Origin of the sequence: Guyparkeria sp. TX1 (genome assembly GCF_046523965.1) — a bacterium.
Taxonomy (GTDB): domain Bacteria; phylum Pseudomonadota; class Gammaproteobacteria; order Halothiobacillales; family Halothiobacillaceae; genus Guyparkeria.
Window position 1 is genome coordinate 370001 of sequence record NZ_CP144142.1, and the last position, 114538, is coordinate 484538.

Genomic DNA, 114538 nt, shown 5'->3' on the forward strand with positions numbered 1-114538 from the left:
CGTAAGGAGGAGCGCATCTTACGCGCTTTGCCGGGGGCGTCAACCCCCTCCGACGATGATTTTTGCCAGGCGCCTCTTGCCCACCTGAATGATCGACTCGCCCGCGGGCAGAATCAGCGCCCGATCCGTCACCGGCTTGCCGCCAAGCTTCACCGCCCCGGCCTTGATATGACGAAAGCCCTCGGAGTTGGACTGGATCAACCCGGCACGGTTGAGCGCCTCGACGATCGCCACCCCTTCATCGAGGTGCACCTCGGGCATGTCGTCCGGCAGCTGCTTTTTCTGGAAACGGGCAATGAACGCCTCGCGCGCCTTTTCGCCGGCGCCCTTGCCGTGGAAGCGATCAACGAGCTCGACGGCAAGTTCGAACTTGATGTCGCGCGGATTGCGCCCGCCATCGATCTCCTCGCGCAGGCGCGCGATCTCTTTAAGGGGGCGGAACGAGAGGAGCTCGAAGTAGCGCCACATCAGGTCGTCGGAAATCGACATCAGCTTGCCGAACTGCTCGTCGGCGGGCTCCTCGATACCGATATAGTTGTTGAGCGACTTCGACATCTTGTTAACGCCGTCGAGCCCCTCGAGGATCGGCACGGTCATGACCACCTGGGGCTTCTGACCGTACTGCTTCTGCAACTCGCGCCCAACCAGCAGGTTGAACTTCTGATCGGTGCCACCCAACTCGACATCCGCTTCCAGTTCCACCGAGTCATAGCCCTGAACCAGCGGATACAGGAATTCATGGACGGCAATCGAGCGATTCTCCCGGTAGCGCTTGGAGAAATCGTCACGCTCCAGCATGCGCGCCACCGTGTAGCGACTGGCCAGCTGGATCAGGTCGGCGGCGCTCTTCTTCCCCATCCACTCCGAATTGAAGACGATACGAGTCTTTTCCGGATCGAGGATGCGGAAGATCTGGCGCTCGTAAGTGCGGGCGTTCTCGCGCACCGCCTCCGGCGTCAGGGTCGGGCGGGTGGCGTTTTTGCCGGTCGGGTCACCGATCATGCCGGTGAAATCCCCGATCAGGAAGATGACCTCGTGCCCACGCTCCTGGAACTGGCGTAGCTTGTTGATCAAAACCGTGTGTCCGAGGTGAAGATCCGGCGCGGTCGGATCGAAGCCCGCCTTGATCCGCAGCGGCCGCCCTTCGGCGAGCCGCTCCACCAGTTCCTCGCGGACCAGCACCTCGTCGGTCCCCCGACACAACTCCGCCAGCATCTGCGCTTGCTCCTGAGACACGGTTCACCCTTCCAAGAATTACGTTGAATGGCTGCAGAAAGGCGGTTATGTTACCGGTTTTACACCATGTATTTCTGCCAGGTTTTTATATCGATGCAACAGCGCCCTCTATTCAAGCCCAAACGCAGGCCATCTCGACTGATACGGCGCACCCTCCTGGTTGGTCTGGGCGTGTTCGCGCTCGGCAGCGTCGTCTGGCAGTTTTTGCCCGGCGAAGGTGCACAAGACGGCCCGGCCACTGCTTCGAAGCCAAGTGACGGCAACGAAATCCCGCTGACGCTGGAAGCCATCGAGTCCCCGAATGAAACGGCACGCGAGGCAGGATCGGAATCCGTGTCGATCGACACGCCCACCTCGGGCAAGCAGTCAACGGCCTTCGCCCGATCCGTCAGCCTGGGTAGCCGCCCCAACTTCCATATCCCCGGCCAGGAAGAGGCCCTCAAGGCCATCGAGGCGCCTGAGGCCAATCGGGCTGCGGTCGGCAGCGCGGAGGATCTCGACCCGGTGGAAGGCGAGACGGAGAGCGCGTCACCCTCGCTCGAGGAAACCACCATTACGGTGGATTCGGGGGACACCCTGTCGACGATCTTCGAGAAGGCGGGCCTCGGCTACAGCGACGTGCTAAAGGTGCTCGATCTGGGCGATGAGGCCCGTCGCCTGGAGCGCATTCGACCGGGCGACAAGCTCGTGCTGATGATGGACGACGCCGAACAGTTCGCCGGCCTCAAATACGACTTCAGCAGCGAGAGCGAGCTTTCCATCTTCCGCAGTGACGGCGACCAGCTGGTGGCCGAAATTACCGACCTGCCCAGCGAGACCCGGCTGGTCTCGGCCGGCGGGACGATCAAGGGCTCGCTCTACCAGTCCGCGATCGCCACGGGCGTCCCCCCGATGCAGATCATGCAACTGGCCGAGGTCTTCGGGTGGAAGGTGGATTTCCTCCGCGACGTGCGGGATGGCGACCAGTTCCGGCTGATCTACGAGGTGCGCGAGCGCGACGGTGAGCGTCTCGGGACCGGTCATATCGTGGCCGCCGAGTTCGTCAATCGTGGCGAGCGGGTACAGGCCGTGCGTTACACCTCGCCCAACGGCACGAGCGGATACTACGAGCCCGATGGCAGCAGCCTCGAGCGCGGTTTCCTGCGCTACCCGGTGGAGTTTTCCCGCATCAGCTCGAACTTCAACCCCAAGCGGCTGCACCCAATTCACAACACCGTCCGCCCGCACAACGGCGTCGACCTCGCCGCCCCGACCGGCACGCCGGTCAAGTCGGCCGCCTCCGGCCGTGTGACTTTCGTCGGCTGGAAGCATGGCTACGGCAAGGTGGTCCAGGTGCGGCACGACGCCAAGCACGAGACCCTCTACGCGCACCTGTCCGGCTTCAAGGGCAACCTCAAGCGCGGCGCGAGCATCGACAAGGGCACCACCATCGGCTTTGTGGGCATGACCGGCGCCGCCACTGGCCCGCACCTGCACTACGAATTCAAGGTCCACGGCAAAGCGCTCGATCCGCTCAAGGTCGATCTGCCGGAAGCGAACCCGATCGCCTCAGAGGACCGCAAGGATTTCATCGCCCGGACACGCGGTTCGCTCGAGGAACTGGCCCGCATCGAGGTCGACGTTGAAGGCGAGCAGCCGGTTCACCTCGCCAGCAACGAGCGCGTCTCCCGCGAATCACGTGACGACTGACCCGAACCGCAAACGCCCCGAAGACAACACCGAGCTCTTCATCGGCGCGATGACGGGCACCAGCATCGATGCACTCGATCTGTGCCTCTGCGATTTCTCCGGCTCGCAACCCCGCCTGATTGCCCACCACCAGGAGCCGCTGGACGCGACTCTGACCGCCCAGTTGACGCGACTGGCCCGCGGCGTCGATGGCGAAGCAATCCATGCGCCACCTGTCCCGGCAATCGACGCCATCGACCTGTTCGGCATGGCCGATCGCCGGCTTGCCGAGACCACTGCCGCGGGCGTCGCCCAGCTCCTGAAGCAGGCAGGGCTGCCGGCCAGTGCCGTGCGGGCAATCGGCTCGCATGGCCAGACCGTGCGTCATCGCCCGGACTGGCGGGAAGCGGCATTCACCCTGCAACTGGGCGACCCGAGCCGCATCGCCGAGCTGACCGGGATTACCGTGGCTGCCGACTTCCGTCGACGTGATATGGCCGCCGGCGGTCAGGGCGCCCCGCTGGCACCGCCGGCCCATGCCGCCCTGTTCCCGCCCGGCCCCGAGGGGCGGATCGTGATCAACCTCGGCGGAATCGCCAATGCCTCGATCCTGCGCCCCGGCCGGGAACCCATCGGCCTGGACACCGGCCCGGCCAACACCCTGATGGATGCATGGCACAGCCGCCATCGGCAGGCTCCATTCGATCGGGACGGCGACTGGGCAGCCAGCGGGACGGCACACCCCGCGCTGCTCGAACACCTGCTGAGCGAATCGTTCTTCGCCGCCCCCGCCCCGAAATCCACCGGACCGGAACACTTCAATCTCGACTGGCTGGAGCGATTGGGCGGGAAGTGGATCGAGACGCTCCCGGCCGAGGACGTCCAGGCCACCCTGCTGGAACTGACGGTCGAGAGCATTGCCCGGGCCCTGTCGCCCTGGCAGGTCGAACAAGCGGGCATGCCGATAACGCTGTGCGGCGGCGGGGCCTACAACGGGCGGCTGGTCGAGCGCCTAGGCGAACGGCTGGCCGCGCCGGTGGAAAGTAGCGCAGCTCTTGGCCTGGCGCCGGAATGCGTCGAAGGGGCTGCGTTTGCGTGGTTGGCCCGCCAACTGCTCAGCGGACAACCCGGCAACGCCCCCAGCGTGACGGGCGCGGCTGGGCCGCGCCTGCTGGGAGGCATCTACCCGGCCTGAGTCGGCCGGACCCTCAAAAGAGATCGATCAGCGGGCGCCGATCGGGCGGTAATCGCGCGGGCTTTCGCCGACGTATACCTGGGTGGGGCGATAGATGCGGTTGTTCGCGATCTGCTCCTTCCAGTGCGCCAGCCAGCCGGCGGTGCGCGAGATGGCGAAGATCGGCGTGAACTGGTCGCGCGGGATGCCAAGCTCGGCGTACAGCAGCCCGGAATAGAAATCGACGTTCGGGTAGACGCCCTTGCCGGCCAGGTGCTCGGCCGCCTGGGCCTCGAGTTCGCGGGCGATCTCGTAGAGAGGCGAGAGCTGCCCGCCGCGATGCTCGCGCAACTGCTCGAGCAGCCCCTGGAGGATATCCGCGCGTGGATCCTTGACCTTGTACTCGCGGTGACCGAAGCCCCAAATCACCTCCTTGTTGGCCAGTTTCTGCTCCAGCCACGGGGTGACGTTCTCCACCGAGCCGATCTCATCGAGCATCGCCAGTACGCGCTGGTTGGCGCCGCCGTGCAGCGGGCCGGCCAGCGTGCCGATGGCCGAGGCGACCACCAGGTTCGGCGGCGCGAGCGTCGACCCGCAGACCAGCGAGGCGAAGGTCGAGGCGTTGAGCGTGTGCTCGGCATGCAGGATCAGGCAGGCGTCCATGATGCGCGCCTCGATCGGGTCGGGCTCGCGCTCGGTCATCATGTACAGGAAGTTCTCCGCGTAGGAGAGGTCGGCGCGTGGCGCGACCGGGTCGTCGCCCTTGCGGATGTGCTCCCACATGGCCACCAACGTCGACATGCTCGAGAGGATCTTGACGATCATCTGCTCGACGAACTCGGAGTCGGCGTTGACGCCGTTGGCCGTCATGCGCTCCTGTCCCGGGTAGAACATGCCGAGACTGGCCACGCAGGTCTGCAGCGCTTCCATCGGGTGCCCGTCGATGGGCAGGAACTTCATGATGTCGCGCACGTTGTACTTCACGCGGCGGTTGCGACGCAGGTCGGCATCGAACTCCGCGAGCTCGAGCGCCGTGGGCAGATCACCGTGGATCAACACCCACGCGGTTTCCTCGAACGTGCTCTGGCGGGCCAGATCCACGATGCGATAACCACGGTAGGTCAGCAGCCCGGCCTGACCATCCAGATACGAAATGGCAGACTGCGCCGCCGGCACACCCTGCAAACCCGGTACGAAATCCATCGACAACGCCTTGTAATAACCCTGACAAACGCGAGACGCGGGCAATACCCGCGTCATGACCCATTACCCAATCAGATCGAGAACGAGGAACCGCAGCCGCAGGTGGTCGCGGCATTGGGGTTGCGGATCACGAACTGCGCGCCGGAGACGTCTTCCTTGTAGTCGATCTCGGCACCCTCGAGGTACTGGATGCTCATCGGGTCGACCAGCAGGGTCACTCCCGAGCGCTCCACCGCCGTGTCGTCCGGCTGGACCTCTTCCTCGAACATGAAGCCGTACTGGAAGCCGGAGCAACCACCACCCGTGATGAACACGCGCAGCTTGAGCTCCGGGTTACCCTCTTCCTCGATCAGTGACTGGACCTTGTTCGCCGCATTCTCGGTAAAGACCAGCGGCGTGGCCTCGGTAGCCGGCTCGGCCACCATGGTGTCGGTTGCGTCAACCATCGCGTTCACCTCAATCGATTGCGCGTCCGCTCGGCGGAAAAGCTCTTTGCCGAGCGGCAAACTCACAGTCTATCAGACCATTGGCGAATGCACGCGAGCCGGCACTGGGGAATCTCTGCACGATTCGATAGTGCCTCTGCGGGGCCGCCAAGGGCCCAGTTGCAAGGCGCAGCCCGACGTGAATGGCAGGGTCCTTCACAAGGAGTGCAACGCCGCAAATGGGTCCCTGGCGGCTCGCCCGAAGGGGCTGGCCAGAGGCGCCATCGAATCGGGCAGAGGTTTCCTAGGGCGAAAGCGCGACCAGCTCGAGGCCCGCCGACTCGTCACATCCCAGCATCAGGTTCATGTTCTGCACGGCCTGCCCGGCCGCGCCCTTGACCAGGTTGTCGATCACGCTGGAAACCACCAGCATCGGCCCATCGAGCGGCCGGTGCACGGCCATGCGGCAGATGTTGTTGCCGCGCACACTGCGGGTTTCCGGGTGGCTGTTCGGCGGCATGACGTCGACGAACGGCTCCTGGGCGTAGTAGCGCTCGTACAATTCTTGGACATCGTCACCCGGCTCGCCGTTCAGCGGCAGGTAGACGGTCGACTCGATCCCCCGGACCATCGGCACCAGATGCGGCACGAAGGTCAGGCCGATCTCGCGCTCGGCGATGGTGGTCAAGGTCTGACGGATCTCCGGCTGGTGGCGGTGGCCGGCCGCCGCGTAGGTGCGCACACTCTCGCCGGCCTCGGCCATCAGGGTGTGCACGGCGGCCGAACGACCGGCACCGCTGGCGCCCGACTTGGTATCCGCCACGATCTGCCCGTGGTCGATCCAGTCCAGCCCCATCAGCGGCAGCACGGCGAGGGTGGTCGCGGTCACGTGACAACCGGGGTTGGCGACCAGCTGCGCGCCGCGGATCTCGTCCCGGTAGAGCTCGGGGAGGCCGTAGACGGCCTGATCGACCCATTGCGGCGACGCGTGCGTCATGCCATACCACTGCGACCAGACATCCAGATCCTTGATGCGGTAGTCCGCGGCCAGATCGACCACCCGCACGCCCTGCTCGAGCAACGCCGGCGCCTCCTGCATCGCGATGCCGTTGGGCGTTGCGAAGAATACGAGATCACAGCCCGCCAGATCGGCCTCGCCCGGCTCGCTGAACACCAGATCGGTATGCCCGCGCAGGCTGGGATACAGGTCGTCCACGCGGCGACCGGCCTCGCCACGGGACGTCATCGCCACCACCTCGACCTCCGGGTGGTGGGCCAGCAGGCGCATCAGCTCGACACCGGTATACCCGGTGCCACCGACGATTCCGATCTTCTTCATGTCTTCGCTCGACTCTTCGTGCTTGGGTACATCCGATCCGGCCCCGCCTATCGGGCAACGGGCGTTCGAATCGGGTCGGCAATCGTGGCATATTAGCAGCCACTACGCGGCGGACCATCCGCTCGTCCGACCGACCACCGACCTCATCTTCCCCCGGGAGGCCCGGCCCGTGACCGCTCTGCTCGCCCGCATCCAGGACTGGCTCGGCCGCCCCTTGAGCCGGTTCATCGAGCGACTGCGGCTGCGCCTGGCCCAACCGGACGCCCTGTTGCAGGTCACGCTGCTCGGCCTGATCGCCGGCCTGCTCGCCGCCCTGCTGGTGGTCGCCTTCCGGCTGGCGCTCGAGGGGCTGCAGGTCTACGGGCTGGGATTGCCGGGCGCGGAACGCTACGAATCCCTGCCCGCCGAATGGCGACTGCTGCTGCCGATCCTCGGCGCACTGGTGCTCGGCCTTGCCTTCCACCTGCTGCCGTTCGGCATGCGCAACGTCGGCGTCGGTCACGTCATCATCCGCTTTCACCGCTTCGGCGCCGACATGCCCTGGCAGAACGCCGTGGTGCAGTTCGTCGCCGGCGTGTGGGGCCTGCTGATTGGCCTGACCGGCGGGCGGGAAGGCCCCGGCATCCACCTGGGCGCCTTCTCGGGCAGCCTGTTGGGCCATAGCCTCGGCCTGCCGAACAACAGCGTGCGCACGCTCTCGGGTTGCGGGGTGGCCGCGGCGATCTCGGCGGCGTTCAACACGCCGCTGGCCGGCGTGATCTTCGCCCTCGAGGTGGTGATCAAGCAGTACACGCTCGCAAGTTTCCTGCCGGTGATCCTCGCCTCCTCGATGGGCGCGCTGCTCGCGACCACCGTCTTCGGGCCGGAAACCCTGTTCACCATCGAGATCCACCACCAGATGTCGTTCTGGGAGGTACCCACGCTCTTGGCGCTGGGGCTGATCATCGGCGCGATGGCCGCCGGCTACATCCAGATCGTCGAGGGCACCATCGCCCGCAGCTGGAACTGGCCGGTCTGGGGGCGCTTTACCGCCGCTGGGGTGGCAACCGGCATCATCGGTTTCTGGGTGCCGGAAATCCTCGGCATCGGCCACGACACCACGGACCTGGTCGCCGCCGCCGAGCTGACCCTGGGGACCCTGTTGATCATCGCCGTGGCCAAGTGGCTGCTGGCCAGCGTGACCGTGGGCCTCGGTCTGCCGATCGGCACCATCGCCCCGGTGCTGATGATCGGCGCGGTGGTCGGCGGCACGCTCGGCAGCCTGCTCTACCGGCTCGACCAGATCCCGCTCAACGACGTGGCCTTCTACACCGTGCTGGGCATGGGCGCGATGATGGGCGCCACGCTGCAGGCGCCACTGGCCGCCCTGGCCGCGGTACTGGAACTGACCAGTGACACCGGCGCGATCCTTCCCGCCATGATCACCATCGTCGTCTCCGGGCTGGTCAGCCGCATGGTATTCGGCAAGTCCGGTCTCTACGACGCGATCCTGCGCGCCAACGACCAGCAGATGCCGGGGCCGTCACTGTGGTTCAACGGCGACAACATCGGCGTCTCAAGCATCATCGAGCGACGTGTCGCCGAGGTAAACTGCCCGTGCAACCTCGCTCGTTTCGAACAGGCGCTCGAGGAGAAACCGGCCTGGCTGGTCATCCGCGACGAGAATCGCCAGGCAATGGGCGTGATCCGCTATGCCCCGGCCCGGGCGGCCTTCGACCAGGCCTTCAACCAGGCGCTGTTCGATGCTCAGGCTCGCGCGGAGCAGGCCGCACGAGAGGTCGACGCCGAGACGCAAGCCAGCCAGGCATCGGCGGAAAGCCAGCACGTCGGGGCAGACGAGACCACCCACACCCCCGCGAACACGGGCGAAGGCGGCGCTGGGGGCGAGAGCTCCGATACACCGGAGGCAGACGACGACGCGGGCACAGGCATCGACATGGACGCGTTGGCCAACCAGGTGCGCGAGGACGTCCTCCTCGACCCGGCGGAGATCAGCGGCTTTTACCAGGCCGCCGACGTCGAGGTCGGCTACACCCTGACCCAGGCTCAACGGGTGATGCGCGAGGAAGACGTCGGCGTGCTGGTCGCGCGACGCATGCTCGGCTCGCCGCAGGCCCGGACCCTGGGCGTGATGACCGCTGCCATGCTGGAACAGGCGATCGTCGAACGTTGACGCCGACGGATGTCACGCGGAAACTTTGCCACCTGGTGCCGGTCCCTTTTGCTTGCCACGCACCGGGCGTATTTACCCAAGGACGCGTTGATCGAACAGGAATGCCGTTCCGGTGTACCGGGCCGCATCCCTATTCGACCTGAGCTTCCCAATGAGGGTTCGACATGACGCGACGAAACGATATTGACCGCCGGGCGGACACCGCCACGGATCCGCACCACGACAGCTCACGCCGCCGCCTGCTGCTGGGCGGGACGGGGGTGCTGCTCACCTTGGGGCTGGGCGGTTGTCTGTCGGACAGCGGCCTGCCGATCGACGGCGTGATGGTGCAGGACCGCGACGGCAAGCCGGTGGAGCTGGCGTCGATCAAGGGCAAGCCCACCTTGATCACCTTCTGGGCCACCACCTGCCCCGGCTGCGTCAAGGAAATCCCGCACATCCAGGAACTGCACGACAAGTACGCCGACCGCGGCGTGAACGTGGTCGGACTGGCGATGAGCTACGACCCGCTCGATCAGATCAACACGATGGTCGAGGAGCGCGACATGACCTACACCATCTGGCAGGACAAGGACGGCCGCGGCGCCGAAGCGTTCGGGCCGGTGCGCGTCACGCCGACGACCTTCATCCTCGATGCCCAGGCTCGCATCGAGTTCCAAAAAATCGGCGTATTCGACGTCGACCGGGTCGAACGCACCCTCGACCGGCTGCTCGAGTCGGCCTGAGATTCCTCGACTCACGCACCCCCGACGCCCCGCGAGCCGGGGCGTTTTTCGTTACACTGACTGTCTTTGCGCGCGTCTCGCGACGAGGCCGACACATTTCAGGGGAGCCCGTTTCCAGGTCATGAACATCTCCATCAAGACCCCCGAGGAAATCGAGAACATCCGCATCGCCAGCCAGCTGGCAGCCGAGATACTGGTGCTGATGCGCGAGCACGTCCGGGCCGGCGTGACCACCGGCGAGCTCAACGAGATCGCCCACCGTCACATCACCGAGGTCCAGGGCGGCACCCCGGCGACGCTCGGCTACCACGGTTTCCCCGCCTCGATCTGCACCTCGCTCAACCACCAGGTCTGCCACGGCATCCCCGGCGACAAGACCCTGCGCGACGGCGACATCCTCAATATCGACGTCACTGTCATCAAGGACGGCTGGTACGGCGACACCTCGGCGATGTACACCGTCGGCAAGCCCTCGGTACGCGCCCAGCGCCTGATCGATGTGACCCATGAGGCGATGATGAAGGGCATCGAGACGGTCCGTCCCGACGCCACCCTCGGCGACATCGGCCACGCCATCCAGACCCACGCGGAATCCTCCGGCTTTTCCGTGGTGCGCGAGTACTGCGGCCACGGCATCGGGCGAAACTTCCACGAAGACCCGCAGGTGGTCCACTACGGCAATCCGGGCGAGGGCGTACGCCTCAAGGAAGGCATGGTCTTCACCATCGAGCCGATGATCAACGCCGGCAAGAAGGAGATCAAGCTGCTGGGCGACGGCTGGACGGTGGTCACGAAAGACCACTCGCTGTCGGCGCAGTGGGAGCACACGGTCGCCGTGACCAAGGACGGGTTTGACATCCTCAGCCTGCCGCCCGCGTAACTCCATGCAATCAACAGGGCAACCGGCCCCCGACGGTCGATTCGGCGACCAGAGCACCTACCCGGCCGACCGGCCGCTGGCGCGCCAGCTCGAGACACTGAACGACCACTGGGCCGAGGCGCTGACCGACGAGGCCAGCGCCCGTGGCTTCATCCAGGAGGTTACCGCGCGCGTCGACAGCGCCCTGCGGGCCCTGTGGCAGGACAAACTCGCCGACACGCCCTGCGCCCTGGTCGCGGTCGGCGGCTACGGCCGCGGCGAGATGTTCGTCCACTCGGACATCGACATCATGGTGCTCACCGCCGACCACGCCCATGACGAGGCGGTACAGGCGTTCCTCTATACCCTCTGGGACACCGGCCTGTCGATCGGCTACGCCGTGCGCAGCGTCGAGGAGTGCCTCGAGGCGGCCACCGACCCCACGGTCTACACCAGCCTGATCGAGATGCGGCTGATCGCCGGCGACGAGGGGCTACTCACGCGCCTGGATGCCGCCATTCGCGACGATGCGGCCTTCGACCCGGCCTGGTTCTTCGCCGCCAAGATCGACGAGCAACAGGCGCGCTACGAGTCGCACGACAATGTCGGCACCAAGATCGAGCCACACATCAAGGAAGGCCCGGGCGGCCTGCGTGACCTGCACACCATCCGCTGGCTGGCCAATCGCATCGACGGCGCCCCCAGTCTCGCGGCGATGCACCGCGGCGAGCTGCTGCGCGATGACGAATACCGGGCGCTGCTGCATGCCGAATCGCTGCTGTTTCGCATCCGCATCGGCCTGCACGGCCTGGCCGAACGGGCCGAAGAGCGCCTGTTGCTGATGCACCAGAAAACGCTGGCCGGCGCATTTGGCTACGAAGGCCTCCAGGACGGCAACCTCGCGGTCGAGCGCTTCATGCAGCACTTCTTTCGCGCGACCATCGAGGTCGAACGCCTCAACCAGCTCCTGATCCAGCGCTGGCGTGAACGTCTGCACCCGGAGATCCTCGAACCGATCCAGCGGCTCAACCCGCGCTTCGTCCGTCGCGGACGGTTGATCGAGACCCGCGACGCGCAGGTCTTCATGCGCTCGCCCACCGCCATCCTCGAGTTGTTCCTGCTGCTCGCCGAACACCCCGAGCTCGAGGGCATGACGGCCGCTACCGCCCGCCAGCTACGCGCCAACCTGTCGGTGATCGATGCCGGCTTTCGCGCCAACCGCCACGCGAAACAGCTGTTCATGCGCCTGTTGCGTGCCGAACGCGGCGTCTACCTCGCGCTGCGCAACATGAATCTCACCGGCGTGCTCGCCGCCTACATCCCCAACTTCGGCCCGATCGTCGGGCTGATGCAGTTTGACCTGTTCCACGCCTACACGGTCGATACCCACACCTTGCTGGTGATCCGCAACCTGCGCCGCCCCGCGTTGCCGGAGTACCGCGACGAGAACCCGATCGCCTCGGACGCCTTCCAGCGCATTCCCCGCCCGGAGGTGCTGTATCTCGCCGGGCTGTTCCATGACATCGCCAAGGGCCGCGGTGGCGATCACGCCGAACTGGGCGCATTCGACGCCCGGGATTTCGCCCGGGCCCATGGCCTGCCGCGCGAGGACATCGATCTGGTCGGCTGGCTGGTCGAACAGCACCTGCTGCTCTCGTTCACCGCCCAGCGCCAGGACATCGAGGACCCTGAGGTCATCCGTCGCTTCGCCGAACAGGTCGGCAGCGCCGAACAGCTCGACTATCTCTACCTGCTGACGGTGGCCGACATCCGCGCCACCAATCCGCAGTTGTGGAACTCCTGGCGGGACACCCTGCTGCGACGCCTGTTCGAGCTCACCCATCAGCACTTTGCCGAGGGGGTGCGCTCGTCCGCGCAGATCGTGCGCGAGACACGGCGCGACGCCAATCGCCAGGGCTCGAGCGAAGGCATGGATGCCGCCAAGCTGGCCGCCTGGCTGTCGGGCATGCCGGAGGAGTACTTCCTCAGAAACGAGATCGACAACATCCTGCGTCACTCGCGGGTGGCGGTCGATGCCGACCTGCCCGCCCTGACCATCAACGACGACCCGCAGCACCAGGCCACCCAGATCCTGATCCTGGCCCAGAACCACCCGGCGCTGTTCGCCCACGTGGTTGCCGGTATCGACCGGGAGGGCCTGAACGTGCAATCGGCCAACATCACCGTGATCCCGCGCCCGCTGGTGGTCGAAAGCGGGCTCAACGCCGTGGACGACGAAGGCAACCGCGAGCCCTTGCCCGAGTCGGAACTGATCCTGCTGGAATTCTTCGTGCTCGATCGCCAGGGGCATGCCGTCAGCGACCCCGGCGCGATCGAGGCGCTGCACGAGCGGCTGGAAGGCGTGATCCACCGCCCGGAACGCGCCCTGTCGGTCACCCGCCGGCGCACCCCGGCCCAGCTCTCCAGCCTCGACGTGGATACCGAGGTGGAATTCATTGCCGACGTCGCGCGGGCACGCACCATGATCCAAGTCCTGACCAAGGACCGGCCGGGCCTGCTCGCGGACCTCTCCGACACGCTCTGGCGCATGGGCGCCATCCTGCTGCACGCGCGCATCGCCACCCTGGGCGAACGCGCCGAGGACGCCTTCTTCGTGGTCGACCAGTACGGCCACCCGATCAATGACCGCGAGCACCAACAGGCAATTGCCGACGCCCTGATCCACGCCGCCAAGGGCAGCGCCGCCGAGAAAGGCACATGAGTCCCATCGACCATAACCTCCCTGCCAACCAGCCGCCAGGGGACTGGGCGCTGATCGACGAGCGCCGCGATTTTCTGGTGGTGGCCAAGCCCGAGCGGATGCTGTCGGTACCCGGCATCGGCCCGGAGAAGCAGGACTGCTTGATCACGCGGGTGCAGACCGAGTTTCCCGAGGCGCGCATCGTCCACCGCCTCGACTGGGATACCTCGGGTCTGCTGGTGCTGGCGCGCAATGCGCGCGCCCACTCCTTCCTTTCCAAGGCCTTCGCCGCCCGCGACGTGGACAAGACCTACGAGGCATTGATCGATGCCCCGCTGGAGCCGGTCGAGGGCCTGATCGACCTGCCAATCGGCAAGGACCACGAGCGCCGACCGCGCTACCGCATCGACCCACAGAGCGGGCGCCCGTCGCAGACCCGCTACCGCGTGGCCGAACCGGTGGAAGGCGGCATTCGGATCATCCTCGAGCCGATCACCGGACGCTCGCACCAGCTGCGCGTGCACCTGCTGGCCCAGGGGCGCCCCATCCAGGGCGACTCGCTCTATCACCCCGAGGCCAACCGCCACGCGCGCCTGATGCTGCACGCCGCCCGGCTGGTCTTCCCCGACCCGGAACATCCAGACGCACCCAAGGTCGGCTACCACTGCGAACCGCCGTTCTAGGGCATCTGGCAATCGAGCGCCTATAGTAGCCAGTAGGCCAACGCACACGGACAAGGAAAGGACAACCCGCGTCATGCCGCCGAGGGATCCGAACACCCACCGAAAACGCCCGGTCTTTCTCGACCTGCGCCGGATACGTTTCCCACCACAGGCGATCGCCTCGATCGCCCACCGGATAACCGGCGTGCTGATGATCCTCGCGATTCTCCCGGCCACCTGGCTGTTTGCCATCAGCCTGTCCGGGCCGGCGGGATTCGCCCGAGCCGGCGAGGTACTGACGGGGGTGCCGGCACGCCTGGCGGGCCTGCTGCTCGCCCTCGCACTCGCCCATCACCTGTTCGCCGGCATCCGCTACCTGCTGCTGGATATCGACATCGGCATCACCCGCGTGACCGCGCGCCGCAGCGCGCTGCTGGTCATGGTGGTGGGCGTGGTTGCCGGTCTGGGCCTCTGGTGGGGGCTGTGGGCATGAGCGGGCTGCCCGCCTGGCTGATCCAGCGCCTCTCCGCGCTCTATCTCGCCGGATTCACCGTCTATGCACTGGTCCGCCTGGCGATGGCCGACTCCTGGTCGCATACGGCGTGGAGCGACTGGCTGGCCGCGCCGCTCAATGCCGTGACGCTCTGGCTGGCCGCGCTGGCGCTGCTGCTGCACGCCTGGGTGGGTGGGCGCGACGTGCTGCTCGACTATGTCCATCCGCTCGGCCTGCGCGTCGTCATGCTGACCGTACTGGCCGGCTGGCTGCTCGGGTCGGGCATCTGGTTCGGCGCAACACTGCTGGAGGTGATGTGAGACGACAGGTCGATGCACTGGTGATCGGCGCCGGGGGCGGTGGCCTGCGTGCCGCGCTGCAACTGGCCCGTGGCGAGGCGAGCGTGGCGGTGGTCTCCAAGGTCTTTCCCACCCGGTCACACACCGTCGCCGCACAGGGCGGCGTCAACGCCTCGCTGGCCAACGCGCTACCGGACAACTGGCACTGGCACATGTTCGACACGGTCAAGGGCAGCGACTACCTCGGCGACCAGGACGCGATCGAGTACATGTGCCGCGCCGCGCCCAAGGCGGTTCGGGAGCTGGAACACTTCGGCGTGCCGTTCTCCCGCCTGCCCGACGGGCGCATCTACCAACGCGCCTTCGGCGGGCAAAGCCAGGACTTCGGCGGCGAACAGGCCGCACGCACCTGTGCCGCCGCCGACCGCACCGGGCACGCGATCCTGCATTCGCTCTACCAGCAGAATCTCGCTGCCGGCACACACTTCTTCGACGAGCATTTCGCCCTCGACCTGCTCGTCGACGACGCCGGCGCGGTCCTCGGGGCACAAGTCCTCGACATCGCCAGCGGCGAGACGACCACCATCGAGGCGCGCACCACCCTACTCGCCACCGGCGGAGCGGCCCAGATCTACCGCACCAACACCAACGCGCTGATCAACACCGGTGACGGCATGGCCATGGCACTGCGCGCCGACATCCCACTGCAGGACATGGAATTCGTCCAGTTCCACCCCACTGGCATCGCCGGCAAGGGCATGTTGATCACCGAGGGCGTGCGCGGCGAGGGTGGCTACCTGATCAATGCCGAGGGCGAGCGCTTCATGGAGCGCTACGCCCCCCACGCCAAGGATCTGGCCAGCCGCGACGTGGTCAGCCGCGCGATCGTCACCGAGATCCGCGAGGGGCGCGGCTGCGGCCCGAACGGCGACCACGTCCTGCTCAAGCTCGACCATCTCGGCGAGGCCGTCATCAGCGAACGCCTGCCGGCGATCCGCGAGACCGCGAAGACCTTCGTCAACGTCGATCCGGTCGACGACCCCATCCCGGTGTTCCCCACCGCGCACTACACCATGGGCGGCATCCCCACCAACCGTCACGGGCAGGTGGTCCGCCCGGGCGAGGATGGCAAAGACCAGCCCGTCGAGGGCCTGTATGCCGCGGGCGAATGCGCCTGCGTCTCCGTGCATGGCGCCAATCGGCTGGGCGGCAACTCCCTGCTCGACATCGTGGTCTTCGGCCGGGCGGCGGCCCGGCACATGCTCGAGCACCTCGCCGCGCATCGCTATCACCGCCCCCTGCCGGAACAGGCCCCCGCCCACGCACAAGCCCTGGCCGATGCCATCGAGACGCGGGAGACCGGCGAGGCGGTCGCCGCCCTGCGCCGCGAGCTCCAGCAGACCATGGAAGACTATGCCGGCGTATTCCGGCGCCAGGATCAGCTGGACGAGGGGCTCGAGCGCATCCGCCAACTGCACGCCCGCAGCCGACGGCTGGCGATCGGCGACCACGGGCGCGTGTTCAACACCGCGAGGATCGAAGCGCTGGAGTTGGTCAATCTCGCCGACGTGGCACTGGCGGCAATCACCGCGGCGGCCGCCCGAACCGAAAGCCGTGGCGCGCATTCCCGGGTCGATCATCCCGAGCGCGACGACGAGCACTGGCTGGTGCACAGCCTGTTCTCACTCGAGACCGGCATGCGTTACAAGCCGGTGCGGACCACCCCGCTGACGGTGGACTCGTTTCCCCCCAAACCGAGGGTCTACTGATGGGCTCACCCCGCGAATGGCTGCCGGTCCGCTTCATGCGACCTCCCGGCCCGCGCGACGGGCGGATGCGCTTTTCCATCTACCGCTACGATCCGGAAAGCGACGAGGCACCCCGCCAGCAGGAATACGTCCTCGACGACCTGTCCCCCGACAACATGCTGCTCGATGCCCTGTTGCGCCTGCGCGAGATCGACGAGACGCTGGGGTTCCGTCGCTCCTGTGGCGAGGGCGTCTGCGGGTCGGATGCGATGAACATCAATGGGCGCAACGGGCTGGCCTGCATCACCCGACTGGGCACGCTGACCGACCCGGTGGAGATCCGCCCGCTGCCAGGGATGCCGGTGATCCGCGACCTGATCGTCGACATGGACAACTTCCACCAGCAGTACCAGCGGGTCGAACCCTGGCTGCAACCGGACGCCCCGCCGCCGGACCGAGAGCAGGCCCAGACGCCCGAAGAGCGCGAGCGTCTCGATGGGCTGACCGAATGCATCCTCTGCGGCTGTTGCTCGGCCGCTTGTCCGTCCTACTGGTGGAATCCGGAGCGTTTTCTCGGCCCGGCCGCACTACTGCAGGCCGCCCGCTTCATCGAGGACAGCCGCGATACCGCCACCGATGCACGCCTCGAACAGCTCGACGATGCCTACAAGCTATTCCGCTGCCACACCATCATGAACTGCAGCGATGTCTGCCCGAAGGGGCTGAACCCCACCGAGGCGATCGGACGCATCCGTCGACGCATGCTGGGTCGACATGTCTGAGGACGAACGGCGCGCCCGCCTGCGCTGGCGCTGCCGGCGGGGCCTGCGAGAGCTCGACCTGCTACTCGGCCCGTTCGCCGAGCGGCAATTGCCCCGACTAGCGCCAGACGAGCTCGACACCCTCGACCGCCTGCTGACGGCGGCCGACCAGGACCTGCAATCCTGGTTTCTCGGCCGGGAGCGCCCGAGCGACGACTCGCTGGCCGATCTGGTGGAACGGATACGGCAACAGGCGCGTTACGCCGGATAAACCTGGGGTACCGAGGCGGAAAAGGCGCGTTACGCAGAGCCTTTCGTCCCGACCAACTCCACTGCATTGCCGTCCGGATCACGGAAGAACAACGCATCCCGTCCGGATCGCGAGCGCGTGAAGGCTAGGCCCTTGGCCGCCAGCCGACCGGCGAAAGGTGCAGTCGCCTCGACCCGCAACGCGACATGTCGGTCGCGCCCGCCATGTTCCGGTCGACCGTCGACCTCGTCGGGGTTGGGCAACTCGAGCAGGTGCAAGGCCTGTCCGCCGCCCAGCGACAGCCACGCACCCGGGAAACCGAGATCGGGACGCGGCAACTCCGCCAACCCCAGCACCTCGGCATAGAAATCGCGCGCCTGTCGGGCATCGCTCACCAACAGGCTCACGTGGTCGACTCCATGGACCTCGGGCAACGGATCGAGTCGATTGTCGGCATCAGGCATGACTGGCTCCCGGTTCGGTGCTCGCCGCAACTCGCAGCGACTGGATCGGGCACCTATAATGCCCGGTCGCATACCACCCCGTCACCACCCAACCGAACGGCCCCCGGCATGAATCCCAATCTCGACCGACTGCATCCCTACCCCTTCGAGAAGCTCGCCGAACTCAAGGCCGGCGCCGAGCCGCCAGCCGACCGCAAGCACATCCCGCTGTCGATCGGCGAACCGCGCCATGCCCCGCCGGAGATCGTGCTCGATACACTGCGTGAGGCACTCCCCGAAATCGCCCGCTACCCGGCGACCAAGGGCGAACCCGCCCTGCGCGAGGCGATGGCGGACTGGCTGACACGACGCTTTGCGCTCACGCCAGGGCGGCTGGATCCTGAGACCAACGTGCTGCCGGTCGCCGGCACCCGCGAGGCCCTGTTCGCCATCGCCCAGGCGGTGGTCGACCGGGACAGCGGCAACCAGCCGCCGGTGGTACTGATGCCCAACCCCTTCTACCAGATCTACGAGGGGGCGGCCCTGTTAGCCGGTGCCGAGCCCTACTACTACCCAACGCTGGAAGAAAACGGCTTTCTGCCGGACTTCGATGCCATCCCCGAGGCCATCTGGGAACGCGCGCAACTGCTCTACGTCTGCTCGCCGGGCAACCCCAGCGGCGCGGTGATCGATGCCGAGCGCTACCGCAACCTGCTCGCCCGCGCCCGTCGCCACGAGGTGGTCATCGCGGCCGACGAGTGCTATTCCGAGATCTATTTCGACGAGGCGCGGCCACCGGTCGGACTGCTGGAAGTCGCCAACAAGGTCGGTGGCGAGTCACCGTTCGAGAACGTGATCGTCTTTCACAGCCTCTCCAAGCGTTCCAACCTGCCGGGCCTGCGCTCGGGTCTGGTCGCCGGCGACGGCACCCTCTTGAAGCGCTTTCTGCGCTATCGCACCTACCAGGGCTGCGCCCTGCCGCTACCGACCCAACTGGCATCAATCACCGCCTGGAACGACGAGGAGCACGTGCGCGCCAATCGCGGCTTCTACCGCGAGAAGTTCGATGCGGTGCTGGAGATCCTCGAGCCGGTGGCCGGCATCGACGTGCGCCGGCCGGATGCCGGGTTCTACCTCTGGGCCGGGGTGGAAGGCGACGAACGCGACTTCGCCCGTCGGCTGTTTTCCGAGCAGAACATCACCGTGCTGCCGGGCCGGTTCCTCTCGCGTGAGGCGAACGGCGTGAATCCCGGAGTGGGGTTTGTGCGGATGGCGTTGGTCGCCGAGATCGACGACTGCGTCGAGGCGGCGGAGCGGATTCGGGCGATGCTTTCCTGATTCGTCTTGGCGGACCCTGACCAACCCTGACTGACCCTCGTCAGGGTTTCGCACGCCGGTCTGCCGAGGTGGCACTGATGCACTGCCGTGCTCGGCGTGCGAGTCGATTTTCTTGCTTGTCCAAGAAAACCGACGAAAAGAAGACACCCCGATGCCTTGGCCCTCCGGGCCTGATCGCCGCGGATTGCATCCGCGACGATCAGCCTCGCGAACGCGGGATTGCGGACGGGTCGGTTCGACGCGACGTCGTGTCGCGGCGAACCTCTGGCCGGCGTCCATGCCGGCCAGACCCTGCAATCCCTCGTTCGCGAGGCAAGGCATAAGGGGAACCGCCCCCTTCGATTAAGCCGAGGGCGCGACCTCGGGGCAGCGTCTCTCTTGGAAATTTCAGTGACACCACCTGATGGTCGGGGACAAGGTCCCCTTGCGTCCTGCCTCGCGGCCGGTGGATGGCTCGGGGTCGGAGCGACAGGGACGTCGCTCCGAGGCTCGCCGTGACAGGAAGTCACGTCGAGCCGGCCCCGAAGGCAGCCGCCGGTCGCGAGGCTTCGAGCGCGGACGAAGTCCGTGCTCGAAGGCCCGCAGGGCCAGGACGCCGGGGTGCCCTTCTTTTCGCCCCTTTTCTTGGGCAAGCAAGAAAAGGGGCTCGCGCGCCAGGCAGGGCGGTCGGTCGTGGCCACAGCGCGAGAGAGGCGTGCGAAACGATCCTCCAGGTTCTGGTCGAGAAAACTGTGAATTCCTCGACCGATGGCCGAAGTCGGACTGAAGTCCGACCTACAGGGGCTGGTGGTCAAGCGGTCTTTGACAAGCAAGAAGATCAACTCGCGCGCCCGGCGGGTTCATCAAGGCCCCCTCCCGCGAAACCGGCGTGCGAAAACCCTGGCGGTTGCTCTACGGACAACCCACACCCCGGGAGACAAACGCCAGCAACGATCTGTTGTTACAATAACCGCCAGCAACGCACCCCATTTCCCGGCCGACCCGAACAGGTCGGCCGCTCGTTTTTGCAAACATTTTCAGGAGCATCCGATGGACATCTCTTCCATTCGCGACACCATCGAATCGGCCTTCGAGCGCCGCGCCGAGATCAACCCGTCCAACGCCCCGGCCGACGTGGTCGAGGCGGTCGAGACCGCGCTGGCTGGTCTGGACGACGGCTCGCTGCGCGTCGCCGAGCGCCGTGGCGTCGGTGACTGGCAGGTCAACGAGTGGCTCAAGAAAGCCGTGCTGCTCTCGTTCCGCCTGCGCAACAACGAGGTGGTCTCCGGCGGCGACGTGAACTACTTCGACAAGGTGCCGACCAAGTTCGCCAACTGGGATCAGGCCCGCTTCGAGGCCGCCGGCATGCGCGTCGTGCCGAACGCCGTCGCCCGCCGCGGCAGCTTCATCGCCAAGAACACCGTGCTGATGCCGTCCTACACCAACATCGGCGCCTACGTCGACGAGGGCACCATGGTCGACACCTGGGCGACGGTCGGCTCCTGCGCCCAGATCGGCAAGAACGTCCACCTCTCCGGTGGCGTCGGTATCGGTGGCGTGCTCGAGCCGCTACAGGCCGCCCCGACCATCATCGAGGACAACTGCTTCATCGGCGCGCGCTCCGAGGTGGTCGAGGGCGTGATCGTCGAGGAAGGCTCGGTGATCTCGATGGGCGTCTACATCGGTCAGTCGACCAAGATTTACGACCGCGAGACCGGCGAGATCCACTTCGGCCGCGTGCCGGCCGGTTCGGTGGTCGTCTCCGGCAACCTGCCGTCCAAGGACGGCAAGTACAGCCTGTACTGCGCGGTGATCGTCAAGAAGGTCGACGAGAAGACCCGTTCCAAGGTCGGCATCAACGAGCTGCTGCGCGACGTCTAAGCATGCCGTGCCGTTGGACGCGTCCAACGGCACCACGACACACACGAAAAGGCCCGCAGGGAGAGAAAGAATCCCTGCGGGCCTTTTGACGTCTGGAGATCAGCCTTGGCGTCGCCCCACGCCGTGGGTGACGAACCCGGGCCCCTGGTGCCCCGGTCCCTCGTCGAGCAGGGCCTTGCCCTCGGCGAGAATAAGCCACTCCAGTCCGGGCAGATCCTGCGAGAGATCACTGGCCCGCACTAACATGTCGGCCCGCTTGGGCCCGCCGCTCTGATAGGCCAGCTGGCGCGGGTGGAACAGCTCGATGATCAGCAGGCCATCGGGGCGCAGGGCGGCCGCGGCGCGGCGGTAGACCTCGCGGCGCGCCGGCGGCTCGAAGTGCAGGTAGATCAGCACGACGGCATCGAAGCCATCTTCTTCCCAGTCCCACTCGGTCAGATCGGCACAGTGCACCGCCACGCTGACATCGCGCTCGTCGGCCAGCTGCCGGGCCTTCTCGCAGCCCACGGCGGAGTAGTCGATGCTGGTGACGTCGAAGCCCTGTTCGGCGAGCCAGACGCCGTTGCGTCCCTCGCCATCACCCAGGACCAGCACGCGCCCGCCCGGCGGCAGGCGCCAGGACTGGCTCAGCAGGAACTCGTTGGGGTGGGTCCCGTAGAGGAAATCGACCTGGCCGTACTTTTCGTTCCAGAATTCGGACATCGGCTGGCTCGCGGCCCCTTGTGGCAAGTCGGGTCAGTCTAACCCATGTTTGCGGGACTGGACGGTCAGGCGGCCGGGGCCGGAAAGATCACGCGAAAGCAGCTGCCCTCGCCCGGCGTGCTGTCGATCTCGAGCCGCGCCCCGTGGCGCAGGACCACGTGTTTGACGATCGCCAACCCCAGACCGGTGCCACCCCGCGACCGCGATCGTCCCACGTCGATACGATAGAACCGCTCGGTCAGACGGGGAATGTGGCGCGCCTCGATGCCGATGCCCGAGTCGCACACCGAGAACACGGCCCGGCCCTGATCGTCACGCGCCCAGCGCACCTCGACACGCCCGCCGGCGGGGGTGTACTTGACCGCGTTGAAGACCAGGTTGGAAAACGCCGATTGCAGCTCGCGTGGCACGCCCCACACCGTCAGTTTAGGGTCGAGGTCGGCGCGGATGTCGTGACCTTCCTCGCCGGAGAGCAGTCGCGCGTCGTTGAGGATCGGCTCGACCAGACGGGCCACGTGGATCGTCTCAAACCAATCGGCATCGGGCTGCGAGGTCTCCAGCCTGGACAGAAGCAACAGGTCCTCGACGATGCGCCGCATCCGGTCGGCCTGCTGGTGCATGTTCGACAGGATACGGTGCATCTGCGGATCCTGCCCCTCGTCGGTGTCGAGCAGGGTCTCGACATAGCCGGCCAGAACGGTCAGCGGGGTGCGCAGCTCGTGCGAGACATTGGCCACGAAGTCCTGGCGCACCCCCTGAAGCCGGTGCAACGCGGTCACGTCGCGGCCGATCAAGAGATAGCGATCCGAGCCGTAGGGTTCGATCCGCAGGCTCAAGGTGCGGGTCTCGTCTGCCGGCGCGACGATCTCCAGCGCCAGTCGATCATCCTCCTGTCTCAGCCAGGCGATGAACGCGGGGGTGCGCCAGAGGTCGTCCAGACGCAATCCGATATCCGAGCGGTTGAGCCCGAGCATGTCGATGGCGGCGCGATTGATCCACTCGATTTCGCGCTCGGCGGTGAGCACCACCATGGCGTCCGGCACCGTCATCGCCGAGTGGTGATATCGCTTGAGCAGGGCCACCAGGCGGCGCTGGCGTCGGGACCAGCGTCGGCTCAGTCGCCGCTGGCGCACCTGGATCAAGCCGGGCAATCCCCAGACCCGACGCGGCTGCGAGGTGACGGGCAAGGCACGCGCCAGGTAGATCACGCGCCACAGCAGCGCGACGGTATAGATCAGCAACCCGGTGACGGGCGCCAAGGCCCAGGCGGCCTCCCAGCCAATCGCCGCTCCGCCCCAGGCAACCAGCGACGCCAGTGCCAGGACGGCCAGGACAAGCACGCCTTCCTCGCGCCATGCACGCTGGCGCGCCTCGGCCAATCGCAATTGCCGCAGTTGGGCGCGGCGCTCGAGCCGAGTCGGCGAGGGAAGATCATCAGTAAAGGGAGGTCGCGAATCGGTCATCAACGAAATCAGCAGTTCATCAGCCAGCCCGAAGCGCGATCGGTGGCCGTTATTGGGCCGAAAGCCGGTAGCCCACACCGCGTACGGTCTGGATCAGGCCATCATAACCGCTCGGCGCAAGCACCTTGCGCAGACGCAGGATATGCACGTCGACCGTCCGCTCCTCGACGTAGGCGTTCTGCCCCCAGACGCGGTCGAGCAACTGCGCCCGGGTGAACACCCGGTCCGGGTGCTTCATGAAGAAGGCGAGCAGGCGGAATTCGGTCGGGCCGATGTCGATCGGCTCGTCGGCGGCGGTCACCCGGTAGCTCTCCTGGTCGAGCTTCAGCCCGGCGACGTCGAGAACGGGGTTATCGGTGTCCGGCGACACCCGGCGCAGCACGGCCTTGATCCGCGCCATCAGTTCGCGCGGCGAGAACGGCTTGGTCACGTAGTCGTCGGCGCCGGCTTCCAGCCCGCTGACCTTGTCCTCCTCCTCGCCGCGCGCGGTGAGCATGACGATCGGCACATCCTTGGTCAGCTCGTCGCGCTTGATGCGTCGAGCAAACTCGATGCCGCTGGCACCCGGCAGCATCCAGTCGAGCAGGATCAGGTCGGGCTGCTTTTCCGCCAGGCGCTCGAACGCCTCCTGCACATCGGCCGCCTCGATCAGGTCGTAGCCGGCGCGCCCCAGGGCGAAGGCGACCATCTCGCGGATCGGCTTCTCGTCCTCGACGATCAGTATGGTCTTTTGCATTCGATCATCCCGGCCAGCGCCGGTCCTCGCAAAATCGGTGTGAGCGGGATGCCGGGGCCGGGTGGAACCGGGTAACACCCCGAGCATCTGCCGGCATTAAACGCCGCCGCGATGACAGCAGCATGACAAGATGACAGCGTGACGGGAAGCACCACGAGGCCCAGGCCACCGCACGCCCCCACCGGGGCCGGCCGGCTGCGAGTCAATTCGCCCTCGAGAACTTGCTAGACTTCCGTCCCCGACTATCCGACACACGGTGCCTCAATGAGCAAAGCCGATCCTGACATCGTCGCCCTGGACGTGGCGCGCGCCCTGGCCGAGGACATCGGCAGTGGCGACGTCTCGGCGCAGCTGATCCCCGCCGACGAGACCGCACATGCCCGCATCATCAGCCGCGAGCCGGCAATCCTCTCCGGTGTCGACTGGGCGGATGCCGCCTTCCGGCGCGTCTCGCCGGCGGTGCGGATCGAGTGGGCCGCCGCCGACGGCGACAGCCTGTTCCCGGAACAGAGCCTGTGCCTGCTCAGCGGCCCGGCGCGCGCCCTGCTCACGGCCGAACGGGTGGCGCTGAACTTCCTGCAGACGCTCAGCGCAACGGCCACGGTCACCCGCCGATTCGTCGAGGCGGTCGAAGGCACCGGCACGCAGATCCTCGACACCCGCAAGACCCTGCCCGGCCTGCGTTACGCGCAGAAGAAGGCGGTCACCGACGGCGGCGGCACCAACCACCGCATGGGTCTCTACGACATGGTGATGATCAAGGAGAACCACATTCGGGCGGCGGGATCGATCACCGAGGCCGTTCGGGCCGCCGGGGTGGTGGCACGCGACCTGCCGCTGGAAGTCGAGGTGGAGAATCTCGAGCAACTCGAGGAGGCGCTGGGCGCCGGGGTCAAGCGGGTGCTGCTGGACAACTTTGCCCTGGATCAGCTGCGCGAGGCCGTCCGGCTCACCGCCGGCCGGGCCAAGCTGGAATCCTCGGGCAATGTATCGCTCGAGACGGTGCGCGACGTGGCCGAGACCGGCGTCGACTACATTTCCATCGGCGCACTGACAAAACACGTCGACGCGATCGACCTGTCGATGCGGTTCATCGACTGATCACGCCCCGAGCGCGTCGATCAGGTCACTCGAAGTCGTAGTATTCCTGGTTCAACCAGGCGGTAACCGCCTCGACCTCCTCGTCGAACCACGGCAGACCGAAGTTGTTGGCACAGCCCTGGACCTGGGTGCGCAGGCTGTCGTAGCTACCCATATTGCCGGCGTCCGCGCGTGCCTTGAACCAGTCGTCGTCGTGCGGAACCATGTGGCACTCGGAACAGTTCTCGGCAAAGAGCTCGCCGCCCCAGCTGATATCCGGCTCGGCGGCCGCGGGCACGGCGAGCATCAGGCCCGCCAGAAGGCCAAGCATTCGAGTCGGGTTTGCGTGCATCATCGTCTTCCTGGTTCGCATGGCATTGCCACTCCTTTTCTGCTGCAATTCGGACGCGCGGGCCATCTTCACGGCCGCATCGAGTTCGAGTGTAGGACGCCGACACTGATAGGAAAATCAATTTTTCCTATCCGGAACAACTATTTTCACTTGATAGGACTATCGATGATCACCGTCTACGGCATCCCCAACTGCGACACCGTGAGAAAGGCCCGCGCCTGGCTGGCCGAGCAGGGGCTGGAGTATCGCTTTCACGACTTCAAGAAGGCGGGTGTACCGGAGGCCCAGCTGGATGACTGGCTGGAGCGATTCGGCTGGGAGACGGTGATCAACCGCCGGGGCATGAGCTGGCGCCGCCTGCCGGCCGAGGAGCGCGACGCGATGGACGTCGCGCGCGCCCGCGAGGCAGCCCTGGCCAACCCCAGCCTGATCAAGCGCCCGGTGGTGGAACACAACGGCAACACCCTGATCGGCTTTTCCGCCGACGACTGGCAGGAGGCCCTGGCATGAGTGAGGCAACCATCGATCTCGCACGCGAACTGATCCGCCGGCCTTCGGTTACGCCCGACGACCAGGGCTGCCAGGCGCTGATCGCCGGGCGCATCGCCCCGCTGGGCTTTGCCATCGAATCGTTGCGCTTCGGGGAGGTCGACAATCTCTGGGCGGCACACGGCGGCCGAGGCGACGCCGCCCCCCTGTTCGTGTTCGCCGGGCACACCGACGTGGTACCGACCGGCGAGGCCTCGCGCTGGACCTACCCGCCATTTGGCGCCGAGATCCACGGCGGGCGCCTGTACGGACGAGGCGCGGCCGACATGAAGGGCTCGGTGGCCGCCTTCGTCACCGCCACCGAGCGCTTTCTCGCCCGGCAACCCGAGCCGGCCTTCCGGCTGGGCTACCTGATCACCAGCGACGAAGAGGGCCCCGCTCAGCATGGCACCAAGCGGGTGATGCAGTGGCTGCGCGAGAAAGGAGTGTCGATCGACTGGTGCCTGGTGGGCGAACCATCGAGCCGCAACCGGCTGGGCGACGAGTTCAAGATCGGCCGGCGAGGATCGATCACCGGTAATCTCGTGATCGAGGGCCGTCAGGGTCACGTCGCCTACCCGCATCTGGCAGACAACCCGGTGCACCGTGCCGCACCGTTCCTGGCCGAACTGGTCGAGATCGAGTGGGACCAGGGCAATGCGCACTTCCCGCCCTCGACGCTGCAGATCGCGAACATCCACGCGGGCACCGGGGCGAACAACGTCATCCCCGGCGAGATGAGCGTCCAGTTCAACCTGCGCTTCAACACCGAGACCTCGGTCGAGACGATACAGGCGCGGGTGGAGGAACTGCTCAAGCGCCACGGCCTGACCTATCGCCTCGACTGGCATCTGTCGGGCGTGCCGTTTCTAACCCGGGACGACGGGCCGATGGTGGGCGCGGTCGAGCGGGCCGTGGAAGGCGTGCTGGGAACGGCGCCGACGCCCTCGACCGCGGGCGGGACCTCGGACGGGCGCTTTATTGCACCGACCGGCGCCCAGGTGATCGAGCTCGGCCCGCTCAACGCCACCATCCATCAGATCGACGAGCATGTCGCCGTCGAGGACCTGAAAGTCCTGTCCGCTATCTACGAGCGCCTGCTCGACGAACTGGAGGCCGAGGCGCGACGCCTCAGGGGCTGACCGTCGGTCGCTGTCGCGACCTCAAAGGAGCACCAGGTTGTCCCGGTGCACCAGTTCGTTTTCCTCGCGATAACCGATCGCCTCGGCGATCGCCTGGCTCGAGCAACGGACCAGCCGTGCGGCGTCGCTGCTCGGATAGTTGACCAGCCCGCGCGCGAATTCATGGCCATCGGCGTCGACGATCGAGACCAGCTCACCGCGGGCGAACTGCCCCGAGACGCCCGTCACGCCGACCGGCAGCAGCGAACGCCCCTGCTCGGCCACCGCCCGGGCGGCACCGGCATCGACCCGCAGCTGGCCCCGCACCCGCAACTGCCCCGCCAGCCACTGCTTGCGCGCGGCGAGCCGGTTTGTCGCGGGGCGAAAATGCGTCCCCAGCGGCTCACCGGCGGCCAGTCGGCAGAGCACGTCCGCCTCGCTGCCCGCCGCGACGATCGTCGCAGCGCCGGAACGGGCGGCACGCTTGGCGGCCAGCACCTTGGTGTACATGCCGCCGCGACCGAGCCGTCCGCCTTCGGGGGAGGCCATGGTTTCGAGGGTCGGGTCGCCGGCGGTCACCTCGGCCAGTAGCTTCGCGTCCGGCTGCTTGCGCGGGTCGGCCTCGAACAGGCCCGGCTGGTCGGTAAGGATCACCAGCATGTCGGCCTCGACCAGGTTGGCGACCAGCGCGGCGAGCGTGTCGTTGTCGCCGAAGCGGATCTCGTCGGTGGCGACCGTATCATTCTCGTTGACCACCGGCACCACGCCCAGGTCGAGCAGCGTGCGCAACGTGCTGCGAGCGTTGAGGTAACGCTCGCGGTCGACCAGGTCGTCGTGGGTCAGGAGGATCTGCGCCGAATGGGTATCGAACCGGGCCAGTCCCTCGGCGTACGCCTCGACCAGGCCCATCTGGCCGACGGCCGCGGCCGCCTGCAGCTTGGGCAGCGACTCGGGGCGTTCATCCCAACCCAGGCGCGCCATGCCCTCGGCGACCGCCCCGGAGGTGACGATGAGGATCTCGCGCCCCTCGCGGCGCAGCTCGGCCAGCTGGCGCGCCCAGGCAGCGATCGCCTCACGGTCCAGGCCGCGCCCGTCCCCGGTGACCATCGCCGAGCCGATCTTGACCACCCAGCGCTGATAGCCCCTGACCTCGTCACGCATCCTCAGTCCTCCGTCGACGATCCCGGGCGCTCGGTCGGCGCCTCGCGCTCACGTGCCCACTCGGCCTCGAGGTATTCGAGAATCGCCCAGACCAGCGGCTGCGTGCCGGTCTTGTCCAGGGCGCTGATCGCGAAGACCGGTCCGGTCAGCCCGATCTCGGTCGCGAAGCGCTGTTTCAGGGCCTCGATGTTGGCCTCGCGCTCCTCGTCCGCCCAGACATCGATCTTGTTGAGCACCAGCCAGCGCGGGCGTTCGGCAAGCGACTCGTCGTATTTCTCCAGTTCCGCCTCGATTGCCGCGACACTCTCGACCGGGTCGACCTCGTCGTAGGGGGCGACGTCGACGACGTGCAGCAGCAGGTTGGTGCGCGCCAAATGCTTGAGGAACCGGATGCCCAGCCCCGCTCCCTCGGCCGCGCCTTCGATCAAGCCGGGAATGTCGGCGACCACGAAACTGCGGTGCGGCTGGGGCGCGACCACACCCAGGTTGGGATACAGGGTGGTGAACGGGTAGTTGGCGACCTTGGGCCGGGCGTGCGAGATGGCGCGGATCAGGGTCGACTTGCCGGCGTTGGGCTGGCCAAGCAGACCGACATCGGCCAGCACCTTGAGCTCCAGGCGCAGCCGGCGCTCGTCGCCCGGCGTCCCGTCGGTCTTCTGCCGCGGGGCACGATTGATCGAGCTCTTGAACCGGGTGTTGCCCAGCCCGTGCCAGCCACCCTTGGCCACCAACAGCTCGGCATCGGCCTCGACCACCTCGCCGATCACCTCGCCGGTGTCCTCGTCGTGGACTACCGTGCCCAGCGGCACGTGGACGTAGAGGTCGCCGCCCTTCCGGCCGGTCATGTTGCGGCCCGCGCCGTTCTTGCCCCGCTCGGCCTCGTAGTGGCGCTGGAAGCGGAAGTCGGCCAGGGTGTTGAGGTTGACGTCGCCGACCAGGTACACCGACCCACCGTCACCGCCATCGCCGCCGTTCGGTCCGCCGAATGGCACGTACTTCTCGCGGCGAAAGCTCACCACGCCGTTGCCGCCATCACCGGCCTTGACCTTGATGGTCGCTTCATCGACAAATTTCACGACACGATCCCCACAATTCCCTGTCCGATTGCGGACAGACCACAAACACGAAAGCCCCGCTCGCGGGCGGGGCTCAGACGACGGTCACCGGCCAGCCGGGCTGACCGCCAACTTACATCGTGCCGGTTCAGGCCGACTCGATGCTGACGAAACGGCGGCTCTTCGGACCCTTGGTCTCGAACTTCACCTGGCCGTCGGTCAGGGCGAACAGGGTGTAGTCGCGGCCGACGCCCACGTTGCTGCCGGCGTGGAACTTGGTGCCACGCTGACGAACGATGATGCTGCCAGCGGAGACAGCTTCGCCGCCGAAACGCTTCACACCGAGACGCTTGCTTTCACTGTCGCGCCCGTTCCGGGTAGAGCCTGCTGCTTTCTTATGTGCCATGGTTCAAGTCTCCTGGTCTGGTCACCGGGCGCTTAGGCGCTGATGCCGGTGATCTTGAGTTCAGTGTAGGCCTGGCGGTGGCCCTGGCGCTTCATGTGGTGCTTGCGGCGGCGGAACTTGATGATTTCCACCTTCTTGCCACGACCCTGGCCGACGATCTCGGCGGTGACGCTCGCGCCATCGACGTTGGGCGTGCCCACCTTGATGTCAGAGCCGTCGCCGACCATCAAAACCTGATCCAGCGTCACGGTGCTGCCGGCTTCGCCAGAGAGCTTCTCGACGCGCACCTTGCTGCCTTGCTCGACGCGGTACTGCTTACCGCCGGTAACGACCACTGCGTACATGCTGTAAAACCCGAATGTTTATGCGTAAAGAGGTCGGCGACCCATTGCTGCCACCGACCGGCGTTGTTTGAAGGCGCGCAATCTTAGCGACCCGCGCCCCGTCCGTCAAGGGAGATCTGCAGACTTCCCAAGGGCTTATGCCTCGACTTCCGCGGCATCGATCACCTTGAGGCCGCTTTCCTCCTGCATCGCCGCGTACTCGTCCTCGAAGAAGAACTTTTCTTCACCGAAGGCCGGCGTCAGTTCGTTGAGCCAGGTGGCTTGCTCGTCGTACTTGGCGAAGAACGGCCGCTGCACCCAGTCCGGGTTGCGACCCTGGACGAAGCGCAGGACGAACACCTCCTCGCCCTGGATCTCGGCCACGCCCTGCACCTCGACCTTGCCCGGCCCGGCGGACATGGACGGGCCACGGGCGGTGCGCGCCAGACCCGAAACCCGCTTCATCGCGTCGCGGTAGATGCGGTGCGCCTCGGCCAGCGGCACCTCGAAGCGGTACTTCGCGCCCGTGTCGCGCTCGACGAACATGTAATAGGGGATCATGCCCAGACGCACCTGCTCGCGCCACATGCGCGCCCAGACCTCGCCCGAATCGTTGATGTGCTTGATCAGCGGGCTCTGGGTGCGGATCTCGGCGCCGGTCGCCCGAATGCGCTTGACCGCCTCGCGGAAGACGGGGTTCTCCATCTCCTGGTAGTGGTTGATGTGCGCCATCACCGCGACATGCTTGCCGGACTCGACCAGCCGCTCGAACAGCCCCAGCAGCTCGTCGGCGTCCGCATCGGTGACAAAACGATACGGCCAGAACGACAGCGCCTTGGTGCCGATGCGCACGGTCTGCACGTGTTCGAGGCGCTCGTCGAGCAGGCCCTCGAGATACGGCGCCAGGTGCTTGGTCTTCATCACCATCGGGTCGCCGCCGGTCATCAGCAGATCGGTCAGGTTGGGACGCTCGGCCAGGTAGTCGAGCAGCTGACCGGCCTCTTTGGAGGCGATCTTGAGGTCCTTGTCACCGACGAACTGCGCCCAGCGGAAGCAGAAGGTGCAGTAGCTGTGACAGGTCTGCCCCTGGCTGGGGAAGAACAGCGCGGTCTCGCGGTACTTGTGCTGCACGCCCTCGACCGTCTCGCCGTTGACCTCGGGGAGGTTCATCTCCATCTGGCCGGCCGGGTGCGGGTTGAGCTGGTGGCGCAACTTCCAGGCCAGCGCGGTGATCTCCTCCTTGGGCGCCTCGCGGCGATGCAGCTCGGCCATCTGCTCGTACATCTCGGGGTCGAGCATGTCACGCTGCGGGAAGGTCAGGGCGAAGATCGGGTCGTCGGGGGCGCGGTCCCAGTCGATCAAGTTCTCGATGACGTAGTTGTTGACACGAAACGGCAGCACGCTCGCGACCACCTTCATCTCGAACAGCGCCTCCTCGCCGAGGCGCTTCAAGGGCTCGATCTTGTCGAGGTGGCGGTCGGTGAAGACCTGCAGCTTGGGCGCCTGCCCGCCCTGCATACCCGCCGCTGTCGCGTGGCGGGTTCCGGGAATGCTTCGCTTGGCAACAGTCGTCATAAAACCTCGTCTGGTGCGCATGGGATAGGCCGTGCCGACCACGAGGGAAAGGCGGAACGGCGCGGCTCGCGCGCCGTTCGGTATTTCCCCAAGGCCGGCGAATTCTAGTGCATTCCCCGATAAAAACAACCGCTTATACGCATGAATGCCCTCCGTGTCGGCCAAAATCGATGACCACGTCCTCGCCAGCCGTCCCCTCGGCGACAATGCCCTTTTCCGATGACTAGGGCCCCACGCCGGAACGAACAAAAGTGTCAGGACACCCCATGACCGACCTTCGCCACTGGGGCCTCGCCCTGGCTCTCTCCGTGATCACGGGCCTGGCCGCGCTGTTCGCCGGACACGCCGAGCCACCAGGCCTGGCCGTGCTACTGCCGTTGCTGGGATTGGGGCTGATCGCCGCCACCCGCGGGACGATCGGCCCGATGACCGCGACCATCGTCATCGGCCTGGGTGTGATCCTCAGCCTTCATCTCTGGCCCGGCTTTGACAATCCGCCGATCTGGCAGGACCGACACTTCTGCCGCGACTGCCTGCCCCACAGCCTCTACCTGTCGGCCGACCAGGCCCTGCTGGTGGCCGCCTGGCTGCCGCTGCTGCTCGGGCGTTGGCGGGCAACCCGTCCGTTATCCCTGCTGGCAGCCGGGCTCGCGACCATCGCCGCGGCGATCGCGCTGGGCATCGCCACCGGCCTGTTCCGCTGGCAGTCGGGCTGGCCCGGCGTATCGCTACTGACCCTGTTTGCCGCGGTGAACCTGGTCACGGTTGCCGCCGAGGAAGTGCTGTTCCGCGGCCTGATCCAGCGGCACCTGTTGGCCCGGCTGGGCGCGGTGCATGCTTGGTGGCTCACCGCGCTGATCTTCGGGCTGGCGCATCTGCCGTTTTGCGTCGAGTTCGCTGCCGTGGCCACCGTCGCCGGGCTGGGCTACGGCTGGGTCGCCTGGAAAAGCGGTTCGCTCTGGCCGGCCATCGTGCTGCACTGGCTGGTCAACCTGCTGCACTTCTCGCTTTTCAGCTACCCGATGCTGGCCTGAGAACCGCCACCGGCTCGTCTAATCTCAGTTTCCTATCCCCAGAACAATCGCCGCGAGGAACCACCATGTCTCGTGCACGACTTGCCCTGCTCATTCTCCTGCCGCTGGTACCACTATTCGCCGTCCAGCCAGCATTGGCCGAGCCGGCCGTCGAGACGATCACCGACGAGCTGCATCACCCCTGGGCACTGACCTTTCTTCCCGACGGCGACTTGCTGGTGACCGAGCGCCGCGGCCGACTCTGGCGCATCGACCCGGCGACCGGTGAACGCCGGGAAATCGACGGACTGCCCGAGGTCGACCACCGCAACCAGGGTGGGCTGCTCGACGTGCTCGCCCCTCCGGCGCATGCCGACGGCCAATGGATCTACCTGACCTGGGCCGGGCGCTGCGACGGCGGCAATGCTACCCACATGGGCCGCGGGCGGCTGGAGGGCGACCGGCTGGTCGATTTCAAGACGCTGCATGTCGCCACGCCCTGCGTCGATTCCGGCATTCATTTCGGTTCGCGGCTGGCCTTCGATCGCGACGGGCACCTGTTCATGACCGTCGGCGACCGCGGCGAACGCAATCGCGCCCAGGATCTCGCCGATCACAACGGCTCGGTCCTGCGATTCCACGACGACGGCCGCATTCCGGCCGACAACCCGTTCGTCGACCGGTCCGATGCCGAGGACGCGATCTTCAGCTATGGCCACCGCAACCCGCAGGGGGCAGCCACCCATCCGCAAACCGGCCGCGTGTGGATTCATGAACACGGCCCGCGCGGCGGCGACGAGATCAACATCCCGGCCGCCGGGGAAAACTTTGGCTGGCCGATCCAGACCTACGGCCGCGAGTATGCCGGCCCGGAAATCGCCCCGGACGAGGTCGAGGGCGTGACCGGACCGCTCCATCACTGGACGCCATCGATCGCCCCCTCCGGCATGACCTTTTACGATCACGCCGCCGCACCCGTCTGGCAGGGCGACCTGTTCGTCGGCGCATTGGTCAAGCGCCACCTCGCCCGCCTGCAACTGGATGGCGAACGCGTGATCAGCGAGGAACGCTGGCTGGAGGAACGCGATTGGCGTATCCGCGATGTCGAGGTCGGGCCGGACGGTGCGCTCTGGGTGATCACCGACCATGCCGATGGTCGACTGCTGCGGTTGACACCCGACTGAGCACCAATCCGCGGTAGGCCTTGCGCCCGCCAAAAGAGGCACCTATAGTCCCGACACCATGAAATTCATGCACCTGGTCACCCTGCTGCTCGCCTTCTGGGCACCGCTGAACGCGGTGACCGCCGGCGTGGCCATGCTCGATTGTCCGATGGACGAGACGATCGAGCACTCGGCCGACTGCCCAAGCATGAGCGGCACGACCGAGCAGCCAACCGCCTCGGCCGGCTGTGACCACTGCGGCAACTGCGTGCTGCTGGGCGGCTTCTCCCTGCCGGCCCAGGCCACACCGGCCGCCATCCACCTGCCCAACGGCACCCTCGACGCGTCGTTGGCCGATTCGATGGCCGCCGGCGTTCCGAACACCCCGTTCCGTCCTCCCCTCTCGGCCTGACACGGCCGAGACCCCCGGGGCATCACGCCCCGCACACCTCGGCTGACCCAGCTTCCCGCTGACCGTCTTTAACCGAGGAAACCTCCATGAACCAATCCATTCTCCTGCGGGCCGCCGTGGCCTGGCTGGCGATCGTCGCGCCGATCACGCCGAGCCTAGCTGACTCGTTGGCCGACTCGTCGGCCGATGCCGGGCCACGCCTGACATTGGAAGCGGCCGAGCAGGCCGCAACCCAGAGCGACGAGGGTCTGCAGGCTGCCGATCGACGGCGCGCCGGCCTGGCCGCGACCGCCGAGGCGGCCGACGAACTGCCCGACCCGCGGCTGTCCGTCGCCCTGCAGAACGTGCCCACCGACAACTACAGCCTGAGCGATTCACCCATGACCCAGACGGTGGTGACGCTCTCGCAGAGCCTGCCGCCGGGTGACACGCTCGCCTTCCGCGGCGAGCAGGCCGAAGCCCGCGTCGCCGGCTCGGCAGCCGCCCTGGCCACCGCCGACCGCCAGCTCAAGCGCGAGGTGCGCCGACTGTGGCTGGCCGTCTACCGCGAAGAGGCCCTTGGTCGCCTGCTCGAGACCGAGCGCGCGCTGTACCGGGAGTTGCTGGAAAGTGCGCGCACCGCCTACCAGGTCAACGAGGCCAGCGGTAGCGATCTGGTCGCCCTGCAGGCGCGGCTGTCGCGGATCGGGGATGCCCTCGACCGCCGGCGGGGGGAGGCCGAAGCCGCCCGGGCCCGGCTGGCACGCTGGGTGGGTGATGCCGCCCAGCGCCCCTTGCCGGACTCCCTGCCCACCAGTCTGACCGACGAGCCCAGCGGCAAGCTCGACCAGCAGCCCGAGCTCGACCGCCTGCGCGCCGAACTCGAGGCCGCTCGCGCCCAGGTGGGCGAGGCCGAAGAGCAATTCGCACCGGAAATCGGCCTGCAGGTCGGCTACGGCCTGCGCGCCGGCAGCGAGCCCAACACGCTGTCCGCCGGCGTGAGCGTGAGCCTGCCAATCTTCAGCGAACGCCGCCAGTCGCCCCGGCTGCGCGGCGCGCAAAAATCCGCCCAGGCCGCCCAACTCGAGCTGACCAAACGCGCGCGTGATCTCGCCGCCCAGGCCGACGGCATCCGCGCCCGCCTGGCCGCCCTGGACCGCCGGGTCGCCCGCTACCAGAACGACATCATTCCCGAACTGCAACAGGTCGCCGAGATGATCCGCGGCGAGATCGGCTCCGGGCGAGGCGAATTCGACGCCCTGATCGAGGCCGAACGCGCCGTCGTCGAGGCCCGCCAGGAACTGCTCACCCTGCGCCTCGACCGTGCCGACCAACTCATCGACCTGCGCTACCTGCTGGAGCCGACCGCATGAAGACCCACACGCATCGCCATCCGACTTTCCGCATCAAGCGACTCACCCGCGTCACGCTGCTGGGCTCGGCCCTGGTCACCCCGGCCCTGCTGATGGGTATCAACCCGGCCATCACCTCGGTGATGGCGGCCGACAACGGCGATCAGACCGACCACGACGGTCACGATCATGCACAGTCCGCGAGTGACGGCAGCGACACCGTGACCCGCTGGACCTGCCCGATGCACCCGCAGATCGTCGAGGAAGAACCCGGCAGCTGTCCGATCTGTGGCATGGACCTGGTCGAGAAGGAATTCCCCGCCGAGGAGGCCGAGCAGGCAGCGAACGAGGCCCCGGAGTCCACCTCGAACGATGAGGGCAATGATCAAGCCGAATCGTCCGATGACGGCGGCGAGACCGTCACCCGCTACACCTGCCCCATGCATCCGCAAATCGTCGAGGAAGAGCCCGGCAGTTGCCCGATCTGCGGCATGGACCTGGTCGAGAAGGAATTCCCCGCCGAGGAGGCCGAGCAGACCACCGAATCCTCCGCCAACGAGGACGCGCACGAAGGCCACGATCACGCCCAATCCGCGAGTGACGGCGGCGATACCGTCACCCGCTGGACCTGCCCGATGCACCCGCAGATCGTCGAGGAGGAACCCGGCAGCTGCCCCATCTGCGGCATGGATCTGGTCGAGAAGGAATACCCGGCCAGCGAGGTGGGCGGCGGCAAGTCGGACTCCGGTCAGGAGGTGCCCAGCTACCCGAGCGTGTCGGTCGACCCGATCACCGTGCGCCACATGAACGTGGTGATCAGCGAGGCCGCCGAGCGACAGCTCGCCGGCGAGATCCGCACGGTGGGCACCGTCGGCTACGACGAGGACCGGCTCGCTCACGTCCACCCGCGCGCCGAGGGCTGGGTGGAAACGCTCAAGGTCGCCTCCATCGGAGCCAGCGTGAAGCAGGGCGACGTGCTGCTCGAGGTCTACTCCCCCGACATCGTCTCCGCCCAGCAGGACTACCTGGTGGCCCTGCGGCGCGGCATGGACGACCTGATCGAATCCAGTCGCGCACGGCTCGAGCTGCTGAACGTTCCCAAGGCCACCATCGATCGCATCCGCCAGCAACGCAAGGTGACGCGCACCATCCCGCTGCTGGCGCCGCAGGACGGCTATGTCGCCGAGATCGACCTGCGCGAGGGCATGTACATCCGCCCGGACATGGAGCTCTACACCATCGCCCGCCGCGACCAGGTGTGGGTCAACGTCGATGTGCTCGAACGGCGCATGCAGTCAGTTGGCGAGGGGCAGACCGCGCGCATGCACGTGGACGGCGTCCCCGGGCGCGAATTCGAGGGCACGGTGGACTTCGTCTACCCGGAACTCGACCCGCAGTCACGCACGCTGCGGGTGCGGCTGGTCTTCGACAACGAGGACGGCCTGCTGCGCCCCAACCAGTTCGCCGAGGTCACCCTGAGCCCGGCAAACGCCCCCGAGGTGCTGACCGTGCCGTCGACCGCCATCATCCCCGCACCCGGCGGGGCACGCGTGGTGGTACGCACCGGCGAGGGTCGCTTCCGGCCGATGGTGGTGGAGACCGGCGTCGAGGCCGGTGGCTACACCGAGATCGTCTCGGGGCTGGAGGCCGGCGATCAGGTGGTCGCCTCCGGGCAGTTCCTGATCGACTCGGAGTCGAGCGTACAGGCCGCCTTCTCGCGCCTGTCCGGCTCCAGTGGCTCGGAGACGTCGAAGGAAAAGGACTCGTCCGGCAACGGCCAGTCCGGTCACCAGCACTAAGGGGAGGCAGACATGATCGAGCGACTCATCCATGCCTGCATCCGCCTGCGGGTGCTGGTCGTCCTGCTGGCCGCCCTGCTGGCCGTGGCCGGCTGGGCGAGCTGGAAGGCAACCCCGCTGGACGCGATACCGGATCTCTCCGACACGCAGGTGATCGTGAAGACCAGCTACCCGGGTCAGTCGCCGCAGGTGGTACAGGACCAGGTTACCTACCCGCTGACCACCCGGCTGCTGGCCGTGCCGGGTTCGACGGCCGTACGCGGCTACTCGTTCTTCGGCGACTCCTACACCTACGTCACCTTCGAGGAAGGCACCGACCTCTACTGGGCCCGCTCGCGGGTGCTCGAATACCTCAACCAAGCCAGCGAAGACCTGCCCGAGGGCGTCACCCCCAGCCTGGGTCCGGATGCCACCGGCGTGGGCTGGGTGTTCCAGTACGCGCTCAACGACCCCACCGGCCAGCATGATCTTTCCGAGCTGACGACACTGCAGAACTGGTTCTTGAAGTTCCAGCTCGAGTCGGTCGAGGGGGTCTCGGAAGTGGCCACGGTCGGCGGCATGGTGCGCGAGTACCAGATCGTGGTCGACCCGCAGCGCCTGCGGGTGTTCGGCATTTCGATCACCGAGCTGCGCGAGGCGATCGCGGAGGCCAACCGCGAGGTCGGCGGCGGCGTGATGGAACGCGGCGGCGCCGAGTACATGATCACCAGCCGCGGCTACCTGCAGTCGGTCGACGACATCGCGCAGATCCCGGTGGGCGTCTCGGATTCCGGCACGCCGATCACGGTCCGCGATCTCGGCCGGGTCGAGGTCGGGCCGGCCGAACGGCGCGGCATTGCCGATCTCGACGGCAAGGGCGAGGTCGTCGGCGGCATCGTGGTGATGCGCCACGGCGAGAACGCCCGCGAGGTGATCGCCGCGGTCAAGGAGAAGCTCGACGACGTCAAGTCCGGCCTGCCCGAGGGCGTGGAGGTGTTGACCACCTACGATCGCAGCGGCGTGATCGAACGGGCAGTAGCCTTCCTCGAGAAGAAGCTGGTCCAGGAGCTGATCGTGGTGGCGCTGGTCAGCCTGATCTTCCTGTTCCATCTGCGCTCGGCGTTCGTCGCCATCATCAGCCTGCCACTGGGCATCCTCGCCGCGTTCATTGTCATGCACTGGCAGGGCATCAACGCCAACATCATGTCGCTTGGCGGGATCGCGATCGCCATCGGCGCGATGGTCGATGCCGCGATCGTGATGATCGAGAACGCCCACAAGCACCTGGCCCGTTACCGGGAGCAATACGGACAGGCCCCGAAAGGCGAGGAGCACTGGCACCTGATCGGCCGCGCGGCCGCCGAGGTCGGCCCCGCGCTGTTCTTCTCCCTGCTGATCATCACCCTGTCGTTCCTGCCGGTATTCGCACTCGAAGCTCAGGAAGGACGCCTGTTCGCCCCGCTGGCCTACACCAAGACCTACGCCATGGCGGCCGCCGCCGGCCTTGCCGTGACGCTGGTGCCGGTGCTGATGGGCTATTTCATCCGCGGGCGGATCCCCAAGGAGGAAAGCAACCCGCTCAACCGCTTCTTGATCTGGGGCTATCGGCCGCTCTTGTCCGGCGCGCTGCGCTTCCCGAAGACCGTGCTGGTCGGCGCCCTGCTGCTCCTGCTCTCGGCCGTGCTGCCGTTTGCCGGCGTTTCCGGCTTTCTCTCGCCGCTCAAGTGGGGCGGGGACACGGACTGGCAGGCGCAGGTCACCGACTGGCAGTCGAGCCTCGAGCGCCAGTGGCAGGGGTGGTTCGACGGCTCACCGCGGCTCGCCGGACTGGGCTCGGGACTGGGCTCGGAGTTCATGCCGCAACTCGACGAGGGCGATCTGCTGTACATGCCCACCACCCTGCCCGGGCTGTCGGTGGGCGAGGCACGCCTGCTGATGCAGCAGGTCGACGGCCTGATCGCCCAGGAGCCGGAAGTCGAGCGCGTGTTCGGCAAGATCGGCCGGGCCAACACGGCCACCGACCCCGCCCCGCTGACCATGATCGAGACCAGCATCACGCTCAAACCGCGTGACGAGTGGGACGAGGGCGTGACGCTCGACGACCTGATCGAACGGCTCGACGAGAAGGTCGACTTCCCCAGCCTCAACAACGCCTGGGTGATGCCGATCAAGACCCGCATCGACATGCAGACCACCGGCATCCAGACGCCAATCGGCATCAAGATCACCGGCTCGGATCTGGAGGAGATCGAGGCGATCGGCCAGGAGGTGGAGACCGCGCTCAAGGGCCTGCCCGGGACGCGCAGCGCGTTCGCCGACCGCACCTCCGACGGGCGTTACGTGGTGATCACCCCCGACCGCGCCAAGGCCGCACGCGTGGGGCTGAACATCGGCGAGATCCAGCGGGTGATCAGCCTGGCCGTTGGCGGGGTCAAGGTGACCGACACCGTCGAGGGACTGGAGCGGTTCCCGGTCAGCCTGCGCTACCCGCAGGCCGACCGCGATTCGGTGGAGGCACTGCGCGATCTGCCGATCGTCACACCCACCGGGTCGACCGTCGCGCTGGGACAGGTCGCCAGCGTCGAGATCGAGTCCGGCCCACCGGTGATCAAGTCGGAGAACAGTCGACCGGCCGGCTTCGTCTTCGTCACCACCCGCGGCGTGGACCTGGGCGGCTACGTCGAACGGGCCAAGCAGGTGCTGCGCGACGAGGTCGACCTGCCACCGGGCTACGCGATCGAGTGGGCCGGCCAGTACCGCTACATGGAGCGTGCTGCCGAGCGCCTCAAGCAGGTGGTGCCGCTGACGCTGGCGATCATCTTCCTGCTGCTGTACCTGGCCTTCCGCCACGGCGGCAAGGCGGTCATGATCATGGGCACCCTGCCCTTCGCGCTGATCGGCAGCTTCTGGCTGCTGTGGGCGCTGGGCTACAACCTCTCGATCGCGGTGGCGGTGGGACTGATCGCCCTGGCTGGGGTGGCCGCCGAGTTCGGCGTGGTGATGCTGATCTACCTCGACCAGGCGATCAAGCGCCGCCAGGAGGAAGGCCAGTTCAACACGCGCGGCGACCTCAGGGACGCCCTGATGGAAGGGGCGGTGCTGCGGGTACGGCCCAAGGCGATGACCGTCGCCGTGATCCTCGCCGGCCTGATGCCGATCATGATCGGCGTGGGGACCGGCTCGGAGGTGATGTCGCGCATCGCCGCGCCGATGGTCGGCGGCATGATCACCGCACCGATCCTGTCGATGATCGTCCTGCCGGTGATCTACTGGCTGTGGCAGAGACGCAAACTCCCCACGACCACCTAAGGTGGTGCGACGACCCAGAGTAAAAATGGCCGGGGACTTCCCCGGCCTTTCTTTTGCCCAGAGGCACGCGGCGCGCGTTTGGCCTTGCCCCTGCCAAACGAGGGATAGCGACTCACCGTCAGTCGCGCGCCACCGGCTGGCGTGAGTCCCGAATCTCCGTCAGGCAGGCCTCGGGCAGAAAGCTGTCCGCTCGCGCCTCGCGCAATTCCAGGGCATAGCGCTCGGGCGGGTCGTCGAGAAAGCTGCCCTTGCGCACGTAGGGAAAGATCTCGTCATAACGTCGGATCGAATCCGGACTGATCCGACGGTAGAGGTGGGTGCGGTTGAGCGCCTCGGGGTGGCGCAACCCGGCGGACGACAGCAGGTCCGACGTCGCCGCCAACGTGCCTTGGTGGAAATGGCAAACCCGTGAGCCCTTATCGGACACGACCAGCCCCCGATAGAGATTGGGGTTCTGTGTTGCCACGCCCGTGGGACAGCGATTGCTGTTGCACGTCAACGACTGGACGCAACCCAGCGCCAGCATCATGCCGCGCGCGCTGTTGCAGAGGTCCGCCCCCAGGGCGAGATTCTTGACCAAATGAAAACCGGTGAAGATCTTGCCCGAGGCGATCACCCGGATGTGCTGGCGAATGCCGAAACCCGTCAGGCTGTCGTCGACGAAGGCCAGGGCCTCGCGCAGGGGCATCCCCACGGAGTTGGTGTACTCGATCGGCGCCGCACCAGTCCCCCCTTCACCACCATCGACGGTGATGAAGTCCGGGTAGATCCCGCGTTCGACCATCGCCTTGCCGATCGCAAGGAATTCACTCTTGCGACCAATCGCGAGCTTGATCCCCACCGGCTTGCCGTCGCTGAGATCGCGCAGCCGCTCGACGAAGTCGATCAGGCCCAGCGGCGAATCGAAGGCGCTGTGAACCGGCGGGGAATTGATGCGCGTGCCCGGCGGCACGTCACGAATCGCCGCGATCTCGGCGGTATTCTTCTCGGCCGGCAGGATCCCGCCATGGCCAGGCTTGGCCCCCTGCGAGATCTTGAGCTCGATCATCTTGACCTTCGGCAGACAGGCGCGCTCACGGAAGGTCTCGGCACAGAACCGACCCTGGTCATCCCGACAACCGAAATACCCCGTCCCGATCTGCCAGACCAGATCGCCACCGTGTTCGAGGTGATAGGGGCTCAGCCCACCCTCGCCGGTGTTATGCGAGAAGCCGCCGAGCCGCGCGCCGCGGTTCAACGCCAGAATGGCGGTGGGGCTGAGTGACCCATAGCTCATGGCGGAGATGTTGAGCACACTGGCGGAGTACGGCTGCCTGCATTGCGGACCACCCACCGTCACGCGCAGGTCGGGGTCGATCTCGTCGACGTCGATGGCCGCCATCGACTGGGCCAGCCACTCGTATCCCAACCGATACGTATCGACGCGCGTGCCATAGGGCACCGTCTCGCTCTGTTGCTTGGCGCGCTGGTAGACCACCGAGCGGAACATGCGGCTGATCGGCCTGCCATCGGTGTCCGATTCCAGCAGGTACTGGCGGATGAATGGCCGCATCCGCTCCATCAGCCACCGCCCTCGCGCGACCAGGGGAAAGTTGCGACGCAATGAATGCCGCGGCTGTGCCATGTCGTACAGCCCGAGGGCAATCAGGGGGAGCACCACCAGGAAAGCCCACCACATAGGTGACCAAAGAAACCCAATCGCGCCGATCAGGGCGATCGATAGAACGGCAAAGAAGAGAAAACGCCAATGCATGTGAGCGCCCTACGAGTTCGAAGTATCCGGTCCGCCAGCTAGCGGTGTCGACGTGGCAGCACGAGGACAGTCCTAACCATGCCCCATCCCCGTTGGTGCGAAACCATCGCGTGGTTCCACGAAGGTCCCCTGGAACTGTGCTCGCAGCGCCGGGTTGTCTGCAACTCGAACGCCAACGAATGGCTCGCATTGAGAAAACCCCTGTCGGTCGGGTTGGTACCCACCGGACAGGGGTCAGTTCAATTTGCGGACCGTTCTTCAATGTCTCGCCTGGCTGGCAATCCAGCGCCGCGCGCGGGGGCACTTCGCGCGTCATTCAGCGCCAGTGGCGGCCCGCGCAAACCCATCGAGTGCCTGGCCGACCTTCTCCTGCACCGGCGCGGCACAATCGCCGATCCCGTGTCGTTCGACGAGGTAGTCGGCCGTGTTGTAGGCCACCTTGACGATATCCCCGTCTTCCCAGATCAGCATCTTCATCGGCAAGTCGATCGCCACCGTCGGAGCACACTTCATCAACTGGGTGCCTGCCGCTGGGTTGCCGAAGATCACCAGCCGCGTCGCAGGCATCTCCATGTCAACCGTCTTGGCGTTGGCCTGGTGATCGACCTGTGCCATGACCGTCAGGCCCTTGCCCTCGACCGCCTCGACCAGCCGCTCTTCGGTCTCGGCCACGCTGTACTGGCTTTCCAGCGTCGCCAGGCCATTACCCGCCAGGGCCGTGGCCGGCAGCACGAGGGCTGACGAGACCAACAAGGCGGCTCGCATTTTCGAAAACATCGTGTTGCGGTTCATCACTTCACTCCATTTGTTGTCTTGGGGAAACAGGGACAGGGTTAGTTCACGCCGACGGCGGTGTCCAGGCATTGCCCTGCATTGGTTCATCCACCGGTGTATCCGCCAGGTGGTTGGTGTAATTGCTCAAGGTCTTCTGCGCGATGCCCACCAGCACGTCGAACAGCTGGGACGGCTCGTAGCCGGCATCGAAGAAGCGCTGCTGAGTCGCCTCGCTCGGCCATCCTCGACGATCAACCATGTCGCGGGTTAACTGGCGCAGCGCCTCCAGCCTGGGATCATCGATCGGCTGATCGTTACGGATCGCCTCGACCACGGTGGCATCCACTCCCACCATTCCCGCGGTTGTCGTGTGCGCGGCCATGCAGTAGTGGCACTCGTGGTAGCGGCTGACGGTCAGGAGCACCACATGCTGCTCGGCGGCATCGAATCCGGTCTTCGACTGGAAGATGTCGGAAAGCGACAGGTACGCCTCGGCCAGTGCCGGGGACTGGGCCATGATGCCGATCAGATTGGGCAGGAAACCGAACGCCGCGGTGGCCTGTTCGATCGGGGCGGCAGCCTTGTCTGGCGCGGTTTCGGCGGTATGGACGGGATAACGGTCGGACATTGTCACGGCTCCTTCGCGGGATATAATTGAGCACACGTTCAACTAACGCGAAACGTATACCACCGCGAACGATCGTTCAAATAAGCGCGGGCAACGCACCAGCGACTAGGATTGATGACCACCATGGCAAGAACGGCGGCTTTCGAACGCGACCAGGTACTGACCGAGGCGATGACGCTCTTCTGGTCACGAGGTTACAACCGCACCTCGATGCGCGACCTCACCCAGGCAACGCGACTCAACCCGGGCAGCCTCTACGCGGCCTTTGGTAACAAGCAGGGCCTGTTCCTGGAGTCGGTCGACCTGTACACCCGGGCATTGCGCCGGGAAACCGAGGCCACGCTGGGCGGGGAAGGAAATGCCGCCGCACGGATTCGACGATTCTTCGACAACCTGCTGGATGCCTCGGCGCACGACCCGACGAACAAGGGCTGCCTGCTGATCAACACACTGATCGAGGCACCGGCCGACGAGCCGGAACTGCGTCGGCGGGCCGGCGAGGCACTGAAATACGTCGAGGGTCGTTTTGCCGAGGTGCTCGACGAAGGACAGGACGACGGTTCGATTCAAACGGCGACGCCCCCGCGACACCAGGCACGCTTGCTGATGACGGGCATCTTCGGCTTGCGCGTCTACGCCCGGATGCCGGAGGGGCGGGAACACGCCGTCGAGATCGTCGACACCCTGCTACAGGGTGTTATTCAGGCGGGGTAATCCATTGATCACCAACTATGGGCATGCCCGCCTCGCGATTGAGAACTGATCCAGCGACTCCACATCGACACGCCTTGCTCCCGCGCCAGTCACCCTCCATTCCTGCAGGCAACTACTCTTTCGACGCCGCCTGACCTTCGGAGGAATCGGACAACGCCTCGGTCAGCTCGGCGGCCGTCAACGGGCGCGGCTCCTGGGTCACCGGATCGAGCGAGGCGATGTCCTTCTCGGCGGAGACGGTCTTGAGATCGCGGAACTTGCGCGCGCTGGGCAGCACGCGGGACTCGAGCGTACCCACGGAGCTGTTGTAGGCATCCACGGCCTGATTGAGCCGATTGCCCACCTTGTTCCAGTGATCCGCCAGCGTGCCGATGCGCTCATAGAGCTCCTTGCCCAGCGCGGCCACCTCGGCGGCATTCTGCGCCATGGCCTCCTGCCGCCAGCCGTAGGAGACGGCCTTCAACAGCGCGATCAGGGTGGTGGGGCTCGCCGGGATGACGCGGTTCTCGGCGCCGTACTCGATCAGCCCCGGGTCCTCGGCCAGCGCCGCGGAGAAGAAGGCCTCGCCCGGAACGAACAGCACCACGAACTCCGGTGACGGGTCGAACTGGTCGAAGTAGCTCTTCTTCGCCAACTGGCCGACGTGATTGCGTACCTGGCGGGCATGGTGGACCAGTGCGGCCTTGCGGGCGGTCTCGTCGTGCGCCTCGACGGCCTGCAGGTAGGCGTCCACCGGCGCCTTGGCATCGACCACCACCTGCCGACCACCGGGCAGGTGGACGATCATGTCGGGGCGCAGGCGGCCGGCCTCGGTGGACTGGCTGACCTGCTCCTCGAAGTCGCAGTGTTCGAGCATGCCGGCCATTTCGACCACGCGCTTGAGTTGCAGCTCGCCCCAGCGCCCGCGCGCCTGCGGCTGGCGCAAGGCCTTGACCAGGTCCGCGGTCTCGCGGTGCAGCCGCGGCAGGTGGGTCTGCAGCAGGTCGTTGACCTGCTGGCTCAAGGCCGAATAGGCGCCGGTACGCGCCTGCTCGAGCCCGTCGAGCTTGGTATCGAATTTCTCCAGGCGCTCGCGGATGGGCGCGGTGAGCTGCTCGATCGCCTTGTGGCGCGCCGAGAGGTCATCCTTCGCCTGGTGCTGGAAGCGCTCGAGATTCTCGCGGGCCAGCTTGAGAAAGGATTCGTTGTTGCGCGACAGCGCATCGGCCGACAGCCCCTTGAAGGCATCCGAGAGCTTCTCGCGCGCCTCATCGAGAAGCTTCAATTTCTCCTCGGCCGCCTCGCGCTCGCGTTCGAGCCGTTCGGTCAGCTCGGCCTTCTCCGACTTGAGCGCACTGGTAGTCGACCGCTCGGCATCCAGCGCGGCCTGCGCCTCGCGCCGGCGGGTCTCGAGCGCATCACGCATCTCGACCAGATGCTGGCGCTCGGCCTCATGGCGGGCTGCCATGGTGCGCGACTCCGCCAGCTCATCCCGGGCGGTGCGCAGGGCCACGGTCTCGTCCTCGAGCAGGGTCTCGAGGCGCTCGTGTTCCGCGGCCAGTCGGTCGCGTTCCCTGGCTTCCGCCCGCAGCCGCGCCGCCAGCCAGGCGGTCGCCACCAGCATGACCAGCGCGACCGCTACCAGCCCCCAGGCAACCGGGTTGTCGATCAGCACGTCGATGGACGTCATGCGGTCTCTCCTTCATCCACCGGCCAGGGCGTGCCCGCCCGGCGGTGCGTGTCTAGTAATTGGCGCGCCTCGGCCACGTCCGCCCCGATCTGCTCGACCAGGGCATCCAGCGATTCGAAGCGTCGTTCGTCGCGGATGTCGGCGAGGAATTCGACCGTCGCCAACTGCCCGTAGAGATCGCCGTCGAAGTCGAGAACGAACACTTCCAGTCGCGCCTCGGCGCCATCGACGGTCGGGCGGGTACCGATATTGGCCACGCCAAAACGCGGTCCGCCGTCGATGCCGCTCATCCGCACCAGAAAGACTCCGCGCAACGGCGACAGCCGGCGTCGCAACGCGATGTTCGCGGTGGGAAAGCCCAGCTGCCGCCCGCGCTTGTCGCCGTGCATCACCCGCCCGCAGAGAAAGAACGGATGGCCCAGCAGGCGCGCGGCGGCGGCCACGTCACGGGCCTCGAGCGCCGCACGCACCCGCGTCGAGGAGACGCGCTCGCCATCGAGGGTGACCGTCACCGCCCGCTCGACGCCGAATCCCAGCCGCGGCCCCATCGATTCCAGCAGGGCGAAATCGCCGGCGCGCTTGGCGCCGAAACGAAAATCGTCACCGATCACCACGTGCCGGGCGCCCAGCGCCTCGACCAGCAACTCGTTCACGAACGCCTCGGCCGACATCCCGGCCAGGCGCGCATTGAATGGCATCAACACCAGCCGGTCGATCACGCCCAGCGCCTCGAAGGCCTGAAAACGCTCGCGCAGGCGGGTCAGCCGCGCCACCGGCGGAACACCGTGACGCTCGGCGAAGAACTCGCGCGGCAGCGGCTCGAAGATCACCACCGTCAGCGGCAGGTCCAGCGCGTCGGCCCGTTCGGCCGCCTGCCGGATCACCGCGCGATGCCCACGATGCACGCCATCGAAATTGCCGATGGTGACCACCGCACCGCCGACCGGGGCGGCGTCAGGTGGCGTTGTCCCGTGAGACAGGCGGATGAGGTCCATTCGGGCTTCCTTCAATTACGTTCCGTCATTGACGCTCGCGGGGCACCAGGCGATCGAAGGCGACCACCGATACCAGGCGCCGCGGGGTCTGCCCCATTGCCGCGGCAGCCGCAACGAATACCGCCACGCCAAGCATGATCAGGCCGAGCACCGCCCCGAGCCGCTCGAACCACGCCCAGGCAGACCAGACCTCGGCGGCCGGGCTCATCCAGAGCAGCAGACCGGCCATCGCCAACGCGGCGAGCGTGATATGGCCGATGAAGCGACGCGTGCCGGGCTCGACCCGCCAGACCCCACGCTGGCGCAGGGTCCAGCCCAGCAGAAGGGCGTTGACCCAGGCGGCCATCACGGTGGTCAATGCAAGCCCCACGTGGGCGAGATTGCCGCCCAGCCAGATGATCCACGGCACCACCAGCAGCGCCTTGAAGACCAGATTGGCGCCCACCGAGATCACCGCGATGCGCACCGGGGTCACCGTGTCCTGCCGGGCGAAGAAGCCCGGCGCGAAGATCTTGATCAGCAGGAACGCCGGCAGGCCGAGGGCATAGGCGACCATCGCCATCGACACCATCTGCGTGTCGGTGGGCGAGAACGCGCCGTACTCGAACAGCGTCGCCAGGATCGGCACCGACAGCCCGATAAGGCCGGCCATCGCCGGCACGCCGATCAGCAGGGTCAGGCGCAGCGCGCCGTTGACGGTGCGATTGTAATCCTCGTCGCTGCCCCGGGCGAACGCGCGCGACAGCGCCGGCAGGATCACCGTGCCGATCGCCACCCCGAACACCCCCAGCGGCAGTTCGACCAGCCGGTCGGAGTAGTACAGCCAGCTCACCGAGCCGGCCACCAGCAAAGAGGCGAGGATGGTGTCGATCAGCAGGTTGATCTGGGTGACCGAGGCGCCGAACATCGCCGGCAGCATCAGCCGCAAGGTCTTGCGCACGCCGGGATGTCGACCGATCCGCGGCCGGGGCAGCAGCCCCAGCCGGGCGAGAAACGGCAGCAGGAAGAACAACTGCAGGATGCCGGCGACGAACACACCCCAGGCCAGCGCCATCACCGGCTCGTCAAAGAACGGCGCGGCGACCAATGTCGCGCCGATCAGGCTCAGGTTGAGCCAGATGGGCGCGAGCGCCGGCATGGCGAACCGGCCAAAGGCGTTCAGGCTACTGGCGACGAAGGCGGTCAGCGAGATGAACAACAGGTACGGGAAGGTGATCATCAGCATCGTCTCGGCCAGCTCGAGCTGGGCCGGATCGTCGGTGAAGCCCGGTGCGAACAGCAGGACCAGCAGCGGTGCCCCGGCCAGCCCCAGGGCGACGACCACCGCGACGATCGCCGCCAGCGTGCCGAACATGTAATCGACGTAACGCTTGAGCTCCTCGCGCGTCGAGGTCTCGCGGTACTCGGACAGCACCGGCACGAACGCCTGCTGGAAAGCGCCCTCGGCGAACAGCCGGCGCAGGAAGTTCGGAATCTTGAAGACGACGAAGAAGGCGTCCATCGACGCACTGGCGCCGAACACCCGCGCGAGCAGCATGTCGCGGACGAAACCCAGCACCCGCGAGATCATCGTCATGCCGCCGAAAGCCGCGCTGCTCTTCCAGATGCTCATGCGGTCAATTCCTCCCGACTCCCGCGCTCGTCTGCATCAATCAACCGAAGTAGCTCGGTTCCGGTCGCCTGTGACGCGAGGCGGTTCCGCACTACCGCCGTGCTCAGCGACCGGGGCGATTTTCTTTGCTCGCGTGAAAGAAAACCGCCGAAAAGAAAAGCGCCGGATGTTTCGCCGCGCGCGGCGCGGTTCCCTGCGTTTCTCGCTCCAGCCGAGCCGTGCCGACGGGCATCCCTGCTCGACGGCACGGTTGCGCGCGTCCCTGCGCGCAATCCTTCGGACTGATTCGGCTTCCACTGCGATACTCGGCGAAACATACGGGGATCGACTCGCCCTCTGGTGGTCTTGTTTATTTCAGTGAACACAGCCGTTGGGATCACGGCGTCCTTTCGGAGGCTTCCAGCCCCCATAACGGCGCCACCACGTCCCAGACATTCTCCAGCACCTGCTTCTGCCCCTCGGCATTCGGGTGGATGCCGTCGTCGAACATCAACTCGCGATCGTCGGCGGCTCCTTCCAGGAGGAAGGGCAGCCCCGGGAGATCATTCTCCTCCGCAAGTCGGGCGTACATGGCGGCGAAGGGATCGGCGTAGGCCGGGCCGTAGTTGCTGGGCAGCATGATGCCCAGCAACACCACCTCCGCACCGTAAGCCTCGGCCCGGTCGATCAGGGTCTGCAGGTTGGTCTCGATGACGCCCAACGGCAGTCCGCGCAGGCCGTCGTTGGCGCCCAGTTCCAGGAGCACCCAGTCGTAGGCACCGGTATTGAGGACCTCGGGCAGGCGGGTGAGCCCGCCGGAGGTGGTCTCGCCGCTGGCCGAGGCATTGGTAATCTCGAACAAGCCTGGAACGCGCTGGTCCAGGCGTTCACGCAGCAGCGCGACCCAACCGTCCTCGGCCGGCAGCTTGTAGGCCGCCGAGAGCGAATCGCCGAATACCAGCACTTGCGTCGCCCCCTGCGTCGGCGCAGACGGGCTGTCGTCACCTATACTCGCGCCGACTCCGAAACACAGCAGCAACAGCCCGGCGATACCAGCCGACAAACGACTTCCGAGCATTCTCCATGTCCTCATCCGATACCCCCCGAGACGACAGCCAGCCAATCCTGACCGTCGAGGGCGTCACGCAGACCGTGCGCACGCCCGAACCGCTGACCATTGTGCATGAGGCCACCCTGCAAATCTTCCCCGGCGAGGCCGTCGCGCTGGTCGGTCCGTCGGGGGCCGGCAAGTCGACGCTGCTGGCGCTGATGGCCGGGCTGGATACGCCCACCGCCGGTCGGATCACGCTGGCCGGCCAGTCGTTGGAGGACCTGGACGAAGACGGCCGAGCGGCGGTGCGCGCCGGGCATGTGGGCTTCGTGTTCCAGTCTTTCCAGCTGATCGACGGACTCAACGCGTTGGAGAACGTCGCCCTGCCCTTGGAACTGGCGGGCGAACGTGGCGCGGAGGCCCGGGCACGCGAGGCACTGGTGGAGGTCGGCCTGGGTGAGCGGCTTGCCCACATGCCCCGCCAACTCTCCGGCGGCGAGCAGCAGCGTGTCGCACTGGCGCGCGCCTTCGTGATCGAACCGGACATCCTGTTCGCCGACGAACCCACGGGCTCGCTGGACACGGCCACCGGCGAGCACGTCATCGACCTGCTCTTCCGCCTGCGCGAACGCCACCGGACCACCCTGGTGCTGGTGACCCACGACCCGGCCCTGGCCGCCCGCTGCGACCGGGGCTTCGAGGTGAATGCCGGCCGGGTCAGCGACTGGCAACCCGATCCGGATGCGCTTCGGGGTCCGAAATAATGGCCGGGGCCATGCACAACGCCCGACTGGCCTGGCAAGGGCTGGTACGCGAGGTGCAAAACGGGCTGCTCACGCCCATGCTGCTCGCCCTGCTGGTGGCCGTGTCGGCGGTGACGGCGGTGGGTTTCTTCGTCGACCGCGTCGACGGGGCGATGCGTGCACAGGCGGCCCAGTTCCTCGCCGCCGACGCCCGGGTGGAATCGCCCGATCCGCTCGACGAGGTCGTCGGGATCGCCCAGGAACTGGAACTGACCACCAGCCGGCACGTCAGCTTTCCCACCGTGGCACTCGCCGGGCAGCAGAGCCAGCTGGTCGGCGTCAAGGCAGTCGACGGCGCCTACCCGCTGCGCGGCGACCTGCGCATCGACGACGGCGAGACGGTGAGCACGGTCGAGCACGGCCCGCCACCGGGGCAGGCCTGGATCGCCCGACGCGCCCTGCTCTCACTGGACGCGGCGATCGGCGATTCGATCGCGGTGGGGCAGTCAGAGCTGACGATCGGCGCGGTGCTCGAACGCGAACCCGACGTGGGCAACATCTTTGCCCAGGCCGCGCCCAGGTTGATGATCCACCACGACGATCTGGCCGCCACCGGGCTGGTGACCGACACCAGCCGCGTCGAACACGCCCTGCTGCTGGCGAGCGATGCCACCGATCGCGACGCCCGGTTCGAGCGACTCGCCGAGCGCCTGCCCGACCGCTTGCAGCTGGAACGCCCGGAATCCAGCCAACCGGCGTTCGAGACCGCCTTCGACCGCGCCGCGCGCTTTCTCGGCTTGGCCTCGGTGGTCGCCGTGCTGCTCGCTGGCGCGGCGCTGGTGATCGCGGCACGACACTACAACCGCGTGCAGCAGGGGGCAGCCGCGCTGATGCGCGCACTGGGCGCGTCCTCCAAGCAGATCGGGGCGATCTACCGCTGGCGCCTGCTGATGTTGGCCCTTCTGGCCGCCATCCCGGGCATCGCCATCGGCGCGCTCACGCAATTGCTGCTCGCCGACCTGATGGCACAGGTGCTGGAGGTCGACCTGCCGCCACCGGGATTCACACCGGTGGCGCTGGGACTGGCGGTCGCGCTGGTCGCGTTGTTCGGCTTCGCCCTGCCCAGCCTGGTGCAGCTCAAGCACACCCCGCCGCTGCGGGTGCTGGTCGAGCACGCGGTCGCGCCCAGCCCTGCGGCGACGCTGCTGTTCGGCGCGGGTATCGCCGCGATCACGCTGCTGGTCTGGTTCCAGGCCCGCGATGCCGCGCTGACGTTGTGGGTGCTGGTCGGGCTGGGGGCGAGCCTGCTGGTCTTCCTGGCCGTGGCCTGGCTGCTGGTGACGCTGCTGCGCCGCTGGCCGGCCCGGGGCGTGGCCCGCTTCGGGCTGGCGCGCATGGCACGCGCCCGCTGGATGTCCGCCACCCAGATCGCCGCGCTCGCGCTGGGCGTGACCGCGGTGCTGCTGCTCTCGGTGGTCCGTTCGGACCTGATCGATGCCTGGGAGCGCCAGATCCCGACCGATGCACCCAACATCTTCGCCATCAATATCCAGCCCGAACAGGTCGATGGCATGCGCGCCTTCCTGCAGGATGCCGGCATCGAGAACGCCAGCTTCTACCCCATGTTGCGTGCCCGCTGGACCGAACTGGACAACGATCCGGTGGACAAGGCGCGCTACGATGGGCGCGCCCATCGACTGGCCACGCGGGAATTCAACCTCTCCGTGGGCGAGGAAGCCGCCGCGCACAACCGCGTCACCGCCGGCTATCTGGGCGACGAGGGTTTCTCGGTGGAAGAGGGTATTGCCGAGACGCTCGGCTGGTCGCTGGGCGACCGGTTGACCTTCACCGTGGACGGCCGAGAGGTGACCGGCCCGATCACCTCGCTGCGTGAAGTCGACTGGGACTCGATGCGACCGAACTTCTTCGTCATCGCCAGCTCATCGCTAATGGACGGCGTGGCCACGCAGTACATCACCAGCTTTCATTTCCCCGACGGCGCGCCGGAAACACAGGTGGCACTGCTGCGCGAGTTTCCCACGGTGACGCTGTTCGACGTCTCTCGGATCCTCGACGAGGTGCGCACGCTGATCGACCGGGCCAGCCAGGCGGTGGAGTACGTGTTCGCCTTCACGCTGGCCGCCGGCCTGGTGGTGCTGCTGGCCGCCTTCGGTGCAAGCGAGCGCCAGCGCATCCACGACGCCGCCGTGTTGCGGGTAATGGGCGCGAGTCGCGGCAAGGTGGTCGCCGCGCTGTGGATCGAGTTCCTCACCCTCGGGCTGTTGGTGGGAATGCTCGCGGCCGTTGCCGCGATGGCCGTCGGCGCCACGCTCTCGGCCCGGGTATTCGGCCTGCCGCTGGCGTTCAACCCCGGCTTGCTCCTTTGGGGGCTGGGCGCCGGCCTTCTGCTCGCGGCCCTGGTCACGCCGCTGCTGGCCCGCCGAATGACAAGTATCGCCCCGGCCCGCGCATTGCGGGGCTGATTGCAGCAGGATGCGTGGAACCGAGCCTATGGGGCTTGTTTACCGCCCTTCTCCTCATTTCGACGCGCATCGCGAACGAAAACACCGCTTTTCCGACGATCGAGATCGAACAGCCCAATGGTCTCGAACAGCGAACTGAGCTTCGTGTAGCCGTAATTGCGCGGATCGAAGTCATTGGCTGTCTTGCTCATGTAATTGCCGACCAGGCTCAGATTGGCCCAACCATTCTCGTCCGACGTCGCCTCGACAGCCGCACGCGCGAGCCGCACCAGCGCCGTGTCACCCCGCAGTTCCTTGCCACCACGGGGCTTGTGCACGGGCATGACGTCCTCTTCCTCGGGCGCGGTGAACACTTCGGTGTAGATGAAGCGGTCACAGGCTGAGACGAAGGCCTTCGGTGTTTTCTTTTCGCCAATGCCAAAGACACTCAGTCCCGATTCGCGGAGCCGTGCGGCCAGGCGGGTGAAATCACTGTCGCTGGATACGATGCAGAATCCCTCGAAGCGATTCGTGTAAAGCAGGTCCATGGCATCGATGATCATTGCGCTGTCGGTGGCGTTCTTGCCGCTGGTGTAACCGAACTGTTGCATGGGCTGAATGGAATGATCCAGCAACACCGCCTTCCACTTGCCCAGTCGCGGGGTGGTCCAATCGCCGTAAATCCGCTTTACGTGGGCGACGCCGATCTTGGCCACTTCGGCCATCAAGCCATCCACTATGCCCGGCTGGGCGTTGTCAGCGTCAATCAGAACAGCGAGTGAGAGGTTCGAGCCATGTCCGTTGGCCATGATGAATTCCTTTCGTTATTGGCCCTTTGATGGCCCTTGCGTTATGTATGGCGTGCATTCCGGCAATCATCAGGCAAAGAGATCGTCGATTTCGTCCCAGAGGGCGCGGTAGGCCTGGTTGGCCGGGTGGCGCGGCTCGCGGTAGACGGAGGGCTGCTGGTCCTCGCCCATCTGCTCGACAACTGAGGCGTAGGGGATTTCGCTGTCGAGTAGCTCGGGGATGTCGTGGCGATGGCGGTCGGCGAACTCGCGGTGCATGCGCCGGCGACGGTCGACCAGGGAGAGGAAGGCGCGCAGCCGTTCGGGGTTGATGTGGCGCTCGTCGAGGTGGCGCTTCAATTGGAACCAGGTGCGTTCGGACAGGTGGGTGGGCACCATCGGCACCAGCACCATGTCGGCCGCGCGCAGTACGTTGTCCGCCAGCAGCGACAGTCCCGGCGGCGCGTCGATCCAGATTTCCTCGAACTGTTCGGCGAGCGGGTCGATCAGCTTGGCCAGCCGATAGCCGGCATCCTTCTTGTCAGCGAGATGGTGCTCGATCGCCTGCTGACCGGGCAGTGCAGGCAGTACCCAGAGGTGGTTGTGGATGGTGGGGCGGACCGAGGCAGCCAGCCCCTTGGGCTTGAGGAGCTTCTTGACCGACCGCTCCGCACCCGCCTCCGATTGCAGGTACCACGACGCCGCGCTTTGCGGGTCGAGATCCCAGACCAGCACGCGCCGACCGGCCGCCGCCGACAACGCCGCCAGGTTGACCGCCGCGGCGGTCTTGCCCACCCCGCCCTTGACCGAATACAGCGCCACCGTCTGGGCCATGCCTCTCCTGCTCCTGCCTCGATTGAACGTCCAGCCGAGCATAGCATCGGGCGGGGGCGGACTTTGTGACAGCCGGCACCGACGGTCACGAGCGAAGCGCTGGTTTCCCGTCAGTGCTCGCCCAGTTCCTTGAGCTTGCGGGTGACGGTGTTGCGCCCCCAGCCGATCAGCGCGGCTGCCTTCTGCTTGTGCCCACCGGTGTAGGCCAACGCGGCCTGCAGCAGGGTGCGCTCGAAGGCCGGCCCGGCGGTGGCGAGCAGGTCCTGGTCGCCGGCCTTGAGCCGGGCATCGGCCCAGCGCGACAGGTCGCTGGTCCAGCGCGAGAGCAACTGGTCGTCGCCAGCGACGGCGTGCTCGCCGCCCAGCCCTTCGGTGATGGTATCGGGCAGGTCGTCGATGCTGATCTCGTTGCCCGGCGCCATCACGGTCAGCCAGCGGGCGATGTTCTCCAGCTCGCGGACGTTGCCCGGCCAGGGGTAGTCGCACAGGCGGGCCTCGGCGGCGCGGGTGAGGGTCTTGACCGGCACGCCCAGTTCCTCGGCGGCGCGGACCAGGAAAAAGCGCATCAGCTGCGGGATGTCCTCGACCCGCTCGCGCAGGGAGGGCAGCTTGAGGCGAATGACGTTCAGCCGGTGGTAGAGGTCCTCGCGGAAACGCCCCTCCTTGACCAGCTCCTCGAGCCGCTGGTGGGTCGCGGCGATCACGCGCACGTCGCTCTGGATCAGCGAGGTACCGCCGACGCGGTAGAAGTGGCCGTCGGAGAGCACCCGCAGCAGGCGGGTCTGCAACTCCAGCGGCATGTCACCGATCTCGTCGAGGAACAACGTGCCGCCCTGCGCCTGCTCGAACCGGCCGCGCCGCTGGGCGGCCGCGCCGGTGAACGCGCCCTTCTCGTGGCCGAAGAGCTCGGATTCCAGCAGGTCCTTGGGGATGGCCGCGGTATTGAGGGCGACGAACGGCCCGTCGCGACGCTGACTGTGCCGGTGCAGGGCCCGGGCGACCAGTTCCTTGCCGGTGCCGGACTCGCCGTTAATCAGCACGGTGACCGACGAGCGCGCCAGCCGACCGATGGCGCGGAAGATCTCCTGCATGGCCGGGGCATTACCGATCAGCTCCGAGCCGGACTCGGCCTCCTCCGGCACGGCGGCATGCTGCGCGCGTTCCCGCGAGGCGTCATAGGCCCGCTCGGCCAGGCGCACCGCCTCGTCGATGTCGAACGGCTTGGCGAGATAATCGAACGCCCCCTTTTCGAAGGCACCCACCGCGCTCTCGAGGTCCGAGTGTGCGGTCATGATCACCACCGGGATCTCTGGGTGCTCGACGGCCAGCCGGGTAAGGAAGCTCAAGCCGTCCTCGCCGGGCATGCGGATGTCCGAAAAGATCACGTCCGGCAGGTCGCCGCGATCGAGCCGGGCCTGGGCGCTGGCCACCTCGTCGAAGGACTCCACGGCGAAGTCGGTGGTGGCGAGCGCTCGTTCCAGGACCCAGCGGATGGCCTGATCGTCGTCGATCACCCACAGGCGGGGGATGGGACGTCCATTGTTCGGCTTGTCGGCGGCTTGCATGGTCGGCTCACTCAGTCGGAGAAAGAGATGTTTTCCGCCCCGGGGCATGGTCGCCGTCGGGGTGGATGGGCAGGATCAGGGAAAACCGCGTGAGGCCACGCTTGGGCACGAACTCGATCATGCCCTGGTGGCGCTCGGCGATGGTCTGGGCCAAGGACAGTCCCAGCCCGCTGCCACCGGCCCGGCCGCTGACCATCGGCAGGAACAGGGTCTCGACCAGGTCCTCGGGCACGCCAGGGCCGTTGTCCTCGACGTCGATGCGCACGGCCAGACGGTGGCGCTTGCCGTGGATGGTGAACTGGCGCATCACGCGGGTGCGGAAGGTCAGCCGCGGCTCTGGCGTGTTGCCCTCGCGCATGGCCTGGACGGCATTGCGGGCGAGGTTGAGCAGCACCTGCACCAACTGGTCGCGATCAGCCCAGACGTCGGGGATCGACGGGTCGTAGTCCAACTGCCAGTCGAGCGGTTTGTCACCGGCCTCGATCCGCAGCAGCTGACGGACCTGCTCGAGCGGCTCGTGGACGTTTACCCAATGGCAGTCCGGCCGGTCGATCGGGCCGAGCATGCGGTCGATCAGCCCGCGCAGGCGATCGGTCTCCTGCAGGATGATGCGGGTGTACTCGGTCAGGCGGTCGTCGGGCAACTCGCGTTCCAGCAACTGCGCCGCCCCACGCAGGCCGCCCAGCGGGTTCTTCAGCTCGTGGGCCAGCCCGCGCATCATCTGCCGGGTGGTCATCTGCAGGGAATTGATGCGCGCGTCACGCGAGATGCGCAGGTGACGCTCGATGTCGTTGAATTCGAGCATCACCCGAGCGCGGGGGTAGTCCGGTCGCGGCGTGATCGCGCAGTCGGCCACGCGGGTGGACTCGTGGGCCAGCACCAGCTCGATCTCGCGCAGGGTCATGACCTGCTGCGAGACCAGCGCCTCGCGGATGGTCTCGGCGAGCAGGGGATTGGCGGCGAACACCGTGTCGAAGCCCGATTTGAGCGCGGCGCTGTAGCTGGTGCCGAGAAACTGCTCGGCCGCCGAGTTGAGATAGATCGGCCGATTGCGCTCGTCGAGCACCACGATCGCGGTGTTGAGGGTGTCGGCAAGCCGGGGCTCGGATCTCGGGTTCATGCACTGCTCCACCGGGCGCGAAACGATCGACAGGCCAGGCCTGCCGGGCGGCTGACGATTTTGGTGCAATTAGCGTGCCCGGCCGAGAACCGGTGGACGGACCATGACGGATCGCATGGTGACGGGGTTTGCCCTGATTGCCAGCCCGAGCCGGGGAGTTTGGCCAGCAAACGATTGCACCAGGTCAGTGCATGAGAATAGACGATCGCACCGTTATTGGGAGGGCGTCATCAATTGAAAACGCACCGGCGCACTCTCCTTGACGACCTCGCCGTCGCGGTGGATCTGCGCCACCAGCACGTGCTCGCCGGGCGCAAGCCCGTTGATCAGGTGACGACGTCCGGAGGAGTCACGCACGCGCGGCTCGCCATCGACGAGGATGCGTATTCGATCGCCGCCCTGCAGGTTCGGCTGCATCACCAGCGCAACCGTGATGCTGCCCTGCAGACGACTGGCCACCTCGCCATCGGCTGGCTCGACGATGGCCAGATGCTGGTAGCCCGCGGGTTCGTCGCCTGCCTCGCGCGATGCGGCATCCTTGCCAGCCTCCGCGCCCGTCGTCTCGCCCGATCCTGCCGGAGCGTCGCGGGGTACATCGGCAGACGGCTCGGGACGGTCCGTCGGGGCGGACTCGCCCTGGCGAGGCTCGGGCACGTCCACCGGCGTCATGGGGATCACCGGGGCATCCTCGACCTCGTGGACGGCCGCGCCCTCGACCGGCTCGTCGGTGAACACCGTCTCGCCGGCGCTGTTGGTGTACTGGTAGATCTTGGCGGCCGACAGGGGTTGGGCCAGCACCAGCAGCAGGGGCCAGAGCAGGTGGACGCGACGCGGCGATCTTCCAGTGACGACTCGCATGAACACTCCCTCGATGGTTGGCGGCGGGTTACGCCTCGGCGTCAGGACCCGGGCGGCCGGATCACGGCACGCAGGCGATCCAGTCGGGACTCAAGCGCGGTGCGATCCGGCGCGGTGACCGTGACGTGACCGAGCTTGCGCCCCGGACGCGGGGTCTTGCCGTAGTCGTGCCAATGGGTACCCGGCACGGCCAGCACCGCCGCCGGGTCGGGCAGGCTGCCGACCAGGTTGAGCATGGCGACCTCGCCGAGCGGGTCGGTCTCGCCCAACGGCCAGCCGATCACCGCGCGCACGTGGTTCTCGAACTGCGAGGTGAGCGCACCGCCCAGGCTCCAGTGGCCGCTATTGTGCACGCGCGGTGCCATCTCGTTGATCACCAGCCGACCATCCACGACGAAGAACTCGATCGCCAGCACGCCGACGTAATCGAGCTTTTCCATCACCAGCCGCGCCGCGCGTTCGGCATCCGCCTGCAGCGGGTCGCTGGTATGGGCGGTGGTCTGCCAGAGGATGCCGTGGCGATGTTCGTTGGTCACCAACGGGTAGACCCGCGCCTCGCCGTTGCGACCGCGCACGGCGACGATCGACACCTCGCGCTCGAAGTGCTGCATCTTCTCCAGCACCGCCGGGGCACCCGCCAGCGCCTCCCAGGCGGAGGCTGCCTCGCCGGGGTTGCCCGGCCCGCCCTCGTGGGCGGCATGGGCCGGATCGGCCAGGCGCACCTGCCCCTTGCCGTCGTAACCGAAGCGTCGCGTCTTGAGAATCGCCGGGGCGCCCAGGTGACTGATGCCCTGGACGATGTCGCGCACCGAGTCGACCTGCACCCATGGCGCGACCGACAACCCCAGCCCCTCGAAGAACTGCTTTTCCTCGACGCGATCCTGCGCCACGGCCAGCGCCTGAGGGTTGGGCATCAGGCAATTGCGCGCGGCGACCAACTCGGCGGAAGCCTGCGGCACGTTCTCGAACTCGAGCGTGACCAGATCACACTCGACCGCCAGGCGCTCGAGGGCCTCGGCGTCGTCGAACTCGGCACGCAAGTGGCGACCGACCGAGGCGGCCGGCGGCTCCATGGCCGGGTCGAGGAAGGTAAAGCGATGCCCCATCGCCACCCCGGCCAGGCCCAGCATCTGGCCGAGCTGGCCACCACCGATCACGCCGATGTGCAGCCCGGCCGGCTCGCCGGTGCGCCCCTCGACGCGCGGCACCTCGCACTGATCCTGAACGCCGCCCATCGGCTCAGCCCTCGCCCGGCTCGGGCTTGTCGAGCACCATTTGCGTCTGGCGCTCGCGCCAGGCATCCAGCCGCTCGGCCAGCGCCTCGTCGTTGTTCGCCAGCGTGGCGGCGGCCAGCAGCGCGGCATTGATCGCGCCGGAGCGACCGATCGCCAGCGTGCCCACCGGGACGCCGGCCGGCATCTGCACGATCGAGAGCAGCGAGTCCATGCCCGAGAGGGCCTTGGACTGCACCGGCACGCCGAATACCGGCAGCCGCGTCTTGGACGCGACCATGCCCGGCAGGTGGGCCGCGCCACCGGCCCCGGCGATGATCACCTTAAGCCCCCGGCCGACGGCCGTATCGGCGTAGTCGAACAGCTTGTCGGGGGTGCGGTGCGCAGAGACCACCTCCTTCTCGAAGGGGATGCCCAGCGCCTCGAGCGTTTCGCAGGCATGGCTCATGGTCTCCCAGTCCGACAGCGAGCCCATGATCACGCCGACCAGCGGTTGCGCACTCATACGCCCGTCACCATGGCCGGCAGAACGTCCTGCAATTGCGGGTGCGTGTTCGCCACGCCCACGGCGGCGACGTACAGGAAGACCAGGATGGCCAGCACCCAGGCACTGGCGCGCAAGCCGCGGGTCTTGCCAAAGCGCATCGCGACCAGGCCCAGGCCGATGTAGACGATCAGCCCGACGATCTTGACGGTGAGGAAGTCGGGGTGGACGCCATTGCCCCAGAACAGCAGCCAGGCGGCGACCAGGGCGCTGACCAGCAGCACGGTGTCAACCACGTGTGGGGTGATCTTCACCCATTTCTTGCTCAACATCGGCGAGCCGGAGAGCATCCAGATGCCGCGCACCACGAAGCCGATGAGCGAGAGTACGGCCGCCAGGCCGTGCAGGTGAATCCAGAGGGAGGCGTTGGCCATGGGGTATCTTCCCGATTGATGTGTCCGTGATTACCGCGGGGGAAATTCCCCAAGATGCGGAAAGGGCCAAAGCATAAATCATCGGCGCCCACCCCCCAAGGTCGCTACACTGGACTCCCTCGAACGCCTTGAGGTGACGCCATGCAGCTACCCAACCACCTGGTCTCCCTGCCGATTGGCGGGATCGGCTGGCTGATCGCGCTGGCCAGTCTCGCCTGGGCGGTGCGCATTGCACCCTGGCCGGCCCTGCGCGCCGAGCCGATGCGGATTCACCTGGTCCTCCTGGCCGTTGTCTTTCTGACCGGTATGTGGACGCTCTCGGCCACGCTGATGCCGGGACTGACCCTGCATTTTCTCGGCGTAGCGACGGTCACGCTAGTTATCGGGCTGGAACTGACCCTGATTGCCGGCCTGATCGCGGCCATTCTCTCGGCACTGCTATTCGGCCATGGCCTGGCCATCACCGGCTGGACGTTTCTGCTGAGCGCCGCCCTGCCCGCCGCGATCACCTACGGCATCACGCGCGCCTCGCAGCGCTTTCTGCCGCCGAACTTCTTCATTTACCTGTTCATCGGCGTGTTCCTCTCCGCGGTACTGGGCGTGCTGGCCCACGGTGGCGGTACCGCGTTGCTGGTGATGGCGCTGGGGTTGTACGACGGCGACATCGTCTGGAACAACTACCTGCGGATCCTGCCGCTGCTGGCGTTCTCGGAAGGGGTGATCAACGGCATGCTGATGACGGCCCTGGCGCTGGTCAGCCCGCAGTTGGTGATCTCCTTCGACGATCACCATTACATCGACGGCCGGTGAACCGAGCGATCCGGGTGGTCCAGGCCGGCGGTGCTAACGGATTGCGTCCTGATGTCTCCCATTTGCAAGATGCAACTCCCGCCGCTGTCATCAGTCGAACCGGACTGGGGTAAGCGTTTGTTTATGAACGGACGCCGACCCGCGCGCGGGTGGCATGGAACCTGCTTTACCAAGCCCTAGCCGAGCAGGAGTGAGCTCGGGTAACTAAATGACACGAGATATCAGGAGTTCCTCATGAAAAAACTGACCGCGATCGCATTCGCCTCCGGTCTGGCCGTTGCCTCCGGGCAGGCCATGGCCGCCGACGTGGACGCTGGCAAGAAGCTCTACGAGCAAAGCTGCGCCTCCTGCCACGGCCAGAAGGCCCAGGGCCAAGGCATGTTCCCGGCACTGGCCGGCAAGGGCGCTGACCACATCGTCACCGCGCTGGGCCACTACAAGGACGGCAACCAGGACGCCCTCAAGGAAATGGGTGATCTGGGCGGTTCGAACTTCGCCATCATGGCCCCGAACGCTGCCGGCCTGTCCGACGGCGACATGGAGAACCTGGGCGCCTACATCGAGAGCCTCTAAGCTCCCGCGCCCGACACCCGGGGACACCCCGGGGCAAACGAAAACCCGGACCACATGGTCCGGGTTTTTTTGTGGTCGATGCCGGCGACAAAAGACCGGATGCAAGCTCGGGCTCGGTCGCCTGACCGCGCCCACGACGCTGCGCGGCGTAGGCGACCGGGTGGTTTCAGCGCCCGCTGCGCAGGCGGTCGAGCCGCAGGCGGTCACGCGCGTCGAACAGGCGCCGTGCGCCCAGCTGCACCGCCACCAGCGAGCCGAAGCCCGTCGCCGCGGTGATCAGGAACATGATCAGGATCTGGTACTTGACCGCCTCGATCGGGGGCGAGCCGGCCAGGATCTGGCCGGTCATCATACCCGGCAGGCTGATCACGCCGGCGGCGGCCAGCATGTTGAGCGTCGGGATCAGGCCGGCGCGCATCGAATCCGATCGCAGCTCGGAGGTGGCATCACGCACCGTGTGACCCAGCACCAGCCGCGCCTCGATCTCGACGCGGGTCTGCCAGGCCGTCTGCGTCAGGTTGTTCAGTGCCAGCCCGATGCCCGTCATGGTGTTGCCGAGGATCATCCCCAGCAGCGGGATGGCGTATTGCGGCTCGTACCAGGGATCGGTCTCGATCATCAGCGTCAGGGCCAGCACGGTAACGATCAGTGCGGTCACGCTCATCGACGCCAGGCCAATGCCGTAGCCATGCCAGCCACGGATGGCCCGCTTCTGCCGCGCGACCACCTCGTAACCGGCCAGCCCCATCATCACCAGCGCGATCAGCACGATCCACGGCAGCGTGGCCGCGTCGAACACCGCCTTGAGGATCACGCCCACCAGCAGCAGCTGCAGCACCATGCGCACGCTGTTCAGGGCCAGGGTGCGGAACAGGCCCAAGCCGAGCAGTATCTGCACCACCCCGAGGGCCAGCACCAGACTGGCCGCCACGACCAGGTCGACCGGCGTCAGGCTATACAGATCCATGCAGCACCCCTCCCTCGGACGTCATTTCCAGCCAGCGATCGCCGTGGGCGTCGATCTCGCGCGGATCGTGACTGATCCACACGGCGGCTGCGCCCTGATCGCGCAGGTAGTCGAGCAGCAGGCCCGCCATCGCCTCGGCGTTGTCACGGTCGAGGTTCGCGGTCGGCTCGTCGAGCAACAGCACGCGCGGCTCGAGCGCGAGGGCCCGCAATACCGCCAGCCGCTGACGCTCACCGGAGGACAGGCGCTCGACGGGCGAATCCCACAAGGCCGCCCGCAGGCGCAAGCGTTCCCACCAGGCCTCGGACGGCCGGGCCGGGAAGTGCTCGGCGACCGTGTCGGCCCACCAGCCGGACTCCGCCGGCACCAGGGCCACCTGGCGGCGCCAGTCGGTCGCCGGCATGGATTGCTGCTCCACGCCCTCCAGGCTGATTTCGCCCTCGTGCGGAGACAGATCGGCCAAGGCGCGCAACATCTGGCTCTTGCCCACGCCCGACTCACCGCGCACCGGCAGCACCTCGCCGGCGGCAAGCGCGAACGAGACCGGCGGCACATTGGGCCCGCACAGCCCCCTCACCTCGAACAACATGCAGCTCCCCCTGTCGAAAAACGCGCCACACAAACAAAACGCCGGCCCTCGGGCCGGCGTCGTTGCTACTAGCGGGCCGGCGAAGCGGCCCGTCTTGCGACCTTACTGGGCCGCGGCACCTGCCGGTGCCTCACCGCCGGCCTCGGCCGGGGGTTCTTCCTTGTCCATGACCGCGATGTAGGCACCCAGGGCCTCGATGTCATCATCGGTCAGACCCTTGGCCTGCGGGATCATCGCGTAGGAGTTCGGACCCATCTCCTGACCCTTGCGGTAGATCTTCAGCAGGTTGATGGTCTGGTCCATCTTGGTGCCGGCCAGCTTGGGCGCGTTGAACAGCTCTTGACCCTCACCCTCGGCGCCGTGGCAGATGGCGCAGGAGGAGTACAGCGCGCGACCGCGGTTGATCACCGACTCGCTGACGATACGCGGCTCGGCCGGCTTCTCTTCCTTCTTGGCCTCGTCACCCTCGGACTTGGCCTCGTCACCACCTTCGCTGGCGCCGGCATCGCCGCCACCGCCATTGGTGCCACCGAACTCGTCGGCGATGTAGACCGACAGGTTGGCGATCTGCTCGTCGGAGAGGCTGGAGGCGTTCGGCGCCATGGTGCCGAAGCGGTCACCCAGACCCTGCTCCTTGAGGTAGTCCTGATCGCCTTCACGGTAGGCAGTCAGCTTCTTCTGCACGTCGGCTGCGTCCATCTCGGTGAGAACCGGGAAGGCGCCGCCCTGACCGTTGCCGTCGGCACCGTGGCAGGCCGCGCAGGAGGCGTAGGCTTCCTTGCCGGCTGCAACGTCACCATCAACGGCACCACCGTTGCCACCGTCAGAGCCGCCGTCACTCTCGCTGTCGCCACCGTCGGCCGAACCGCCGGCACCACCACCGAATTCGTCACCGATGAAGGCGGCCAGATCACCGATGTCCGCGTCGGACAGGTTGGCGGCGTTCGGTGCCATGGTGCCGTAACGGTCGCCCAGGCCCTGCTCCTTGAGGTAATCCTGATCGCCATCGCGGTAGGCAGCCAGCTTCTTCTCGGCCTCGTCAGCCGGGATGCCGGTCAGCACCGGGAAGGCGCCGCCCTGACCCTTGCCATCCGCGCCGTGACAGGCGGCACAGGAAGCGTACTTTTCCTTGCCGGCAGCGATGTCACCACCGGAGCCGCCAGCAGAGGACTTCTCGTCGCCGCCCGACTTCTTCTCGTCAGCCGAGGCGGTCTTGGTTTCCTCTTCCTTGGTTTCCGGCTTCTCGACCACCTGCCCTTCGAGCGAGTTCTCGCCCGCGGTGTTGAAGAGCGCGTTCACGAGATAGAACACGGCAACCAGCAGGACCAGCGCCGAGACGAAGCCAACCAGCTTCGACATCGGATCGACCTTGGGGGTATGTTGAGCCACGAGAGTCCTCCAGAATCTTTATCGTTTTAGCATGCGCAACGGCGCGTAGTATATCGGCAAAAATCCTCGTTTGACAGAACCGGCGCCCGCATGTCTCGCCCCGTATCCAAAAAAAACCACACATCCGGCAAGAGTACTACCTCGGGGCGCGCCAGAAAGCCGCCTCCGGGGCTCTCATCGCCCGTGGCGGACCTACCCGGCGTCGGCCCGAAGGTAGCCGAAAAGCTCGCGCGCCTGCACATCGAGACCGTCGAGGACCTGCTCTGGCATCAGCCATTGCGCTACGAGGACCGCGGCACCAAGCAACCGCTCTCACCGGAACACATCCACGAAGCGGCCCTGTTCGAGGTGCGCATCACCGAGGTCCGTCCGCTGTTTCGCGGCAAGGCTCGCCTGGTCTGCCAAGCCGTTGGGGAGGGACCGTCGGGCCCGATACCCCTGACCGTCTGGTTCTTCGGCCGTTTCGGCCCCACCCCCCAGGCCGGACGGACCTACCTGCTGTTCGGCGAATTGCAGCATGGACCGCACGGGCTGGAGATGGCCCAGCCCGAACTCGTGGCACCCAACCAGATCGGCCAGATTCGCCCGGTGTACCCGGCCACCGAAGGCGTCGCCCAACCCAAGCTGCGCCAGTTGGTCGAGGCGGCACTGGAAGTGGCCGTGCGCGACCTGCGCGACCCGTTGCCCGTCACGATTCGCGAGGCGCGCGACTGGCCGCCGCTGATGCGCGCCCTGCAACGCATCCACCTGCCCAAACGCAACGACGGTGTGCCCGATCGGACCGAGCCGGCACTGCAACGCCTGATCACCGAGGAACTGGCGACCCACATCCTCGCCCTGCGCCAGCGGCGCGCGGTCACCCGCCAGGTTGCCGCGCCGGCCATCCCGCCGCAGGAACACCTGTTCGAACAACTGCTCGGGCATCTGGGCTTTACGCCCACCGGCGCGCAAAAGCGAGTGATCGGCGAGATCAAGACGGACCTGGCACAGCGCCTGCCGATGCTGCGTCTGGTGCAGGGCGACGTCGGCTCGGGCAAGACCCTGGTCGCCGCGGCCGCGGCACTGGACGTGATCGACGCGGGCTACCAGGTCGCGCTGATGGCCCCCACCGCGTTGCTCGCCGAGCAGCATGCGCGCAACTTCGCGCAGTGGTTCGAACCGCTGGGGCTGTCGGTGCTGCTGCTCTCCGGCCAGCAGTCGGCGGCAAGCCGACGCGAGGGACTGGCGCAACTGGCCGACGGGCGCGCCCAGATCGTCATCGGCACCCATGCCCTGTTCCAGGAATCGGTGGCCTTCGATCAATTGGGGCTGGTGATTGTCGACGAGCAGCACCGCTTCGGCGTGCACCAACGCCTGGCGCTGACCGACAAGGGCGCAAGTCAGGACGGTGGTGCGCGCCGACCACACCAGCTGATCATGACCGCCACCCCCATCCCGCGCACACTCGCCATGACACAGTTCGCGGATCTCGATGTCTCGATCATTGACGAGTTGCCGCCGGGGCGCACGCCGGTGACCACCGTGGTGGTACGCGCCGACCGCCGCGGCGAGGTGATCGAGCGCATCAGCCGGGTGTGCGCCGAAGGCCGGCAGGCCTACTGGGTCTGCCCGCTGATCGAGGAAGGCCAGATCGAGGCGCAGGCGGCCGAGTCCACCTTCGCCATGCTGGGCGAGGAGTTGCCGCACCTGAACATCGGCATGGTGCACGGCCGGATGTCTGCTGCGGAAAAGCAGCGCGAGATGGCGCGCTTCAAGGCCGGTGACTATCACCTGCTGGTGGCGACCACCGTGATCGAGGTGGGCGTGGACGTGCCCAATGCCTCGCTGATGATCATCGAGAACGCCGAGCGCATGGGCCTGGCGCAACTGCACCAGTTGCGTGGGCGGGTCGGACGCGGCGCGACGGCCAGCCACTGCGTGCTGCTGTTCGACGAGCCGTTGAGCGATCGCGCCCGGGCGCGACTGGGCCTGATGCGTGAGACCGAGGACGGCTTCCGCCTGGCCGAGGCGGACCTCGAACAGCGCGGCCCCGGCGAGGTGCTGGGTACCCGCCAGGCCGGCATCGCCAAGCTCAAGATCGCCAACCTGCTGGAAGACCAGGGCAAGCTCGAAGAAGCGGGGCAACTGGCGGACGAGTTGCTGGAACGCTTCCCCGAGTCGGTCCATCCGCTGATCGCCCGATGGGTCGGGGCGGCGGGCCAGTACGGGCAGGTGTAGCGCCGCCCGGAGCAACCCTTGCTCGTATTCGGTCGCTGACATACAGTTTTCCTTATACCCCGATTCGGGCGAAACCGCCCCGGCACCCCGATCGGACCACAAGGACGACCACGCCACCCGACCGCGACGGTCGGAACGCCCCTATCCCAGGCACTGACGGAACCACGCGCCGGCCATGAAGCGACTCTGCCTTTCTTTACTCGGGACCTGGTTCCTGCTGATCGCCCCCGTGATTGCCCAAGGCGCAATTGCCCAGGGCGCATCGGCCGTGACCCTCAGCGCTGAAGAAAAGGCATTCCTCGAGGAAAACCGGACCGTCAGCATCGCCATGATGGTCGAGCACCCACCGTTCACCATCCTCGGCGATGGCTCGGGCAACGGCTTCGAACACGACATCCTGCATCTGATCGCCAGCAAGACCGGGCTCAGGTTCGAGAAGAGCTTCGGCACCTGGGTGGACTCGTACCGTCGCTTCCGCGAGGGCGAGGTCGACGTGATTTCCAGCATCTCCTACGACGAGGATCGCACCGCCTTCACGTTGTTCACCGAGCCCTACTACGAGTTGCCGATCTTCGTCTTCGTCCGCGACGATTTCGGCGACTACTCGGGCATCGAGGACTTGAAGGGACACAAGGTCGGGGTCATCGAGGGCATCTTTTACGTCAACGACCTGGAGGCCGCCGGCGGCATGGACCTGCGACGCTACGGCACCTACCAGGAAATGACCCGCGCGCTGGTGCTGGGCGAGATCGATGCGCTGGTGCAGAACCTCACCAACATCAACGAGGTCATCAAGCGCCGCGCCTACACCAACATCCGCATCGCCGGCGAGCTGGCGCTGCCCGGCGTGAGCGAGGAAGACCTGCGCTTCGGCATCACGCCGGACAAACCCGAGCTGCGCTCGATCATGCAGAAGGGCCTGGACGCCATCACCCCGGCCGAGTGGGGCACCCTGACCGGACGCTGGCTGGGCGTGCGCGGCGAGGGGGCGCGTCAGGGCCGACCAGCGGCCATTCCACTGACCGACGCCGAACGCACCTACCTCGACGACGCGGGCCACATCGACATCTGTATCGACCCGAACTGGATGCCCTTTGAGCGCTTCGACGAAAACGGCCAACACGATGGCATCAGCGCCGATTACTTCGCCCTGTTCGAACAGGCCCTTGGGGTCGATTTCCGCCCCCTGCCGGTCGAGACCTGGTCCGAGTCGGTCGAACACCTCAAGGCGGGCGACTGCGACCTGTTCAGCCTGGCCATGCGCACCCCGGAACGCGAGACCTACGCCGAGTTCACCGACAGCTACATCCAGACCCCACTGGTCATCGCCACCAAGGCCGACGTCGCCTTCATCAATGACCTGGGTGACCTCAGCGGACGACCGATCGCGATCCCGGTGCTGTACGCATTCGCCGAATTGCTGCGCGAGGGCTACCCCGACCTCGACCTGGTCGAGGTGACCGACATCGACGCCGGCCTGGCGATGGTGCGCAGCGGCGAGGTCTTCGGCTACATCGGCACGCTCGCCACCATCGGCTACAAACTGCAGACCGAATACGGCGGCGAGCTCCGCATCACCGGCGATACCGGCAAGTCCTGGAACATGGGCGTGGCCGTGCGCGAGGACCGGCCGGTGCTGCACGGCATCATGGAAAAGGCGGTCGCCAGCATCACCGAGGAGCAGCGACGGGACATCAACAACAAGTGGATCTCGATTCGCTACGACCAGCGGGTGGACTACACCCTGCTTTGGCAGGTCAGCGCCGTCTTCGTCCTGCTGCTGCTCGCCGGCGGGCTCGTCTACCTAAAGCAGGTCGGCCTCAAGCGCCAGCTCGAAGCCGCCTACCGACAGACCGAACGGCTGGCCGTCACCGACAAGCTCACCGGGGTGTACAACCGCCACCGGCTCGACCAGGTCCTCGGGGAAGAGACGCGCCAGGCCGATCGCTACGGCGATGCCTTCGGCGTGATCATCCTGGACATCGACCACTTCAAGGCCATCAACGACCGATTCGGCCACCGCGCCGGCGACGCCGTCCTGCGCGAGTTCGTCGACGTGCTGCGCCGCAACTGCCGCCAGACCGACATCCTCGGACGCTGGGGCGGCGAGGAATTCCTCATCATCGCCCCGCATGCCGACAAGGCGACCCTCCTCACCCTCGCCGAAAAGCTGCGCACCGCCATCGAGGCAACGACCTTCCGTGACGTCGAGCAAGTCACCACCAGCATCGGCGCGAGCGTCTACCAGCGAGGCGACAACCCCGACACCCTGATCAAGCGCGCCGACGACGCCCTCTACGACGCCAAGCGGCAGGGGCGCAATACCGTGGCGTTTCGCTAGGACGACAATCGCGTCGTTGACCGGCCGCTCCACTTTGCCGCAGATTTACGCTATCGTTTGAATTGGCAATCTTTGCCATACGATGGCTTCACTTTCCGCGAGGTGCCCCGCCATGGCGACCATGAACGTTTCCCTTCCCGATGGAATGAAGACATGGGTCGAGCAACAAACTCGATCCGACCGCTACAGCAATGCCAGCGATTACGTGCGCGACTTGATCCGACAGGACCAGGAACGGGCGCTGAGAATCGCCCATATGCAGAAACTGGTCACCGAAGGCATCGAAAGTGGTGCAGGTGACCGGTCAATGGACCAGTTGCTCGACGCCGCCCGCCAGCAAACACCCGCCGGCTGACGCATGGCTTACCGACTAAGCCGCAAAGCAGAAGAGGACATCATCGGGATCTTCGTCAGCGGCACGTTGGAGTTCGGCCCGGCACAAGCGGAGCGGTATCACAAAGAACTCGGACGGACCTTCCGCTTCCTCGACGACAACCCGCTCGCGGCTCGTCTGCGAGAAGAAATCTCCCCGCCCGTCCGGGTTCACCCCGTCGGCTCACACCTGATCGTCTACACACAAGAACCGGACGGGCATATATTCATCGTCCGGGTACGGCACAGCCACGAGGATTGGCAGAGTCATACGGGCAGATGAACCCCCTTCGTTCCTCTGTCAAACGGCCCCACCTCACAACTCGTGCCAGCTACGAGGCCCTGGCTTGTTCCGTGTCGGGTTCCAGTGGATTGCCATCCGCGTCGAGGAGTTGGCTGTCGTAGGCCGCCTGGAGGCCGGTTTGGCGTTCGTCTTCCTCGGGCTCTTCGCCGATGGTGCGCGGGTACAGGGGAGAGAGGATGGCGACCACCACCCCGATCGCGGCGAATATCGCAAATGCCTCGGCGTAGCCGAATGCCTTTACCAGCATGCCGACAACGGGCGAACCGACCGCCTGCCCGAGCGAGACCGCCACGAACGGCAGCACCGGCCCCATCGACAGGCGCCCCGGCAACAGGCGAATGCCGGTCATCAGGTAGAGCCCGGTCAGACTCATGTAGGCCAGGCCGAACACCAGCGCGGAGAAGGCCGCCAGAAGCAGGTTGTCGGGGCTGGCGGCAAGCAATGCCAGGCTCGTCGACAGCATCATCAACATCAGCGCCTGGGTGATGGGTGGGTTGTTGCGATCGGCCAGATCCGCCACCACCGCCCCGCCGAGGCCGGCAATGCCCACCGCCAACCACAGCCAACCCGTGGCCCCGGGCGGCAGTTGACCCAGGGTGACAACTAGGTCGGGCGCGAAGATCCAGTAGGCGGCGGAGACGAAGCCCATCAGGAAAGCAAACACCGACAGCCGACCAAGACGCCACCGCTGCAGGGAGCTAATCGGCGCCGGGGGTGCGGCGTCCGATGGCGTGACCCGCGACACCGACGGAATCAAGCGCCACGTGGCGACCACACCGATGACGGCCAGGACGGCAAAGGAGCCGTAGGCCAAACGCCAGGCGTCGGCCAGGAACAGCACCGCCGGCACGGCCACCGCCACGCCCACGCTGGTGCCCGCGTTCATGATCGAGCTCACCCGGCCGTGCATCGAGCGCTCGACTACCGCCTGCATCGCGCCCGAGAGCGCCGGCATCATCAGGCCGGTGGAGATGCCGCAGGCGAACACCCCCACGCCCAGCGACATCGCATCCGGGGACTGGCTGATCACCAGCAGCCCACTGGCCGCGAGCGTGCCCGAGAGCATCGCGGTATAGCGGGCGCCCATCCGCCGGGCGAGAACCGGCGCGGCGAGCGAGGCGAGGATGAAACTGATCAGCGGCAGCGCGCCGATCACGCCGACCACGTCCGGCGACAGCCCCAGATCGGCACGAATCGGCGGCACGAACAGGCCGAAGGCAAAGCGCGCGAGCCCGTAGGTGATGGCGATCAGCCCGGCACCGAACAGCGCAAACCTCATGCTCGAAGGGAATTGCATACACCCCCGCCAGACTCGCATCGAGAAGTGTGGCCCTCGGCAGCCTGTGCACGCCGGAGGCCGAACCATCAGAGCCTAGGATTCTCCCCCGCCAGGTTCAAGCAGGCTTTCTGTTGCCCCCTTTCCCCACGGCCCGGAAGGACCGGCAATCGCGGCATTAGCCGATGCCGGCCACTTGCAAGCTCGGCAGCCGGTTTACGATCGGCGCCCTTTCACTCGGTACATTTCGTCATCCGCATGGCTCAGCAGGGTATCGGCATCCGCACCGTCCGCCGGATAACAGGCGACACCGATACTGCAGGACGCGGTCGTCAGCCCACCGAACTCGGCGCCCAGCGGCTTGGCCAGGACCGCGACAATCTCGTCGACCTTCATGGAAACGGCATCCGCCGACTGGATGTCCGTCAGCAGCACCGTGAATTCATCACCGCCCATCCGGGCCACCGTGTCCGTCTCGCGCACGCAGCTTTCCAGCCGTCGTGCGATCGTGCAGAGCATGCGATCACCCATCGCGTGGCCATGCGTGTCATTGATGGATTTGAAGTCATTGACGTCCACGAACAGCAAGGCCAGCTTGCTCCGGTGACGATGGGCCGCGTGCAGGGCCGAGTCCAGGCGGTCGTTGAACAGCGACCGGTTGGTCAGCCCGGTCAGCGGATCGTGATGCGCGAGGAAGCGCAACTTGTCCTCGGCCAGCCTGAGTGCCGTCACGTCCCGCGCCACACCGATGCGCACACCGTCCTCCTCGGACCAGCGGGCCGACCACAGGATGTCGACGATCGAGCCATCCTTGCGGATATACCGGTTGTGGAAATCACTGTGCGACTGACCGCTCATGACCCGGACAATCGAGTCACGTGTCGCCTCCAGATCGTCGGGATGCATGTAGTCGGTGATCGGCGTGCCGATCAGCTCCTCGGCGCGGTAGCCAAGCAGTGCCTCACAGGCATCACTCACGAAGACGATCTGGTTGTCCGCGTCGACCACAAAGATCGCGTCCATCATCAGGTGGATCAGCTTCGGGTAAAGCGCTTTGATATCCACTGGCATCATCTAGGGCTTCAGCTGGGTCATATGGCGGTCAGTGTAGCCCCAAGGGGCGAGAATCCGGGCCAGAATCCCCAAGAAGCGAGAGCAAAGGCATCTCGCCGCAATCCAAGCAGTACGCAGGCTGTGACAGGGGCACCGCCCCCTTCTCCGCGAGTTGCCCTGCATACGCCATTGGCGTATCTTTCTGTCATGCACACGGTGGCCGAAACACCCATCTTCCAGAGATACGCCAAGGAAATCTGGTCGGAAGACGAACGCATGGCGTTCATCGAGTGGATTGCCGCCAATCCATACGCGGGTGACGTCATCCCGGGCTCGGGAGGTTGTCGCAAGGTGCGCTGGTCTCGCTCGGGGATGGGCAAACGCGGTGGCGCCCGGGTGATTTACTTTAACGTAACCGACGGACGGATCTGGTTACTCATCGCGTACACCAAGGCCAAATTCGACAACCTGGAGCCGTCGTTTCTGGCCAAACTGAAGAACGAGGTGAAACCATGACCGCCAAGCACGACGCCGAGATGGAAACGTTCCAGAACGACCTCCTCGAAGCGGTAAAGCAGATGAAGAACGGCGAGGCCGCGAGAGTGACCGAGGTCGAACTGACTCCGGTCGCCACATTGCGCGCCCGCATGGGTCTCTCGCAAACCCAGTTCGCACGGCTGCTAGGCGTGTCCGTGCGCACACTCCAGCAATGGGAACAGGGCCGGCGGCGTCCCACCGGGCCGGCGAAGCGTTTGCTCGCCATTGCCGAGAAGCGTCCTGACGTGCTGCTTGAGGAATCCTGATCGCTCGGAGATTTAAGCCACGGCAATGCCCTAACCCTTTTCCGCGGGGAGCCTTGTTGCGGAGGCGGAACGGTTTCGGGCGTTTGTCACGTCCGGAGGTTTCGATCACATCGCCCTGCCAACGCCCGAGGCACTTTCTATTGCTTGTCCAATAGAAAGTCCCCAAAGACAAGGACACCCCGGCGCCTTGGCCCTTCGGGCTTCCCTCGTCACCGCCGGGTTGCGGCCGGGTCGGTTCGACGCGACGTCGTGTCGCGCAGAACCTCGGAGCGACGTCCATGTCGCTCCGACCCTGCAACCCGGCGGTAACGAGGCAAGGTGCAGGGGCCCCTTGTGTGCCACACCCTAGATTCCAGCGTCTGACAGCTGCCCTTGCTGGTAAGCCGCAAGCAGGACAGCCGCACCGCGGATTTCGCGGCCAAGGGCCGCTCACACACCCTCCAGCCCCCCTGGGGGAGCGAGCCCCGCTCGCGAAACGCGCCAACGGCGCGTGCCCAGACCCAGGACAGCGGCACGCAAATCACGCTACGAACGCTCCAAAATCACTTAGTCACTACAGTGATCTTGAGCACATGCCAGGCGTGCAAAGCCACAATCAATCAAAAAGGGTTTTGCCCCCTTTCGCTAGCCAAGCTCGAGAAACCCTGAGGTTATAGTTGCCAGCAGTAGCCAAGTAATAGCCACCATGCCAGCACGCCACCCATCACCATGATGGATGTGGCCCAATAGCGCCTTGTAAAGATAGAAGATCATCACGATGCCGAGGAACCACTGAATACTTTTGAGAATGATCATTGCCTCTCCTTGGCTCCATTAATATCTACTCTGACCCCCCAGATCAATTGAGCAAAAGGGGTCAGCAAAAGGGGTCAGAACCCTTTTCTCCCATCAGGAGCAACGAATCATCAGCCACCCACCCCCCTTCGCCCTTGCCGAGCGGCCGGGGTGCCGCAGGGTCAGCGCCACAAGGACGTGGCGCTGAGGTTCGCCGCGACAGGACGTCGCGTCGACCCGACCCGTCCGCGGCACCCCGGACGGGAGGGAAGCCCGCAGGGCCAAGGCGAGGGGTGCCCTTCTCTTTGGGCCCTTTCTCTTGGGCAAGCAAGAGAAAGGGCCTCGCGCGCTTGGCAGCAAGGCCCAGTCAAGATGCACAGCAGGTCAAGCGTGCGAAAACTCAATTGATCAATAAGGGTTCTGACCCCTTTTACGCGTGGACGGCGAACCGGCCCCGTCCGCGGCAGCCCGGGCGGGACGAAAGCCCGCAGGGCCAAAGCGAAGGTTTACTTGCCTTTGGGTTGACGTCAATCCGGCTTTGTAACAAGCACGAAGCTATCTAGAAACGAAAGCACTCGATCCTTATTTTTTGACGACAGAGACTCTGAAAAAGAAACTGAAACCCTTATGTAATTCTCTCGATCCACAAGCCAGAAACCACGGCCTTTAAACGGCACCCCGCTAAACAAAAATCGAAAATCATAGTCAAGCCTCTCCCGACTATCTCCAAACCCACGCCAGCTTGCTTTGGCGTCGCCAGGATTTTGGCCCATCGCCTGAACAAACGCGTCATTTGATTTCTCCACAAACATTTTGGAGTTGGCATCATTAATTCCTTCGGGCAAGGGAATGATCGTGATGGCGTACAAGGCGCCCCCGTTATTGAACCTTTTCGCACTTTGATACGAATAGCCCTCAACCACCCCCGTGGCCGCCCCAACCCTTTTAGGCGGGCTGGGGAACATCGCTGCATAGCGGCCACTTTCACTTGACCACAGCCCCGAAGCCCCTGTTGACCGTGATTTGTCTTCTAAATTTTCGCTAACAGATATATCAGAAACTTCCAGAGAATCAACTATTCGATTCGTCATTGGTCGCATTAACTTAGCGGCACGATCCAAATACGACACCGTCAACGTGAAAGATCCATCGCCAGCAAAGACTCGAATCAACCTTACTCTGAAGTTGCCCGGCCCATTGGCAGATGCCCGACTATACTCAGTAACAAATACAGTTATGCCATTAATTTCTTTTTTCTTAGTACCCGTCCACGACGTTACTGACATGCCGAAGGCTTTCATTTCCTTGGCAATATTCTCTTTCAGGGCCGCATCTAGCGCCAACACATCATGATTAGTAGCGCTGCGTGCATCCTGTTGAGACAGATCAAGCTGCGGGTAGTAGCGAACATTCAAAATACCTACAGTCCTGCTACGGTCATTTAGATAGTTGGCTGCAAACGGAAGTTTAGATCGAGCATGCCTTATTCCAGACAAATTCAATCCCGATTTCACAAACTCGTCGAGCTTAATTCTTTGGCCGCCAGACAAAACAACCCATTTTTCCTGCATTTGAATCGAAACGCCTTTTGGCAAGCTGACAGTTGCCATATTTTCCGTTGCCCAAGCGACCCTCACGCTCCCAAAGAAGAACATGGCCAGCAGCAGAAGAGGCGCCCATAAAGACCTACATTTCATATCCATACGTCTCTCCTGCTTACCTAAGAAGAAAGCTTTTATCCGCCTTGTGTTTACTCAGCGTCTGTCTTCGCACCCGGTCGGACGTCGCCATCACCGGAGAACAGCTCCCCAATCAACGGCTCAATCTTGCTCCGAGTCGGCCCAAACTTGTCCATGCGCCCACCCCCATTCCGAGCATCGTAGGTCGCACGCCCCTCAAGCCCATCCTGGCCAAATACCTTGAGGTCGGCATAGGACAGGTACATCGCCATGTCCCAGCGCCAGTTGGCGGTGTACTCGAGGTAGTGGGAGCAACCGACCGGCCGCTCGCCCTGGTACACCTCGGTATACAGCCCCTGTTCCTCGATCAACTCGCAGACGGCCGGCTCGAAGCCGTCCATCAGGACATCGGGATTGTGTTCGACGCAGATGCGTTCGATGTCGTTGTCGGCGACCGGCTCGACATTCTGGGTGATGGAGCAGCCGCTCAGCCCGAGCAACAGGCCGAGGCCGGCAATGAGTTTCGCTTGTGGTGACATGAGACCTCCTTGGTCATTGTTATTCCCTGCGGGGCGTTGCACCCCGAATTCGCATGGTCGCATGTTTACGTGGCGTCATGCGCTCCCGGCTTGATCGAGCACACAAACAAAAGGCCAGCGGCCGGCGGGGTCATCCCCACTCGGCGCGCTGGCCTCGCTGCGAGCTTGTCGCTGTCAGCTTTAGGCTAGCCTGTCTTCGGCCCCACCCAGACCTGCTGGGCATTGACGAACATCTTGATCCCGTGCGGACCGAGTTCGCGGCCGTAGCCGGAGCGCTTGACGCCGCCGCTGGGCAGGCGCGGGTCGGTCTTGACGATGCCGTTGATCGACACCTGGCCGGCCTCGATGTCGCGGGCCATGTGGATGGCACGAGCGGTGTCCGCCGTCCAGACCGCGGCACCCAACCCGTACTTGGTGCTGTTGGCCAACTCTAGCGCCTCGTCGGCGTCGCGCGCGGACATGGCCACGGCGATCGGGCCGAAGGTCTCCTCGCAGAAGGCGACCATCGAGTCGTCGACATCGGCCAAGAAGGTGACGGGGTAGAAGAAACCATCGCCCTCGGGCATCTCGCCGCCCATCAGGCAGCGCGCGCCGGCCTCCACCGAAGCCTGCACCTGACGATGCAGACCCTCGCGCAGGTCCGCGCGGGCGATGGGGCCGACGTCGGTGGATTCCTCGCGCGGGTCGCCCATGGTCAGTTTTTCGAGACGGGTTTTCATCATGTCGAGGAAGCGCTCGTAGATCGGCTCCTCGATGATGATGCGCTTGGCCGCGATGCAGGACTGCCCGGCGTTGATGATCCGCGAGAGCACCACGGTGTCGGCGGCGGCCTCGAGATCGGCGTCCGCCAGCACGATCACCGGGTCGGACCCGCCCAGTTCCAGCACGGCGGGCTTGATCTGCCGGGCGGCGGTGGCCGCGACGATCGAGCCGGCGCGGTCGGAGCCGGTGAAGGAGACGGCGCGCACGCACTCGGTCTCGATCGCGCCCTGGATGTCGTCGGTCTCCAGCGGCAGGTTCTGGAACACGCCCTGCGGGAAGCCCGCCTTCTCGAAGGACTCGGCGATGCCCGCCGCGCAGGCCGGCACGTGCGCGTCGTGCTTCATCACGCAGGTGTTGCCGGCCATCAGCGCCGGCGCGGCGAAGCGGAAGGCGAGCCAGAACGGCGCGTTCCACGGCAGGATGCCCAGCACCGTGCCGATCGGCAGGTACTGCACGTAGCTGACCGTGGCGTCCGAACCGAGCATCTCGCTAGCGAGATATTCCTCGGCGTGATCGGCGTAGTGCTCGGCGCACCAGGCAGCCTTATCGACCTCGCCGCGCGCCTCTCGGATGGGCTTGCCCATCTCGTCGGTCATCAGCAGCGCCAGCCGCTCGCGGTCCTCGCGCATCACCTGTGCCACGCGCCGCAGCAGGCCGGCGCGCTCGGCAAAGCTGGTCTTGCGCCAGTCGCGATAGGCGACGTCGGAACGCTCGAGCACCGCGTCGCGCTGGGCCGGGTCCATCACCGGGAATTCGTGCAATTGCTTGCCCGTGGTCGGGTTGATGACGGTCTGGCTCATGAGGCGCGAGACTCCTTGGATTGCTTCGGGGATTGCTTGTGGTCGTGCTTGCCGTGGGACTTGGACTTCTCCTCCCGCTTCCCGCTCTCGGCGGCGAGCAGCTCGATCACCGGGGGCTCGTCCGGGATCTCGCGCTTGGCCTCCTCGCGCTTGACGGTGAAATCCTGATCCAGGGTGAAGAACGACTCGCAGCCATCCTTGGTGATGTAGATGGTGTCGGAGATGCCGCAGGTCTTGTCACCGTCAACGCCCCAGGCCCAGGGGATGATGTGGAAGGTCATGCCCTCGCGCAGTACGGTCTTGTCCCCGTGCATCAGGCTGAGGATGTAGCCCTCGTCCCAGCTGGGCGGGAAGGCGATGCCGATGGAATAGCCCGAGCGGGTGATCAGCTTCCCGTGGGCATCGTCGACGGTCATGATCGAGCGGACCAGGTTGTCGGCATCGGAGACGGTCACGCCCGGGCGGATCAGTGCCTTGACGCGTTCGAGTGCCTCTTTCATGCGCTCCTGCGCCTTCCACATCAGCTCGGTGGGCTCGCCCAGCACGGCGGTGCGCATCATCGCGGTGTGGTAACGGCGATAGCAGCCCCCTACCTCGATGAAGACGTGCTCACCCGGCTTGACCACGCGGCCCTCCCAGGTGGCGTGGCCGATCATGGTGCGCGGACCGGAGGTGACGTAGGGCATCACCGCGGGCGGCTCGCCACCGGCACGGAACATGCCGGCGCTGATCTCCGCGCCGATCTCGTTCTCGGTCACGCCGGCCATGCAGGCCTCCAGCCCCGCCTTCATGCCCGCCTCGGTGGCGATGGCGGCGCGGCGCATGATCTCGATCTCGTGCTTGGACTTGGTGCGCCGGCCGCACTCGACGATGCCGAAGCAGTCCAAGAGCTTCGCTCCGGTCAGCGTGGTGTGCAGTGCATCCTGCTGGTAGGCGGGGAAGAAGTAGCTGTTGCGCTCGTAGCCGATGTACTTGTTCGCCAGCCCGAATTCCTTCAACGAGGAAACCAGCATCTGGATGGCGTCACCGGTATCCGGGTACGGCCGGGTGATCTCCACCCAGGTCCGTGCGTGGACGTTGGATTCCTCCATCGTCCGCGTGATCATGAACGGCTTGTCGTCGAGCGGCACCACCAGCGCCTGGAAGAACGAGTACCCCGTGGTCTGGTAGTCGGTGAGGTACATCAGGTTCTCGGGGTCGGTGATGATCACCGCGTCGAGCAGCCGCTCGGCCATGCGCAAGCGCAGTTCGCCGAGCCGGCGCTCGTACTCTTCCATCGGGAAGGTCATGTCGTCGCGTTGGCGCATGGTTCAGCCCTCCACCTGTGCATCGACGGCCTGCTCGAAGAGATTCAGCCCTTCCTCGAGGTCGTCGTCGGGAATGGTCAGCGGCGGGATCAGCTTGATCACCTGCCCCTTCGAGCCGCAGACCGCCGCCAGCAGGCCGCGATCGAAGCATTCGCGCGCGACGCGCTTGGAGAGATCACCGTCGATGAAATCCAGCGCCTGCATCATGCCGCGACCACGCACGGCAAAGCGCGGGTACTTTTCCGCAATCTTCTCCAGACGCTTTCGGATCACCTCGCCCTTGCGGCGGGTCTCCTGCATGAAGGCCGGATCGTCGAAGTAGCCCAGCGCCACGGTGCCGGCGATGAACGACAGGTCCTGCCCGCGGAAGGTGCCGGTGTGCTCGCCCGGCGCCCAGTGCTTGTCGTGCTCAGGCTTGTTGAGGTTCATGGCGATGGGCGTGCCGAAGCCGCCAAGCCCCTTGGCCAGGGTGATGATGTCCGGGTCGAGGTCCATGTCGTCGAAGCTGAAGTACGAGCCGGTGCGCCCGGAACCCATCTGGATGTCATCGACGATGAACAACGCGCCGGTCTCGCGGGCCAGGTCCTGGATGCCCTTGAGCCATTCCTCGGAGGCAACACGCACGCCACCCTCGGCCTGGACGGTTTCCACCAGGAACGCCGCCGGCGGGGCATAGCCGGAAGACGGGTCGGCATAGATGTCGCGCAGGCGCTCGAGCGAGGGCATGCCGCAACCCAGCGTGCAGTTGGGGCACTGGGTCTCGCAGCCGAACGCCTGGTGGACGACGTTATCCAGTGGGACACCGGCGGCGTTGCGGAAGTGCGCGTTGGTGGTCGCGGCCAGCGCGCCCAGCGTCATGCCGTGGAAGGCGTGGTGAAAGGAGACCACCTGCTGCCGGCCGGTGACGCGGCGCGCCAGCTTGAGCGCCGCCTCGACGGCGTTGGTGCCGGTCGGGCCGACGAACTGCAGCCGGTAGTCCATGTCGCGCGGCTTTAGGATCGTCTCGACGAACTTGGTGATGAAGGCGCGCTTGGCGGTGGTGTACATGTCCAGGCTGTGGGCGACACCGTCGTTCTGGATGTAGTCGATCAGCGCGTCCTTCATCTTCGGGTCGTTGTGCCCGAAGTTCAGCACCCCCGCGCCCGCATAGAAATCGAGATAACTTCGGCCCTGCTCGTCGGTCTGGCGGGCGTTGCTCGCCGAATGAAAGACGGTGGGTGCGGCACGGCAGTACGCGCGGATCTCGGATTCCCACTGCTCGAACACCTGCATGTGCATTGACGCTATCTCCCCTGGTTGCGGGTGTAATCGGGCCCACCGCCGGGCGACGGGCCTGTGTACCGGTTCGTCCGGCACGTATGTCGGTCGACAGGCCAGGCCTGTCGTCGTTCAGTCCGCCGCGGTCTCGACCGGGGCGCCGACCAGGTCGGCGAAGATGCGCCCCACCGGGTCGATCAGCCGGTCGTTGAAGTCGTAGCGCGGGCTGTGACAGGGCTCGTGATGCCCCTGCCCGTCATCGGCGCCGATCAGGGCGAAGGCGCCGGGGACTTCCCGAAGGTAGTAGCTGAAATCCTCCGACGCCATGATCGGCACCGGCAGGGTGGTATCTCGCCAGTCGACACCCAGGGTGCGTGCCAGCGCGCCGCGGTAGTGCGCGGCCGCCTCCGGGTGGTTGACGGTGGCGTGGTAACGGGGAGTGAAGGTAAAGCGTGCCTCGACGCCGTAGGCCGCCGCGGTATCGCGAGCGATCTGGTCGAGATGCTCGGCCACCGCGTCGCGCTGGTCGGTACGCTCGACACGCACGGAACCGGCCAGGCGGGCGGTGTCGGGGATGGCCGTGATCGCCCCGCCCGCCTCGAAGGTGGTGACGCTGACCACCGCGGCAGTCTGCGGCGCCAGCCGGCGCGAGACGATCTGCTGGATGGATTGCACCAGCGCGGAGCCGGCGAGCACCGGGTCGCGGCAGGCCTCGGGCTGGCTGGCGTGACCACCGCTGCCGGTCAGCCGGATCTCGAAGGTGCCGTTCGCGCCCATCACCGGGCCGTCGGGGCAGACGGCCTGGCCGAAGGGAATCGCCGGCCAGTTGTGCCAGCCGAATACCCAGTCCACGCCCTCGAGCGCACCGTCTCGGATCATCTCGCGCGCGCCGTGCCCGCCTTCCTCGGCCGGCTGGAACAATAGCGTGACCGGGCCGGGCAGGTGGTCCTCACAGGTCTTGAGCCAGCGGGCGACCGCCAGCAGCGTGGCGGTGTGCCCGTCGTGACCGCAGGCATGCATGATGCCCGGCGTGCCGGAGGCCCACTCGGCGCCGGTGATCTCGTCGATGGGCAGGGCATCGATGTCGGCGCGCAGGGCGATATGCCGGCCGCGCGCCTCGGGGGCCAGCCGCCCCACCGTGCCGGTACCCGCACAAGCCCGCCACGGGATACCGAGGTGATCGAGCTCCGTCCGGATCGCCCCGGCGGTGGCGTGCTCCTGCCAGGTCAGTTCCGGGGCCTGGTGCAGGCGGCGACGAAAGGCGGTGGCCTGGGTGGCGATGTCGGTCCAGATCGAGGGCACCGGGGCCTCCTGTCGGCGACCGGCACGAGCCGGGCGCGGGTGGTTCAAGCGGATAACGGGGCGCATCCACCAAAGGGAAACGGGCGACCCGATGGCTTCGAGCTAAGCACAGGTGTTGGCCCGGACGCAACAAGCCGCTTGCCCCACTGTGGCGCCAGCACCACGCCAGCCGGATACACGCCCGGCGAGGCCACACCGATTGGCAAAAATGACGGCCGGGGGTTGAGAAACTCTTGGCCCATCCCTAGGTCCGAACGTCAGTCAACAGAATATCTGATAGATTCCCAAGCCACGCTTATTCACTTTCATTCCTGGGGAGTATCCATGCTGTTCGAAGCGTTCGAAGAGACTGGCCTGTCACAACTGAGCTACGCCGTGGGCTGCCAGCAGAGCAAGGAGCTGGCGATCGTCGACCCGCGCCGCGACATCGACATCTACCTCGATTTCGCCGAGGAAGAGGGGTACGTGATCCGGCACGTCATGGACACCCACATCCACGCTGATTACGCCTCCGGCGCGCGCGAACTGGCCGAGGTGACCGGCGCGAAGCTGCACCTGTCGGCCTACGACGACAACGAGGTCTTCGAGGTGGGCTTCGACCACCTGCCGATGCAGGAAGGCGACTCGGTGCAGATGGGCAACGTCCGCATCGAGGCGCTGCACACGCCGGGCCACACCCCGGAGCACATCTCATTCCTGGTCTACGATGGCGCCCGCTCGCCGGACGTCCCGGCCGTCGCCCTGACCGGTGACTTCCTGTTCGTCGGCAGCCTCGGGCGCCCGGATCTGCTCGGCGAGGAAGCCACCCGCGGGCTGGCCAAGCAGGCGTTCCACAGCGTGCGCGAGAAGCTCCACGGCCTGCCCGACGGGCTCGAGATCCGCCCGGGGCACGGCGCGGGCTCGGCCTGTGGTGCCGGCATGTCGGGGCGCACCGTCTCGACGCTGGGCTACGAGCGCGCCGCCAACCCGCTGCTCGACCCGTCACTGACGGAAGACGAGTTCATCGACACGCTGCTCGGCAACCTGCCACCGGCGCCGGACTTCTACCCGCGCAACAAGGTCACCAACTCCGAGGGCCCCAAGCCGGTGCAGGGCATGGTCGACCTGCTGGCCGAGGAGATCGAGGTGTTCGACATCGACGATCTCAAGGCCCAGATCGACGCCGGCGCGGTGGTCATCGACATCCGTGACCGGCTGGCCTTCAACGCCGCGCACATCAAGGGCTCGCTGGGCATCGAGTTCGGCGACAACCTCAGCACCTGGGCCGGCTGGATCGCCCCGCCGGACAAGCCGCTGATCCTGGTCGACCACGACGGCGACGACGAGCTGATCAGCGAGGCGATCCGCGCGCTGGTGCGCGTCGGCCAGGACAAGGTGGTCGGTTTCTTCGACGGCGGCTTCGATGCCTGGCTCAAGGCCGGCGAGGCGTTCGAGAACATCCCGCTGGTCGACGCCGAGACCGCCAAGACCGATCTCGACCACGACCGCCGCACCCTCTGGGACGTGCGCGAGACCAACGAATGGGACGAGGGCCACGCGCTGGGTGCGCGCCATACCCCGGCCCACGACGCCCGCGACGGGCTCGACGGCGTGGGCAAGGATGCGCCGATCACGCTGGTCTGCGGCTCGGGCATGCGCTCGACCGTCGCCGCCAGCCTGCTGCGGCGCGCCGGCTACACCAACGTCGCCAACCTCATGGGCGGCATGGACGCCTGGGAAGAGGCCGGCCTGCCGGTGGTCGCCAAGGACTGATCATCCGCCAGCCTGCAACGACAAAACCCCGCTCCGAAAGAGCGGGGTTTTTTGTTTGCGCGCCACCGAGAGGTGGTGCGCTTACCCCTTGCGCCTTGCCTTCCGGGGGGTGCATCGCCGGGACGGGACGGCAGGGACGCCGGCCCGAGGTTCGCCGCGACACGACGTCGCGTCGAACCGTGCCCGACAGCGATGCACCAGCCGGAAGGGAAGTCCGCAGGACCAAGGCGCCGGGGTGTCCTTCTTTTCGTCCCTTTTCTTGGACAAGCAAGAAAAGGGACTCGCGCGCACCTCAACAGTATGGCGAAGCCAACAGGCTCAATTAGCGCGCGAAAACCGGGCAACAAGCCCCAAAAGGATACGCGCCCCAAAAACAAAACCCCTTGACAAGCAAGGGGTTGGGTTGAGTTTGCAACACTATTGAGTGACGTGACTCCTAGAACGGAATATCGTCCTCACCGAAGCCGTCGTCGATCGACTTAGCCGGGCGCTGGTCCTGGCTCGGCGGCGGGGGCGGTGCGCCGTAGTCGGACTGGCCGCCGCCGTAACCCGCGCCGGCACCGGCCGCGGCGCCACCGCCGTAACCGCCGCCATAGCCACCCTGGCTGGCCTGACCACCGCCGTAGCCGCCGCCCTGGCCGCCACCGGCACCCGGACGGCCGCCGAGCATCTGCATCTCGTTGGCGACGATCTCGGTGGTGTAGCGGTCCTGGCCGTCCTGGCCCTGCCACTTGCGGGTCTGCAGGCGGCCTTCGATGTAGACCTGGCTGCCCTTCTTCAGGTATTCGCCGGCGATCTCGGCGAGCTTGCCGAAGAAGACGATACGGTGCCACTCGGTGTTCTCGCGGTTCTCACCCGTGGTCTTGTCGCGCCACTGCTCGGAGGTGGCCACGCGGATGTTGGTGACCTGGCCGCCGGACGGCAGGTAGCGCACGTCCGGGTCGACCCCGAGATTGCCGATGATGATTGCCTTGTTCACACCGCGGCTCGCCATATTCACACTCCTTCTGGTTCCTGCCGGACCGGTCGAGTCGCCGGCCAAACCAACACTATAAAGCATCGGGGAAGAGGGGCACCACTCGCCTTGGTGATTCGCCTAACCGCTTGGCGGGTCAAGGAGATCGGCGCCCTTTGGACTACAATGACCGGTTCCGTTCGCGGCGGGGAGCACGCCTCTTCGCCGCGAGCGATGTCCATTCAATCGAGCGACAATCGCACACCATGGCCGATCCGTTTATCCGCATTCGCGGTGCCCGCACGCACAACCTCAAGAACATCGATGTCGACCTGCCCCGCGAGAAGCTGATCGTCTTCACCGGGCTGTCGGGGTCGGGCAAGTCGTCGCTCGCCTTCGACACGATCTTCGCCGAGGGCCAGCGGCGCTACGTGGAGTCGCTGTCGGCCTACGCGCGCCAGTTCCTGTCGATGATGGACAAGCCGGACGTCGACACCATCGAGGGGCTGTCGCCAGCGATCTCGATCGAGCAGAAGACCACCTCGCACAACCCGCGCTCGACGGTGGGCACGGTCACCGAGATCTACGACTACCTGCGCCTGCTGTATGCCCGCGCCGGCATCCCGCGGTGCCCGGAGCACGACATCGACCTGACCGCGCAGACGGTCTCGCAGATGGTCGACCACGTGATGGACCTGCCCGAGGGCTCGAAGTGGCTGCTGCTCGCGCCGGTGATCGAGAACCGCAAGGGCGAGCACCACAAGCTGTTCCAGGAGTGGCAGTCGCAGGGCTTTCTGCGGGTGCGCATCAACGGCACGGTCTACGAGATCGACGAGATCCCGGCCCTCGATCCCAAGACCAAGAACAACATCGAGGTGGTGGTCGACCGCTTCAAGGTGCGCGACGACCTCCAATTGCGGCTGGCCGAATCCTTCGAGACGGCCCTGCGGCTGGCCGACGGCCAGGCGATGGTCGTATCCATGGATTCCGACGAGGAGCACGTCTTCTCCTCCAAGCACGCCTGTCCCAAGTGCGGCTACTCGCTCGGCGAGCTCGAGCCGCGACTGTTCTCCTTCAACAACCCGGTCGGCGCCTGCCCCAGCTGCGACGGGCTGGGCGTGAAGCAGTTCTTCGACCCGCAGAAGGTAATCATCAACCCGGAGTTGTCGCTGGCCGCCGGCGCGGTGCGCGGCTGGGACCGGCGCAACGCCTACTACCACGCGCTGCTCTCCTCGCTGGCACGTCACTACGGCTTCGACCTGGAGACGCCGTGGGAGGAACTGCCCGAGGACCTGCGCGAGATCATCCTGCACGGCTCGGGCAAGGAGAAGATTGCCTTCACCTACATCGCGCCACGCGGGCGCTCCAAGGAGCGCACGCACCCCTGGGAGGGCGTGCTGCCCAACATGTCGCGCCGCTACCGTGAGACCGAGTCTCAAGCGGTACGCGAGGAACTGGCGCGCTACATCTCCGAGCAGGCCTGCCCGAGCTGTCATGGCACCCGCCTGAACCGCGCCGCGCGGCACGTGTTCATCGAGGGGCACAACCTGCCGACGATCACCCGCTGGTCGATCGGCCACTCGGCCGCCTTCTTCGCCGAGCTGGAACTGGAAGGGGCGCGCGGCGAGATCGCCACGCCGATCGTGCGCGAGATCCGCTCGCGGCTGAAGTTCCTGAACGACGTCGGCCTAAACTACCTGTCGCTGGATCGCAGCGCCGAGACGCTCTCGGGCGGCGAGGCCCAGCGCATTCGGCTGGCGAGCCAGATCGGCTCGGGGCTGGTGGGCGTGTCCTACATCCTCGACGAGCCGTCGATCGGCCTGCACCAGCGCGATAACGACCGCCTGCTGGGCACGCTCACCCACCTGCGGGACCTGGGCAACACGGTGATCGTGGTCGAGCACGACGAGGACGCCATCCGCGCCGCGGATTTCGTGCTCGACATCGGCCCCGGGGCCGGTGCGCACGGCGGCCAGGTGGTCGCGCAGGGCACGCCCAAGCAGATCGAGGCCAACAAGGACTCGCTCACCGGCCAGTACTTATCCGGCAAGCGGGAGATCGAGGTGCCAAAGCGCAATCGCGCCGATGCCGAGAAGATGCTGACGCTGGAGGGAGCGACCGGGCACAACCTGCAGGGTGATCCGTTGCACATCCCTCTGGGGTTGTTCACCTGCATCACCGGCGTGTCCGGCTCGGGCAAGTCGACGCTGATCAACGACACCCTGTTCAAGATCAGCGCCCACCAGCTCAACCGCGCCAGCGCGACCGCCGCGCCGTACAAGAACATCCACGGGCTCGACCAGCTCGACAAGGTCATCGACATCGACCAGTCACCGATCGGGCGCACGCCACGCTCGAACCCGGCGACCTACACCGGCCTGTTCACCACCATCCGCGAGTTGTTCGCCGGCACGCAGGAGGCCCGCTCGCGCGGCTACACGCCGGGGCGGTTCTCCTTCAACGTCAAGGGGGGGCGCTGCGAGGCCTGTCAGGGCGACGGGGTGATCAAGGTCGAGATGCACTTCCTACCGGACGTCTACGTGCCCTGTGATGTCTGTGGCGGGTCACGCTACAACCGCGAGACGCTCGACATCCACTACAAGGGCAAGACCATCACGGACGTGCTGGAGATGACCATCGAGGAGGCGGCCGAGTTCTTCGAGGCGGTGCCCAGCCTGCACCGCAAGCTGACCACCCTGATGGACGTCGGCCTGGGCTATGTGAAGCTGGGGCAGAACGCCACCACGCTCTCCGGCGGCGAGGCCCAGCGGGTCAAGCTCTCGCGGGAACTGGCCAAGCGCGATACCGGCCACACGCTCTACATCCTCGACGAGCCGACCACCGGCCTGCACTTCGAGGACGTCGCGCAACTCCTCCGTGTGCTCTACCGCCTGCGCGACCACGGCAACACCGTGATCGTGATCGAGCACAACCTCGACGTGATCAAGACGGCCGACTGGATCGTCGACCTGGGACCGGAGGGCGGCTCCGGCGGCGGGCGCATCATCGCCTCGGGCACGCCCGAGCAGGTCGCCGAGGTCGAGGGCTCGTACACCGGGTATTACCTCAAGCGGATGCTGGCACCGGCGAAGGCGTAGCCAGCCCCCGCCCGTGTAGGTCGGGCTTTAGCCCGACAATCCCTTACAGGCTGGATGCTTCGGCCTGACCGCCACAGGGGGAAGTCGGCCCTGTGGCCGACGTCGGGCTGAAGCCCGACCTACAGGGGCATGTGCCCCGAGCACCCGATTGTGGGAGCGGGCCTTGCCCGCGAAAGCCGCGTCAGCGGCTGTCCCGCCAAACGGCGGTGCCAGCAGGTGCACTCGGGCGGGATTACTCAAATCCCCGACACGCGCCACCGGCGCGTTTCGCGAGCGAGGCTCGTTCCCACATGTAATCGTTACTCCAACGTACGTTGCAGGCTCTCGAGCACGTCGCGGGTCTTTTCCTTGGTCTTGTCGATGACGTTGGAGGTGGTGTCCTTGGTCGCCTGCCAGGCGCTGGATGCGCCGGACTTGGTGCTTGACCAGATGTCGGCAGCGGCTTCCTTGGTCTGGGCCCACCAGTCGTTGTCGACGCGGGGGTAGTCGCGCACCTGGTCGAGGTCGTCGTTGAGGAACACCGCGTAGGAAACGCGATCAAGTCGGTCGCCGGAGCGGGTCGCCACCGAGAACTGCTGCACCTCGACGAATCGGTAATCGTCGCCACTCACGCCATCGATGGCATCGTCGAGCTCGATTACCAGACCGTGGACCTTCATGTTCTCGGCCACCAGGACGTCCTCGACCTCGCCCACCTCGCGATTGCGATCGGCGGCCAGAAAGACGTCCGCCCCGATCAGGGCATCCATCGAATACAGCCCTTCCGGCGCGTTTTCCGCCAGCACGGACTGGGACAGCGTTACGGCAATGGCTCCAGCCAACAGGGTGTTCATGCGCTTCATAGGATCTCTCCTGATTGGTTGTTATTCACTCTCGGCGCACTCGACGCAGCGCGTTACGCTGGGATCGTTTTGGAGTCGACGGACGGGAATGGGTTCCCCGCAGACGAAACAGTCGCCGTACTCGTCGTTTTCCATCCGCCGCAGGGCGCCGTCGACGCGGCCGAGTTCGCGTTTCCAACGGGCGCGGAGCGCCCGAGCCATCTCCCGAACCTGCGCTGACTCGATGCGCGACAGCTGACTCTCCTTGCTCTGGCACGCGCTGTCGATTTCCACCCGCTCGGTGGATTCGTCACTGCCGCTCAGCAGTTCTCGCAGCGATTCGCGCCTCTCGAGCAACTGGGCGCGGAGTGCCTCGCGCAGCGCGTCATCCACGGGCGGTCAGTCGATCTTGATCTTGGCGTAGCCCCGCTGGGCGTAGGCCGCGGCGGTGACGAAGGTGTTGCCCACCTCGACCAGCGGCTCGACCAGGTCGGCCTGGGTGATACCCGAGCGGCGACTGGCGATCGAGCAGACCTCCATGCGCTCGACACCCGCCAGGGCGTGCAGCTCGGCGAGCTTCGAGTGGATCTGCAGAATCGTCTGGGCGTGCTCGATGTTCCGGTCCGGGGCATCACGGGTCAGCAATCGAACCGATCCGCCACGAAAGCCGAACACCATGCGTGGCATGACGCCCTGGCGCTCGAGATCCCGGTAGGTCTGTTCGATCACGCCCAGCCGCGCGAGCAGGGCACCCGGGTCGGATGCCGTCACGTCCCAGAGGATGCGCGCCTCCTCGAGCCCCTGCAGGGCACGCGAGTCGTCCGGCCGCGGCACGTCATTGGCGACCGCCAGTCCCGGCAGCAACATGAACATCAGGCCCAGCATCAATCGGCGCATGACCCCTTCCTCCTTGTACTCAATGGCGACACGTTCAACCAGTAAAGCCGATCGGGGCGGCAATGCAAGCAATTGATTTTCGGTCGGCGCGGGCCTGTCGGTGGAGAGTCACGCGATCCGATTCGACCAACCCCCACAGGCGGGCACAAAAAAACCGCCCGCGGATTGCTCCGGGGCGGCCTGACGGAACGGTGACTCGTCAGTCGATCAGAACTCGAATTCCATCTTCTGGAAGACGCGCCCGGCGTTCTGGCCGGCGAGTTCGTCGTAAGTGTGCCAGTGCGAGAACTGGCTCTGGTCGAGCTCGTAGGCATCCTGCAGGCTGCCACCCTCGTCGATGATCTTGCCGATCTCGGTGCGCAGGAACGTAAGGTAGTCAGCGGTGTAGTGCTGGACCGTTTCCATGTCGGTCGGCCCACCGTGGCCCGGGATGATGGTCTTGCCCTCGGCGACCTCGACGAACTTCGGCCATGTCTCCAACCAGGCGGCCGTGTCGGTGTACTCGAAGATCGGCAGCATGCGGATGTTGAAGGCCATGTCGCCGGCGATCACCACGTCACGTTCGGGGATGACCACCGAGATATCGCCCGGGGAATGGGCCTCGCCGAAGTAGATCACCTCGGCGGTCATGCCACCCAGGTCGAGTTCAATGCGGTCCTCGAAGGTGCGGCTGACGGAGACCGCCTCGTCGGTGCCTTCGGCCTTTTCCTCGGCGATGCGCTTGAGCGTGTCGAGGTAGTCGGCCTTGTGGCTGTCGTAGTACTCGGCGGCATCGACGTGGGCGATAACCTCCGCCCCCTGGTCAATCCAGTAGCCGGTCGCCAGGGACGAGTGCAGCTGACCGTTCTCGTTGACCACGTACTTGACCGGTACGTCGGTGCGCTTCTTGATTTCCTCGTGCAGGGCCTCGGCGAGCTGGTAGGAGGCGCCGGCATTCATGACCAGCACCGCATCCTCGCCGATCACGAACGAGAGGTTGTTGTTATGCAGCGAGTTCTCGTAGGTGTAGGGCTGGGTCGCACCGATCGCCGACCAGACGTCATCGGTGACCTTCTGCGGCATGTCATAGAGCATCGAATCCGGCGCCTTGTCGGGCGGATTGTCATCTTCGGCCATCGCCGGACCGGCGACCAGGCCGGTGGTCGCCATCGCCAAAAGCGCACTGCCGGCCAGGTTGCGCGTGCCTCTCATCCATTCGGTCAACATACGGTTCCACTCCTTGCCTTGGGCAATACCCACAAGCATTTTGGGTTTATCTATTAGCGAGCTAACCATCTCGCCGTTCACGCGAGAAAACAACCCCGCGAACCATTCGGGTTTTTGATTCGAAAGAACATACGTTAATCAGCATTCAATCAACCAGTTGATCGATTCAGGCTGAAATGTCTGGGGGCTAGTTCCAGTCTAGTCCGCCGCGCGTCGCCCAGTACGACGCGGGACGCTCGGCAAGCGAAGCCAACGCCTCTCGGTCCACCGGCGCGAGGGTGACGTCCAGCGCCCCGAGGTTGGACGCCAGCTGTGCCTCGTTACCGGCGCCGGAGAGCACCATGTCCACGCATGCCTGATCCAGCAGCCAGCCGATTGCCATTGCGTCACGGCCAACCCCGTGCCGTCCGGCCACGGCATCCAGCGCGTCCATCACGCCCGCGTCCTCCGGCCGGTCGTTGCGCGCGGTCAATCGACCGTTGGCGACCGCCTCCTTGATGATCACGGCCATGCCGGCCTGGGAGGCCTGTTCGAGCTGGCCCAGCACCGACGGTTCGAGCAGGTTGGCGGTCGCCTGCACGGCGTCGAACAGGGGCCGGCCGTCGATCTCGACCTCCATCGCCCGGGCCAGGGTCTCGGCCTGCGCCGCGCCGCTGGTGGTCAGGCCGATGGCCACACCCTGGTCGCGCAGTTCGCCCAAACCCTCGAGCACCGACCCGTTCTCCAGCACACCGGAGTCGAGCGTGGCCGAGTGAATCTGGTAGAGCGCGGGCGCAAAGCCGAGCGCCTCCACGGTTTCGTCCCACTGGCGGTCGAGCACCTCGAGGCTGTGCTCCTTGACCTCGTGGACTTCGGCATCTACCTGCCAGCCGGCGGTGTAGGTGTAGCCCCATTTCGAGCCCACCGTGGGACGCTCGTCGGCCGACCGATGGGCCAACCAGTCACCCAGGAACGCCTCGGCCCGGCCGTAGGAGCGCGCGGCATCGACGTAGCGGAGGCCATGCCGCCAGGCGCTCTCGAGCATGGCGTGACAGTGCGCGCGCATGGCCTCGACGTCGCGACCGTCGGGCATGTCCTCGCCGTGGCCGAGGTTGATGTAGCCGGGGCGGCCGAGGGCGGCCAGCCCCAGGCCGACGCGGGGTCGGGGAAGGGTCAATCGCTTCTCCGGCATGGTGAACGATCTCTCGTGGCTGAATGGTCAAGAAGGGATATACAGTAGGCAAAAGACAACGACGGGCCGACACGACGGCCCGGCATCAAATGGAGAGGCTAGCATGCAGCAATTTCGTCTGGGTCCACCGGTACACCGCGTCGTTCGTGGCCTGGAGCTCGTCGGCCTGGTGGTGATCCTGATCGCCACCTTCGTCGCTGCCGGGCAGGACATCGCCGAGATGATCGAGGCGCGGCGCGTCACGCTCGCCGACTTGCTGCTCCTGTTCCTCTACCTCGAGGTGCTGGCGATGATCGGCGCCTACCTGCAGACCGGGCGGCTGCCGATCCGTTTCCCGATCTACATCGGCATCATCGCGCTAGCCCGCTTCCTGGTGCTGGAGGTCAAGGACCTCGAGGCCTGGAAGATGCTCGCGGTCGGCGCGACCATGCTGATCCTGGCCGGCACGGTGCTGCTGTTGCGCTACGGGCACCTCAAGCTGCCCTACCCGGAAAACGAGGCAGACACCATCACCGGCGACGTCGACGACTCGCGGCGACGGGGTGTAGAGCACGACGGCAGCTGAACGCAAAACGGGCCGGCATGATGCCGGCCCGTCTCGTTCCCGCCCGTCGCGCGGGCTGGCACGCTTTTGAATCTACGTGCTAGATCTGCGTGCGTTCCTTGTCGTCTCCGCGGCTCTGCCGGCAGACGCCCACGCCGCGCTGCTGAAAGATGACGTACTCGGCGATGTTGGCGCAGTGATCGCCGATGCGCTCGATCGCGCGCATGCAGTAGAGCATCCGCAGGCTGAGATCGACGTTCTGCGGGTTGTTCGCCATGTAATCGAGCAGCACCTCGTGGACGGCGTTGTACTCGTGGTTGACGTGCGTGTCGCGGCGAATGATCTCCTCGGCGGCGACGCAATCCTGGCGAACGAAGGCGTCGAGCGCGTCGTGGAGCATGCCCTTGACGATCCGGCCCATCACGCGGAAGTGGGTGGAGAACGCCGTCTGTTGCAGCGTCGGCCCGACTTCCTCGGCAATGCGCGCGAGCTTCTCGGACTTGTCGCCGATGCGCTCGAGATCGGTGATCGCCTTGACGATCGCCATGATGGCGCGCAGGTCGCTGGCGGTGGGCGCGTAGCGGGCGATGATGTGGATCGCCAGCTCGTCGATGGAGGTCTCGAGGCGGTCGATCTCGTAGTCCTGTTCCATGGCCACGTGGCCGCGTTCAGCGTCCCCGTCGAGCAGGTAGGCCAGCGCGTCGTCGAAATGCTGTTCGGCCACGCCGCCCATGTTCATCAGCAGCGAACGCAGCGCGCCGAGATCGTCGTCGTAACGGGTCAGGGTGTGCGGCGTGAGGTTGGGCGTGTCTTTGTCGCTCATTTGCTCGGAATCTCCTTAAGACGGCTTGTCTCGACCCGGTTGCTAGGGTTTACTCGTGGCATCAGGGCTTAACATGCCTGTCATGCCCGGCGGGCAGACTGGACGACCCGCATGACACGGGGGCTGGCCGCCCAAATACGCGTACTCTAACCGACTTTACGTTGCGAAATAATGACAAGCACCGACGAGAACCCTCTGCCGTTCATCAATCGCGAGCTGAGCCTGCTCGGTTTCAACCGACGCGTGCTCGAAATGGCGCAGGACCGCAACGTGCCGCTGCTCGAGCGACTCAAGTTCCTCTGCATCTCCTCGTCGAACCTCGACGAATTCTTCGAGGTGCGCGTCGGCACGCTCACCCAGCAGATTCGCGCCGGCATCAGCCGCCCGGACGACGCAGGGCTTTCCCCGCAGACACAGCTGGATCTCGTGCTCGAGCAGGCGCACGCCCTGGTCCACGACCAGTACGAGACGCTCAACCGCGAGGTCATCCCGGCGCTGGCCAAGGAGAACATCCACTTCCTGCGCCGCACGCACTGGACCGAGGCGCAGGCGCTGTGGGTCAAGCAGTACTTCCGCCGCGAGCTGCTGCCGCTGCTGACGCCGCTGGGCCTGGACCCGTCGCATCCCTTCCCGCGGATTCTCAACAAGTCGCTCAACTTCATCGTCTCGCTGGAGGGCAACGACGACTTCGGCCGCGAGGCGTGGCTGGCGATCGTGCAGGCCCCGCGCGCCCTGCCGCGCATCATCCAGATGGACGAGGACGCCGCCGGCGGACCGGCCGGCTTCGTGTTCCTCAGTTCGGTCATCCACGCCCACGTCCACGAGCTGTTCCCCGGCATGACCGTCACCGGCTGCTACCAGTTCCGCGTCACCCGCAACAGCGATCTGTCCGTGGACGTCGACGACGATGACGACCTGTTGCAGACCCTGCAGGGCGGCCTGTTCGAACGCAACTACGGCGATGCCCTGCGCCTCGAGGTGGCCGACAACTGCCCGGCGGACATGATCGACTTTCTCTGCGAGCGTTTCGCCCTCGACGACCGCCAGGTGTTCCAGGTCCACGGCCCGGTCAACCTGCACCGGCTGATGGCGCTGCCCGGCCTGATCGACCGCCCCGAGCTCAAGGACCCACCATTCACGCCGCGCCTCGAGGCGGACTTCGACCCGGACCGCAACATCTTCGAGACCATCGAGCAGCAGGGCAGCGTGCTGCTGCACCACCCCTACCAGTCATTCATGCCGGTGGTGGAATTCATCCGCCAGGCGGCCACCGACCCGCGGGTGGTGGCGATCAAGATGACGCTCTACCGCACCGGCAAGGACTCCGCCATCGTCGACGCCCTCGAGGCGGCCGCGCGCACCGGCAAGGAGGTCACCGCGGTGGTCGAGCTGCGGGCGCGCTTCGACGAAGAGGCGAACATCAACATCACGACGAGGCTGCAGAAGGCCGGTGCCTACGTCGCTTACGGCATCGTCGGCTACAAGACCCACGCCAAGATGGCGCTGGTGGTCCGTCGCGACGGCAACCGCCTTAAGCGCTTCGTGCACCTGGGCACCGGCAACTATCACCCGGGCACCGCGCGGCTGTACACCGATTTCGGCCTGATGACCGACGACCGCTTCGTCGGCGAGGACGTCAACAAGCTGTTCATGCAGCTGACCGGCCTGGGCCGCGGCATCCGGCTCAAGCGCCTGCTGCAGTCGCCGTTCACCCTGCACGACGGCATGCTCGAGCGCATCCGCCGTGAAACGGCGCACGCCCGCAACGGCCGGCCGGCGCGCATCCGCGCCAAGATGAACGCCCTGATCGAGAAACGCGTGATCGAGGCGCTCTACGAGGCCTCCCAGGCCGGGGTAAGGATCGAACTGATCGTCCGCGGGGTCTGCTGCCTCAAGCCGGGCATCCCGGGCGTGTCCGAGAACATCCATATCCGCTCGGTGATGGGTCGGTTCCTCGAGCATCCGCGCGTCTTCTATTTCCACAACGACGGCGAGGAGGAACTGTTCCTCTCGAGCGCCGACTGGATGCCCCGCAACTTCTTTGCCCGGGTGGAGACCGCCTTCCCCGTCGAGACGCCGGAAATCCGCGCCCGGGTGATCGACGAGGCGTTCGACCGGTATCTCGCCGACAACACCGGCGCCTGGGAACTCACCGCGGCCGGCGAGTACCGCCGCATCACGCCGGCCAAGGGCGAGAAACCGTTCAATGCCCAGCAATCGCTGATCACCGATCTGGGCAAGCACTGAACAAATCGACGCGGCTGCCGCTGGCCGGCCGCGCGCCAACCGGCTGACCGCCCCGCTCCCCGCATGCCGGCCGGACTGCCGGTCGGCATGCGATACTGTCGGCCGTCGTCATCCCGATCACGGTAACCGTCCGCCCATGCTCAAGCTGCTGTTCTGGCTCATCATCGCCCTGGTCATCGGGCTGTTCTTCGCCATCCGTCAGGCCAATCGTCTGCGTGCGGAACAACAGGACGATTCGCCCCAGACCCGCTCGCTGGAGTCCGTGCGCTGCGCCCACTGCGGGGTGTTCGTGCCCGAGGACAAGGCGGTGCGGCGCGACGGGCAGGACTTCTGCAGCTGGGAGCATGCCGAAGCGTGGCACCGGGAGCAGGGATGATCCAGCCGGCCGGCACGGAGAACTGGCGCGGGCTGCGGCTCGCCAACGCCTATCGTCTGCTGCTGGCCCTCGCCCTGACCGCCGCGGCACTGACCGATCGCGGCCCGGCGGTCTTCGGCCAAGCCAATGCCTCGCTGTTCATGGTCACCGCCTGGGCCTACCTGTTCCTGGCCATGGCCTTCGAATGGCTGCTGGAACTGCGCATCCTGCCGTTCCGCCCGCAGGCCCACCTGCACACCGCGGGCGATCTCGCCTGCCTGATGCTGATTGCACACGCCTCGGGCGGGCCGGAAGGCCCGATCGCGCTGGCGCTGGTGATCGCCATCGGCATCGCGGCGGTGTTGCATGGCGGACGGGCGGCGATCGGCTACGCGGCGATCGGCGTGCTGCTGGTCCTCGGTGAGGCGATCTACGCCTCGTGGACGCAGACGGATGCCAACCACCTGACCAACTCCGGCTTTCTGGGTGCCGCGCTGCTGCTGATCACCGTGCTGGTGATCGCCTTCGAGCGTCGCGCCGCGCTCTGGGAGCACCAGAGCCACGCCCGCGAACGCGAGGTGCGCTACCTCTCGGAACTCGCCCTGCGGGTCATCGAACAAACCGACAACGGCATTATCGTTTCAGACCCCGACGGAAGGATCGAGTACATCAACGCCGCCGCCCGCCAGATGCTCGGCGAGCGCGGCGCGGCCGACCTGGCGGACGACCACCGCCTGCCGGACCTTCACCCCGGGGTCTGCGATGCCCTGCGGGCCTGGCACGCCGGCAACGGCGGCCAACAGCAGGACTTCGACCAACCACGCCGACTGCGCGCGCAGTTCCACCGCATCGAGACCGCGCTGGGTCCACGTGCCCTGATCGTGTTGCTGGACCTGTCGGCCGAGGACGAACGGGTACGGCGCGACAAGCTCGCCGCGCTGGGCCGGCTGATCGCCTCGATCGCCCACGAGGTGAGAAACCCGCTGTCCTCGATCCGCCAGGCCGCCGAACTGCTGCCGGAATCCGATACCCCGGAAGAGCGCGCGCAGCTGACCGAGATCATCACGCGCCACAGCGACCGCATCAATCGACTGGTCGAGGACGTGCTCGGCGCGGCCCGTTCACCGGCGGTCAACGCCCAGAACGTCGAGCTGGGAGACTGGCTGGAGCGATTCGCCGAGACCCGTCGCCAGGCCTGGAAAACGGCCGGCAAGCCATATGTGATGGCGCTCACCGCCCCGATCGAACCGGCATTTTCCCGGGTAGACACGACCCACCTCTGGCAGGTCATCGACAATCTCTGTGACAATGCCGAACGCCATGCTCGGCCCGACGACGGGCGACTCAGGCTCCGCCTGCGCCTCGACGCAGCAACGCGCGGCGGCTGGCAGATCCGGGTATGCGACAACGGCCCACGCATTGCGGCCGAGGACCGTAGCGCCCTGTTCGAACCGTTCTTCACCACGCATTCGCAGGGAACGGGGCTAGGACTGTTCGTTTCGCGCGAGCTGGCACTGGCCAATCGCGGCGAACTGGTTCTCGAGGAACCTGATGCGTCCCGGCAGACGGGCAACTGCTTCCGCCTGTGCCTGCCGGCGGCGGCGGACGAGGCGATCGAGACGGCAACGACACAAGCAAGGGAATGAAGACGATGGCGTACTGCCTGATCGTGGACGACGAGCCGGACATCCGCACGCTGGTCGCCCTGTTCATGAAGCGCGAAGGGGTCACCACCCTCGAGGCCGCCGACCTGGCCGAGGCCCGCGAGCGGTTGGCGGCGAACGAGGAGATCGACCTGTGTCTCGCCGACATGCGTCTGCCCGACGGCAACGGGCTGGACCTGGTCGACGAGATCCGCCAACAGCGTCCCGATCTGCCGGTGGCGGTGATCACTGCCCACGGCCAGGTGGAGGCCGCCGTCCGGGCGCTCAAGGCCGGGGCCTTCGACTTCATCAACAAGCCGATCGAGCAGGACACCCTGCGCCGCCTGCTGCGCGACGCGCGCAACCTGCAACCCGGCCGACCGACGACAAATGCCCCCGCCGAGACGGATGGCGGTGACTCGCCCCTGATCGGCCAGTCGCGCGCCATGCGCCAGTTGCGCGAGATGATCGGCCGGCTGGCGCGCTCGCAGGCGCCGATCTTCATCCAGGGCGAGTCCGGCACCGGCAAGGAGCTGGTCGCCCGCGAGATACACAACCACAGCAGCCGCGCGGGCGGCCCGTTCGTGCCGGTCAACTGCGGCGCGATCCCCGGCGAGCTGATCGAGTCCGAACTGTTCGGCCACCACAAGGGATCGTTCACCGGCGCGACCCGCGACAAGCCCGGCCTGTTCCGGGCGGCCGAGGGCGGCACCCTGTTTCTCGACGAGATCGCCGAACTGCCGCTGCCCCTGCAGGTCAGCCTGCTGCGGGTGCTGCAGGAGCGTCGCGTACGGCCGGTGGGTGGCACCGAGGAGGTACCCATCGACGTGCGGATCGTCTCGGCCTCGCACCAGGATCTCAACCAGGCGGTGACCGATGGCCGATTCCGCCAGGACCTGTTCTTCCGCCTGAACGTGATCGGCCTGCGCGTGCCGCCGCTGCGCGAACGCCTCGACGACCTGCCGGCACTCGCCTCGGCGATCGTCGCCCGGCTGGCCGCACGTGACCAGCGCCCGGTGCCCGGCATCGATCCCGCCGTGCTGCAGACCCTGGCCAGCCAGCCCTTCCCGGGCAACGTGCGGGAACTGGAAAACCTGCTCGAACGCGCCATGGCCCTGACCGACGGCGAGCGGATCACCGATCAGGCCGTCGCGCCGCACCCGATGATGACCGGCGAGGAGGAGCCCGGCTCGGCCCTGGGTGCCTGCCCCGGCTTCATCCCGGAGACCGACGAACAGCACGACGTGCTTGCCGCCCTGCAGCAGACCCGCTGGAATCGCAGCGAGGCCGCCCGCCGACTGGGAATGACCCTGCGCCAGTTGCGTTATCGCTTGCAGAAGTGGGGAGTGGAATAAAAGGCGGCAGAAATCAGAACTCAGATTTCAGAAAGACTAGTGCCTAACCGCTGACTTCTTCGATCAATCCGCTAACGCGCGCAACACGGCCGGCGGCAGGGCCCAGACAAGCTTGCCATTGCCGTAACCGACGGCGTTGTCGAAACGAATCAGGATCATGCCGCCCTTTTTCATGGGCATGTTGCCGGACGGCCGCCCGGCGAGCAGGCATTCGGCCAGCTGCCCGAGGCTCGGTTCGTGCCCGACCACGGCCATGCCCTCCACGCGGGGCTGCTTGCGCAACCACTCCACCGCCGCCCCGATAGGGGCGTCGGGGGCGAACACCCCCTCCTGCTCGACCCGGCGTTGCTCGACAGCCGGCGCGACGATCTCGGCGGTCTGCACGGCGCGCACGGCCGGGCTGGTCACCAGGCGTTCGATCGGCAAGGCCATGGTGGTCAGGCCGCGGGCCGCCATCTGCATGCGCTCGATACCGCGCTTGGTCAGCGGGCGCTCGGCATCGGGATGCCCCTCGCGGGCAAAGGCCTCGCGGTCCTGAGCGGCGGCGTGTCGGATGATCAACAGGTCCATGATGGGTCTCGCGGGTTTCGATAGCGGCATCCTGACGCCGCCAAGCTACCGGATTGTGACAATGTGACTGACCGGAGGTGGACCGTGATCCGGCGGGTTGGTTCACGGGCCGGGCACCTCTGGTAACCGCGGCGCTCTGGGCTATGATGATGGGCCCAGCTACCGTCACATCGCGAGGAGACGACATGGAAGGCCGCGACGCGCAGGATGCCCGCTCCACCCCCCATACCCATCACCGCCCGAGCCGCTCGGCCGGCCCGCAGGGCACCATGCTTTTCCAGGCCGACGAGATGCGCCGACAGGCCGAGGCCGCCGAACCGCAGGGCAACGAGCGCGCCTCGGTCGCCGAGCCGATCCTCGAAGGGGTCAGCGGCGGCATCGAGGGGCGACGATTCACCCTGCGGGCCGGTCGGCAGACCATCGGGCGTCGCGAGGACAACGACATCGTCCTCGACGAACCCAGCGTCTCCTCCTCGCACGCGTGGATCCTCAACCAGCAGGGCCACCACGTGGTCATGAACATGCTGTCCACCAACGGCACCTTCGTCAACGACCAGCGGGTGCACGAGGCCACCCTCAAGCACGGCGATCGCGTGCGGCTCGGCCAGGCAGAGTTCGTGTTTCTCACCCGCGAGGCCGGCGACGGCAGGGTCGGGCCGCGTCACTGGCTGGTGGGCGCGCTGCTGCTCGCGGCCATGGGGCTGGCCTTCTACCTGATCTGGAACTGAACCGGTCGTGACAGTCCGCGAGACGCCGAAGACGATTGGCCGCTACCGCATCGAGGGGGTTCTCGGCGAGGGGGCGATGTCGATCATTTATGCCGGCTTCGACCCCAGCATCAACCGCCACCTGGCGATCAAGTGCCTGCGCGACGAGGTGGCCCGCGACGATGCCTACCGGCGCCGCTTTCTCACCGAGGCCCGCGCCGCCGGCACGCTAAACCACCCCAACATCGTCACCATCTACGACGTCGGCGAGGCCGACGGCCAGCCCTACATCGCGATGGAACGGCTGCACGGCGAGACCCTGGCCGATCGCGTCGCCCGCGAGGGTTTTCCCCCGATACCGGTCGTCATCGACCTGGTCGGACAGATCGCCGCCGCCCTGGAATTCGCCCACCGTCACGGCGTGATCCACCAGGACATCAAGCCCGACAACATCATCCTGGTCGAGGGCTGGACCCACGCCAAGGTCAACGATTTCGGCGTGGCGCGCCTGCCCGAGGGCGACGAGCACCATGACGGCATGGTCGCCGGCACCCCCGCCTACATGTCACCCGAACAATTGCGTGGTGCGGCGACCGACGGGCGCAGCGACCTGTTTTCACTGGGCGTGTTGCTGTTCTGGCTGCTGACCGGGAACAAGCCGTGGCAGGAGTCGGAGATCGACCGACTGATGGCCGAACGCCACGACAAGCCCCAGCCGTCCCTGCTCCCGCGCGAGCCGGCCACACCCGAGGTGCTGTTGGAGATTACCCGCAGCCTGCTGCAGTCCGACGCCAACCAGCGCTACCAGCACGCCCACGAGGTGATCGATGACCTGCGGCACGCCCGGCGCGAGCTCGAGCGCCTGCGGGCCGACCCGATCGCCACGCGGATCCTGCCGATGCGGGTGCGCTGGGCGGCGATCCTCGGCACCATCCTCACCGTCACCCTGCTGACCGGCCTGACCTCGGTCTACGTCAAGCAGGATCAGGCGCTGACCGGGCTGGCCCTGGACTTCGGCGCCTCACTGGGGCGCACCATCGCACATGAAACCGCCGAGGACCTGCTGCTCAACGACGAGGTCGCCGTGCGCGCCCTGGTCGAGGACATGCGGCGCAATGACCAGATCCGCTATCTCGCCGTCGCCAACCGCGAGCGTCAGGTGATCGCCAGCGCCCGCAACGACGAGGTTGGCGCGCTGCTGCCGGCCCTGCCCGAGACCCGACGACGCGACCTCGACGACGGCATCGTCAGTCATCACGGCACACTGCCGGCGACGGACACGGACGAGCCCCTGCTGCTGTTCGACGTACCCATCCGCTACCAGTCGCACCCGATCGGCACCTTGCGCCTCGGGGTCGAGAGCGAGCCGTTGGCCGCGGCGAACCGGACGACGTTGATGGCGATGATCACGGCGCTGCTGGCGACCCTCGTGGTGGTGCTGGGCGCGGCCTGGTGGCTGTTCCGCCGGCTGCTCGCCCCGCTCGACGTGCTGCGCGACGCGCTGATGCGCGTTGCCCGCGGCGAGACCGCTCATCGCATTCGACTGGTACGGCGCGACGAATTCGGCCGCCTGTTCACGGCCTTCAACCTGATGAGTGAATCGCTCTCGCGCCGCGAGGCCACCCCGTCGAACGACCGGCCGACACCGCCCACCGACACCGACCCGACGCGCGTGATCGAGCCGGGTGATGCCTCAGGCGACGAGCCGACCGAGCCACCGCGATAGCTCAGCGCCCCACCGTCACCCGCTTGGGTTACAACTGGTCGACGCGACGCTGCAGCTCGCGGGCACGCGCCCGGTAGGTGCGGGCGGGCTCGAAGGTCGGATCGATCGCCAGCACGCGATCCCACAGGGCAATCGCCTCGTCCAGATCCTGGTTGCGGTAGCGCAGGATCGCCCGCTCGTGGTACTCGTCCACCAGCCGTTCGCGCAACGCGGGCGCCCGGGTGGCTGCCGGCTCGATACCCTCGTCCTCGGCCAGCGCGGCCTCGAACCGCTTGAGCGCCGCCTCGGGCCGGTCGTCGGCCAGCAGGGACATCGCCTCCTTCTGCAGCTGTTCGGCGCGTGTTCCAATCTCGTTCGACGATGATCCCGACGACGCAGCATCGCGATCGGCGGCAGCGGACTGGAACGACGGCAGCGGCGCGTCCGGCAAGGCCAGTGCCGCGGCCGTCTGCCGCGAGGGAATGGGGGCACGCTCGAGCTGCCGACGCGCCGGCTGACCCTCGTCCGCCAATGCGGTCGGCCCGGCATCGCTTGAGCGCGGCTGCCCCGGCAGGCGCAGGCTCTCGCCGACACGCAGGTCGGAGGGGTTTTCGGAGTCGTTGTAGCGGGCGAGGATCAGGAACAACCCGGCATCGCCGAGGTGGCGGGCGGCCAGCGCGCTGTAGGAATCGCCCGGGCGCACCGTGTACTCGTGCGACTGGCGACCGAGCACCTCCTCGGGATCGGCGGTCAGCTGACGCATGACGGCCCGGGCCACCATGTCGTCGGGGTGTCGTTCCAGGTACCGGGCGAGATCCCGACGGCCACGTGGGTAGCCACCGCGCTGGAGGTCCTCGAGGATCGCGTCCAGCGAACGGCGGTCGGCCGGCGGGGCGACGGTCGATTCCTCGACCGGCCGGGACTCAGCCGCCTTGCCGCCACCGCCGGCCAGCCCCTGCAGGCGGGCATCGAGCTCGCTGAGCTGGGCACAGCCGCCCAGCATGGCCGCCCCCGCCAAGAGGGCGACGAGTCGGATGGGGAAATGGGAGCGTCCACCGAAAGTCATCATGGTTCGGTTGCCGTGATTCAAGAAAATGGATTCAGGTGATCGACAGCCGCCCCGCCAGCCGGCCCAGCCAGGAAGCGGGGCGATCGGAGCGCGCGAGGATCAAACCGAGGTTGTCCCCCGCCTCACCACCGCGCTCGGCCCCGAGGGCGAGTCCTTCGTGCAGGGCGTCGAACAGGTCGGGCGCACGCAGCAGGCCGGCCAGTTCCGCGCGACTCAGGGTCTCCCAGATGCCGTCACTGCACAGCGCGAAGCCGTCACCGGGTCGCACGACGGCATAGCCATGCTCGACCTCGGGCGGTTCGCTGCCACCCAGCCCCCGTAGCAGCACGTGCTGGTCGGGGTCATGGGCCAGGTCGGCCTCGCGGATCTCGCCGCGATCGAGCTTGAGCCGGGCCAGGCTGTGGTCTCGGGTAACGCTCAGGCAGCGCCGACCACGGAAATGGTAAAGGCGGCTGTCACCGACATGGGCCCAATAGGCCTGCCCGTCACGCAGCAAGAGCGCGACGATGGTGGAATGCGGTTCGGCCGCCACCCAGGCGTTGCGCCGACGGATCTCGTCGTGCGCCGCCTGGCAGAGGGTTTCGAGGAACAGCGCGCCGGGCTGGTCGCGCCAGGCCCGCTCGTCCCACAACTCGCGGGCGGCGTGGATGACACCGCCCGAGGCGAGCTCGCCGGCGCCATCACCGCCCATGCCGTCGGCCAGCACCATCAGCGAAGTCGACTCGCGCGCGTCGTGCAGGCAGATCAGGTCGTCCTGCTGCGAGGGCCGGCCGCCCGGCGCGCGCCCCCCGACCATGCCCGGGGCCTCGCGAATGTCGAACTCACCGTCCCTGTTCATGCCTGCGAGCACTCCTGGTTCGCCTGTCCCGTGTGTCCAGCCGGCAATCCACCACCGGCCGCGATCGACATCACCTCAACCGATCACCGGGGCAGTATAGCCCCGCCTTCGACGACCCGGAAAACGCGCAGCACTCGACCAGTCAGCCCTCGTCCTGCGCCTCGAGCCATGTGGTTTCGGCCGTCTCGAGCCGTGCGGCGATTTCGCCGCGTTCGGCCTGAAGGCGCGTGACGTCGGCCTCGTGTTGACCGTCGTACAACGCCGGATCGGCCAGGGCCGCGTCGATCTCGGCCACCTGGTTGCCCAGGCGCTCGACCTCGGCCTCGAGGCGATCGAGGCGTTTTTTCTGCTCCTTGGCCTTCGCCCGAGAGGCCTTGTCGCGCGGCTTGCCCAAGCTGGACGGGTCGGCCGGCGCCTTCTTGTTGGCCTTCCCCTTCGGCTTGTCGGCCGCCTGCTCTCGATTGTGGGCGCGTCGTCGCTCGGTGACCGCCTCGCGGTAGTCGTCCAGGTCGCCATCGAACGGCAGGGCGGCACCGTCACGCACCCACCAGAAACGGTCGCAGACCAGCTCGATCAGGCTCTTGTCGTGCGAGACCACCAGGATCGCCCCCTCGAAGGTCTGCAATGCCTCGGCCAGCGCCTCGCGCATGGCGAGATCCAGGTGGTTGGTCGGCTCGTCGAGGATCAGCAGGTTGGGCGCCTTCCAGACCAGCAGTGCCAGCGCCAGGCGCGCCTTCTCGCCGCCGGAGAACGGCTCGATCGGCTCGAAGATGCGGTCGCCGACGAAGCCGAACCGGCCGAGAAAATCGCGCAGCTTCTGGGTGGAGCCCGTCTTGCCGGCGACCCGCTCGAGTGCGATCAGCGGGGTGTCGCGCGGATCGAGCTGATCGAGCTGGTGCTGGGTGTAATAGCCCACCTGCACGCCCGGGGCGACGAAGCGGTCACCCGACAGCCAGGTCGGCCCGCCGTCGGCGATCACCCGGATCAGGGTGGTCTTGCCCGCGCCGTTCGCGCCCAGCACGCCGATGCGATCGCCGGCGCGGATCTGCAAGGACACATCCTCGATCAGCGGCGTGCCGTCGTAGCCGATGGAGACGTCCTCGAGGGTTACCATCGGGTCCGGGGCGCGCTTGGGCGTCGGGAAGTAGAAGGAGAAATCGTCGCGGTCGGCGTGACTCGCCGCGATGGTTGGCAGCCGCTCGAGGGCCTTGACCCGACTCTGCGCGGCGCGCGCCTTGGTCGCCTTGGCGCGGAAGCGGTCGATGAAGCCCTGCAGGCGTTCGCGCTCCTTGCTGATCTTGTCGGCCAGCGCGGCATCCTGCGCCAGACGCTCGGCACGCATCGCCTCGAAGTCACTGTAGTGCCCGGTGTAGAGATTGAGCTTCTGCTTCTCGATATGCGCGATGTGCGTGCAGACGTGATCGAGAAAGTCGCGGTCGTGCGAGACCACGATCAGGGTGCCGGGGTAGTTGACCAGCCAGTCGGCCAGCCAGAACACCGCGTCGAGGTCGAGGTGGTTGGTCGGCTCGTCGAGCAGCAGGATGTCGGAGGGCGCGATCAGGGCACGCGCCAGGTTCAGCCGCATGCGCCAGCCACCGGAGAAACTCGAGACCGGGTTGTCGATCGCCGCGGGGGCGAAGCCCAGCCCGTCGAGCAGGCGGGCGGCGCGCGCCCGGGCGGTGAACCCGCCGATCGCCTCGAACTCGGGGTAGATCTCCGCCATCCGCATGCCGTCGTTCTCGGCCTCGGCCTCGAGCAGCGCGGCATTCAGACGGGCGTAGTCGCGATCACCATCGAGGACGTAGTCGACCGCCGAGGCCTCCAGGGCCGGGGTTTCCTGCTCCACGGTAGCCATGCGTTGCCCCCCGGCCCACTCGATGTCCCCGGAATCCGGGGCGATCTCGCCCTCGAACATCGCCAGCAGGCTGGACTTGCCGGTGCCATTCTTGCCCACCAGGCCCATGCGCTGGCCCGGCAGCAAGGTGAGATCGGCATCCTCGAGCAGCAACTGCGTGCCGCGACGAAGGGAGACGGACTTCAACTGGATCATGTGGTCTCCAATCGGGTTCGACGCCGTAAAAGTTGGCGGCGTCGCAAATGAGCGAGGCAAGGGGCAACCCCTCAAGCGCCCCGGCATGACAACGGAGGCGGATTACCCCTTGTGCCTTGCCTCGCGAGCGAGGGGTTGCAGGGTCTGGCCGGCATGGACGCCGGCCAGAGGTTCGCCGCGACAGGATGTCGCGTCGAACCGACCCGTCCGCAATCCCTCGTTCGCGAGGCTGATCGTCGCGGATGGAATCCGCGGCGATCAGGCCCGCAGGGCCAAGGCACCGGGGTGTCTTCTTTTCGTCGGTTTTCTTGGACAAGCAAGAAAATCGACTCGCGCGCTACCAACGCGGTCACGCTCAAAGCACCCATCTAACAAGGCGCGCGAAACCTGGCTAACCGCCTATTCGACGCCGCAACCTCACGATCAGGTCACCGTGGGTCGTTTTCGCACGCCTGGCAGGGCTTGCCAACTGACTCACCACCCGGTGCCGGGCGTGCGAGCCCCTTTTCTTGCTTGCCCAAGAAAAGGGGCGAAAAGAAGGGCACCCTGTGTCTTGGTCCTGCGGACCCGGAAGCCTCACAAGGAGGCTCCCGGCCTCGCAAGCGTCGAGCGGCTATTCGGGTCCGGTTCGACGCGACTTCCTGTCGCGGCGAACCTCGAAGCGACGTCCCTGTCGCTTCGCCCCGGCCGCCCGACGCTCGCGAGGCAAGACACAAAGGGGAATATCCCTCCGATTCGTCTCGGTAGATCAAGTCATCGACCCGACCAACAAAACTTCGTGCCCAAAACCAAAAAGGCCGGGACCCCAAACGGGGCCCCGGCCGGGGAATTTGGTCGGAGTGGCAGGATTCGAACCTACGACCCCTACGTCCCGAACGTAGTGCTCTACCAGGCTGAGCTACACTCCGAAAGACCGTCGACGCCTGAAACGTCAGTGGTCGCGCTGAACGCTGATGTCCGCCAGGGCGGCCATCGCTCGGGAATGGTCACTGTCGGGCAGAACCCCCAGTGCCTGCTTGGCCGCTTCGGCCTCGCGTTCAGCGAGCGCCGAAGTATACGAGAGTGCGTCGGTCCGTTCAACTACTTCGAGCACCTCGTCGATCCGAGCGGCCGACTGCGACTCGATCGCCTCGCGCACCAACTCGGCGCTGGCCGCGTCCGCCCGCGCCATGGCGATAATCAGGGGCAAGGTGGGCTTGCCCTCGGCGAGATCGTCACCGACGTGTTTACCGGTCTGCGCCTCGTCGCCGCGGTAGTCGAGTACATCGTCGATCAACTGGAAGGCCACGCCCAGCCGATAGCCGTAGTCGCCCAGCGCGCGCTCGGTGGCCTCGTCGCGGTCGTCGAGCACGGCAGCGAGACGGCAGGCGGCCTCGAACAGGGTGGCCGTCTTGCGGCCGATCACGTCCATGTAGCGTGCTTCGGAAACGCCGGCATCGCCGATGTTCATCAGCTGCATCACCTCGCCCTCGGCAATGCGGTTGGTGGCATCGGCAAGGATCGCCATCACGCGCGGCCGCTCGACCTCGACCATTATCTGGAAGGCGCGCGAGTAGAGAAAATCGCCGGTGAGCACCGAGGCGGCATTGCCGAACCGGGCATTGGCCGTGTCGCGGCCACGCCGCAGCGTGGACTCGTCGACCACGTCGTCGTGCAGCAGGGTCGCGGTATGGATGAACTCCACCACGGCGGCCATCTGCGCCGAACCCGGCAGATCCGCCCCCTCGCCGCGCAACGCCCGACTGGCAAGCATATGCAGCAACGGCCGAAAACGTTTGCCGCCGGAGTGGACGATGTAGCTGCCGAGCTGGTTGATCAGGGCGACGTCCGAGCCGAGCCGATGCATGATCACGCGGTCGACGGCCTGCATGTCATCGGCCATCAATGCGCGGATCTCGTTCAACTGCATGCTCATCGTCTCGCTGTTCGCTCGGTAGTTGGGGATGCCCGACGGGCCGCCGCCAACCTTACACCAAGGCCCGGTAGCCGACTACCGGAACCACCCAGCAGGCAGGGATCGGGCCAAGGTCTCGCGCGAGGCCCGGAATGCCTCCTCGTCGGCTTCGTCACCGGCAAAGCGCAGGCGCTCAAGGGTCGAACGCGCCTCCAGCCACTCCGTTGGTGCCCCGCGCGCCAGAAACGCCGAGCGCACCGAGCTCACCATCGGCTGCGGCAAGGCGGCCAGCACGCGAACTAATCGCTCACGCAGGGCCTGCGGATCCGCGGCCGAGCGCAATTCCTGCTGGGCGCGGCGCCAGTCGCGGCGGGCACTCCACCAACGCCATCCCACCCGAGCGATCAGCCCCAGCAGCACCAGGCCGACCAGACCAGCGAACACCCAGGGCAAGGCGGCACGGATGGCGTCGAGCCGCTGCTCGGCCGGCTCGGCCTGCCAACGGACCATTTGGGCCTCGCTGCGAGCGTAATCGATACCCGATCCCGGCTTGTCGGCCGTCGGGTCGATGTAGGGCAGCTCTACTGCCGGCAGGCGAGCCTCGCGGGCACCATCGCCCCCGCCCGTCACCGCCGGCAGGATCGAGAACCGCACTTCCCAGGCGTCGGCCAGCGGCCCCATCGATTCCGCCCGCGCCTGGTCGGGGGCCGGGCGAATCGTCGGCTCGTCGATGCGCAGGCCCGTCGGGGCGATCAGCTGTGCCCGTAGCAGTTGCTCGAGCGCCTTTTCCGACAGGCCCTCGCCGACCACCACGAAACGCCATTCACCCGGTTCGCCGGCGACCAGCTCACCGACCTGCATCTCCCGCAGTTCCAACGCCGGGGTAACCGGCAGGTATTCGGGCAGGTGGGCAGGCAACGGCTCGACCGCTAGGCGCCGGGCGACCGGCACCCAGGCAAATTCACTCTGGGCCGTGCCGACCACATCGAAATCGATACGCTGGAATTCGAGCGTCACCTCGCCGCCACGCAGCGCCTGCACGGCCCAGCGGTAGTGACGCCGGACCACGCGCCGCCCGTCGATCTCGACGGTGTCCTGCGTCGCCGCCAGCACCTGCGTGTCGATACCCTGACCCTCCGGGCGATGCACCTCCACGCCACGCAACTGCCGGGCCGGGTCGAGGATGGTCTGCGTGACCAGGAAAGTCTGGCGCTGCACCGGATCGATCGCGGCCACCTCGGTCTCGACGATCACCCCGCGCGGCGCACGCCCCGCGCCGTCCTGGCTGACCCGCTCGGTTATCGCCGGGAGCGGGTCGATCGGCCCCAGTTCCGCCTGTTCGGCAAAGCCGTCACGGTCCCGATCGCGATCCGGTCGCGGGATGTCCGCGATAGCCGGTAGCGTTCCGCCCACGGCGAGCAGGGCCGCCAGCAATGGCGCCGAGAACCGGCGTGCGATTCGCATTGCGCTCATTGCCCTGCCTCCGTCTCGTCACCGGCCAGTCCCTGACGGACCACCGACTTGTAGGGCTGCTGGCGGAGCAGGCCGTCGATCGGCGGGACAGGGCGATCCTCGATGCGCTCGAGCTTTTTGCGCGCGCCACCGAGCAGGCCCTCGTCGAGCGCGAAGGCCTCGCCCTCATCCGGCGTCTGCTCGGCCACCGCGCCGCCCTGGCCGCTGCCCTCCGCTTCAAGCATCTCCTCGGCCATTTCCGCACCGTCGTCCTCGACGATCTCGCGGCGCAGCTGCGATTCGTAACCCTGGAATTCCGGCGTTGGCTCGAGGGACTCCTCCTGGGCCCCGCCGCGCAACGCCTCGACCAGATCCCGGTTGGTACGGGCATCGTCATGCTCCGGATCAATCCTCAGCGCGGCATCGAAGGCATCCACCGCCCCGCCATAACGACGGGCGAGCGTCAGGGCATTGCCCAGATTGAACAGCGCCAGCAACCGTTGCTGATCGGTGTCGGCCAACCAGGACGCCGCCTGCAGGCGCTCGACGGCGTGCGGGTAGTCGGCGCGACGAAACGCCGCCATCCCGCTGCCCAGACGGGCGTTGAATCCCGCCACGCGATCGAACTCGCTCTGCGCACGAGCAAACTCGCCGGCCTCGAATGCCTGCCAAGCCTGTTCGAGATGGGTCTCGCGCTCCGACTCGTCGATCAGCGGGGAGGCCCCGGCGATCGTGAACACCACCGGGGTGAACACGGCGAACAGCACTACCAGCCCAAACCGCCAGCCACGCCCCCGCCCGGGCGTCGCGCCCCACTCGAGCACCAGGTGGATGATCAACGCGACCATCGCCACCCACAGGGCCAGCACCGCCACCGAGCGATAGCCGTCGACGGTCTCGGCCGAACGGGCAGGCGCGGGCAGGGCGTCGATACGTTCGCGCAGGAAGGCGACGTCGTCCTGCAACACGCCGGTCCGCCGCGCCTCGCCGCCGGCAAGCTCGGCCAGTTCGGTGACGCGCTCGAAGGCAGGCTCGGAAACGATCACCTCGTTGTCGTCATTGCGCCGCGGCTGGCCATCCTTGAACAAGGGCGTGCGCTCGCGCGCCATGCTCAGGGCGAACAGCGGAATGCCACGCTCGGCCAGGTCCTCGGCGCCCGCCAGAACGCGGCTGCCGAGCTCGCCGCCGAACTGTCGGCCGTCGGCCGAGGTCAGCCAGATCACCGCCCCGCCCTCCAGTGCCTGCATCTCGGCGGCCAGGGAGAAGGCTCGATCCGGGCGCGCGACCAGGCGATCATCCACCAGGCCGGGCAGATGACCGGCGTAGAACTCAAGCAGGTTGGCATCCGGTCCCGGCGGCAGCATCACGCCGGCGGTATCCACCGAGCGCAACAGGCCCATGGGCCGCCCCGACTGCGACTCGGCCAGCAACTCGATCAGCATGACCGCGCGGTCGATGCGGTTGGGTTCGACATCCCGGCCGGTCATGGCGGCGGTGCCGTCGACCACGAACAGCAGCGGGGCCCGGACCTCTTCCTGCGATTCGCGATCCTGCGCCACGCGCGGGTCGGCCAGTGCCAGGACGGCAAACAGCCAGAACAGCACCCACAACAGACGGGCGGCCAAGGCACCCCCCTTGCGACGACGCCCGCCACTGGTCGTGCCGGCAAAGGCCCAGTCGTGCAGTTCCGGGTCGGCGTAGGCATCCAGCCGAGCGCGCCGCTGTTGACGCCACAACGCCAACGCGAGCGGCAAGACGAGCAACCATAGCGCCTCCGGCCGGGCCAGCACGGGCCAGGTCTCGGCACCGAGCAACAGCTGCCAGAGGTCGATCAGGCTGTAGCGGGAACCGTCCATTCGCACCTCAGGCCGTCAACCGGACTTTCAGGAACTGGGCGACGAGCAGCACGGCAAGCCCCAGTGCCAGGAACCAGCCCAGCAGGGAATGACGCTCCCGGCGGGTGTCCTGGGCCTCCGCCTTCGGCTCGTGCCGCTCGATGACGTCGGTAACCGACAGCAGGGCCTCGCGATCACCGGCGGCAATCGCCTCGCCACCGGACAGTCGTGCCAGATCCTCAAGGGTCGGGTCACCGCTTGCCGGGCCGGCACCGCCGGGGGCGAGATTGATGGTGAACAGCTCGATGTTCTCGGCGCGCGCCAGGGTCAGGGCCTCGGCCGGGCTCATCTCGCCGCCGGTATTGACCCCATCAGTCCAGACCAGCAACTGCGGTGGCGCCTCGCCACGCTCGCGGCGCTCGGCGATCGATTCCATCGCCACGGCCAGGCCGTCGCCCAGCGCGGTGGCGCTGCCGTCGAGACCCGGTTCGAGCTGCTCGATCCAGAAACGCAGCGCGCCGTGATCGTCGGTCTCGGGCACCAGCGTGCCGGCCGAGTCGGTTACCACCATCAGGGAAAAGCGATCCTGCGGGTGGGCGGCGATGAATGCGTCCAGTGCCTCGCGCATCACGCCCATGCGCGAGACCGGCTGCCCCTCGGCGTCGCGAAAATCGCGGGTCGACATGCTGGGACTGGCGTCCACCAGCAGCACGATCGACCGGGCCGGCTCGTCGACCTGCAGCGACTCGCCCACCCAGACCGGGCGGGCCAGCGCCACGACCAGGCTGGCCAACGCGAGCAACAGCAGGGCCAGCAACCAGCGCTGCCCGCCACGGGGGCCACCCTCGGCCGGATCGCGCCCAAGCGCCGGATGGCGCAACAGGCGCGAGGGTGCGCGATCACGCACCCGGCGCGCCCAGGCCGGGTAAATCAGCGGCAGGGCGACCAGCAGCAACAAGACCCAGGGCGAATCGAAGCCGATCATGCCGTCGGCCTCCGCCACAGCGCGCGGCGCATCGCGCGCAGTCGTTCGACGACCGCCGTCCGCCAGGAGTCGGGGGCCGGCCTCGAATGTACCGACTGCCGACCGAAGCGGGCGTGATCGATCTCACGCACCCAGGCGGACCACGGCTCGGCCAGCCGCTCGCGCCACGGGGCCCGGCCGCCGTGCTGCCAACGGCCAATCGCCCGGATCACCTCATCCTGCAGCGCGCGCTCTCCGGCCGCATCGATGACGCGCGCCGACTGGCGCTCCAGCTGCCACAGGGCCCACCACAAACGCAGATCACCCCGATGGCGCCAGAGCCACCAGCCGGCCAGCAACAGTAGCGCGATGGCCACAACCATCAGCCACGCCAACGAGCCCTCGTCGGCAGGCGCCGATGCATCGCCGGCACGTTGCACCAGCCAGGGAGCGGTGTAGATATCGACCAATCCCTCGGGCGCCTGCTCGGGCAGGCCGCCGCTGGGGTGCGCCCAATCGCGGTAGCCTTCACTCATGCCGCAGACCCCGCTGCACGCGCCAGGGCCACCGGGGCTTCGGCAAGCCACTCGGCCGGTTCGGCCTCGGCGGGCAACGCCAGGAAGGCCGCACCCAGTGCCTCGGCCGATTGTCGCCAGGCCTCCAGGCGTTCGTGCTGCCGGCTGGCGAATGCCTCGCGCCAGCGGCGATTGCCGGTATCCAGCCAGCGAGCCCGATTGCCCGCTTCGAACGCGACCAGTCCCAGGTCGGGCATATTGAGCTCGACCCGGTCGGCCACCGAGACGAAAATCAGGTGATGGGCGGCGGCCAGCGGTGCCCAGTCGATGACCCGACCGGGACCGCTATCGGACAGGCAATCGGAGAAGACCATGACCACCGAGCCGGCGGGGAGACGCTGCAAGAGGCGTTGGCGCAGACCCGGCCAGTCGACCGGTTGGGCCTCCTCGCAGGTCTCGCCGGCCGCCTCGGCCAGCTCGGCGAGGCGCTGCAGGATCGCCCCCTGACCGGTCACCGGCCCGGCGGCATGGTGACCGGGGCAAAGCTGCTCGCCGATGCCGTGGATCTCGACGGCCAGGTTCTGCCGTAGCGCACCGGCGGCGAAGGCATGGGCGGCGAGCAGTGCCTGGGTGAGCTTGAGCCGCCGACGGGTACCGAAGCGCATCGCGGCACCGCAGTCGACCACCAGGTGGGCCTGGCGCTGGGCCGGCTCGCGGTGCACCCGCACCACCGGCTCGTTGGCCCGTGCCGAGATGCGCCAGTCGATGCGGGCAGCCGGCTCGCCCGGCTGGTAGGCACGCAGTTGTTCGAAATCCAGCCCCTCGCCCAACCGGCGCGCGAGCTGGTCACCGGAGAGACGGGTGGCCGTGGGGAAGCTTTCCTGCACCAAGGCGGGCAGGCGCTCTCCGTCCGCCCAGGCAACAGCGATCTCCTCGGTCGACGGGGCGACGCCAACCCGCGGGCCGGGCGCCTGATCGCGGGCCTGCCGACGGCCGATCGCGCCCCGCAGGGCGGCCGCCGCCCGGCCGATCAGTCCCTGAATCACGGTGTGGGTCACGGCGCCGGGATCAGCTCGAGCAGGCGATCGATTACCGCGTCGCGGGTCAGGCCGCTGACCATGGCGCGCGGGCCGAGGATGATGCGGTGACGCAGGGCGTCGGCCGCCAGCTTGATCAGGTCGTCGGGGACGATGTAGTCACGCCCCTCCAGGTAGGCGGCGGCGCGGGCGGCCTGCACCCAGGCCAGCGCGCCACGCGGCGAGGCGCCGACCAACACCTGGTCGGCGAGATCCGGATCGAGCTCGCCGACCTTTCGGGTGCCCGCGACCACGTCGACCACCCAGTGCTGCAGGGCCTCGTCGCAACGCACCTGGCGCACCGAATCGCGCGCGGCCAGCACCTGATCGACGGTGATGTTCTTCGCCTCGCCCACCGGGTTGCTCCCGAGCGTGCCGTCGAGGGTGCGCTTGAGGATGTCATATTCGTCCTCGCGCTCGGGGTAGTCGAGCGACACGTGCAACATGAAGCGATCCATCTGCGCCTCGGGCAGCGGATAGGTGCCCGACTGCTCGAGCGGGTTCTGCGTGGCCATGACCAGGAACAGCTCGGGCAGATCACGGCTGTGACCGGCGACCGTGACCTGGCGCTCGGCCATCGCCTCGAGCAGCGCCGACTGCACCTTGGCCGGGGCGCGGTTGATCTCGTCGGCGAGGACGATCTCGTTGAACAGCGGGCCGGGCTCGAATGTGAACTCGCGGGTCTCGGGGTGGTAGACCTCGTTGCCCAGCAGATCCGCGGGCAGCAGATCGGGGGTGAACTGGATGCGCTTGAAATTGGCATGCACACCCTCGGCCAGCGCCTTGATCGCGGTGGTCTTGGCCAGGCCCGGCAGGCCCTCGACCAACAGGTGACCGCCGGTGAGCAGACCGATCAGGAGCCGGTCGACCAGCTCGGTCTGGCCGACGATGTAGTGCCCGAGGTGGGCGCGAAGATTCTGGATGGGCATCTGTTCGCTCATGGCTCGACTCGGCTTGTCCGCGGTTCGGTTTCGGTGTCGTCAATGCTGGTGGGCAGGCCGGCGAGCTTCCACTCTGGGAAGCCCGACTCCAGCCTCCGGGTTTGGAACCCGGCCTCGCGCAGGCGGGCGACCGCCTCGAAGGAAAAGGTGCAGTAGGGGCCGCGGCAGTAGGCGATCACCTCGCGTTCGGGGTCGAGCTCAGCCATGCGTCGCTCGAGGTCCTTGACCGAGACGTTGATCGCACCGGGGATGTGGCCCGCCTCGTATTCCTCTTCCGGGCGCACGTCGATCAGCGTGACCAGCCCCTTGCGACAGCGCTCGATCAGCTCCTCGGCGGAGACCGGCTCGAGCGCGTCCTTTTGGTGCAGGTGGGCGTCGACC

The 114538-nt window shown here is 66.6% G+C and carries 103 protein-coding genes and 1 tRNA gene (1 of these 104 only partly in view); 43 read left to right on the forward strand and 61 right to left on the reverse strand.

The annotated features are described in order from the left end of the window. Positions 1 to 39: 39 nt before the first annotated feature. Positions 40 to 1215 carry a tyrosine--tRNA ligase gene (gene tyrS / locus VWP12_RS01775; protein ID WP_410474927.1) on the reverse strand — a complete coding sequence of 392 codons (1176 nt, stop codon included), beginning with the start codon at positions 1213 to 1215 and terminating at the stop codon, positions 40 to 42. A gap of 114 nt (positions 1216 to 1329) precedes the next feature. On the opposite strand from tyrS, the gene VWP12_RS01780 reads away from it, so the two are divergent. Together VWP12_RS01780 and VWP12_RS01785 are read left to right on the forward strand one after the other, a co-directional pair. Next, positions 1330 to 2925 (forward strand): peptidoglycan DD-metalloendopeptidase family protein, encoded by a 1596-nt coding sequence (locus tag VWP12_RS01780; protein WP_410474346.1) that lies wholly within the window; start codon positions 1330 to 1332, stop codon positions 2923 to 2925. A 49-nt stretch (positions 2926 to 2974) separates the two neighbouring features. Then, on the forward strand, positions 2975 to 4099 hold the full coding sequence (locus tag VWP12_RS01785) for an anhydro-N-acetylmuramic acid kinase (protein WP_410474928.1): 1125 nt from the start codon (positions 2975 to 2977) through the stop codon (positions 4097 to 4099). A gap of 27 nt (positions 4100 to 4126) precedes the next feature. Here the strand turns inward: VWP12_RS01785 and VWP12_RS01790 are convergent, their stop codons facing one another. The 3 genes from VWP12_RS01790 to argC form a co-directional block, all read right to left on the reverse strand. Next, complete coding sequence (locus tag VWP12_RS01790) at positions 4127 to 5281, reverse strand: citrate synthase (protein ID WP_410474347.1); 1155 nt, start codon at positions 5279 to 5281, stop codon at positions 4127 to 4129. 71 nt (positions 5282 to 5352) lie between these two features. Next, positions 5353 to 5706, reverse strand: a complete 354-nt coding sequence (gene erpA / locus VWP12_RS01795) for an iron-sulfur cluster insertion protein ErpA (protein WP_322522365.1) — start codon at positions 5704 to 5706, stop codon at positions 5353 to 5355. 304 nt (positions 5707 to 6010) lie between these two features. Further along, positions 6011 to 7045 (reverse strand): N-acetyl-gamma-glutamyl-phosphate reductase, encoded by a 1035-nt coding sequence (gene argC, locus VWP12_RS01800; RefSeq protein ID WP_410474348.1) that lies wholly within the window; start codon positions 7043 to 7045, stop codon positions 6011 to 6013. A 169-nt stretch (positions 7046 to 7214) separates the two neighbouring features. Here argC and VWP12_RS01805 point away from each other — a divergent pair, with 169 nt between their 5' ends. From VWP12_RS01805 to VWP12_RS01850, 10 genes are all read left to right on the forward strand, one after another. Beyond that, entirely contained in the window at positions 7215 to 9218 is a 2004-nt protein-coding gene (locus tag VWP12_RS01805) for a chloride channel protein (protein ID WP_410474349.1), read from the forward strand. Positions 9219 to 9382: 164 nt separating this feature from the next. Next, positions 9383 to 9943, forward strand: a complete 561-nt coding sequence (locus VWP12_RS01810) for a peroxiredoxin family protein (RefSeq protein WP_410474350.1) — start codon at positions 9383 to 9385, stop codon at positions 9941 to 9943. A gap of 121 nt (positions 9944 to 10064) precedes the next feature. Further along, complete coding sequence (gene map, locus VWP12_RS01815; protein WP_410474351.1) at positions 10065 to 10823, forward strand: type I methionyl aminopeptidase; 759 nt, start codon at positions 10065 to 10067, stop codon at positions 10821 to 10823. Between the two features lie 4 nt (positions 10824 to 10827). Further along, positions 10828 to 13524 carry a [protein-PII] uridylyltransferase gene (glnD, locus tag VWP12_RS01820; protein WP_410474352.1) on the forward strand — a complete coding sequence of 899 codons (2697 nt, stop codon included), beginning with the start codon at positions 10828 to 10830 and terminating at the stop codon, positions 13522 to 13524. Next, positions 13521 to 14186, forward strand: coding sequence for an RluA family pseudouridine synthase (locus tag VWP12_RS01825; RefSeq protein WP_410474353.1), 666 nt, complete (start codon positions 13521 to 13523; stop codon positions 14184 to 14186). Before glnD ends, VWP12_RS01825 begins: the two co-directional genes overlap by 4 nt. A gap of 73 nt (positions 14187 to 14259) precedes the next feature. Then, entirely contained in the window at positions 14260 to 14658 is a 399-nt protein-coding gene (gene sdhC, locus VWP12_RS01830) for a succinate dehydrogenase, cytochrome b556 subunit (protein WP_410474354.1), read from the forward strand. Further along, positions 14655 to 14978, forward strand: coding sequence for a succinate dehydrogenase, hydrophobic membrane anchor protein (gene sdhD / locus VWP12_RS01835; protein ID WP_410474355.1), 324 nt, complete (start codon positions 14655 to 14657; stop codon positions 14976 to 14978). Before sdhC ends, sdhD begins: the two co-directional genes overlap by 4 nt. Beyond that, the gene (gene sdhA, locus VWP12_RS01840; protein ID WP_410474356.1) at positions 14975 to 16726 is read left to right on the forward strand and encodes a succinate dehydrogenase flavoprotein subunit; all 1752 of its coding nucleotides are present in this window, start codon (positions 14975 to 14977) and stop codon (positions 16724 to 16726) included. Before sdhD ends, sdhA begins: the two co-directional genes overlap by 4 nt. Before the next feature lie 65 nt (positions 16727 to 16791). After that, positions 16792 to 17487 (forward strand): succinate dehydrogenase iron-sulfur subunit, encoded by a 696-nt coding sequence (locus VWP12_RS01845; RefSeq protein ID WP_410474929.1) that lies wholly within the window; start codon positions 16792 to 16794, stop codon positions 17485 to 17487. Beyond that, the gene (locus VWP12_RS01850) at positions 17480 to 17737 is read left to right on the forward strand and encodes a succinate dehydrogenase assembly factor 2 (protein ID WP_410474357.1); all 258 of its coding nucleotides are present in this window, start codon (positions 17480 to 17482) and stop codon (positions 17735 to 17737) included. The genes VWP12_RS01845 and VWP12_RS01850 overlap by 8 nt, the downstream gene beginning before the upstream one ends. A 29-nt stretch (positions 17738 to 17766) precedes the next feature. Here VWP12_RS01850 and VWP12_RS01855 read toward each other — a convergent pair whose 3' ends face one another. Next, on the reverse strand, positions 17767 to 18180 hold the full coding sequence (locus VWP12_RS01855) for a VOC family protein (protein ID WP_410474358.1): 414 nt from the start codon (positions 18178 to 18180) through the stop codon (positions 17767 to 17769). 108 nt (positions 18181 to 18288) lie between these two features. Here VWP12_RS01855 and dapC point away from each other — a divergent pair, with 108 nt between their 5' ends. After that, complete coding sequence (gene dapC, locus VWP12_RS01860) at positions 18289 to 19497, forward strand: succinyldiaminopimelate transaminase (RefSeq protein WP_410474359.1); 1209 nt, start codon at positions 18289 to 18291, stop codon at positions 19495 to 19497. Between the two features lie 1035 nt (positions 19498 to 20532). Beyond that, positions 20533 to 21357 carry a 2,3,4,5-tetrahydropyridine-2,6-dicarboxylate N-succinyltransferase gene (dapD, locus tag VWP12_RS01865; RefSeq protein ID WP_410474930.1) on the forward strand — a complete coding sequence of 275 codons (825 nt, stop codon included), beginning with the start codon at positions 20533 to 20535 and terminating at the stop codon, positions 21355 to 21357. A 99-nt stretch (positions 21358 to 21456) separates the two neighbouring features. Here the strand turns inward: dapD and VWP12_RS01870 are convergent, their stop codons facing one another. The 3 genes from VWP12_RS01870 to phoB form a co-directional block, all read right to left on the reverse strand. Continuing rightward, positions 21457 to 22059, reverse strand: a complete 603-nt coding sequence (locus VWP12_RS01870; RefSeq protein ID WP_410474360.1) for a class I SAM-dependent methyltransferase — start codon at positions 22057 to 22059, stop codon at positions 21457 to 21459. Positions 22060 to 22124: 65 nt separating this feature from the next. Next, complete coding sequence (gene phoR, locus VWP12_RS01875) at positions 22125 to 23522, reverse strand: phosphate regulon sensor histidine kinase PhoR (protein WP_410474361.1); 1398 nt, start codon at positions 23520 to 23522, stop codon at positions 22125 to 22127. 49 nt (positions 23523 to 23571) lie between these two features. After that, complete coding sequence (gene phoB / locus VWP12_RS01880) at positions 23572 to 24258, reverse strand: phosphate regulon transcriptional regulator PhoB (RefSeq protein WP_410474362.1); 687 nt, start codon at positions 24256 to 24258, stop codon at positions 23572 to 23574. A 264-nt stretch (positions 24259 to 24522) separates the two neighbouring features. Here phoB and nadC point away from each other — a divergent pair, with 264 nt between their 5' ends. After that, positions 24523 to 25359 carry a carboxylating nicotinate-nucleotide diphosphorylase gene (gene nadC / locus VWP12_RS01885; protein WP_410474363.1) on the forward strand — a complete coding sequence of 279 codons (837 nt, stop codon included), beginning with the start codon at positions 24523 to 24525 and terminating at the stop codon, positions 25357 to 25359. A 25-nt stretch (positions 25360 to 25384) separates the two neighbouring features. On the opposite strand, the gene VWP12_RS01890 is transcribed toward nadC, so the two are convergent. Continuing rightward, on the reverse strand, positions 25385 to 25711 hold the full coding sequence (locus tag VWP12_RS01890; protein ID WP_410474364.1) for a cytochrome c: 327 nt from the start codon (positions 25709 to 25711) through the stop codon (positions 25385 to 25387). A gap of 144 nt (positions 25712 to 25855) precedes the next feature. Here VWP12_RS01890 and VWP12_RS01895 point away from each other — a divergent pair, with 144 nt between their 5' ends. After that, complete coding sequence (locus VWP12_RS01895) at positions 25856 to 26200, forward strand: arsenate reductase (protein ID WP_410474365.1); 345 nt, start codon at positions 25856 to 25858, stop codon at positions 26198 to 26200. Beyond that, positions 26197 to 27360 (forward strand): succinyl-diaminopimelate desuccinylase, encoded by a 1164-nt coding sequence (gene dapE / locus VWP12_RS01900; RefSeq protein ID WP_410474366.1) that lies wholly within the window; start codon positions 26197 to 26199, stop codon positions 27358 to 27360. Before VWP12_RS01895 ends, dapE begins: the two co-directional genes overlap by 4 nt. A 21-nt stretch (positions 27361 to 27381) precedes the next feature. Here the strand turns inward: dapE and proB are convergent, their stop codons facing one another. The 5 genes from proB to VWP12_RS01925 form a co-directional block, all read right to left on the reverse strand. Further along, the gene (gene proB, locus VWP12_RS01905; protein ID WP_125198162.1) at positions 27382 to 28500 is read right to left on the reverse strand and encodes a glutamate 5-kinase; all 1119 of its coding nucleotides are present in this window, start codon (positions 28498 to 28500) and stop codon (positions 27382 to 27384) included. Between the two features lie 2 nt (positions 28501 to 28502). Then, the gene (cgtA, locus tag VWP12_RS01910) at positions 28503 to 29576 is read right to left on the reverse strand and encodes an Obg family GTPase CgtA (RefSeq protein ID WP_410474367.1); all 1074 of its coding nucleotides are present in this window, start codon (positions 29574 to 29576) and stop codon (positions 28503 to 28505) included. 127 nt (positions 29577 to 29703) lie between these two features. After that, complete coding sequence (gene rpmA / locus VWP12_RS01915) at positions 29704 to 29961, reverse strand: 50S ribosomal protein L27 (RefSeq protein WP_125198164.1); 258 nt, start codon at positions 29959 to 29961, stop codon at positions 29704 to 29706. A gap of 32 nt (positions 29962 to 29993) precedes the next feature. After that, entirely contained in the window at positions 29994 to 30305 is a 312-nt protein-coding gene (gene rplU / locus VWP12_RS01920) for a 50S ribosomal protein L21 (protein WP_125198165.1), read from the reverse strand. A 135-nt stretch (positions 30306 to 30440) separates the two neighbouring features. Beyond that, the gene (locus VWP12_RS01925; RefSeq protein ID WP_410474931.1) at positions 30441 to 31802 is read right to left on the reverse strand and encodes a KamA family radical SAM protein; all 1362 of its coding nucleotides are present in this window, start codon (positions 31800 to 31802) and stop codon (positions 30441 to 30443) included. 323 nt (positions 31803 to 32125) lie between these two features. Here VWP12_RS01925 and VWP12_RS01930 point away from each other — a divergent pair, with 323 nt between their 5' ends. From VWP12_RS01930 to VWP12_RS01955, 6 genes are all read left to right on the forward strand, one after another. After that, complete coding sequence (locus VWP12_RS01930) at positions 32126 to 32893, forward strand: CPBP family intramembrane glutamic endopeptidase (RefSeq protein WP_410474368.1); 768 nt, start codon at positions 32126 to 32128, stop codon at positions 32891 to 32893. A 65-nt stretch (positions 32894 to 32958) separates the two neighbouring features. After that, positions 32959 to 34056: a PQQ-dependent sugar dehydrogenase gene (locus VWP12_RS01935; RefSeq protein WP_410474369.1), complete on the forward strand. Its 1098-nt coding sequence runs from the start codon at positions 32959 to 32961 to the stop codon at positions 34054 to 34056. A 58-nt stretch (positions 34057 to 34114) separates the two neighbouring features. Beyond that, positions 34115 to 34447: a hypothetical protein gene (locus VWP12_RS01940; protein WP_410474370.1), complete on the forward strand. Its 333-nt coding sequence runs from the start codon at positions 34115 to 34117 to the stop codon at positions 34445 to 34447. Between the two features lie 86 nt (positions 34448 to 34533). Continuing rightward, positions 34534 to 35799: a TolC family protein gene (locus VWP12_RS01945; protein WP_410474371.1), complete on the forward strand. Its 1266-nt coding sequence runs from the start codon at positions 34534 to 34536 to the stop codon at positions 35797 to 35799. Next, positions 35796 to 37577 (forward strand): efflux RND transporter periplasmic adaptor subunit, encoded by a 1782-nt coding sequence (locus VWP12_RS01950; RefSeq protein WP_410474372.1) that lies wholly within the window; start codon positions 35796 to 35798, stop codon positions 37575 to 37577. The genes VWP12_RS01945 and VWP12_RS01950 overlap by 4 nt, the downstream gene beginning before the upstream one ends. A 12-nt stretch (positions 37578 to 37589) precedes the next feature. Beyond that, complete coding sequence (locus VWP12_RS01955; RefSeq protein ID WP_410474373.1) at positions 37590 to 40865, forward strand: efflux RND transporter permease subunit; 3276 nt, start codon at positions 37590 to 37592, stop codon at positions 40863 to 40865. Positions 40866 to 40983: 118 nt separating this feature from the next. On the opposite strand, the gene VWP12_RS01960 is transcribed toward VWP12_RS01955, so the two are convergent. The 3 genes from VWP12_RS01960 to VWP12_RS01970 form a co-directional block, all read right to left on the reverse strand. Further along, complete coding sequence (locus VWP12_RS01960; RefSeq protein WP_410474374.1) at positions 40984 to 42543, reverse strand: FMN-binding glutamate synthase family protein; 1560 nt, start codon at positions 42541 to 42543, stop codon at positions 40984 to 40986. A gap of 387 nt (positions 42544 to 42930) precedes the next feature. Beyond that, positions 42931 to 43410 carry a DUF302 domain-containing protein gene (locus VWP12_RS01965; protein ID WP_410474375.1) on the reverse strand — a complete coding sequence of 160 codons (480 nt, stop codon included), beginning with the start codon at positions 43408 to 43410 and terminating at the stop codon, positions 42931 to 42933. 46 nt (positions 43411 to 43456) lie between these two features. Then, a complete protein-coding gene (locus VWP12_RS01970; RefSeq protein WP_410474376.1) occupies positions 43457 to 44020 on the reverse strand; it encodes a carboxymuconolactone decarboxylase family protein in 564 nt (187 codons plus the stop codon). A gap of 123 nt (positions 44021 to 44143) precedes the next feature. On the opposite strand from VWP12_RS01970, the gene VWP12_RS01975 reads away from it, so the two are divergent. Then, the gene (locus VWP12_RS01975) at positions 44144 to 44734 is read left to right on the forward strand and encodes a TetR/AcrR family transcriptional regulator (RefSeq protein ID WP_410474377.1); all 591 of its coding nucleotides are present in this window, start codon (positions 44144 to 44146) and stop codon (positions 44732 to 44734) included. 112 nt (positions 44735 to 44846) lie between these two features. Here VWP12_RS01975 and rmuC read toward each other — a convergent pair whose 3' ends face one another. From rmuC to VWP12_RS01995, 4 genes are all read right to left on the reverse strand, one after another. After that, a complete protein-coding gene (gene rmuC, locus VWP12_RS01980) occupies positions 44847 to 46403 on the reverse strand; it encodes a DNA recombination protein RmuC (RefSeq protein WP_410474378.1) in 1557 nt (518 codons plus the stop codon). Then, entirely contained in the window at positions 46400 to 47398 is a 999-nt protein-coding gene (gene ribF / locus VWP12_RS01985; RefSeq protein ID WP_410474379.1) for a bifunctional riboflavin kinase/FAD synthetase, read from the reverse strand. Before ribF ends, rmuC begins: the two co-directional genes overlap by 4 nt. A 25-nt stretch (positions 47399 to 47423) precedes the next feature. Beyond that, the gene (gene murJ, locus VWP12_RS01990) at positions 47424 to 49010 is read right to left on the reverse strand and encodes a murein biosynthesis integral membrane protein MurJ (protein ID WP_410474380.1); all 1587 of its coding nucleotides are present in this window, start codon (positions 49008 to 49010) and stop codon (positions 47424 to 47426) included. A 376-nt stretch (positions 49011 to 49386) separates the two neighbouring features. Then, complete coding sequence (locus VWP12_RS01995; protein ID WP_410474381.1) at positions 49387 to 50067, reverse strand: arylesterase; 681 nt, start codon at positions 50065 to 50067, stop codon at positions 49387 to 49389. A gap of 5 nt (positions 50068 to 50072) precedes the next feature. Here VWP12_RS01995 and VWP12_RS02000 point away from each other — a divergent pair, with 5 nt between their 5' ends. Both VWP12_RS02000 and VWP12_RS02005 read left to right on the forward strand, forming a co-directional pair. Then, complete coding sequence (locus VWP12_RS02000; RefSeq protein ID WP_410474382.1) at positions 50073 to 50804, forward strand: ABC transporter ATP-binding protein; 732 nt, start codon at positions 50073 to 50075, stop codon at positions 50802 to 50804. Then, positions 50804 to 53266, forward strand: coding sequence for an ABC transporter permease (locus VWP12_RS02005; protein WP_410474383.1), 2463 nt, complete (start codon positions 50804 to 50806; stop codon positions 53264 to 53266). The genes VWP12_RS02000 and VWP12_RS02005 overlap by 1 nt, the downstream gene beginning before the upstream one ends. A 26-nt stretch (positions 53267 to 53292) precedes the next feature. Here VWP12_RS02005 and VWP12_RS02010 read toward each other — a convergent pair whose 3' ends face one another. From VWP12_RS02010 to VWP12_RS02045, 8 genes are all read right to left on the reverse strand, one after another. Further along, entirely contained in the window at positions 53293 to 54054 is a 762-nt protein-coding gene (locus VWP12_RS02010; protein ID WP_410474384.1) for an NYN domain-containing protein, read from the reverse strand. A gap of 69 nt (positions 54055 to 54123) precedes the next feature. After that, entirely contained in the window at positions 54124 to 54867 is a 744-nt protein-coding gene (locus VWP12_RS02015; RefSeq protein ID WP_410474385.1) for a ParA family protein, read from the reverse strand. A gap of 110 nt (positions 54868 to 54977) precedes the next feature. Further along, a complete protein-coding gene (gene ntrC, locus VWP12_RS02020; protein WP_410474386.1) occupies positions 54978 to 56432 on the reverse strand; it encodes a nitrogen regulation protein NR(I) in 1455 nt (484 codons plus the stop codon). 7 nt (positions 56433 to 56439) lie between these two features. After that, the gene (gene glnL / locus VWP12_RS02025) at positions 56440 to 57552 is read right to left on the reverse strand and encodes a nitrogen regulation protein NR(II) (protein ID WP_410474387.1); all 1113 of its coding nucleotides are present in this window, start codon (positions 57550 to 57552) and stop codon (positions 56440 to 56442) included. 213 nt (positions 57553 to 57765) lie between these two features. Continuing rightward, positions 57766 to 58410, reverse strand: coding sequence for a DUF4124 domain-containing protein (locus VWP12_RS02030; protein ID WP_410474388.1), 645 nt, complete (start codon positions 58408 to 58410; stop codon positions 57766 to 57768). Between the two features lie 41 nt (positions 58411 to 58451). Further along, positions 58452 to 59645, reverse strand: coding sequence for a 5-(carboxyamino)imidazole ribonucleotide synthase (locus VWP12_RS02035; protein ID WP_410474389.1), 1194 nt, complete (start codon positions 59643 to 59645; stop codon positions 58452 to 58454). A gap of 4 nt (positions 59646 to 59649) precedes the next feature. Continuing rightward, positions 59650 to 60147, reverse strand: a complete 498-nt coding sequence (gene purE, locus VWP12_RS02040; protein ID WP_410474390.1) for a 5-(carboxyamino)imidazole ribonucleotide mutase — start codon at positions 60145 to 60147, stop codon at positions 59650 to 59652. Continuing rightward, positions 60144 to 60560, reverse strand: a complete 417-nt coding sequence (locus VWP12_RS02045) for a SirB2 family protein (RefSeq protein ID WP_410474391.1) — start codon at positions 60558 to 60560, stop codon at positions 60144 to 60146. The genes purE and VWP12_RS02045 overlap by 4 nt, the downstream gene beginning before the upstream one ends. Positions 60561 to 60701: 141 nt before the next feature. On the opposite strand from VWP12_RS02045, the gene VWP12_RS02050 reads away from it, so the two are divergent. Further along, on the forward strand, positions 60702 to 61370 hold the full coding sequence (locus VWP12_RS02050; RefSeq protein ID WP_410474392.1) for an energy-coupling factor ABC transporter permease: 669 nt from the start codon (positions 60702 to 60704) through the stop codon (positions 61368 to 61370). A 234-nt stretch (positions 61371 to 61604) separates the two neighbouring features. Then, positions 61605 to 61943 (forward strand): c-type cytochrome, encoded by a 339-nt coding sequence (locus tag VWP12_RS02055; protein ID WP_125198190.1) that lies wholly within the window; start codon positions 61605 to 61607, stop codon positions 61941 to 61943. Between the two features lie 166 nt (positions 61944 to 62109). On the opposite strand, the gene VWP12_RS02060 is transcribed toward VWP12_RS02055, so the two are convergent. The 3 genes from VWP12_RS02060 to VWP12_RS02070 form a co-directional block, all read right to left on the reverse strand. After that, the gene (locus VWP12_RS02060) at positions 62110 to 62910 is read right to left on the reverse strand and encodes an ABC transporter permease (RefSeq protein ID WP_125198191.1); all 801 of its coding nucleotides are present in this window, start codon (positions 62908 to 62910) and stop codon (positions 62110 to 62112) included. Beyond that, positions 62897 to 63499, reverse strand: coding sequence for an ATP-binding cassette domain-containing protein (locus VWP12_RS02065; RefSeq protein WP_204742111.1), 603 nt, complete (start codon positions 63497 to 63499; stop codon positions 62897 to 62899). Before VWP12_RS02065 ends, VWP12_RS02060 begins: the two co-directional genes overlap by 14 nt. A 102-nt stretch (positions 63500 to 63601) precedes the next feature. Further along, positions 63602 to 64888 (reverse strand): c-type cytochrome, encoded by a 1287-nt coding sequence (locus tag VWP12_RS02070; protein ID WP_410474393.1) that lies wholly within the window; start codon positions 64886 to 64888, stop codon positions 63602 to 63604. A gap of 90 nt (positions 64889 to 64978) precedes the next feature. Here VWP12_RS02070 and recG point away from each other — a divergent pair, with 90 nt between their 5' ends. The 4 genes from recG to VWP12_RS02090 all read left to right on the forward strand — a co-directional run bounded on the left by recG (position 64979) and on the right by VWP12_RS02090 (position 70101). Then, complete coding sequence (gene recG, locus VWP12_RS02075; RefSeq protein WP_410474394.1) at positions 64979 to 67105, forward strand: ATP-dependent DNA helicase RecG; 2127 nt, start codon at positions 64979 to 64981, stop codon at positions 67103 to 67105. A gap of 175 nt (positions 67106 to 67280) precedes the next feature. Then, a complete protein-coding gene (locus tag VWP12_RS02080) occupies positions 67281 to 69446 on the forward strand; it encodes a diguanylate cyclase (RefSeq protein ID WP_410474395.1) in 2166 nt (721 codons plus the stop codon). Positions 69447 to 69558: 112 nt separating this feature from the next. Continuing rightward, positions 69559 to 69801, forward strand: a complete 243-nt coding sequence (locus VWP12_RS02085; RefSeq protein ID WP_410474396.1) for a type II toxin-antitoxin system ParD family antitoxin — start codon at positions 69559 to 69561, stop codon at positions 69799 to 69801. Positions 69802 to 69804: 3 nt separating this feature from the next. Next, complete coding sequence (locus VWP12_RS02090) at positions 69805 to 70101, forward strand: type II toxin-antitoxin system RelE/ParE family toxin (RefSeq protein ID WP_410474397.1); 297 nt, start codon at positions 69805 to 69807, stop codon at positions 70099 to 70101. 49 nt (positions 70102 to 70150) lie between these two features. On the opposite strand, the gene VWP12_RS02095 is transcribed toward VWP12_RS02090, so the two are convergent. Together VWP12_RS02095 and VWP12_RS02100 are read right to left on the reverse strand one after the other, a co-directional pair. Continuing rightward, positions 70151 to 71419, reverse strand: coding sequence for a CynX/NimT family MFS transporter (locus VWP12_RS02095; protein WP_410474398.1), 1269 nt, complete (start codon positions 71417 to 71419; stop codon positions 70151 to 70153). 195 nt (positions 71420 to 71614) lie between these two features. After that, positions 71615 to 72469 carry a diguanylate cyclase domain-containing protein gene (locus tag VWP12_RS02100; RefSeq protein WP_410474932.1) on the reverse strand — a complete coding sequence of 285 codons (855 nt, stop codon included), beginning with the start codon at positions 72467 to 72469 and terminating at the stop codon, positions 71615 to 71617. Positions 72470 to 72658: 189 nt separating this feature from the next. On the opposite strand from VWP12_RS02100, the gene VWP12_RS02105 reads away from it, so the two are divergent. Next, positions 72659 to 72967, forward strand: coding sequence for a transcriptional regulator (locus VWP12_RS02105; protein ID WP_410474399.1), 309 nt, complete (start codon positions 72659 to 72661; stop codon positions 72965 to 72967). Next, positions 72964 to 73254: a helix-turn-helix domain-containing protein gene (locus VWP12_RS02110; RefSeq protein WP_410474400.1), complete on the forward strand. Its 291-nt coding sequence runs from the start codon at positions 72964 to 72966 to the stop codon at positions 73252 to 73254. The genes VWP12_RS02105 and VWP12_RS02110 overlap by 4 nt, the downstream gene beginning before the upstream one ends. Positions 73255 to 73878: 624 nt before the next feature. Here the strand turns inward: VWP12_RS02110 and VWP12_RS02115 are convergent. The 7 genes from VWP12_RS02115 to doeB2 form a co-directional block, all read right to left on the reverse strand. Next, complete coding sequence (locus VWP12_RS02115; protein ID WP_410474401.1) at positions 73879 to 74049, reverse strand: hypothetical protein; 171 nt, start codon at positions 74047 to 74049, stop codon at positions 73879 to 73881. Positions 74050 to 74555: 506 nt separating this feature from the next. After that, positions 74556 to 75731 carry a hypothetical protein gene (locus VWP12_RS02120; protein WP_410474402.1) on the reverse strand — a complete coding sequence of 392 codons (1176 nt, stop codon included), beginning with the start codon at positions 75729 to 75731 and terminating at the stop codon, positions 74556 to 74558. 47 nt (positions 75732 to 75778) lie between these two features. Next, positions 75779 to 76246: an Sbal_3080 family lipoprotein gene (locus tag VWP12_RS02125; RefSeq protein WP_410474403.1), complete on the reverse strand. Its 468-nt coding sequence runs from the start codon at positions 76244 to 76246 to the stop codon at positions 75779 to 75781. A gap of 185 nt (positions 76247 to 76431) precedes the next feature. Continuing rightward, positions 76432 to 77808, reverse strand: a complete 1377-nt coding sequence (locus tag VWP12_RS02130; RefSeq protein WP_410474404.1) for an NAD-dependent succinate-semialdehyde dehydrogenase — start codon at positions 77806 to 77808, stop codon at positions 76432 to 76434. Continuing rightward, a complete protein-coding gene (gene doeA, locus VWP12_RS02135) occupies positions 77805 to 79115 on the reverse strand; it encodes an ectoine hydrolase (protein WP_410474405.1) in 1311 nt (436 codons plus the stop codon). The genes VWP12_RS02130 and doeA overlap by 4 nt, the downstream gene beginning before the upstream one ends. 3 nt (positions 79116 to 79118) lie before the next feature. Next, positions 79119 to 80393 carry an aspartate aminotransferase family protein gene (locus VWP12_RS02140; RefSeq protein WP_410474406.1) on the reverse strand — a complete coding sequence of 425 codons (1275 nt, stop codon included), beginning with the start codon at positions 80391 to 80393 and terminating at the stop codon, positions 79119 to 79121. Positions 80394 to 80504: 111 nt separating this feature from the next. After that, positions 80505 to 81674, reverse strand: a complete 1170-nt coding sequence (gene doeB2, locus VWP12_RS02145; protein WP_410474407.1) for a N(2)-acetyl-L-2,4-diaminobutanoate deacetylase DoeB2 — start codon at positions 81672 to 81674, stop codon at positions 80505 to 80507. Between the two features lie 324 nt (positions 81675 to 81998). Here doeB2 and VWP12_RS02150 point away from each other — a divergent pair, with 324 nt between their 5' ends. Next, complete coding sequence (locus VWP12_RS02150) at positions 81999 to 83426, forward strand: MBL fold metallo-hydrolase (RefSeq protein ID WP_410474408.1); 1428 nt, start codon at positions 81999 to 82001, stop codon at positions 83424 to 83426. 436 nt (positions 83427 to 83862) lie between these two features. On the opposite strand, the gene ssb is transcribed toward VWP12_RS02150, so the two are convergent. Beyond that, positions 83863 to 84420, reverse strand: coding sequence for a single-stranded DNA-binding protein (gene ssb, locus VWP12_RS02155; RefSeq protein WP_410474409.1), 558 nt, complete (start codon positions 84418 to 84420; stop codon positions 83863 to 83865). 227 nt (positions 84421 to 84647) lie between these two features. Here ssb and uvrA point away from each other — a divergent pair, with 227 nt between their 5' ends. Next, the gene (gene uvrA / locus VWP12_RS02160; RefSeq protein WP_410474410.1) at positions 84648 to 87479 is read left to right on the forward strand and encodes an excinuclease ABC subunit UvrA; all 2832 of its coding nucleotides are present in this window, start codon (positions 84648 to 84650) and stop codon (positions 87477 to 87479) included. Positions 87480 to 87778: 299 nt separating this feature from the next. On the opposite strand, the gene VWP12_RS02165 is transcribed toward uvrA, so the two are convergent. The 5 genes from VWP12_RS02165 to VWP12_RS02185 all read right to left on the reverse strand — a co-directional run bounded on the left by VWP12_RS02165 (position 87779) and on the right by VWP12_RS02185 (position 91574). After that, entirely contained in the window at positions 87779 to 88321 is a 543-nt protein-coding gene (locus tag VWP12_RS02165; RefSeq protein ID WP_410474411.1) for a hypothetical protein, read from the reverse strand. A gap of 21 nt (positions 88322 to 88342) precedes the next feature. Continuing rightward, the gene (locus VWP12_RS02170) at positions 88343 to 88693 is read right to left on the reverse strand and encodes a TraR/DksA family transcriptional regulator (RefSeq protein ID WP_410474412.1); all 351 of its coding nucleotides are present in this window, start codon (positions 88691 to 88693) and stop codon (positions 88343 to 88345) included. A 6-nt stretch (positions 88694 to 88699) separates the two neighbouring features. After that, the gene (locus VWP12_RS02175) at positions 88700 to 89197 is read right to left on the reverse strand and encodes a hypothetical protein (protein WP_410474413.1); all 498 of its coding nucleotides are present in this window, start codon (positions 89195 to 89197) and stop codon (positions 88700 to 88702) included. Positions 89198 to 89404: 207 nt separating this feature from the next. Next, entirely contained in the window at positions 89405 to 90403 is a 999-nt protein-coding gene (locus VWP12_RS02180) for an MBL fold metallo-hydrolase (RefSeq protein ID WP_240031397.1), read from the reverse strand. Between the two features lie 187 nt (positions 90404 to 90590). Beyond that, the gene (locus VWP12_RS02185; protein ID WP_410474414.1) at positions 90591 to 91574 is read right to left on the reverse strand and encodes an aldo/keto reductase; all 984 of its coding nucleotides are present in this window, start codon (positions 91572 to 91574) and stop codon (positions 90591 to 90593) included. A 103-nt stretch (positions 91575 to 91677) separates the two neighbouring features. On the opposite strand from VWP12_RS02185, the gene VWP12_RS02190 reads away from it, so the two are divergent. Then, the gene (locus VWP12_RS02190; protein WP_410474415.1) at positions 91678 to 92139 is read left to right on the forward strand and encodes a phosphate-starvation-inducible protein PsiE; all 462 of its coding nucleotides are present in this window, start codon (positions 91678 to 91680) and stop codon (positions 92137 to 92139) included. A gap of 79 nt (positions 92140 to 92218) precedes the next feature. Here the strand turns inward: VWP12_RS02190 and phoU are convergent, their stop codons facing one another. Beyond that, positions 92219 to 92941 carry a phosphate signaling complex protein PhoU gene (gene phoU / locus VWP12_RS02195; RefSeq protein ID WP_410474416.1) on the reverse strand — a complete coding sequence of 241 codons (723 nt, stop codon included), beginning with the start codon at positions 92939 to 92941 and terminating at the stop codon, positions 92219 to 92221. Between the two features lie 171 nt (positions 92942 to 93112). Here phoU and ppk1 point away from each other — a divergent pair, with 171 nt between their 5' ends. The 4 genes from ppk1 (at position 93113) to VWP12_RS02215 (ending at position 98541) form a co-directional block, all read left to right on the forward strand. Further along, positions 93113 to 95188 (forward strand): polyphosphate kinase 1, encoded by a 2076-nt coding sequence (gene ppk1, locus VWP12_RS02200; protein ID WP_410474417.1) that lies wholly within the window; start codon positions 93113 to 93115, stop codon positions 95186 to 95188. Positions 95189 to 95324: 136 nt separating this feature from the next. Further along, positions 95325 to 95564 (forward strand): PP0621 family protein, encoded by a 240-nt coding sequence (locus VWP12_RS02205; protein WP_410474418.1) that lies wholly within the window; start codon positions 95325 to 95327, stop codon positions 95562 to 95564. Beyond that, positions 95561 to 97189, forward strand: a complete 1629-nt coding sequence (locus VWP12_RS02210) for a sensor histidine kinase (RefSeq protein ID WP_410474419.1) — start codon at positions 95561 to 95563, stop codon at positions 97187 to 97189. The genes VWP12_RS02205 and VWP12_RS02210 overlap by 4 nt, the downstream gene beginning before the upstream one ends. Beyond that, positions 97186 to 98541, forward strand: coding sequence for a sigma-54-dependent transcriptional regulator (locus VWP12_RS02215; RefSeq protein WP_410474420.1), 1356 nt, complete (start codon positions 97186 to 97188; stop codon positions 98539 to 98541). Before VWP12_RS02210 ends, VWP12_RS02215 begins: the two co-directional genes overlap by 4 nt. Before the next feature lie 63 nt (positions 98542 to 98604). Here VWP12_RS02215 and sixA read toward each other — a convergent pair whose 3' ends face one another. Further along, on the reverse strand, positions 98605 to 99111 hold the full coding sequence (sixA, locus tag VWP12_RS02220; protein WP_410474421.1) for a phosphohistidine phosphatase SixA: 507 nt from the start codon (positions 99109 to 99111) through the stop codon (positions 98605 to 98607). Positions 99112 to 99296: 185 nt separating this feature from the next. Here sixA and VWP12_RS02225 point away from each other — a divergent pair, with 185 nt between their 5' ends. Both VWP12_RS02225 and VWP12_RS02230 read left to right on the forward strand, forming a co-directional pair. After that, complete coding sequence (locus tag VWP12_RS02225) at positions 99297 to 99839, forward strand: FHA domain-containing protein (protein WP_410474422.1); 543 nt, start codon at positions 99297 to 99299, stop codon at positions 99837 to 99839. A 7-nt stretch (positions 99840 to 99846) separates the two neighbouring features. Further along, on the forward strand, positions 99847 to 101544 hold the full coding sequence (locus tag VWP12_RS02230) for a protein kinase domain-containing protein (RefSeq protein ID WP_410474423.1): 1698 nt from the start codon (positions 99847 to 99849) through the stop codon (positions 101542 to 101544). A gap of 28 nt (positions 101545 to 101572) precedes the next feature. On the opposite strand, the gene VWP12_RS02235 is transcribed toward VWP12_RS02230, so the two are convergent. The 12 genes from VWP12_RS02235 to VWP12_RS02290 form a co-directional block, all read right to left on the reverse strand. Then, positions 101573 to 102592 (reverse strand): hypothetical protein, encoded by a 1020-nt coding sequence (locus VWP12_RS02235; protein ID WP_410474424.1) that lies wholly within the window; start codon positions 102590 to 102592, stop codon positions 101573 to 101575. A 31-nt stretch (positions 102593 to 102623) separates the two neighbouring features. Continuing rightward, on the reverse strand, positions 102624 to 103430 hold the full coding sequence (locus VWP12_RS02240; protein WP_410474425.1) for a PP2C family protein-serine/threonine phosphatase: 807 nt from the start codon (positions 103428 to 103430) through the stop codon (positions 102624 to 102626). A gap of 142 nt (positions 103431 to 103572) precedes the next feature. Beyond that, positions 103573 to 105480: an ABC-F family ATP-binding cassette domain-containing protein gene (locus VWP12_RS02245; RefSeq protein WP_410474426.1), complete on the reverse strand. Its 1908-nt coding sequence runs from the start codon at positions 105478 to 105480 to the stop codon at positions 103573 to 103575. Positions 105481 to 106311: 831 nt separating this feature from the next. Beyond that, a tRNA-Pro gene (locus VWP12_RS02250) sits at positions 106312 to 106388 on the reverse strand. A 23-nt stretch (positions 106389 to 106411) separates the two neighbouring features. Further along, the gene (locus tag VWP12_RS02255; protein ID WP_410474427.1) at positions 106412 to 107389 is read right to left on the reverse strand and encodes a polyprenyl synthetase family protein; all 978 of its coding nucleotides are present in this window, start codon (positions 107387 to 107389) and stop codon (positions 106412 to 106414) included. 81 nt (positions 107390 to 107470) lie between these two features. Further along, the gene (locus VWP12_RS02260; protein WP_410474428.1) at positions 107471 to 108847 is read right to left on the reverse strand and encodes a hypothetical protein; all 1377 of its coding nucleotides are present in this window, start codon (positions 108845 to 108847) and stop codon (positions 107471 to 107473) included. Beyond that, the gene (locus tag VWP12_RS02265) at positions 108844 to 110682 is read right to left on the reverse strand and encodes a tetratricopeptide repeat protein (RefSeq protein ID WP_410474429.1); all 1839 of its coding nucleotides are present in this window, start codon (positions 110680 to 110682) and stop codon (positions 108844 to 108846) included. The genes VWP12_RS02260 and VWP12_RS02265 overlap by 4 nt, the downstream gene beginning before the upstream one ends. Positions 110683 to 110689: 7 nt before the next feature. After that, positions 110690 to 111646: a VWA domain-containing protein gene (locus VWP12_RS02270; protein WP_125198222.1), complete on the reverse strand. Its 957-nt coding sequence runs from the start codon at positions 111644 to 111646 to the stop codon at positions 110690 to 110692. Continuing rightward, the gene (locus VWP12_RS02275; RefSeq protein ID WP_125198223.1) at positions 111643 to 112161 is read right to left on the reverse strand and encodes a hypothetical protein; all 519 of its coding nucleotides are present in this window, start codon (positions 112159 to 112161) and stop codon (positions 111643 to 111645) included. The genes VWP12_RS02270 and VWP12_RS02275 overlap by 4 nt, the downstream gene beginning before the upstream one ends. Next, positions 112158 to 113198 (reverse strand): DUF58 domain-containing protein, encoded by a 1041-nt coding sequence (locus VWP12_RS02280; RefSeq protein ID WP_125198224.1) that lies wholly within the window; start codon positions 113196 to 113198, stop codon positions 112158 to 112160. The genes VWP12_RS02275 and VWP12_RS02280 overlap by 4 nt, the downstream gene beginning before the upstream one ends. Beyond that, complete coding sequence (locus VWP12_RS02285) at positions 113195 to 114157, reverse strand: AAA family ATPase (RefSeq protein ID WP_410474430.1); 963 nt, start codon at positions 114155 to 114157, stop codon at positions 113195 to 113197. Before VWP12_RS02285 ends, VWP12_RS02280 begins: the two co-directional genes overlap by 4 nt. After that, a protein-coding gene (locus tag VWP12_RS02290; protein ID WP_410474431.1) for an ArsR/SmtB family transcription factor crosses the window boundary here: on the reverse strand, positions 114154 to 114538 show its 3' portion. Its footprint extends 317 nt past the window's final position; 385 of the gene's 702 nt are visible here — the last part of the coding sequence; the start codon falls outside the window, past its right edge — the gene reads right to left on this strand; it ends in the stop codon at positions 114154 to 114156. The genes VWP12_RS02285 and VWP12_RS02290 overlap by 4 nt, the downstream gene beginning before the upstream one ends.

Bases quoted from the DNA above. Each gene is read 5' to 3' on its own strand.
- sdhC (WP_410474354.1), top strand. From the start codon at position 14,260: ATGCCGCCGAGGGATCCGAACACCCACCGAAAACGCCCGGTCTTTCTC.
- VWP12_RS02180 (WP_240031397.1), bottom strand. From the start codon at position 90,403: ATGTTGACCGAATGGATGAGAGGCACGCGCAACCTGGCCGGCAGTGCG.
- VWP12_RS01780 (WP_410474346.1), top strand. From the start codon at position 1,330: ATGCAACAGCGCCCTCTATTCAAGCCCAAACGCAGGCCATCTCGACTG.
- purE (WP_410474390.1), bottom strand. From the start codon at position 60,147: ATGAGTGCGCAACCGCTGGTCGGCGTGATCATGGGCTCGCTGTCGGAC.
- VWP12_RS01930 (WP_410474368.1), top strand. From the start codon at position 32,126: ATGACCGACCTTCGCCACTGGGGCCTCGCCCTGGCTCTCTCCGTGATC.
- VWP12_RS02095 (WP_410474398.1), bottom strand. From the start codon at position 71,419: ATGCAATTCCCTTCGAGCATGAGGTTTGCGCTGTTCGGTGCCGGGCTG.
- VWP12_RS01790 (WP_410474347.1), bottom strand. From the start codon at position 5,281: ATGGATTTCGTACCGGGTTTGCAGGGTGTGCCGGCGGCGCAGTCTGCC.
- VWP12_RS01925 (WP_410474931.1), bottom strand. From the start codon at position 31,802: ATGCAGGGCGGGCAGGCGCCCAAGCTGCAGGTCTTCACCGACCGCCAC.
- rpmA (WP_125198164.1), bottom strand. From the start codon at position 29,961: ATGGCACATAAGAAAGCAGCAGGCTCTACCCGGAACGGGCGCGACAGT.
- VWP12_RS02190 (WP_410474415.1), top strand. From the start codon at position 91,678: ATGCAGCAATTTCGTCTGGGTCCACCGGTACACCGCGTCGTTCGTGGC.
- glnD (WP_410474352.1), top strand. From the start codon at position 10,828: ATGCAATCAACAGGGCAACCGGCCCCCGACGGTCGATTCGGCGACCAG.
- rplU (WP_125198165.1), bottom strand. From the start codon at position 30,305: ATGTACGCAGTGGTCGTTACCGGCGGTAAGCAGTACCGCGTCGAGCAA.
- VWP12_RS01935 (WP_410474369.1), top strand. From the start codon at position 32,959: ATGTCTCGTGCACGACTTGCCCTGCTCATTCTCCTGCCGCTGGTACCA.
- VWP12_RS02085 (WP_410474396.1), top strand. From the start codon at position 69,559: ATGGCGACCATGAACGTTTCCCTTCCCGATGGAATGAAGACATGGGTC.
- VWP12_RS02275 (WP_125198223.1), bottom strand. From the start codon at position 112,161: ATGAGTGAAGGCTACCGCGATTGGGCGCACCCCAGCGGCGGCCTGCCC.
- VWP12_RS02015 (WP_410474385.1), bottom strand. From the start codon at position 54,867: ATGGCCCAGACGGTGGCGCTGTATTCGGTCAAGGGCGGGGTGGGCAAG.
- glnL (WP_410474387.1), bottom strand. From the start codon at position 57,552: ATGAACCCGAGATCCGAGCCCCGGCTTGCCGACACCCTCAACACCGCG.
- uvrA (WP_410474410.1), top strand. From the start codon at position 84,648: ATGGCCGATCCGTTTATCCGCATTCGCGGTGCCCGCACGCACAACCTC.
- VWP12_RS01995 (WP_410474381.1), bottom strand. From the start codon at position 50,067: ATGCTCGGAAGTCGTTTGTCGGCTGGTATCGCCGGGCTGTTGCTGCTG.
- VWP12_RS02225 (WP_410474422.1), top strand. From the start codon at position 99,297: ATGGAAGGCCGCGACGCGCAGGATGCCCGCTCCACCCCCCATACCCAT.
- ntrC (WP_410474386.1), bottom strand. From the start codon at position 56,432: ATGCAAGCCGCCGACAAGCCGAACAATGGACGTCCCATCCCCCGCCTG.
- VWP12_RS02045 (WP_410474391.1), bottom strand. From the start codon at position 60,560: ATGGCCAACGCCTCCCTCTGGATTCACCTGCACGGCCTGGCGGCCGTA.
- VWP12_RS01785 (WP_410474928.1), top strand. From the start codon at position 2,975: ATGACGGGCACCAGCATCGATGCACTCGATCTGTGCCTCTGCGATTTC.
- VWP12_RS02150 (WP_410474408.1), top strand. From the start codon at position 81,999: ATGCTGTTCGAAGCGTTCGAAGAGACTGGCCTGTCACAACTGAGCTAC.
- VWP12_RS02165 (WP_410474411.1), bottom strand. From the start codon at position 88,321: ATGAAGCGCATGAACACCCTGTTGGCTGGAGCCATTGCCGTAACGCTG.
- VWP12_RS01955 (WP_410474373.1), top strand. From the start codon at position 37,590: ATGATCGAGCGACTCATCCATGCCTGCATCCGCCTGCGGGTGCTGGTC.
- VWP12_RS02110 (WP_410474400.1), top strand. From the start codon at position 72,964: ATGACCGCCAAGCACGACGCCGAGATGGAAACGTTCCAGAACGACCTC.
- VWP12_RS02050 (WP_410474392.1), top strand. From the start codon at position 60,702: ATGCAGCTACCCAACCACCTGGTCTCCCTGCCGATTGGCGGGATCGGC.
- VWP12_RS02060 (WP_125198191.1), bottom strand. From the start codon at position 62,910: ATGGATCTGTATAGCCTGACGCCGGTCGACCTGGTCGTGGCGGCCAGT.
- VWP12_RS02235 (WP_410474424.1), bottom strand. From the start codon at position 102,592: ATGATGACTTTCGGTGGACGCTCCCATTTCCCCATCCGACTCGTCGCC.
- VWP12_RS02255 (WP_410474427.1), bottom strand. From the start codon at position 107,389: ATGCAGTTGAACGAGATCCGCGCATTGATGGCCGATGACATGCAGGCC.
- VWP12_RS01960 (WP_410474374.1), bottom strand. From the start codon at position 42,543: ATGTGGTGGGCTTTCCTGGTGGTGCTCCCCCTGATTGCCCTCGGGCTG.
- VWP12_RS02215 (WP_410474420.1), top strand. From the start codon at position 97,186: ATGAAGACGATGGCGTACTGCCTGATCGTGGACGACGAGCCGGACATC.
- VWP12_RS02140 (WP_410474406.1), bottom strand. From the start codon at position 80,393: ATGCACATGCAGGTGTTCGAGCAGTGGGAATCCGAGATCCGCGCGTAC.
- VWP12_RS02105 (WP_410474399.1), top strand. From the start codon at position 72,659: ATGCACACGGTGGCCGAAACACCCATCTTCCAGAGATACGCCAAGGAA.
- VWP12_RS02125 (WP_410474403.1), bottom strand. From the start codon at position 76,246: ATGTCACCACAAGCGAAACTCATTGCCGGCCTCGGCCTGTTGCTCGGG.
- ppk1 (WP_410474417.1), top strand. From the start codon at position 93,113: ATGACAAGCACCGACGAGAACCCTCTGCCGTTCATCAATCGCGAGCTG.
- ssb (WP_410474409.1), bottom strand. From the start codon at position 84,420: ATGGCGAGCCGCGGTGTGAACAAGGCAATCATCATCGGCAATCTCGGG.
- VWP12_RS02120 (WP_410474402.1), bottom strand. From the start codon at position 75,731: ATGGATATGAAATGTAGGTCTTTATGGGCGCCTCTTCTGCTGCTGGCC.
- VWP12_RS02245 (WP_410474426.1), bottom strand. From the start codon at position 105,480: ATGATCCAGTTGAAGTCCGTCTCCCTTCGTCGCGGCACGCAGTTGCTG.
- recG (WP_410474394.1), top strand. From the start codon at position 64,979: ATGTCTCGCCCCGTATCCAAAAAAAACCACACATCCGGCAAGAGTACT.
- VWP12_RS02185 (WP_410474414.1), bottom strand. From the start codon at position 91,574: ATGCCGGAGAAGCGATTGACCCTTCCCCGACCCCGCGTCGGCCTGGGG.
- phoR (WP_410474361.1), bottom strand. From the start codon at position 23,522: ATGACCGATTCGCGACCTCCCTTTACTGATGATCTTCCCTCGCCGACT.
- VWP12_RS01850 (WP_410474357.1), top strand. From the start codon at position 17,480: ATGTCTGAGGACGAACGGCGCGCCCGCCTGCGCTGGCGCTGCCGGCGG.
- phoU (WP_410474416.1), bottom strand. From the start codon at position 92,941: ATGAGCGACAAAGACACGCCCAACCTCACGCCGCACACCCTGACCCGT.
- dapC (WP_410474359.1), top strand. From the start codon at position 18,289: ATGAATCCCAATCTCGACCGACTGCATCCCTACCCCTTCGAGAAGCTC.
- map (WP_410474351.1), top strand. From the start codon at position 10,065: ATGAACATCTCCATCAAGACCCCCGAGGAAATCGAGAACATCCGCATC.
- VWP12_RS02065 (WP_204742111.1), bottom strand. From the start codon at position 63,499: ATGTTGTTCGAGGTGAGGGGGCTGTGCGGGCCCAATGTGCCGCCGGTC.
- VWP12_RS02055 (WP_125198190.1), top strand. From the start codon at position 61,605: ATGAAAAAACTGACCGCGATCGCATTCGCCTCCGGTCTGGCCGTTGCC.
- VWP12_RS02080 (WP_410474395.1), top strand. From the start codon at position 67,281: ATGAAGCGACTCTGCCTTTCTTTACTCGGGACCTGGTTCCTGCTGATC.
- VWP12_RS02240 (WP_410474425.1), bottom strand. From the start codon at position 103,430: ATGAACAGGGACGGTGAGTTCGACATTCGCGAGGCCCCGGGCATGGTC.
- VWP12_RS02205 (WP_410474418.1), top strand. From the start codon at position 95,325: ATGCTCAAGCTGCTGTTCTGGCTCATCATCGCCCTGGTCATCGGGCTG.
- dapE (WP_410474366.1), top strand. From the start codon at position 26,197: ATGAGTGAGGCAACCATCGATCTCGCACGCGAACTGATCCGCCGGCCT.
- VWP12_RS02270 (WP_125198222.1), bottom strand. From the start codon at position 111,646: ATGATCGGCTTCGATTCGCCCTGGGTCTTGTTGCTGCTGGTCGCCCTG.
- proB (WP_125198162.1), bottom strand. From the start codon at position 28,500: ATGCGTGACGAGGTCAGGGGCTATCAGCGCTGGGTGGTCAAGATCGGC.
- VWP12_RS02210 (WP_410474419.1), top strand. From the start codon at position 95,561: ATGATCCAGCCGGCCGGCACGGAGAACTGGCGCGGGCTGCGGCTCGCC.
- VWP12_RS02030 (WP_410474388.1), bottom strand. From the start codon at position 58,410: ATGCGAGTCGTCACTGGAAGATCGCCGCGTCGCGTCCACCTGCTCTGG.
- VWP12_RS01870 (WP_410474360.1), bottom strand. From the start codon at position 22,059: ATGTCCGAATTCTGGAACGAAAAGTACGGCCAGGTCGATTTCCTCTAC.
- VWP12_RS02260 (WP_410474428.1), bottom strand. From the start codon at position 108,847: ATGAGCGCAATGCGAATCGCACGCCGGTTCTCGGCGCCATTGCTGGCG.
- VWP12_RS01945 (WP_410474371.1), top strand. From the start codon at position 34,534: ATGAACCAATCCATTCTCCTGCGGGCCGCCGTGGCCTGGCTGGCGATC.
- VWP12_RS02000 (WP_410474382.1), top strand. From the start codon at position 50,073: ATGTCCTCATCCGATACCCCCCGAGACGACAGCCAGCCAATCCTGACC.
- VWP12_RS02175 (WP_410474413.1), bottom strand. From the start codon at position 89,197: ATGCGCCGATTGATGCTGGGCCTGATGTTCATGTTGCTGCCGGGACTG.
- VWP12_RS01950 (WP_410474372.1), top strand. From the start codon at position 35,796: ATGAAGACCCACACGCATCGCCATCCGACTTTCCGCATCAAGCGACTC.
- VWP12_RS01825 (WP_410474353.1), top strand. From the start codon at position 13,521: ATGAGTCCCATCGACCATAACCTCCCTGCCAACCAGCCGCCAGGGGAC.
- ribF (WP_410474379.1), bottom strand. From the start codon at position 47,398: ATGGACCTCATCCGCCTGTCTCACGGGACAACGCCACCTGACGCCGCC.
- VWP12_RS01940 (WP_410474370.1), top strand. From the start codon at position 34,115: ATGAAATTCATGCACCTGGTCACCCTGCTGCTCGCCTTCTGGGCACCG.
- rmuC (WP_410474378.1), bottom strand. From the start codon at position 46,403: ATGACGTCCATCGACGTGCTGATCGACAACCCGGTTGCCTGGGGGCTG.
- murJ (WP_410474380.1), bottom strand. From the start codon at position 49,010: ATGAGCATCTGGAAGAGCAGCGCGGCTTTCGGCGGCATGACGATGATC.
- VWP12_RS01975 (WP_410474377.1), top strand. From the start codon at position 44,144: ATGGCAAGAACGGCGGCTTTCGAACGCGACCAGGTACTGACCGAGGCG.
- VWP12_RS01965 (WP_410474375.1), bottom strand. From the start codon at position 43,410: ATGAACCGCAACACGATGTTTTCGAAAATGCGAGCCGCCTTGTTGGTC.
- VWP12_RS02285 (WP_410474430.1), bottom strand. From the start codon at position 114,157: ATGAGCGAACAGATGCCCATCCAGAATCTTCGCGCCCACCTCGGGCAC.
- phoB (WP_410474362.1), bottom strand. From the start codon at position 24,258: ATGCAAAAGACCATACTGATCGTCGAGGACGAGAAGCCGATCCGCGAG.
- VWP12_RS02035 (WP_410474389.1), bottom strand. From the start codon at position 59,645: ATGGGCGGCGTTCAGGATCAGTGCGAGGTGCCGCGCGTCGAGGGGCGC.
- doeA (WP_410474405.1), bottom strand. From the start codon at position 79,115: ATGCGCCAACGCGACGACATGACCTTCCCGATGGAAGAGTACGAGCGC.
- VWP12_RS02005 (WP_410474383.1), top strand. From the start codon at position 50,804: ATGGCCGGGGCCATGCACAACGCCCGACTGGCCTGGCAAGGGCTGGTA.
- erpA (WP_322522365.1), bottom strand. From the start codon at position 5,706: ATGGTGGCCGAGCCGGCTACCGAGGCCACGCCGCTGGTCTTTACCGAG.
- VWP12_RS02265 (WP_410474429.1), bottom strand. From the start codon at position 110,682: ATGGACGGTTCCCGCTACAGCCTGATCGACCTCTGGCAGCTGTTGCTC.
- VWP12_RS02010 (WP_410474384.1), bottom strand. From the start codon at position 54,054: ATGGCCAACGGACATGGCTCGAACCTCTCACTCGCTGTTCTGATTGAC.
- VWP12_RS01890 (WP_410474364.1), bottom strand. From the start codon at position 25,711: ATGCGAACCAGGAAGACGATGATGCACGCAAACCCGACTCGAATGCTT.
- VWP12_RS01845 (WP_410474929.1), top strand. From the start codon at position 16,792: ATGCGCTTTTCCATCTACCGCTACGATCCGGAAAGCGACGAGGCACCC.
- VWP12_RS01895 (WP_410474365.1), top strand. From the start codon at position 25,856: ATGATCACCGTCTACGGCATCCCCAACTGCGACACCGTGAGAAAGGCC.
- VWP12_RS01970 (WP_410474376.1), bottom strand. From the start codon at position 44,020: ATGTCCGACCGTTATCCCGTCCATACCGCCGAAACCGCGCCAGACAAG.
- sdhD (WP_410474355.1), top strand. From the start codon at position 14,655: ATGAGCGGGCTGCCCGCCTGGCTGATCCAGCGCCTCTCCGCGCTCTAT.
- sixA (WP_410474421.1), bottom strand. From the start codon at position 99,111: ATGGACCTGTTGATCATCCGACACGCCGCCGCTCAGGACCGCGAGGCC.
- VWP12_RS02100 (WP_410474932.1), bottom strand. From the start codon at position 72,469: ATGCCAGTGGATATCAAAGCGCTTTACCCGAAGCTGATCCACCTGATG.
- VWP12_RS02115 (WP_410474401.1), bottom strand. From the start codon at position 74,049: ATGATCATTCTCAAAAGTATTCAGTGGTTCCTCGGCATCGTGATGATC.
- VWP12_RS02130 (WP_410474404.1), bottom strand. From the start codon at position 77,808: ATGAGCCAGACCGTCATCAACCCGACCACGGGCAAGCAATTGCACGAA.
- nadC (WP_410474363.1), top strand. From the start codon at position 24,523: ATGAGCAAAGCCGATCCTGACATCGTCGCCCTGGACGTGGCGCGCGCC.
- VWP12_RS02090 (WP_410474397.1), top strand. From the start codon at position 69,805: ATGGCTTACCGACTAAGCCGCAAAGCAGAAGAGGACATCATCGGGATC.
- tyrS (WP_410474927.1), bottom strand. From the start codon at position 1,215: ATGCTGGCGGAGTTGTGTCGGGGGACCGACGAGGTGCTGGTCCGCGAG.
- argC (WP_410474348.1), bottom strand. From the start codon at position 7,045: ATGAAGAAGATCGGAATCGTCGGTGGCACCGGGTATACCGGTGTCGAG.
- VWP12_RS01810 (WP_410474350.1), top strand. From the start codon at position 9,383: ATGACGCGACGAAACGATATTGACCGCCGGGCGGACACCGCCACGGAT.
- VWP12_RS01855 (WP_410474358.1), bottom strand. From the start codon at position 18,180: ATGCCTGATGCCGACAATCGACTCGATCCGTTGCCCGAGGTCCATGGA.